This window comes from Streptomyces sp. NBC_00252 (genome assembly GCF_036187565.1).
In the GTDB taxonomy this organism is placed as follows: domain Bacteria; phylum Actinomycetota; class Actinomycetes; order Streptomycetales; family Streptomycetaceae; genus Streptomyces.
Genome location: NZ_CP108087.1, coordinates 5,836,486 through 5,951,072, shown reverse-complemented (window position 1 = coordinate 5,951,072; position 114,587 = coordinate 5,836,486). Strand labels below are relative to the sequence as shown.

General features: G+C 69.2%; 106 protein-coding genes and 1 pseudogene (1 of these 107 running past the window's edge). 43 read left to right on the top strand and 64 right to left on the bottom strand.

The genetic code is table 11. The annotated features are described in order from the left end of the window. Nucleotides 1–30 precede the first annotated feature (30 nt). Nucleotides 31–249: a hypothetical protein gene (locus tag OHT77_RS26250; protein ID WP_328830915.1), complete on the bottom strand. Its 219-nt coding sequence runs from the start codon at nt 247–249 to the stop codon at nt 31–33. On the opposite strand from OHT77_RS26250, the gene OHT77_RS26245 reads away from it, so the two are divergent. Together OHT77_RS26245 and OHT77_RS26240 are read left to right on the top strand one after the other, a co-directional pair. After that, nucleotides 242–1,273, top strand: coding sequence for a glycoside hydrolase family 53 protein (locus tag OHT77_RS26245; RefSeq protein ID WP_328830914.1), 1,032 nt, complete (start codon nt 242–244; stop codon nt 1,271–1,273). The genes OHT77_RS26250 and OHT77_RS26245 overlap by 8 nt on opposite strands. Before the next feature lie 130 nt (nt 1,274–1,403). After that, a pseudogene (locus OHT77_RS26240) lies at nt 1,404–2,083 on the top strand (formylglycine-generating enzyme family protein). A gap of 55 nt (nt 2,084–2,138) precedes the next feature. Here the strand turns inward: OHT77_RS26240 and OHT77_RS26235 are convergent. Continuing rightward, on the bottom strand, nt 2,139–3,347 hold the full coding sequence (locus OHT77_RS26235) for an FAD-dependent oxidoreductase (protein WP_328830913.1): 1,209 nt from the start codon (nt 3,345–3,347) through the stop codon (nt 2,139–2,141). Nucleotides 3,348–3,508: 161 nt separating this feature from the next. Next, complete coding sequence (locus OHT77_RS26230; protein WP_328830912.1) at nt 3,509–4,771, bottom strand: carboxylate--amine ligase; 1,263 nt, start codon at nt 4,769–4,771, stop codon at nt 3,509–3,511. A gap of 196 nt (nt 4,772–4,967) precedes the next feature. Between OHT77_RS26230 and fahA the strand changes: the two genes are divergently transcribed. Together fahA and OHT77_RS26220 are read left to right on the top strand one after the other, a co-directional pair. After that, a complete protein-coding gene (gene fahA, locus OHT77_RS26225) occupies nt 4,968–6,182 on the top strand; it encodes a fumarylacetoacetase (RefSeq protein WP_328830911.1) in 1,215 nt (404 codons plus the stop codon). Nucleotides 6,183–6,463: 281 nt separating this feature from the next. Beyond that, a complete protein-coding gene (locus OHT77_RS26220) occupies nt 6,464–7,402 on the top strand; it encodes a M56 family metallopeptidase (RefSeq protein ID WP_328830910.1) in 939 nt (312 codons plus the stop codon). A 201-nt stretch (nt 7,403–7,603) separates the two neighbouring features. Here OHT77_RS26220 and recQ read toward each other — a convergent pair whose 3' ends face one another. Next, complete coding sequence (gene recQ / locus OHT77_RS26215; RefSeq protein WP_328830909.1) at nt 7,604–9,655, bottom strand: DNA helicase RecQ; 2,052 nt, start codon at nt 9,653–9,655, stop codon at nt 7,604–7,606. A 300-nt stretch (nt 9,656–9,955) separates the two neighbouring features. On the opposite strand from recQ, the gene OHT77_RS26210 reads away from it, so the two are divergent. After that, nucleotides 9,956–10,495, top strand: a complete 540-nt coding sequence (locus tag OHT77_RS26210) for a hypothetical protein (RefSeq protein WP_328830908.1) — start codon at nt 9,956–9,958, stop codon at nt 10,493–10,495. A 56-nt stretch (nt 10,496–10,551) separates the two neighbouring features. On the opposite strand, the gene nuoN is transcribed toward OHT77_RS26210, so the two are convergent. From nuoN to OHT77_RS26140, 14 genes are read right to left on the bottom strand one after another with little or no spacing between them, the layout of a single operon-like run. Continuing rightward, nucleotides 10,552–12,210 (bottom strand): NADH-quinone oxidoreductase subunit NuoN, encoded by a 1,659-nt coding sequence (nuoN, locus tag OHT77_RS26205; protein WP_328830907.1) that lies wholly within the window; start codon nt 12,208–12,210, stop codon nt 10,552–10,554. Next, nucleotides 12,207–13,778 (bottom strand): NADH-quinone oxidoreductase subunit M, encoded by a 1,572-nt coding sequence (locus tag OHT77_RS26200; RefSeq protein ID WP_328830905.1) that lies wholly within the window; start codon nt 13,776–13,778, stop codon nt 12,207–12,209. Before OHT77_RS26200 ends, nuoN begins: the two co-directional genes overlap by 4 nt. Before the next feature lie 5 nt (nt 13,779–13,783). Continuing rightward, nucleotides 13,784–15,679, bottom strand: a complete 1,896-nt coding sequence (nuoL, locus tag OHT77_RS26195) for an NADH-quinone oxidoreductase subunit L (RefSeq protein WP_328830904.1) — start codon at nt 15,677–15,679, stop codon at nt 13,784–13,786. A 14-nt stretch (nt 15,680–15,693) separates the two neighbouring features. Then, nucleotides 15,694–15,993 (bottom strand): NADH-quinone oxidoreductase subunit NuoK, encoded by a 300-nt coding sequence (nuoK, locus tag OHT77_RS26190; protein ID WP_016437642.1) that lies wholly within the window; start codon nt 15,991–15,993, stop codon nt 15,694–15,696. Then, nucleotides 15,990–16,838, bottom strand: coding sequence for an NADH-quinone oxidoreductase subunit J (locus OHT77_RS26185; protein WP_328830903.1), 849 nt, complete (start codon nt 16,836–16,838; stop codon nt 15,990–15,992). The genes nuoK and OHT77_RS26185 overlap by 4 nt, the downstream gene beginning before the upstream one ends. Next, nucleotides 16,835–17,452: an NADH-quinone oxidoreductase subunit NuoI gene (gene nuoI / locus OHT77_RS26180; protein ID WP_328830902.1), complete on the bottom strand. Its 618-nt coding sequence runs from the start codon at nt 17,450–17,452 to the stop codon at nt 16,835–16,837. The genes OHT77_RS26185 and nuoI overlap by 4 nt, the downstream gene beginning before the upstream one ends. Continuing rightward, a complete protein-coding gene (gene nuoH / locus OHT77_RS26175; protein WP_328830901.1) occupies nt 17,445–18,815 on the bottom strand; it encodes an NADH-quinone oxidoreductase subunit NuoH in 1,371 nt (456 codons plus the stop codon). The genes nuoI and nuoH overlap by 8 nt, the downstream gene beginning before the upstream one ends. Next, nucleotides 18,812–21,316: an NADH-quinone oxidoreductase subunit G gene (locus tag OHT77_RS26170; RefSeq protein ID WP_328830900.1), complete on the bottom strand. Its 2,505-nt coding sequence runs from the start codon at nt 21,314–21,316 to the stop codon at nt 18,812–18,814. The genes nuoH and OHT77_RS26170 overlap by 4 nt, the downstream gene beginning before the upstream one ends. After that, nucleotides 21,313–22,659 (bottom strand): NADH-quinone oxidoreductase subunit NuoF, encoded by a 1,347-nt coding sequence (gene nuoF / locus OHT77_RS26165; RefSeq protein ID WP_384881347.1) that lies wholly within the window; start codon nt 22,657–22,659, stop codon nt 21,313–21,315. Before nuoF ends, OHT77_RS26170 begins: the two co-directional genes overlap by 4 nt. Next, entirely contained in the window at nt 22,659–23,510 is an 852-nt protein-coding gene (gene nuoE, locus OHT77_RS26160) for an NADH-quinone oxidoreductase subunit NuoE (protein ID WP_266769542.1), read from the bottom strand. Before nuoE ends, nuoF begins: the two co-directional genes overlap by 1 nt. Next, complete coding sequence (locus OHT77_RS26155; protein WP_328830898.1) at nt 23,507–24,844, bottom strand: NADH-quinone oxidoreductase subunit D; 1,338 nt, start codon at nt 24,842–24,844, stop codon at nt 23,507–23,509. The genes nuoE and OHT77_RS26155 overlap by 4 nt, the downstream gene beginning before the upstream one ends. Then, on the bottom strand, nt 24,841–25,584 hold the full coding sequence (locus OHT77_RS26150) for an NADH-quinone oxidoreductase subunit C (RefSeq protein WP_328830897.1): 744 nt from the start codon (nt 25,582–25,584) through the stop codon (nt 24,841–24,843). Before OHT77_RS26150 ends, OHT77_RS26155 begins: the two co-directional genes overlap by 4 nt. Next, the gene (locus tag OHT77_RS26145; RefSeq protein ID WP_007383964.1) at nt 25,581–26,135 is read right to left on the bottom strand and encodes a NuoB/complex I 20 kDa subunit family protein; all 555 of its coding nucleotides are present in this window, start codon (nt 26,133–26,135) and stop codon (nt 25,581–25,583) included. The genes OHT77_RS26150 and OHT77_RS26145 overlap by 4 nt, the downstream gene beginning before the upstream one ends. Before the next feature lie 13 nt (nt 26,136–26,148). After that, on the bottom strand, nt 26,149–26,508 hold the full coding sequence (locus tag OHT77_RS26140) for an NADH-quinone oxidoreductase subunit A (protein WP_007383963.1): 360 nt from the start codon (nt 26,506–26,508) through the stop codon (nt 26,149–26,151). A gap of 745 nt (nt 26,509–27,253) precedes the next feature. On the opposite strand from OHT77_RS26140, the gene OHT77_RS26135 reads away from it, so the two are divergent. After that, a complete protein-coding gene (locus OHT77_RS26135; RefSeq protein ID WP_266769545.1) occupies nt 27,254–28,066 on the top strand; it encodes a C40 family peptidase in 813 nt (270 codons plus the stop codon). 187 nt (nt 28,067–28,253) lie between these two features. Beyond that, nucleotides 28,254–28,880 (top strand): peptide deformylase, encoded by a 627-nt coding sequence (gene def / locus OHT77_RS26130; RefSeq protein WP_328830896.1) that lies wholly within the window; start codon nt 28,254–28,256, stop codon nt 28,878–28,880. Nucleotides 28,881–28,930: 50 nt separating this feature from the next. On the opposite strand, the gene OHT77_RS26125 is transcribed toward def, so the two are convergent. Next, nucleotides 28,931–30,214 (bottom strand): geranylgeranyl reductase family protein, encoded by a 1,284-nt coding sequence (locus OHT77_RS26125; RefSeq protein ID WP_266769549.1) that lies wholly within the window; start codon nt 30,212–30,214, stop codon nt 28,931–28,933. A 97-nt stretch (nt 30,215–30,311) separates the two neighbouring features. On the opposite strand from OHT77_RS26125, the gene OHT77_RS26120 reads away from it, so the two are divergent. Then, nucleotides 30,312–30,818 carry a GNAT family N-acetyltransferase gene (locus tag OHT77_RS26120; protein ID WP_328830895.1) on the top strand — a complete coding sequence of 169 codons (507 nt, stop codon included), beginning with the start codon at nt 30,312–30,314 and terminating at the stop codon, nt 30,816–30,818. A gap of 120 nt (nt 30,819–30,938) precedes the next feature. Continuing rightward, nucleotides 30,939–31,250, top strand: a complete 312-nt coding sequence (locus tag OHT77_RS26115) for a PASTA domain-containing protein (protein WP_328830894.1) — start codon at nt 30,939–30,941, stop codon at nt 31,248–31,250. 83 nt (nt 31,251–31,333) lie between these two features. On the opposite strand, the gene OHT77_RS26110 is transcribed toward OHT77_RS26115, so the two are convergent. The 4 genes from OHT77_RS26110 to OHT77_RS26095 all read right to left on the bottom strand — a co-directional run bounded on the left by OHT77_RS26110 (nt 31,334) and on the right by OHT77_RS26095 (nt 36,157). Next, complete coding sequence (locus OHT77_RS26110; RefSeq protein ID WP_328830893.1) at nt 31,334–32,029, bottom strand: demethylmenaquinone methyltransferase; 696 nt, start codon at nt 32,027–32,029, stop codon at nt 31,334–31,336. 72 nt (nt 32,030–32,101) lie between these two features. Beyond that, on the bottom strand, nt 32,102–33,442 hold the full coding sequence (locus OHT77_RS26105; RefSeq protein WP_328830892.1) for an acyltransferase family protein: 1,341 nt from the start codon (nt 33,440–33,442) through the stop codon (nt 32,102–32,104). Then, nucleotides 33,442–35,829: a bifunctional polysaccharide deacetylase/glycosyltransferase family 2 protein gene (locus OHT77_RS26100; protein ID WP_328830891.1), complete on the bottom strand. Its 2,388-nt coding sequence runs from the start codon at nt 35,827–35,829 to the stop codon at nt 33,442–33,444. Before OHT77_RS26100 ends, OHT77_RS26105 begins: the two co-directional genes overlap by 1 nt. 19 nt (nt 35,830–35,848) lie before the next feature. Then, nucleotides 35,849–36,157, bottom strand: coding sequence for a hypothetical protein (locus tag OHT77_RS26095; RefSeq protein WP_323185347.1), 309 nt, complete (start codon nt 36,155–36,157; stop codon nt 35,849–35,851). A 401-nt stretch (nt 36,158–36,558) separates the two neighbouring features. Between OHT77_RS26095 and OHT77_RS26090 the strand changes: the two genes are divergently transcribed. After that, a complete protein-coding gene (locus tag OHT77_RS26090; protein ID WP_328830889.1) occupies nt 36,559–37,605 on the top strand; it encodes a chitinase in 1,047 nt (348 codons plus the stop codon). A 234-nt stretch (nt 37,606–37,839) separates the two neighbouring features. Here OHT77_RS26090 and OHT77_RS26085 read toward each other — a convergent pair whose 3' ends face one another. The 5 genes from OHT77_RS26085 to OHT77_RS26065 form a co-directional block, all read right to left on the bottom strand. Continuing rightward, a complete protein-coding gene (locus OHT77_RS26085; protein WP_328830888.1) occupies nt 37,840–38,253 on the bottom strand; it encodes an imidazolonepropionase-like domain-containing protein in 414 nt (137 codons plus the stop codon). A 7-nt stretch (nt 38,254–38,260) separates the two neighbouring features. Further along, the gene (gene mqnC, locus OHT77_RS26080) at nt 38,261–39,460 is read right to left on the bottom strand and encodes a cyclic dehypoxanthinyl futalosine synthase (RefSeq protein ID WP_266769565.1); all 1,200 of its coding nucleotides are present in this window, start codon (nt 39,458–39,460) and stop codon (nt 38,261–38,263) included. Nucleotides 39,461–39,549: 89 nt separating this feature from the next. Continuing rightward, entirely contained in the window at nt 39,550–40,149 is a 600-nt protein-coding gene (locus OHT77_RS26075; RefSeq protein ID WP_328830887.1) for a hypothetical protein, read from the bottom strand. A 7-nt stretch (nt 40,150–40,156) separates the two neighbouring features. Beyond that, complete coding sequence (locus OHT77_RS26070; protein WP_328830886.1) at nt 40,157–41,821, bottom strand: serine/threonine-protein kinase; 1,665 nt, start codon at nt 41,819–41,821, stop codon at nt 40,157–40,159. A 59-nt stretch (nt 41,822–41,880) separates the two neighbouring features. After that, nucleotides 41,881–42,729, bottom strand: coding sequence for a menaquinone biosynthetic enzyme MqnA/MqnD family protein (locus OHT77_RS26065; protein WP_328830885.1), 849 nt, complete (start codon nt 42,727–42,729; stop codon nt 41,881–41,883). A 288-nt stretch (nt 42,730–43,017) separates the two neighbouring features. Here OHT77_RS26065 and OHT77_RS26060 point away from each other — a divergent pair, with 288 nt between their 5' ends. The 4 genes from OHT77_RS26060 (at nt 43,018) to OHT77_RS26045 (ending at nt 45,862) form a co-directional block, all read left to right on the top strand. Beyond that, nucleotides 43,018–43,221 carry a cold-shock protein gene (locus OHT77_RS26060; protein ID WP_003992177.1) on the top strand — a complete coding sequence of 68 codons (204 nt, stop codon included), beginning with the start codon at nt 43,018–43,020 and terminating at the stop codon, nt 43,219–43,221. Nucleotides 43,222–43,422: 201 nt separating this feature from the next. Then, the gene (locus OHT77_RS26055) at nt 43,423–44,256 is read left to right on the top strand and encodes a helix-turn-helix domain-containing protein (RefSeq protein ID WP_328830884.1); all 834 of its coding nucleotides are present in this window, start codon (nt 43,423–43,425) and stop codon (nt 44,254–44,256) included. Between the two features lie 152 nt (nt 44,257–44,408). Further along, nucleotides 44,409–45,101 carry an SDR family NAD(P)-dependent oxidoreductase gene (locus tag OHT77_RS26050; RefSeq protein WP_328830883.1) on the top strand — a complete coding sequence of 231 codons (693 nt, stop codon included), beginning with the start codon at nt 44,409–44,411 and terminating at the stop codon, nt 45,099–45,101. Nucleotides 45,102–45,172: 71 nt separating this feature from the next. Then, nucleotides 45,173–45,862, top strand: a complete 690-nt coding sequence (locus tag OHT77_RS26045; RefSeq protein WP_328830882.1) for a class I SAM-dependent methyltransferase — start codon at nt 45,173–45,175, stop codon at nt 45,860–45,862. A 16-nt stretch (nt 45,863–45,878) separates the two neighbouring features. Here the strand turns inward: OHT77_RS26045 and OHT77_RS26040 are convergent, their stop codons facing one another. The 5 genes from OHT77_RS26040 to OHT77_RS26020 all read right to left on the bottom strand — a co-directional run bounded on the left by OHT77_RS26040 (nt 45,879) and on the right by OHT77_RS26020 (nt 50,579). Next, entirely contained in the window at nt 45,879–46,415 is a 537-nt protein-coding gene (locus OHT77_RS26040) for a hypothetical protein (RefSeq protein WP_328830881.1), read from the bottom strand. Further along, nucleotides 46,393–47,667: a WXG100 family type VII secretion target gene (locus OHT77_RS26035; protein WP_328830880.1), complete on the bottom strand. Its 1,275-nt coding sequence runs from the start codon at nt 47,665–47,667 to the stop codon at nt 46,393–46,395. The genes OHT77_RS26040 and OHT77_RS26035 overlap by 23 nt, the downstream gene beginning before the upstream one ends. Beyond that, nucleotides 47,667–47,969, bottom strand: coding sequence for a DUF6317 family protein (locus OHT77_RS26030; protein ID WP_328830879.1), 303 nt, complete (start codon nt 47,967–47,969; stop codon nt 47,667–47,669). The genes OHT77_RS26035 and OHT77_RS26030 overlap by 1 nt, the downstream gene beginning before the upstream one ends. Continuing rightward, complete coding sequence (locus OHT77_RS26025; protein ID WP_328830878.1) at nt 47,969–48,460, bottom strand: SAV_915 family protein; 492 nt, start codon at nt 48,458–48,460, stop codon at nt 47,969–47,971. Before OHT77_RS26025 ends, OHT77_RS26030 begins: the two co-directional genes overlap by 1 nt. A gap of 205 nt (nt 48,461–48,665) precedes the next feature. Next, nucleotides 48,666–50,579: an AMP-dependent synthetase/ligase gene (locus tag OHT77_RS26020; RefSeq protein ID WP_328830877.1), complete on the bottom strand. Its 1,914-nt coding sequence runs from the start codon at nt 50,577–50,579 to the stop codon at nt 48,666–48,668. 353 nt (nt 50,580–50,932) lie between these two features. Between OHT77_RS26020 and OHT77_RS26015 the strand changes: the two genes are divergently transcribed. Beyond that, nucleotides 50,933–51,820, top strand: a complete 888-nt coding sequence (locus tag OHT77_RS26015) for a MaoC family dehydratase (RefSeq protein ID WP_328830876.1) — start codon at nt 50,933–50,935, stop codon at nt 51,818–51,820. An 83-nt stretch (nt 51,821–51,903) separates the two neighbouring features. Here OHT77_RS26015 and OHT77_RS26010 read toward each other — a convergent pair whose 3' ends face one another. The 6 genes from OHT77_RS26010 to OHT77_RS25985 form a co-directional block, all read right to left on the bottom strand. Then, complete coding sequence (locus tag OHT77_RS26010; RefSeq protein WP_328830875.1) at nt 51,904–52,539, bottom strand: TetR/AcrR family transcriptional regulator; 636 nt, start codon at nt 52,537–52,539, stop codon at nt 51,904–51,906. Nucleotides 52,540–52,585: 46 nt separating this feature from the next. Further along, on the bottom strand, nt 52,586–52,909 hold the full coding sequence (locus tag OHT77_RS26005; protein ID WP_328830874.1) for a DUF4229 domain-containing protein: 324 nt from the start codon (nt 52,907–52,909) through the stop codon (nt 52,586–52,588). A 107-nt stretch (nt 52,910–53,016) separates the two neighbouring features. After that, entirely contained in the window at nt 53,017–53,541 is a 525-nt protein-coding gene (locus OHT77_RS26000; protein WP_328830873.1) for a GNAT family N-acetyltransferase, read from the bottom strand. A gap of 29 nt (nt 53,542–53,570) precedes the next feature. Continuing rightward, nucleotides 53,571–54,734: an aminofutalosine synthase MqnE gene (gene mqnE / locus OHT77_RS25995; protein WP_019061244.1), complete on the bottom strand. Its 1,164-nt coding sequence runs from the start codon at nt 54,732–54,734 to the stop codon at nt 53,571–53,573. 49 nt (nt 54,735–54,783) lie between these two features. Next, on the bottom strand, nt 54,784–55,239 hold the full coding sequence (locus OHT77_RS25990) for an Lrp/AsnC family transcriptional regulator (RefSeq protein WP_328830872.1): 456 nt from the start codon (nt 55,237–55,239) through the stop codon (nt 54,784–54,786). 51 nt (nt 55,240–55,290) lie between these two features. After that, nucleotides 55,291–55,974 carry a UbiX family flavin prenyltransferase gene (locus OHT77_RS25985; protein ID WP_328830871.1) on the bottom strand — a complete coding sequence of 228 codons (684 nt, stop codon included), beginning with the start codon at nt 55,972–55,974 and terminating at the stop codon, nt 55,291–55,293. A gap of 90 nt (nt 55,975–56,064) precedes the next feature. Here OHT77_RS25985 and OHT77_RS25980 point away from each other — a divergent pair, with 90 nt between their 5' ends. Continuing rightward, a complete protein-coding gene (locus tag OHT77_RS25980; RefSeq protein ID WP_328830869.1) occupies nt 56,065–56,673 on the top strand; it encodes a rhomboid family intramembrane serine protease in 609 nt (202 codons plus the stop codon). Nucleotides 56,674–56,711: 38 nt separating this feature from the next. Here OHT77_RS25980 and mqnP read toward each other — a convergent pair whose 3' ends face one another. Together mqnP and OHT77_RS25970 are read right to left on the bottom strand one after the other, a co-directional pair. Then, complete coding sequence (mqnP, locus tag OHT77_RS25975; RefSeq protein ID WP_328830868.1) at nt 56,712–57,614, bottom strand: menaquinone biosynthesis prenyltransferase MqnP; 903 nt, start codon at nt 57,612–57,614, stop codon at nt 56,712–56,714. Then, nucleotides 57,611–59,065, bottom strand: coding sequence for a menaquinone biosynthesis decarboxylase (locus OHT77_RS25970; RefSeq protein ID WP_328830867.1), 1,455 nt, complete (start codon nt 59,063–59,065; stop codon nt 57,611–57,613). Before OHT77_RS25970 ends, mqnP begins: the two co-directional genes overlap by 4 nt. Nucleotides 59,066–59,141: 76 nt before the next feature. On the opposite strand from OHT77_RS25970, the gene OHT77_RS25965 reads away from it, so the two are divergent. Both OHT77_RS25965 and OHT77_RS25960 read left to right on the top strand, forming a co-directional pair. Beyond that, a complete protein-coding gene (locus OHT77_RS25965) occupies nt 59,142–59,441 on the top strand; it encodes a PLD nuclease N-terminal domain-containing protein (RefSeq protein WP_328830866.1) in 300 nt (99 codons plus the stop codon). 97 nt (nt 59,442–59,538) lie between these two features. Continuing rightward, on the top strand, nt 59,539–60,966 hold the full coding sequence (locus OHT77_RS25960; protein WP_328830865.1) for a purine-cytosine permease family protein: 1,428 nt from the start codon (nt 59,539–59,541) through the stop codon (nt 60,964–60,966). On the opposite strand, the gene OHT77_RS25955 is transcribed toward OHT77_RS25960, so the two are convergent. The 3 genes from OHT77_RS25955 to OHT77_RS25945 form a co-directional block, all read right to left on the bottom strand. Then, the gene (locus OHT77_RS25955) at nt 60,951–61,442 is read right to left on the bottom strand and encodes a DUF2505 family protein (protein WP_328830864.1); all 492 of its coding nucleotides are present in this window, start codon (nt 61,440–61,442) and stop codon (nt 60,951–60,953) included. The genes OHT77_RS25960 and OHT77_RS25955 overlap by 16 nt on opposite strands. Before the next feature lie 94 nt (nt 61,443–61,536). Further along, nucleotides 61,537–62,289, bottom strand: coding sequence for a VOC family protein (locus OHT77_RS25950; protein WP_328830863.1), 753 nt, complete (start codon nt 62,287–62,289; stop codon nt 61,537–61,539). A 180-nt stretch (nt 62,290–62,469) separates the two neighbouring features. Then, nucleotides 62,470–63,729 carry a PucR family transcriptional regulator gene (locus OHT77_RS25945; protein WP_328830862.1) on the bottom strand — a complete coding sequence of 420 codons (1,260 nt, stop codon included), beginning with the start codon at nt 63,727–63,729 and terminating at the stop codon, nt 62,470–62,472. A 101-nt stretch (nt 63,730–63,830) separates the two neighbouring features. On the opposite strand from OHT77_RS25945, the gene OHT77_RS25940 reads away from it, so the two are divergent. The 4 genes from OHT77_RS25940 to OHT77_RS25925 all read left to right on the top strand — a co-directional run bounded on the left by OHT77_RS25940 (nt 63,831) and on the right by OHT77_RS25925 (nt 69,085). After that, nucleotides 63,831–64,289, top strand: a complete 459-nt coding sequence (locus OHT77_RS25940) for a nucleoside deaminase (protein ID WP_328830861.1) — start codon at nt 63,831–63,833, stop codon at nt 64,287–64,289. Beyond that, the gene (locus tag OHT77_RS25935) at nt 64,282–65,265 is read left to right on the top strand and encodes an isopenicillin N synthase family dioxygenase (RefSeq protein ID WP_328830860.1); all 984 of its coding nucleotides are present in this window, start codon (nt 64,282–64,284) and stop codon (nt 65,263–65,265) included. The genes OHT77_RS25940 and OHT77_RS25935 overlap by 8 nt, the downstream gene beginning before the upstream one ends. Before the next feature lie 149 nt (nt 65,266–65,414). Continuing rightward, complete coding sequence (locus OHT77_RS25930; protein WP_328830859.1) at nt 65,415–67,547, top strand: hypothetical protein; 2,133 nt, start codon at nt 65,415–65,417, stop codon at nt 67,545–67,547. Then, nucleotides 67,544–69,085: a hypothetical protein gene (locus OHT77_RS25925; protein ID WP_328830858.1), complete on the top strand. Its 1,542-nt coding sequence runs from the start codon at nt 67,544–67,546 to the stop codon at nt 69,083–69,085. Before OHT77_RS25930 ends, OHT77_RS25925 begins: the two co-directional genes overlap by 4 nt. 13 nt (nt 69,086–69,098) lie before the next feature. Here the strand turns inward: OHT77_RS25925 and OHT77_RS25920 are convergent, their stop codons facing one another. From OHT77_RS25920 to hemL, 9 genes are all read right to left on the bottom strand, one after another. After that, on the bottom strand, nt 69,099–70,037 hold the full coding sequence (locus OHT77_RS25920) for a CU044_5270 family protein (protein WP_328830857.1): 939 nt from the start codon (nt 70,035–70,037) through the stop codon (nt 69,099–69,101). After that, complete coding sequence (locus OHT77_RS25915; protein ID WP_328830856.1) at nt 70,034–70,654, bottom strand: RNA polymerase sigma factor; 621 nt, start codon at nt 70,652–70,654, stop codon at nt 70,034–70,036. Before OHT77_RS25915 ends, OHT77_RS25920 begins: the two co-directional genes overlap by 4 nt. Before the next feature lie 85 nt (nt 70,655–70,739). Further along, entirely contained in the window at nt 70,740–71,858 is a 1,119-nt protein-coding gene (gene ccsB, locus OHT77_RS25910; protein ID WP_328830855.1) for a c-type cytochrome biogenesis protein CcsB, read from the bottom strand. Then, on the bottom strand, nt 71,855–73,684 hold the full coding sequence (gene resB / locus OHT77_RS25905; RefSeq protein WP_328830854.1) for a cytochrome c biogenesis protein ResB: 1,830 nt from the start codon (nt 73,682–73,684) through the stop codon (nt 71,855–71,857). Before resB ends, ccsB begins: the two co-directional genes overlap by 4 nt. A 3-nt stretch (nt 73,685–73,687) precedes the next feature. Next, the gene (locus OHT77_RS25900; RefSeq protein WP_328830853.1) at nt 73,688–74,449 is read right to left on the bottom strand and encodes a cytochrome c biogenesis CcdA family protein; all 762 of its coding nucleotides are present in this window, start codon (nt 74,447–74,449) and stop codon (nt 73,688–73,690) included. 6 nt (nt 74,450–74,455) lie between these two features. Next, nucleotides 74,456–75,058, bottom strand: a complete 603-nt coding sequence (locus OHT77_RS25895) for a TlpA family protein disulfide reductase (protein ID WP_266769620.1) — start codon at nt 75,056–75,058, stop codon at nt 74,456–74,458. 77 nt (nt 75,059–75,135) lie between these two features. After that, complete coding sequence (locus OHT77_RS25890) at nt 75,136–76,428, bottom strand: hypothetical protein (RefSeq protein WP_328830851.1); 1,293 nt, start codon at nt 76,426–76,428, stop codon at nt 75,136–75,138. Nucleotides 76,429–76,575: 147 nt separating this feature from the next. Further along, a complete protein-coding gene (locus OHT77_RS25885; RefSeq protein WP_328830850.1) occupies nt 76,576–77,256 on the bottom strand; it encodes a histidine phosphatase family protein in 681 nt (226 codons plus the stop codon). Then, nucleotides 77,253–78,560: a glutamate-1-semialdehyde 2,1-aminomutase gene (hemL, locus tag OHT77_RS25880; RefSeq protein ID WP_328834346.1), complete on the bottom strand. Its 1,308-nt coding sequence runs from the start codon at nt 78,558–78,560 to the stop codon at nt 77,253–77,255. Before hemL ends, OHT77_RS25885 begins: the two co-directional genes overlap by 4 nt. A gap of 370 nt (nt 78,561–78,930) precedes the next feature. On the opposite strand from hemL, the gene OHT77_RS25875 reads away from it, so the two are divergent. After that, nucleotides 78,931–79,602, top strand: coding sequence for a hypothetical protein (locus OHT77_RS25875; RefSeq protein ID WP_266769625.1), 672 nt, complete (start codon nt 78,931–78,933; stop codon nt 79,600–79,602). 232 nt (nt 79,603–79,834) lie between these two features. Here the strand turns inward: OHT77_RS25875 and OHT77_RS25870 are convergent, their stop codons facing one another. From OHT77_RS25870 to OHT77_RS25855, 4 genes are read right to left on the bottom strand one after another with little or no spacing between them, the layout of a single operon-like run. Continuing rightward, nucleotides 79,835–80,368, bottom strand: coding sequence for a flavoprotein (locus OHT77_RS25870; RefSeq protein WP_328830849.1), 534 nt, complete (start codon nt 80,366–80,368; stop codon nt 79,835–79,837). Then, nucleotides 80,365–81,090 carry a WbqC family protein gene (locus OHT77_RS25865; RefSeq protein ID WP_328830848.1) on the bottom strand — a complete coding sequence of 242 codons (726 nt, stop codon included), beginning with the start codon at nt 81,088–81,090 and terminating at the stop codon, nt 80,365–80,367. Before OHT77_RS25865 ends, OHT77_RS25870 begins: the two co-directional genes overlap by 4 nt. Before the next feature lie 28 nt (nt 81,091–81,118). Continuing rightward, complete coding sequence (locus OHT77_RS25860; RefSeq protein WP_328830846.1) at nt 81,119–81,808, bottom strand: YdcF family protein; 690 nt, start codon at nt 81,806–81,808, stop codon at nt 81,119–81,121. Then, nucleotides 81,805–82,848: a helix-turn-helix domain-containing protein gene (locus OHT77_RS25855; RefSeq protein WP_328830845.1), complete on the bottom strand. Its 1,044-nt coding sequence runs from the start codon at nt 82,846–82,848 to the stop codon at nt 81,805–81,807. The genes OHT77_RS25860 and OHT77_RS25855 overlap by 4 nt, the downstream gene beginning before the upstream one ends. Before the next feature lie 119 nt (nt 82,849–82,967). Between OHT77_RS25855 and OHT77_RS25850 the strand changes: the two genes are divergently transcribed. From OHT77_RS25850 to OHT77_RS25835, 4 genes are all read left to right on the top strand, one after another. Continuing rightward, nucleotides 82,968–83,384 (top strand): hypothetical protein, encoded by a 417-nt coding sequence (locus tag OHT77_RS25850; protein WP_328830844.1) that lies wholly within the window; start codon nt 82,968–82,970, stop codon nt 83,382–83,384. Beyond that, nucleotides 83,381–83,812: a hypothetical protein gene (locus OHT77_RS25845; protein WP_328830843.1), complete on the top strand. Its 432-nt coding sequence runs from the start codon at nt 83,381–83,383 to the stop codon at nt 83,810–83,812. The genes OHT77_RS25850 and OHT77_RS25845 overlap by 4 nt, the downstream gene beginning before the upstream one ends. Before the next feature lie 67 nt (nt 83,813–83,879). Next, on the top strand, nt 83,880–85,001 hold the full coding sequence (locus tag OHT77_RS25840; protein WP_328830842.1) for a hypothetical protein: 1,122 nt from the start codon (nt 83,880–83,882) through the stop codon (nt 84,999–85,001). After that, complete coding sequence (locus tag OHT77_RS25835; RefSeq protein ID WP_328830841.1) at nt 84,998–85,351, top strand: ASCH domain-containing protein; 354 nt, start codon at nt 84,998–85,000, stop codon at nt 85,349–85,351. Before OHT77_RS25840 ends, OHT77_RS25835 begins: the two co-directional genes overlap by 4 nt. Nucleotides 85,352–85,546: 195 nt before the next feature. On the opposite strand, the gene OHT77_RS25830 is transcribed toward OHT77_RS25835, so the two are convergent. The 4 genes from OHT77_RS25830 to OHT77_RS25820 form a co-directional block, all read right to left on the bottom strand. Then, nucleotides 85,547–85,681 carry a hypothetical protein gene (locus OHT77_RS25830; RefSeq protein WP_328830839.1) on the bottom strand — a complete coding sequence of 45 codons (135 nt, stop codon included), beginning with the start codon at nt 85,679–85,681 and terminating at the stop codon, nt 85,547–85,549. Nucleotides 85,682–85,749: 68 nt separating this feature from the next. Then, the gene (locus OHT77_RS45055) at nt 85,750–86,904 is read right to left on the bottom strand and encodes a caspase, EACC1-associated type (RefSeq protein WP_443048217.1); all 1,155 of its coding nucleotides are present in this window, start codon (nt 86,902–86,904) and stop codon (nt 85,750–85,752) included. Between the two features lie 2 nt (nt 86,905–86,906). Then, a complete protein-coding gene (locus OHT77_RS25825; protein WP_328834345.1) occupies nt 86,907–87,248 on the bottom strand; it encodes an effector-associated constant component EACC1 in 342 nt (113 codons plus the stop codon). Between the two features lie 172 nt (nt 87,249–87,420). Further along, nucleotides 87,421–87,741 (bottom strand): hypothetical protein, encoded by a 321-nt coding sequence (locus OHT77_RS25820; protein WP_328830838.1) that lies wholly within the window; start codon nt 87,739–87,741, stop codon nt 87,421–87,423. A gap of 387 nt (nt 87,742–88,128) precedes the next feature. Between OHT77_RS25820 and OHT77_RS25815 the strand changes: the two genes are divergently transcribed. From OHT77_RS25815 to OHT77_RS25805, 3 genes are all read left to right on the top strand, one after another. After that, entirely contained in the window at nt 88,129–89,043 is a 915-nt protein-coding gene (locus OHT77_RS25815; protein WP_328830837.1) for an RNA polymerase sigma factor, read from the top strand. A 201-nt stretch (nt 89,044–89,244) separates the two neighbouring features. Continuing rightward, complete coding sequence (locus OHT77_RS25810) at nt 89,245–89,808, top strand: effector-associated constant component EACC1 (RefSeq protein WP_328834344.1); 564 nt, start codon at nt 89,245–89,247, stop codon at nt 89,806–89,808. A gap of 49 nt (nt 89,809–89,857) precedes the next feature. Further along, on the top strand, nt 89,858–92,569 hold the full coding sequence (locus OHT77_RS25805) for a caspase, EACC1-associated type (RefSeq protein ID WP_328830836.1): 2,712 nt from the start codon (nt 89,858–89,860) through the stop codon (nt 92,567–92,569). 102 nt (nt 92,570–92,671) lie between these two features. Here the strand turns inward: OHT77_RS25805 and OHT77_RS25800 are convergent, their stop codons facing one another. After that, nucleotides 92,672–92,821, bottom strand: a complete 150-nt coding sequence (locus tag OHT77_RS25800; protein WP_328830835.1) for a hypothetical protein — start codon at nt 92,819–92,821, stop codon at nt 92,672–92,674. A gap of 212 nt (nt 92,822–93,033) precedes the next feature. Here OHT77_RS25800 and OHT77_RS25795 point away from each other — a divergent pair, with 212 nt between their 5' ends. From OHT77_RS25795 to OHT77_RS25770, 6 genes are all read left to right on the top strand, one after another. Then, on the top strand, nt 93,034–94,710 hold the full coding sequence (locus OHT77_RS25795) for a hypothetical protein (RefSeq protein ID WP_328830834.1): 1,677 nt from the start codon (nt 93,034–93,036) through the stop codon (nt 94,708–94,710). A gap of 648 nt (nt 94,711–95,358) precedes the next feature. Then, nucleotides 95,359–98,490, top strand: coding sequence for a tetratricopeptide repeat protein (locus OHT77_RS25790; RefSeq protein ID WP_328830833.1), 3,132 nt, complete (start codon nt 95,359–95,361; stop codon nt 98,488–98,490). A gap of 654 nt (nt 98,491–99,144) precedes the next feature. Continuing rightward, nucleotides 99,145–99,900 (top strand): DUF5131 family protein, encoded by a 756-nt coding sequence (locus tag OHT77_RS25785; protein ID WP_037746808.1) that lies wholly within the window; start codon nt 99,145–99,147, stop codon nt 99,898–99,900. A gap of 98 nt (nt 99,901–99,998) precedes the next feature. After that, nucleotides 99,999–100,769 carry a three-Cys-motif partner protein TcmP gene (locus tag OHT77_RS25780; RefSeq protein ID WP_328830832.1) on the top strand — a complete coding sequence of 257 codons (771 nt, stop codon included), beginning with the start codon at nt 99,999–100,001 and terminating at the stop codon, nt 100,767–100,769. A 12-nt stretch (nt 100,770–100,781) separates the two neighbouring features. Then, a protein-coding gene (locus OHT77_RS25775) for an IS3 family transposase (protein ID WP_328829066.1) occupies nt 100,782–102,034 on the top strand; the annotation gives its coding sequence in 2 pieces (ribosomal slippage) (nt 100,782–101,064 and nt 101,064–102,034; 1,254 coding nt in all). Nucleotides 102,035–102,102: 68 nt separating this feature from the next. After that, a complete protein-coding gene (locus tag OHT77_RS25770; RefSeq protein WP_328830830.1) occupies nt 102,103–102,459 on the top strand; it encodes a hypothetical protein in 357 nt (118 codons plus the stop codon). Between the two features lie 465 nt (nt 102,460–102,924). Here OHT77_RS25770 and OHT77_RS25765 read toward each other — a convergent pair whose 3' ends face one another. Continuing rightward, complete coding sequence (locus OHT77_RS25765; RefSeq protein ID WP_328830829.1) at nt 102,925–105,180, bottom strand: amylo-alpha-1,6-glucosidase; 2,256 nt, start codon at nt 105,178–105,180, stop codon at nt 102,925–102,927. 121 nt (nt 105,181–105,301) lie between these two features. Between OHT77_RS25765 and OHT77_RS25760 the strand changes: the two genes are divergently transcribed. The 7 genes from OHT77_RS25760 to OHT77_RS25730 all read left to right on the top strand — a co-directional run bounded on the left by OHT77_RS25760 (nt 105,302) and on the right by OHT77_RS25730 (nt 113,421). Further along, nucleotides 105,302–106,903, top strand: coding sequence for a LacI family DNA-binding transcriptional regulator (locus tag OHT77_RS25760; RefSeq protein ID WP_328830828.1), 1,602 nt, complete (start codon nt 105,302–105,304; stop codon nt 106,901–106,903). Nucleotides 106,904–107,267: 364 nt separating this feature from the next. Next, the gene (locus OHT77_RS25755) at nt 107,268–108,509 is read left to right on the top strand and encodes a sugar ABC transporter substrate-binding protein (protein WP_328830827.1); all 1,242 of its coding nucleotides are present in this window, start codon (nt 107,268–107,270) and stop codon (nt 108,507–108,509) included. A 6-nt stretch (nt 108,510–108,515) separates the two neighbouring features. Continuing rightward, nucleotides 108,516–109,682 carry a carbohydrate ABC transporter permease gene (locus tag OHT77_RS25750; RefSeq protein ID WP_328830826.1) on the top strand — a complete coding sequence of 389 codons (1,167 nt, stop codon included), beginning with the start codon at nt 108,516–108,518 and terminating at the stop codon, nt 109,680–109,682. Further along, a complete protein-coding gene (locus OHT77_RS25745) occupies nt 109,679–110,596 on the top strand; it encodes a carbohydrate ABC transporter permease (RefSeq protein ID WP_328830825.1) in 918 nt (305 codons plus the stop codon). The genes OHT77_RS25750 and OHT77_RS25745 overlap by 4 nt, the downstream gene beginning before the upstream one ends. Nucleotides 110,597–110,704: 108 nt before the next feature. After that, complete coding sequence (locus OHT77_RS25740; protein ID WP_328830824.1) at nt 110,705–111,523, top strand: SAM-dependent methyltransferase; 819 nt, start codon at nt 110,705–110,707, stop codon at nt 111,521–111,523. A 227-nt stretch (nt 111,524–111,750) separates the two neighbouring features. Next, nucleotides 111,751–111,903 carry a hypothetical protein gene (locus tag OHT77_RS25735; RefSeq protein ID WP_328830823.1) on the top strand — a complete coding sequence of 51 codons (153 nt, stop codon included), beginning with the start codon at nt 111,751–111,753 and terminating at the stop codon, nt 111,901–111,903. A 144-nt stretch (nt 111,904–112,047) separates the two neighbouring features. Then, a complete protein-coding gene (locus OHT77_RS25730) occupies nt 112,048–113,421 on the top strand; it encodes a histidine-type phosphatase (RefSeq protein ID WP_328830822.1) in 1,374 nt (457 codons plus the stop codon). A gap of 33 nt (nt 113,422–113,454) precedes the next feature. Here the strand turns inward: OHT77_RS25730 and OHT77_RS25725 are convergent, their stop codons facing one another. Then, nucleotides 113,455–114,587, bottom strand: the 3' portion of a protein-coding gene (locus tag OHT77_RS25725; protein ID WP_328830821.1) for a sensor histidine kinase. It continues 328 nt past the right edge of the window; 1,133 of the gene's 1,461 nt are visible here — the last part of the coding sequence; its start codon lies beyond the right edge, outside the window; it ends in the stop codon at nt 113,455–113,457.

The window sequence follows — 114,587 nt, the reverse complement described above, 5'->3', positions numbered from 1 at the left end:
CCGGACTCACCAACGCCCCCGTGGCGGGGCTCAGTTACTTCTATTGCTACTTCCAGTGAAGGGGAACTTCGTGATGCGCAGACGCAGTGTTCTTACGGCGGCGGGGGCGGCGGCACTCGCGGTGCCGGTGTTGGGCGCGACGCCGGCGGTGGCGAGCACCAGTACCGGTACGTCGACCGGGAGTTCGAGCGGGGGTTCGTCCGGTGGCGGGTCGGACCGGCGTCGGCTGGAGGTCCGGGGGATGGACATCTCGTCGCTCCCCAAGGACGAGGCGCGCGGGGCGGTCTACCGCCGGGCGGACGGCCGCCGGGACGACCCGATCCGCATCCTGGCCGACGCGGGCATCACGCACGCCCGCCTCAAGGTGTGGGTGAACCCGGCCGACGGCTACAACAACAAGAGGCACATCCTGCCGCTGGCCAAGCGGTTGCGCCGGGCGGGCATCGGGATCTGGGTCGACTTCCACTACTCCGACACCTGGGCCGACCCGTCCCACCAGACCAAGCCGGCGGCCTGGGCGGACCTCGACGTGGCGGGCCTGACGCGGGCGGTCTACGACCACACCGCCGACGTCCTGGGCGCGCTGCGCCGCCAGGGCACCCCGGCCGACCTGGTCCAGATCGGCAACGAGATCAACGGCGGCCTGCTCTGGCCCACCGGCAAGAACTGGGGTGACGACGCCGGGGGTTGGGGCAACCTGACGACCTTCCTCAAGGCGGGCCTGAACGCCGCCCACGACACCACTCCGCGCATCCGCACGCTGCTCCACATCGCCTCCGGCGGCGACAACGGCACGTCCCGCTGGTGGTACGACAACGTGGTCGCCGACGGCGTCGACTTCGACGTCATCGCCCAGTCCTACTACCCCTTCTGGCACGGCACCCCGGATGCCGCGGCCGCCAACCTGGCCGACCTGGTGACCCGTTACGACAAGCCGGTCCTGATCGCCGAGACGGCGTACCCGTTCACGCTGCAGAGCGAGGACGCCACGAACGACATCATGTACGACCCCTCCCAACTGACCCCGGGCTACCCGGCGACCCCGGCGGGCCAGGCGGCCTGGCTGCGCACGGTGGCGGACCTGATGGCGAACGTGCCTGGAGGCAAGGGCCTGGGCTACTGCTACTGGGAGGGCGTGTGGACGTACCGCCCGGGCGACGGCTGGGACCCGGCGGACCCGACGTCCGGCAACGCGTGGGAGAACCTGGCGCTGTTCGACTTCCGGGACCGGGCGCTGCCGGGGCTGAAGACGCTTGGGGGATACCGGGGTTGAGAGCGCTTGGGGGGTACCGGGGTTGAGGACGCCGGGGCCCCGCCGAAAGGTGTGACACTTCCCGCTGAGGTGTCACACTTTCCGCACGCCCCCGGGAGCGCCCCGCATGTCCACGGAGCTGATCTGACGCATGGGCACGACCACCCCGTACATCGGCCTCGTCGGCATCCCGTCCGGTCAGGTCACCCTCTCCGACCGTCGCACGGAACGCAGTTGGACCGTCGACCTCGCTCCCTTCCGGCTCGGTGCCCTCCCGTCACGCGGGAGCAGTACGCCCAGGTGACCGGGGAGCGGCCGAGCACCGCGCGGGGCAGTGAGCGGCTCCCGGTGGAGACCGTGTCGTGGCGGGATGCCGTGGTGTTCTGCAACTCCCTCTCTCGGCAGGAGGAGTTGACGCCCTTCTACGGCTTCGACGACCAGGGCGAGGTCGTCGTGTCGGAGCCGTCCGCCGACGGGTACCGGCTGCCCACCGAGGCCGAGTGGGAGTACGCGTGCCGGGCCGGGACCGGTGGGCCCCGGTACGGGCCGCTCGACGACATCGCCTGGTACCGCGGCAACTCCGGGGAACGGCCGCATGAACCGGGCGGCCTGCTGCCCAACCCGTGGGGGCTGCACGACATGCTGGGCAATGTGTGGGAGTGGTGCTGGGACCTCTACGACCCCGAGGTCTACGGCACCTATCGCGTGCTGCGGGGCGGCGGATGGTTCGACGAGCACTGGAGCTGCCGTGCCTCCGTGCGCCGCCGAAGCCATCCCACCTTCCGCGTGGACGACGTGGGGTTCCGTGTCGCCCGGTCCCTGACCGACTGAGCCGAGGTCTTCAACTGCGGCTGTTGCACAGCCAGTTGAGCACCGGGCCGGTCAGCTACCCGTGCGCCGCCGCCAGATGCTTCACCAGCCGCGGTGACGCGAACTCCGTGCCGCACACGAACCGCATCACCGGTCCGAACGACGACGCGGACGGGAGGCCGGTGAAGTAGACACCCGGGACGGACGAGACGTAGCCGGCGCCGAGTTTCGGGGTGCCGCGGCTCACCGCGAGCTGGGTGCGGAGTTCGTGGCCCAGGAAGTCCATCGCCGCGATGTCGACGCGGTAGCCCGTCGCGGCGATGACGTGGTCGGCGGTGAGTTGCTCGGTGCCGCCGCCCGGGGTCGCGACGGTGAGCGTCGGGCCGGAGTTCGCCGGGCCGGCCTCCGCCCGTACGATCCGATCGACCTCGCTGACCTGCACCTTCCCCTCGAACCGCTCGCGCAGCCACCACGCGCCGAGCGGGCCGAGCACCCGGCGGACCAGGTAGTGCCGGGTCTGCGTGGGGAGGTAGCGGTACGGGTGGGGGTAGTAGCTCAGGGCCCAGAGCGACCAGGCGCGGCCGAAGGGCGACTCGGGGCGCAGCCTGGGCTGGTCCCACGGCGGGGCGCCGAACGCCACCCGGCCGTGTCCGCGCGAGACGATCCGGACCTGCGCACCCGCCTCGGCCGCCAACACCGCTGTCTCCAGGGCGGATTGACCGGCGCCGACGACGATCAGCTCCTTGCCCTTGAAGCCGCTCAGGTCGTGGTGCTGGGAACTGTGCGAGACGGGGGCGGTGGGTGCGGGTCCGTCGATCGCGGCGGCCGCCAGCTCCGGCGGGAGGTGGGCGAGGCCGGAGAGGCCGGTCGCGACCACGACCGCCCGTGCCGTGAACAACTCCCCCGAGTCCAGCTTGAGTTCGAAGCCGCCGCCCTTCTTCCGGTCGACGGAGACGACCCGTACCCGCTCCAGCTCGGGCACCAGCTTCTGCTGGAACCACTCGCCGTAGCCGATGAAGGTCTCCACCGGGATGATGTCCTCGTCGGTGACCAGGCGCGGGATGCCGGCCGCGTCGCAGTAGTCGACGAGGTTGTGGCCGGGCTGCGGGGCGTCGAGGTTGGAGGCGACCGGGGTCGACTTCAGGAGCATGCCGGCGGGCATGTGGTCGCGCCAGCTGACCATGGGCTCGCCGAAGACACGGACCGGAATACCGCGCGCCCGCAGATGGGCGGCGGTGGACAGGCCGAACGGGCCGGCGCCGATGACTGCTACCGGTTGAATCACGAAGTCCCTCCCCAGGACGTCAATTCGTCACTTCGCGCTGGAGCCGCTCGCCTGAGCCGCACCCGCTGGAACCGCCGGTGCCGCTGGAGCCGGTGCCCGCAGCTGGAGTCACTGCTGCTGGAGTCACTGCCTGAACTGCCGCTGGAGTCCGACTGCCTGAACTACAGCTTGGTGCCGCTGCCGCGCCGGTTGGTGCGCCACAGCTGGTACAGATGCCGCGCGCCCGGCCGCACGAAGCGGGCCAGCATCGTGAAGAACGGCCGCAGGTCGTCACCCGCGAACCAGGCCAGCTCCGTCCCGCTCGCCCGCGCCGGCGCGTGCGGCGTCGTATAGCCGCTGCGGCGGTAGGCGAGGAGCGCGGGCAGGTCGATGTTCTCCACGATGTACCGGTGGCCGGCGCGCTGTTCGCCCTCGGGGACGGGGCGGCCGGTCAGGTCGAGGTGCATGGCGCGGACGACGTCCACCCCCGACTCGTTCTCGAAGAGCCGGAACTGGGCGCCCATGCGGGGGTTGAAGTCGAGCAGTTTGTACCGGCCGTCGCGCCGGTCGAAGCGCAGGTCGAGGTCGATGACGCCGGTGAAGCCGATCTGTTTGATGAAACGTGCGGCGATGTCCGCGAGTTCCGGATTGTCGACCACGTACGCGTTCGCCGTCATCCCCGCGTGCGGCGGCCAGGAGCGCACCTTGACGCCGGTGAACATCGCGAGCGGCGTGGAGTCCTGGTCGAAGTAGGCGTGCACGATCCAGTCCTCGGCCTCCTCTCTCGGCAGGTACTCCTGGAGGATCACCCCGGGCTGCTCGCCCCAGTCCCGGGCGAGCGTCAACAGCCCCTCGCGGGTGGCGATCCGCGTCGTCCCGTTCACGGCCGGCCGGGAGCGTCGTACGAACGCCTCCCTGTTCTTGGCCACGACCGGGAAGCGGGCCTTCTCCGCGAAGTCGACGATGTCGTCGTACGACTGCGGGAAGGCGGCCGTGGGACTCGGGATGCCGTGTTCGGCACAGAGTTCGTGCAGGCCCTGTTTGCTCGCGAGGTGTCGCGGCAACTTCGGTTCCACACGCGGGAAGAGGAAGCGGGAGCCGAGCACGTCCTGGTGCTCGGCGATCAGGACCGCGGCCTCCTCGTCCGTCGGGATGAGGACGGTGGGCCGGCCGATGCGGCGCCCGATGCGCAGCAGTCCCTCCACCAGTCGCGCGGGCTCCTCCGTGCCGGTCGTCGGCCAGACGAACGCGCGCTCCAGATAGCGGGACGCGGCCGCCGGTGTGTAACGGTCCTCCGTGATCGCATACATCGGCACGCCGAGCCGCCCCAGACTCCGGATCGCGCCCACCCCGCCGTGATGCAGCGGATAGTCGCCGAACTTGACGATGAGGCCCGGCACTTCGCGGTCCGCCTCGAAAGGCACGCCGCTGAAGCGCTTGGCCACGGGTCCCCCCACGTGTCCCCCCTACGGACCGGACCCACCCCGTCCGTGTCCCCCAAAGGACGCTAAGCCGGAATTGCCCCCTCCGACAAGACCTATCCGGACATTGCGAACTCTTTAGACACTGCCGGTGGGCGCAACTCACCCGTAACGTGTGGCGCGGCCACATGCGAGTACGTACGAGAGTGAGGCAGCACCCATGCCCCCCTTCGATCTTCCCGAGGGCGACCCCTTCGGCCCGCACAACCTTCCCTACGGCGTCTTCTCGCCCGTCGGTTCGGACGAGCGGACCGTCGGCGTCCGGCTCGGCGACCACGTCCTCGACGCGGGCGCGGCGGCGGAGGCCCTCGGCTCGCCGTACGTCTCCCTCCTCGCGCACCCGACCCTGGGTCCGCTGCTCGCCGCGGGCCACACGGCCTGGTCGGACGTGCGGCGCGCGCTGACGGCGTGGGTGACGGTCCCGTCCCACCAGGAGACGATCACCCCCTATCTCCACCCCCTCTCGTCGGTGACCCTGCACCTCCCCTTCGAGGTCGCGGACTACGTCGACTTCTACGCCTCCGAGAACCACGCCCGGAACGTCGGCCGCATCTTCCGCCCCGACGCCCCCGACACGCTGACCCCCAACTGGAAGCACCTGCCGATCGGTTACCACGGCCGTGCCGGCACGGTCGTCGTCTCGGGCACGGATGTCGTCCGTCCGTCCGGACAGCGCAAGTCCCCCGCCGACCCCGCGCCCGTCTTCGGCCCGTCCGTCCGCCTGGACATCGAGGCCGAGGTCGGCTTCGTGGTGGGCGCGCCGTCGACCATGGGCACACCGGTGCCGCTCGCCGACTTCCGCGAGCACGTGTTCGGCCTGTGCCTCCTCAACGACTGGTCGGCACGCGACATCCAGGCCTGGGAGTACGTCCCTCTCGGCCCGTTCCTCGGCAAGTCCTTCGCCACGTCGGTGTCGGCGTGGATCACCCCGCTGGACGCGCTGGAGGACTCCCGGGTCGCCCCGCCCGAGCGCACCCACGAACTCCTCCCCTACCTGGACGACTCGGCCGAGGAACCCGGCGGCTACGACCTCCGCATCACCGTCGCGATCAACGGCCACACGGTGTCCGAGCCGCCGTTCTCCACCATGTACTGGACGGCCGCCCAGCAGCTCGCCCAGATGACGGCCAACGGCGCGTCCCTCCGCACCGGCGACCTCTACGGCTCCGGCACGGTCAGCGGCCCGCTCGAACGCGAGCGCGGCTCCCTGCTGGAACTCACCTGGAACGGCAGCGACCCCCTCGAACTCCCGGACGGCAAGCGGACGTTCCTGGAAGACGGCGACGAGGTGACCCTGTCGGCCTGGGCCCCGGGCGCGGACGGAACACGGGTGGGGTTGGGCGAGGTCACCGGGCGGGTGGTGGGTCGGGGGTGAGGTGGCGGGGGTGGCGTTAGCGGGGGCTGGGTGCGGCCGGTGACCGCGGGCGAGGGCGTCCGGTGGTCGCACGGCCGGGCGCGGTCGGTGGTTGCTGTACACCTGACGCCGGTCGCCCGTGCAGTCATACTGACGGCGGGCGACGCAATTGCCGTGTGCCCGCCCCCGGGTACAGCCGCACCCGCGCCTTCCGTTCCATCCGCACCTCCCGTTCTTTCCGCGCATCCCGCGCACCCCGCACCTTCCGTTCCTTCCGCTGACCAGGATCCGGAGCCCGTGGCATGACTGTCTGCCTGCTCCTGCTGAGCGTCGTCGCCCTCTCGGCCGCCGTGCCGGCTCCGCGTGCGCTGACCCGGGCCGCGTGGCCCGAGCGGGAACCCGTGGTCGGCCTGTGGGTGTGGCAGTGCCTGGTCGCAACGGTCCTGCTGTGCTGTCTCGCCGCCCTGGTCCTGGGCGCGGCCGCCGTCTTCCACACGGTCCGCGACCATGTCTTCGCCCCGGCCCCGCCCGCCGTGACCGCGGCCTACGACCTCTCCGCCGCCCCGGCCTGGGCCGTCGCCCTCACGCTGTCACTGGCCTGCGGGGCCGCCTGGACGACGGCGATGCTGGCCCGCGAACTCGCCGAGGCGCGACGCCGGCGCGGCCAGGCCCGGGCGCATCTGCGGGAACGCGCCCCCGACCTCCCGGCCGGGCTGCCCGCGGCGCGCGGACCCCTGCTGGTGCTGGAGGACGAGTACCCAGACGCCTGGTGGATGCCCGGCCACCCGCCCCAACTGGTCGTCACCACAGGCGCGTTGCACCGCCTCACCGGCCACCAGCTGGACGCGGTCCTCACCCACGAGCGCGGTCACGCCCGGGCCCACCACGACTGGCTGCTCCACCTCTCGACCGCGCTGGCCTCCGGCTTTCCGCATGTCCCGCTGTTCGCCCACTTCTGCGACCAGACCCACCGGCTGGTCGAACTGGCCGCGGACGACACCGCCTCGCGCCGGTGCGGCCACCTGACGACGGCACTGGCCCTCATCGAACTGAACAACCACCGAGGCGTCCTCTCCTGCGCCTCCAGCCACCGCCTCCTCGGCGAACGCGTCGACCGCCTCCTGGACCCCCGCCCCCGCCTGGGCCGCCGCCACCGCGCCCTGACCACCACGGTCGCGACACTGGTCCCCTTGCTGCCCCTGCTGATCGTGTTCGCCCCTGGGCTTACGGCACTGGGGTGAGAGCGGGGGGTCTAGGGCGCCGGGTCCAGAGCGCCGGGTCGAGGGCGCCGGGTGAGGGCCCTGGGCCGGACACCCCGAACTCACACCCTGGGCCCACTGCCCCTGCACCGACGCCCAGCCCGGCCCCCGCACTCCAGTCCCGGCCCTTTCACCCCGTTGCCGGTCTCCGCACTCCAGCCCCGGCCCCTGCTCCCAGCCCCCCTACATCCAGTCCTCCGGCTCCGGCTCCGCATCCATCTCCGGCCAGTAGTCCGCCCCGGGGTCGACATCCCTCGCCGCGCGCCCAGTTGCGGACGCCGCCGCCTGCACCGGCACCGCGGCCCCGGCTCCAGCCCCAGTCGGTGTCGCCCCCTCCGGCGCCTCCCCCAGCGCCGCCAGCACCCCGATCACGCCCTCCCCGTACGTCGCCAGCTTCTTCTCGCCCACGCCGCTGATCTCGCCGAGCTGTCCCACCGAGGTCGGCCATACCGTCGTGATCTCCCGCAACGTCGCGTCGTGGAAGATGACGTACGCCGGAACTCCCTGTTCACGAGCCTGTTCCGCACGCCACGCACGCAGCGCCTCGAAGGCCGGCTGCAAGGACTCCGGCAACTCCACCGCCGCCGCCTTGGCCTTGCGCTCGCCGCGGCCCGAGGACGACCCCGAGCGCGAGGAACCCGCCGGCTTCTTCGGCTCCTTGCGTAGCGGCACTTCCCGCTCCCGCCGCAGCACTGTCCCGCTCGCCTCGGTGAGGACCAGCGTGCCGTACTCCCCCTCGACCGCGAGCAGCCCCTGCGCCAGCAACTGCCGCACGACACCCCGCCATTCACCCTCGGCGAGATCCTCGCCGATGCCGAACACGGACAGCTGGTCGTGGTCGAACTGGATCACCTTGGCCGTGCGGCGCCCCATGAGGATGTCGACGATCTGCACGGCGCCGAACTTCTGGCCCCGCTCCCGCTGGAGCCGCACCACCGTCGACAGCACCTTCTGCGCGGCGACCGTGCCGTCCCATGTCTCCGGCGGGATCAGGCAGGTGTCGCAGTTTCCGCAGCCCGCCGCGTCCGGGTCCTGCCCGAAGTAGGCAAGGAGTTGGCCACGCCGGCACTGCGCGGTCTCGCAGAGCGCGAGCATGGCCTCCAGGTGGGCGGCGGCCCGACGGCGGAACGCCTCGTCGCCCTCGCTGGACTGGATCATCTTGCGCTGCTGTATGACGTCGTTCAGGCCGTACGCCATCCACGCGGTGGAGGGCAGCCCGTCACGCCCGGCACGGCCCGTCTCCTGGTAGTAGCCCTCCACCGACTTGGGCAGGTCGAGGTGGGCGACGAACCGTACGTCCGGCTTGTCGATGCCCATGCCGAAAGCGATGGTCGCGACGACGACCAGGCCCTCCTCGCGCAGGAACCGCGACTGGTGCGCCGCGCGGGTGCCCGAGTCCAGGCCCGCGTGGTACGGCACCGCCTCGATGCCGTTGCGCGACAGGAACTCGGCGGTGGTGTCGACGGACTTGCGCGAGAGGCAGTACACGATGCCCGCGTCGCCCGCGTGCTCCTCGCGCAGGAAGCTCAGCAACTGCTTCTTGGGGTCGGCCTTCGGCACGATCCGGTACTGGATGTTGGGCCGGTCGAAGCTCGCCACGAAGTGCCGGGCGCTCGGCATGTTCAGCCGCTGGGTGATCTCCTTGTGCGTCGCGTCCGTGGCCGTCGCCGTGAGCGCGATCCGCGGGACGTCCGGCCACCGCTCGCCGAGTACCGAGAGGGAGAGGTAGTCCGGGCGGAAGTCGTGACCCCAGGACGACACACAGTGCGCCTCGTCGATCGCGAACACCGAGATCTTGCCGCGCGAGAGCAGGTCCAGCGTGTTGTCGAGCCGCAGCCGCTCCGGCGCGAGGTAGATCAGGTCCAGCTCGCCCGCGAGGAACTCCGCCTCGACCACACGCCGCTCGTCGAAGTCCTGCGTCGAGTTCATGAACCCGGCGCGCACGCCGAGCGCCCGCAGCGCGTCCACCTGGTCCTGCATCAGCGCGATCAGCGGGGAGACGACCACTCCCGTACCAGGTCTGACCAGGGACGGGATCTGGTAGCAGAGCGACTTGCCGCCGCCGGTCGGCATGAGGACGACGGCGTCACCGCCCGCCACCACATGCTCGATGACCGCTTCCTGCTCGCCCCGGAAGCTGTCGTAGCCGAAGACGCGGTGGAGTGTGGCCAGTGCCTCGCTCTCGCCGTGTGTCGCCGGCGTCCGTACTTCGGTCGTCACAACCGTCCCGCCCATCCCGTGCATCGCTCGTCCCCCGTACGTCGTCCCTCGACCACTGCGTCCACGATAGGGCTCCGCGCTGACACCGTCGGAGTTATCCACAGGCTGGTGACGGTGGCGCGGGCGACCCGGCGGCGGTGGTGGGTACGGTCCGGCGGCGGTGACCGGCTGTGGTCAGTCGAATGGCTCCCGTCACATGGCGCGACAGATCCGGCCGGAACAAGCTGCTGGGGCGGGACCGCGGAGGCCCGCCACGCCCAGAACGGACGGCGCGCCGTGCGTGCGGACGCCTCCCGAAGCCAAGGAGCCCCCACCATGTCCCCTCGGTCCCTGCAGGGTGCCGTCAAGGCCGCCGCCGCGATGGCGACCGCCGCGGCCTTCGCGCTGACCGCCGCCCCGGCCCACGCCGCGTCCTACCCCGACCCGTCGGTGTGGACCCAGCTGAGCAAGACGACCCAGGCCACCTCCAAGTACGGGTACGAGGGGTTCGCGGCGGCCGGCGGCTACGCGCGCACCGACACCTGCGTCGCCGACCCGACCTCGGGCGGCATGGGCTACCACTACGTCAACCCGGCGAACATCGGCTCGGTCGACCCGCAGAAGCCCGCGGCCCTCGTCTACGCGGACGGGTTCACCAACGAATACACGGGCACGTCCAGCGGCGGCGCGCGCAAGCTGGTCGCGGTGGAGTGGGTCGTGAAGGACTCGGGGCAGACCGCGCCGACGCTGTTCGGGCAGACCTTCCAGAAGGATCAGCTCCCCGGCTACTTCACCCTGCACGCCTGGCTCTACAAGCCCAACTCGGCGGGCCTGTTCGCCGCGTGGAACCCCGAGGTCGTCTGCCCGGCGGTCTGACCGCACACGCGAAGGCCCCGGCTCCCACGAAGGGAACCGGGGCCTTCGGTCTGTGCTCAGCGCACGAACACGCCGGCCTGGTTGGCCAGGTCCAGGAAGTACTGCGGGGCCACACCGAGGACGAGCGTGGCCGCCACGGCCACCCCGATCGTCGCCATGGTCAGCGGGGACGGGACCGCGACGGTGGGACCGTCCGGCCGCGGCTCGCTGAAGAACATGAGCACGATCACGCGGATGTAGAAGAACGCCGCGATGGCCGACGACAGCACACCGACCACGACCAGCGGGGCCGCGCCACCGGACGCCGCCGCCTTGAACACGGCGAACTTCCCGGCGAAGCCCGCCGTCAGCGGAATGCCCGCGAAGGACAGCAGGAACACCGCGAACACGGCCGCGACCAGCGGTGACCTGCGTCCGAGCCCCGCCCACTTCGACAGGTGCGTCGCCTCGCCGCCCGCGTCCCGGACGAGCGTGACGACCGCGAAGGCGCCGATCGTCACGAACGAGTAGGCACCCAGGTAGAACAGCACGGACGAGACGCCGTCCCGGGTGGTCGCGATGACACCCGCGAGGATGAAGCCCGCGTGGGCGATCGACGAGTACGCCAGGAGCCGCTTGATGTCGGTCTGGGTGATCGCGACGATCGCGCCGCCCAGCATCGTGATGATCGCCACGCCCCACATGACGGGCCGCCAGTCCCAGCGCAGGCCCGGCAGCACGACGTAGAGCAGCCGGAGCAGTGCTCCGAAGGCGGCCACCTTGGTGGCGGCGGCCATGAAGCCGGTGACCGGGGTGGGCGCGCCCTGGTAGACGTCGGGCGTCCACATGTGGAACGGCACCGCGCCGACCTTGAACAGCAGCCCCATGACGATCATCGCGCCGCCGATGAGCAGCAGCGCGTCGTTGCCCATGGTGTCCGCGAGGGCGGGGTTGATGTTGGTGATGGAGCCGTCGACGACCTGGGAGATCGTGGAGTACGACATCGAGCCCGCGTAGCCGTAGAGCAGCGCGATGCCGAACAGGGTGAACGCGGAGGCGAAGGCGCCCAGGAGGAAGTACTTGACCGCGGCCTCCTGCGACAGGAGCCGCTTGCGGCGGGCCAGGGCGCACAGGAGGTAGAGCGGGAGCGAGAACACTTCCAGGGCGACGAACAGGGTCAACAGGTCGTTGGCCGACGGGAAGACGAGCATTCCGGCGACCGCGAAGAGCAGGAGCGGGAACACCTCCGTGGTGGTGAACCCGGCCTTGACGGCGGCCTTCTCGCTGTCGCTGCCCGGTACGGACGCGGCCTGCGCGGCGAACGAGTCGACCCGGCTGCCGTGCGCCTCCGGGTCGAGCCTGCGCTCGGCGAAGGTGAACAGGCCGACCAGTCCGGAGAGCAGGATCACGCCCTGGAGGAACAGGGAGGGCCCGTCGACGGCGATCGCGCCCATGGCCGCGATGTGCGCCTTGGTGGTGCCGTACCCGTCCGCCGCGAGCGCCACGACCGCCGCGAAGGCGGCACACAGCGCTACGGCGGACACGAACACCTGGGTGTAGTAACGGGACTTGCGCGGGACGAACGCTTCGACCAGCACCCCGATGAGGGCCGCGCCGAGGATGATCAAGGTGGGCGACAATTGCCCGTACTCGATCTTCGGCGCGTCGATCTTCGAGATCGGGTCGGCCGCGGTTGCCGCCGTTGTCCACAGGCTGTGGACGGCTGTTGCGCTCACTTGGCCGCCTCCACCGAGGGCTTGGGATCCTTCTTGTGTACGTCGGACAGGGTCTGCTTGACCGACGGGTTCACGATGTCCGTGACGGGCTTCGGGTAGACGCCCAGGAAGATCAGCAGCACGATCAGCGGGGCGACCACCAGTAGTTCACGCGGGCGCAGGTCCGGCATCGAGGCGACCTCGGGCTTGACCGGGCCGGTCATCGTCCGCTGGTAGAGGACCAGGGTGTACAGCGCGGCGAGGACGATGCCGAGGGTGGCGATGATCCCGATCGCGGGGTAGCGCGAGAACGTGCCGACCAGGACCAGGAACTCGCTCACGAAGGGCGCGAGTCCGGGCAGCGACAGTGTGGCCAGACCACCGATCAGGAAGGTGCCGGCGAGCACCGGGGCGACTTTCTGCACCCCTCCGTAGTCGGCGATCAGACGCGAGCCGCGCCGCGAGATCAGGAAGCCGGCGACGAGCATCAACGCGGCCGTGGAGATGCCGTGGTTGACCATGTAGAGCGTCGCGCCGGACTGCCCCTGGCTGGTCATCGCGAAGATGCCCAGGATGATGAACCCGAAGTGCGAGATCGACGCGTACGCCACCAGCCGCTTGATGTCCCGCTGCCCGACCGCGAGCAGTGCGCCGTAGATGATGCTGATCACGGCGAGGACGAGGATCACGGGCGTGGCCCACTTGCTGGCCTCCGGGAACAGCTGGAGGCAGAAGCGGAGCATCGCGAAGGTGCCGACCTTGTCGACGACCGCCGTGATCAGTACGGCGACCGGGGCCGTGGCCTCGCCCATCGCGTTCGGCAGCCAGGTGTGCAGCGGCCACAGGGGCGCCTTCACCGCGAAGGCGAAGAAGAAGCCCAGGAACAGCCAGCGTTCGGTGTTGGTCGCCATGTGCAGCGAGCCGTTGGCCCGCGCCTGCGCGATCTCCGCGAGCGAGAAGTTTCCGGCCACCACGTAGAGACCGATCACCGCCGCCAGCATGATGAGGCCGCCGACCAGGTTGTAGAGCAGGAACTTGACGGCCGCGTACGACCGTTGGGTGGCCGCCGCCTCGTCGCCGTGCTCGTGGGCCCGGTCCCCGAAGCCGCCGATGAGGAAGTACATCGGGATCAGCATGGCTTCGAAGAAGATGTAGAAGAGGAAGACGTCGGTGGCCTCGAAGGAGATGATCACCATCGCCTCCACCGCAAGGATGAGGGCGAAGAAGCCCTGGGTGGGCCGCCAGCGCTTGTTGCCGGTCTCCAGGGGGTCGGCGTCGTGCCAGCCGGCCAGGATCACGAACGGGATCAGCAGGGCGGTGAGCGCGAGGAGCGCGACCGCGATGCCGTCCACACCCAGTTCGTAGCGGACCCCGAAGGCGGCGATCCAGGCGTGGGACTCGGTGAGTTGGTAGCGGGCGCCGCCCGGGTCGAAGCGCACCAGGACCGTGACGGCCAGCGCGAGCGTCGCCAGCGAGACCAGCAGCGCCAGCCATTTCGCGGCGGTGCGCCGGGCGGCCGGGACGGCGGCCGTGGCCACCGCCCCGAGGGCCGGAAGCGCCGCCGTCGCTGTCAGGAGGGGAAAGGACATCGGTATCAGACCGCCCTCATCAGCAGGGTCGCGGCGACGAGGATGGCCGCACCGCCGAACATCGAGACCGCGTACGACCGCGCATAGCCGTTCTGCAGCTTGCGCAGCCTTCCGGAGAGGCCGCCCATGGAGGCCGCCGTGCCGTTGACGACGCCGTCGACCAGGGTGTGGTCGACGTAGACCAGGGAGCGGGTGAGGTGCTCGCCGCCGCGCACCAGGACGACGTGGTTGAAGTCGTCCTGGAGGAGGTCGCGGCGGGCGGCCCGGGTGAGCAGCGAGCCGCGCGGGGCGACGGCAGGGACCGGCTTGCGGCCGTACTGCGCCCAGGCGATCGCGACGCCGACGATCAGGACCACCATGGTGGCCAGGGTGACCGTCAGGGCGCTGACCGGGGAGTTGCCCTCCTCGTGGCCGGTGATGGGCTCCAGCCAGTGCAGGAAGCGGTTCCCGATCCCGAAGAAGGCGCCCGCGCCGACCGAGCCGATCGCCAGGACCATCATGGGGATGGTCATGGTCTTCGGGGACTCGTGCGGGTGCGGCTCGTTGCCGTTCTCGTCGGGCTGCCAGCGCTTCTCCCCGAAGAAGGTCATCAGCATCACGCGCGTCATGTAGTACGCCGTGATGGCCGCGCCCAGCAGGGCCGCGCCGCCGAGGATCCAGCCCTCGGTGCCGCCCTTGGCGAAGGCCGCCTCGATGATCTTGTCCTTGGAGAAGAAGCCGGACAGGCCCGGGAAGCCGATGATGGCGAGGTAGCCGAGGCCGAAGGTGACGAACGTGATCGGCATGTACGAGCGGAGGCCGCCGTACTTGCGCATGTCGACCTCGTCGTTCATCCCGTGCATCACGGAACCGGCGCCGAGGAAGAGCCCGGCCTTGAAGAAGCCGTGCGTCACCAGGTGCATGATCGCGAAGACGTAGCCGATGGGGCCGAGTCCCGCGGCGAGCACCATGTAGCCGATCTGCGACATGGTCGAGCCGGCGAGGGCCTTCTTGATGTCGTCCTTCGCGCAACCGACGATCGCACCGAACAGGAGCGTGACGGCGCCTACGACGGTGACCACCAGCTGTGCGTCCGGCGCGCCGTTGAAGATCGCTCCGGAGCGGACGATCAGGTACACGCCGGCGGTCACCATGGTCGCCGCGTGGATGAGGGCCGAGACCGGGGTCGGGCCCTCCATCGCGTCGCCGAGCCAGGACTGCAGCGGGACCTGGGCGGACTTGCCGCAGGCCGCGAGGAGCAGCATCAGGGCGATGCCCGTGAGCTTGCCCTCGGAGGCGTCACCGACGTGGCTGAGGACCGGCCCGAAGGCGAACGTCCCGAACGTGGTGAACATCAGCATGATGGCGATCGACAGGCCCATGTCGCCGACCCGGTTGACCAGGAAGGCCTTCTTCGCGGCGGTGGCCGCGCTGGGCTTGTGCTGCCAGAAGCCGATCAGCAGGTAGGAGGCGAGACCGACGCCTTCCCAACCGACGTACAGCAGCAGGTAGTTGTCGGCGAGGACGAGGATCAGCATCGCCGCGAGGAACAGGTTCAGATAGCCGAAGAAGCGGCGCTTGCGCTCGTCGTGCTCCATGTACCCGATCGAGTACAGGTGGATCAGCGAGCCGACGCCGGTGATCAGCAGGACGAAGGTCATCGACAGCTGGTCGAGGCGGAAGGCGACGTCCGCCTGGAAGCCCTCGACGGGGACCCAGGTCCACAGGTGCTGCATGAGCGTCCGGTGCTCGGCGCTCTTCCCCAGCAGGTCGGTGAAGAGGACGACACCGATCACGAAGGAGGCGGCCGCGAGGATCGTGCCGATCCAGTGGCCGACGGCGTCGAGCCGTCGGCCGCCGCACAGCAGTACGGCCGCTCCGAGCAGAGGCGCCGCTACCAGCAGCGCAATCAGGTTCTCCACGATTCAGCGACCCCTCAGAGCTTCATCAGGCTGGCGTCGTCGACCGAGGCCGAGTGGCGGGAACGGAACAGCGACACGATGATCGCGAGCCCGACCACGACCTCCGCGGCGGCGACGACCATCGTGAAGAAGGCGATGACCTGACCGTCGAGATTGCCGTGCATCCGGGAGAAGGTGACGAACGCGAGGTTGCAGGCGTTGAGCATCAGCTCGATGCACATGAACACGACGATCGCGTTCCGCCTGATCAGCACTCCGGTGGCGCCGATCGTGAACAACAGGGCGGAGAGATAGAGGTAGTTGACGGGGTTCACTTCGACGCCTCCTCGGTCCGCTTGAGGTTCGCCGGCTCGATCTCGGTGCGCTCCAGGCGCTCCTCGGCGCGCTGCTCCAGGGCCCGCAGATCGTCGAGCGCCTCGCTGGACACGTCACGGATCTGGCCGCGGTCACGGAGCGTCTTGCTGACCGTGAGCTCGGACGGGGTGCCGTCGGGCAGCAGGCCCGCGATGTCCACCGCGTTGTGCCGGGCGTAGACGCCCGGGGCGGGGAGCGGCGGGACGTGCTTGCCCTCGCGGACGCGCTGCTCGGACAGCTCGCGCTGGGTCTTGGGCCGCTCGGTGCGCTCGCGGTGCGTGAGCACCATGGCGCCGACGGCGGCCGTGATCAGCAGGGCGCCGGTGATCTCGAAGGCGAACACGTACTTCGTGAAGATGAGGGCGGCCAGGCCCTCCACGTTGCCGTTGGCGTTGGCCGTGCTCAGGCCGCCGAACTGGGTGAGCGAGGCGTTGCCGATGCCCGCGAAGAGCAGGATGCCGAAGCCGAGCCCACAGAGAAGGGCCAGCCAGCGCTGGCCCTTGATGGTCTCCGTGAGGGAGTCGGCGGCCGTGACGCCGACCAGCATCACCACGAAGAGGAACAGCATCATGATCGCGCCGGTGTAGACGACGATCTGCACGATGCCCAGGAAGTAGGCGCCGTTGGCGAGGTAGAAGACCGCCAGGATGATCATGGTCCCGGCGAGGGAGAGCGCGCTGTGCACGGCCCTCCGCATGAGGACGGTGGACAGGGCGCCGATCACCGCGACCGTGCCGAGGACCCAGAACTGGAAGGCCTCTCCGGTGGAGGTGGAGTAGGCGGCGGCTGCGAGCTGCGTGCTCATGCCTCCACCTCCTCTTCCTTTTCCTTGGGCTTCTCGCCCTTGGAGACGGCGACCTGGGGCACCGTGCCGGGGGCGGCCTCCGTCACCAGGCCCCGGTAGTAGTCCTGTTCGTCCATCCCCGGGTAGATGGCGTGCGGGCTGTCGACCATGGTCTCTTCGAGGCCGGCCAGCAGCTGTTCCTTGGTGTAGATGAGGTTGGCGCGGCTGCTGTCCGCCAGCTCGAACTCGTTGGTCATCGTCAGCGCGCGCGTGGGGCACGCCTCGATGCACAGGCCACACAGGATGCAGCGGGCGTAGTTGATCTGGTAGACGCGGCCGTACCGCTCGCCCGGCGAGTAGCGCTCCTCGTCGGTGTTGTCGGCGCCCTCCACATAGATGGCGTCGGCGGGGCAGGCCCAGGCGCACAGCTCGCAGCCGACGCACTTCTCCAGGCCGTCCGGATGGCGGTTGAGCTGGTGCCGTCCGTGGAACCGGGGGGCGGTGGTCTTCTCCTGCTCCGGGTACTGCTCGGTCAGCCGCTTCTTGAACATGGCCTTGAAGGTCACGCCGAAGCCGGCCACGGGGTTCTGGAAGCCAGGCTTCGTCTGCCCGGTCTCCTTTGGCTCCTCAGCCATCGGACGCCTCCTTTCCATCCAGGGATCCGTCACTGCCAGTGTCCGGCCCACCACTGACAATCAACTCCCGCTCGCGGCGCGAGGGGCGCCGCGGCACCGGAGGCAACTCCTGTCCCGGCAGCGGCGGTACGGGGAATCCGCCCGCCATCGCGTCGAACCCGGCGGGTTCCTCGGCCAGTTGCGCGTCGTCCTTGGCCTTCTGGCGGAACATGTCCGCGATGAAGGACAGCAACAGCAGGACGAGCACACCGCCGCCGACGTAGAGGGCGATGTCGGCGAAGTCGTAGTTCTCGTTCTTCAGGGTCCGTACGGTCGCGACGAGCATCAGCCAGACCACGGAGACCGGGATGAGGACCTTCCAGCCGAGCTTCATCAACTGGTCGTAGCGCACGCGCGGGAGGGTGCCGCGGAGCCAGATGAAGAAGAACAGCAGCAGCTGGACCTTGATGACGAACCAGAGCATCGGCCACCAGCCGTGGTTCGCGCCCTCCCAGAAGGAGCTGATCGGCCACGGGGCCCGCCAGCCGCCCAGGAAGAGCGTGGTCGACACCGCGGAGACCGTCACCATGTTCACGTACTCGGCGAGCATGAAGAGCGCGAACTTGATGGACGAGTACTCGGTGTTGAAGCCGCCGACCAGGTCGCCCTCGGACTCCGGCATGTCGAAGGGGGCGCGGTTGGTCTCCCCGACCATCGTGATGATGTAGATGATGAAGGAGACCGGCAGCAGGATGATGTACCAGCGGTCGTGCTGTTGTTCAACGATCGTCGACGTCGACATCGACCCGGAGTAGAGGAACACCGAGGCGAACGCGGCGCCCATCGCGATCTCGTAGGAGATCATCTGCGCGCAGGACCGCAGCCCGCCGAGCAGCGGGTACGTGGAGCCGGAGCTCCAGCCGGCGAGGACGATGCCGTAGATGCCGACCGAGGCGACCGCGAGGATGTAGAGCATCGCGATCGGCAGGTCGGTGAGCTGCATCGTGGTGCGGTGGCCGAAGATCGACACCTCGTTGTCGGCGGGCCCGAAGGGGATCACCGCGATCGCCATGAAGGCCGGGATGGCCGCGATGACCGGCGCGATGATGTAGATCAGCTTGTCCGCGCGCTTGACGATCAGGTCTTCCTTGAGCATCAGCTTCACGCCGTCGGCGAGCGACTGGAGCATGCCCCAGGGGCCGTGGCGGTTGGGGCCGATGCGCAGCTGCATCCAGGCGACGACCTTGCGTTCCCAGACGATCGAGAACAGCACGGTGATCATCAGGAAGGCGAAGCAGAACACCGCCTTGACGACGACCAGCCACCAGGGGTCGCGGCCGAACATCGAGAGGTCTTCGGCAGCGAGGTACGGGTACGGGCTCATGCCTCCACCTCCTTGGGGGCTTCGGCGGCGGGCGTGGCCGGGCCGATGCGGACGAGTGCGCCGGGCAGCGCCCCGGTGTCGGAGGCGACGCCCCCGCCGACGGAGTTCAGCGGGAGCCAGACCACCCGGTCGGGCATCTCGGTGATCCGCAGCGGGAGTTCGACGGTTCCGGCGCCGCCGGTCACGGCCAGCGCGTCGCCGTCCTTGACGCCCGCCTCGGCGGCCGTGGCGGCCGACACGCGCGCGTGGGCGGCGTGCCGGGTGCCGGCGAGCGCGTCGTCGCCCTCCTGGAGCGCGCCCTGGTCGAGCAGCAGCCGGTGCCCGGCGAGCACGGCCTCCCCGGCGGCCGGCCGGGGCAGCACGCCCGCGGTCTCCAGCGGATCGCTGGCCCGCGGCCCGTCCCAGGCACCGAGCCGGTCCAACTCCGCGCGCGCGGTGCGCAGATCGGGCAGCCCCAGGTGTACGTCCATGGCGTCGGCCAGCATCTGCAGGACGCGGGCGTCGGTGGGGGCGAGGGTGCGGGTCATCTGGTCGGGCTTGAGCGCCGCGTCGAAGAAGCGGACCCGGCCCTCCCAGTTGAGGAAGGTGCCCGCCTTCTCGGCGACCGCCGCGACCGGGAACACCACGTCGGCGTGTTCGGTGACCTCACTGGGCCGCAGTTCGAGCGACACCAGGAAGCCCACTTCGTGCAGGGCCGCACGCGTGCGTGCCGGGTCGGGCAGATCGCCCGCCTCCACACCGGCGACGACCAGCGCCCGCAGTTCACCGCCGGCGGCGGCCTCGACGATCTGACCGGCATCGCGGCCGTAGCGGTGCGGGAGTTCGGCGACGCCCCAGGCGACGGCGACCTCCTCACGCGCGCGTGGGTCGGTGGCCGGACGGCCGCCCGGCAGCAGCGACGGCAGCGCACCCGCCTCGATCGCCCCGCGTTCCCCGGCCCGGCGCGGAATCCACACCAGCTGGGACCCGGTCGCGAACGCGGCCCGTACGGCGGCGGTCAGTCCCCCGGCGACGGCGGCAAGCCGCTCGCCGACGACGATCACCGCGCCCTCGGAGCGCAGCGCCTCCGAAGCACTCGCGCCGTCATTCTCAAGGCCGACGCCGCTCGCGAGCGCGTCCAGCCACTCGGTCTCGGTGCCCGGAGCGGCCGGCAGCAGCGTGCCGCCCGCCTTCTCCAGACCCCGCGTGGCGTGGGTCGCGAGCGAGAACACCCGCTGCCCGTGCTTCCGCGCGGCCTTGCGCAGCCGCAGGAAGACGCCGGGCGCCTCCTCCTCGGACTCGAACCCGACCAGCAGGACGGCGGGCGCCTTCTCCAGGGAGGTGTACGTGACGCCGTTGCCGTCGAGATCCCGGCCGCGGCCCGCGACCCGGGCGGCCAGGAAGTCGGCCTCCTCGCTGCTGTGCACACGCGCGCGGAAGTCGATGTCGTTGGTGTCGAGCGCCACGCGCGCGAACTTGCTGTACGCGTAGGCGTCCTCGATGGTGAGGCGCCCGCCGGTCAGCACACCGGTGCGGCCCCGCGCGGCCGACAGCCCCTGGGCGGCGGCCTCCAGGGCCTCCGGCCAGGACGCGGGCTCCAGGACCCCGTCCGCGTTCCGCACGAGGGGCGTCTGCAGCCGGTCGCGCTGCTGCGCGTACCGGAAGGCGAAACGCCCCTTGTCGCAGACCCACTCCTCGTTGACCTCGGGGTCCACGGCGGCCAGGCGCCGCATGACCTTGCCGCGCCGGTGGTCGGTGCGGGTCGCGCAGCCCCCGGCACAGTGCTCGCACACCGACGGCGTGGAGACCAGGTCGAAGGGACGCGAGCGGAATCGGTACGCCGCCGAGGTCAGCGCGCCCACCGGGCAGATCTGGATGGTGTTCCCGGAGAAGTACGACTCGAAGGGGTCGCCCTCACCGGTGCCGATCTGCTGGAGCGCGCCCCGCTCGACCATCTCGATCATCGGGTCGCCCGCGATCTGGCTCGAGAAGCGGGTGCAGCGCGCGCACAGCACGCACCGCTCGCGGTCCAGGAGTACCTGGGTGGAGATCGGGACCGGCTTCTCGTAGGTCCGCTTCCGGCCCTCGAAGCGGGACTCGGCGTTGCCGTGGGACATCGCCTGGTTCTGCAGGGGGCACTCGCCGCCCTTGTCGCAGACCGGGCAGTCCAGCGGGTGGTTGATGAGCAGCAGCTCCATCACACCGTGCTGCGACTTCTCCGCGACCGGCGAGGTGAGCTGGGTCTTGACGACCATGCCGTCCGTGCACGTGATCGTGCAGGACGCCATCGGCTTGCGCTGGCCCTCGACCTCGACGATGCACTGGCGGCAGGCGCCGACCGGGTCGAGGAGGGGATGGTCGCAGAACCGGGGGACCTCGATGCCGAGTTGCTCGGCGGCGCGGATGACCAGGGTGCCCTTGGGCACGCTGATCTCGGCGCCGTCGATCGTCAGCGAGACGAGATCCTCGGGCGGGACCGCCGCTTCGCCCCCTCCGGAGGGGGCGTTCGTGGTCACCGTCATGCGTTCACCTCCGTGCGGTCGGCCCAGGCCGTGGACTTGGCCGGGTCGAAGGGACAGCCCCGGCCCGTGATGTGCTGCTCGTACTCCTCGCGGAAGTACTTGAGCGAGGAGAAGATCGGCGAGGCGGCGCCGTCGCCGAGGGCGCAGAAGGACTTGCCGTTGATGTTGTCGGCGATGTCGTTCAGCTTGTCGAGGTCGGACATGACGCCCTTGCCGGCCTCGATGTCGCGCAGCAACTGCACGAGCCAGTACGTCCCTTCACGGCACGGTGTGCACTTGCCGCAGGACTCGTGGGCGTAGAACTCGGTCCAGCGGGTGACGGCACGCACCACGCAGGTCGTCTCGTCGAAACATTGCAGAGCCTTGGTGCCGAGCATGGAACCCGCGGCACCGACTCCTTCGTAGTCAAGAGGGACGTCGAGGTGCTCGTCGGTGAACATCGGCGTGGAAGACCCGCCCGGCGTCCAGAACTTGAGGCGGTGTCCGGCCCGCATCCCGCCGCTCATGTCGAGCAGCTGGCGGAGGGTGATGCCGAGCGGCGCCTCGTACTGACCGGGAGTGGTGACATGGCCGCTGAGCGAGTAGAGCGTGAAGCCCGGAGACTTCTCGCTGCCCATCGACCTGAACCATTCCTTGCCTTTTTGCAGAATGGCGGGAACTGACGCGATCGACTCGACGTTATTCACCACAGTCGGGCATGCATAGAGGCCCGCGACCGCAGGGAAAGGGGGACGGAGCCGCGGTTGACCACGGCGGCCTTCGAGCGAGTCGAGCAGCGCGGTCTCCTCGCCACAGATGTACGCGCCCGCACCCGCGTGCACGGTGAGCTGGAGATCGAGTCCGCTGCCCAGGATGTTCTCGCCGAGGAAGCCGGCCGCGTAGGCCTCGCGCACGGCCTCGTGCAACCGCCGCAATACGGGGACGACTTCACCACGCAGATAGATGAAGGCATGAGACGACCTGATGGCGTAACACGCGATGACAATGCCCTCGATGAGGCTATGCGGGTTGGCGAACAGGAGCGGGATGTCCTTGCACGTCCCGGGCTCCGACTCGTCGGCGTTGACAACTAGATAGTGCGGTTTTCCATCCCCTTGGGGAATGAATTGCCATTTCATTCCGGTGGGGAAGCCGGCGCCACCGCGACCGCGCAGACCGGAGTCCTTCACATACGCGATGAGGTCGTCCGGCGACATCGCGAGCGCCTTGCGGAGCCCCTCGTATCCCTCGTGCCTCCGGTACGTGTCCAGAGTCCAGGACTCGTCCTCGTCCCAGAAGGCCGACAGCACGGGTGCGAGCAGCTTCTCGGGGCTGTGGTCTTTCAGTTCGGGTGCCAAGGTCATCACTCCCCCTCCTCGGCGACAGGCCCCGCCGGGTGGGCGGGGTCGGAGGCCGACGTGTCCTGCGGCGCATCGTGCGAACTGAGGTGCTCGGTCGTCGGCGACTCGTCCTGCGGAGCACCCGAGCCCCGCGGATGGACCACGCGCGCGGGTGCGGTCTCTCCCCTGGCCAGGCGGAGGCCCACCAGTGACGCGGGTCCCGCACCGCCGCTCGCCTCGACGGCCCCTGGCCGCTCGTCGGGGAAGCCGGCGAGAATCCGCGCGGTCTCCTTGAAGGTGCACATCGGCGCCCCGCGCGTGGGCTCCACCGGAGCGCCCGCGCGCAGGTCGTCGACGAGACGCCGGGCGCTGGCGGGGGTCTGGTTGTCGAAGAACTCCCAGTTGACCATCACGACCGGCGCGAAGTCGCAGGCCGCGTTGCACTCGATGTGCTCCAGGGTGACCTTGCCGTCGTCGGTGGTCTCACCGTTGCCGACGCCCAGGTGCTCCTGGAGCGATTCGAAGATCGCGTCGCCGCCCATCACCGCGCACAGGGTGTTGGTGCAGACCCCGACCTGGTAGTCACCGCTCGGCCGGCGCCGGTACATGGAGTAGAAGGTCGCCACGGCGGCGACCTCGGCCGTCGTCAGCTGCAGCAGGTCCGCGCAGAACTGCTGTCCTGTGCGCGTGACATGACCCTCCTCCGCCTGCACGAGATGCAGCAACGGCAGGAGGGCCGAGCGGGAGTCCGGGTAGCGGGCGATGATCTCCCGCCCGTCGGCCTCCAGCCGGGCCCGGACGTCGTCCGGGTAGGCGGGCGCGGGCAGTTGGGGCATGCCCAGACTGACGCCCTGCTCCGAAGAACTGGTGGTCACCGGTCGACGCCTCCCATCACGGGGTCGATGGACGCGACGGCGACGATGACGTCGGCGACCTGGCCGCCCTCGCACATCGCCGCCATGGCCTGAAGGTTGGTGAAGGACGGGTCCCTGAAGTGGACCCGGTAGGGGCGGGTGCCTCCGTCGGACACGGCGTGCACCCCGAGTTCGCCCTTGGGCGACTCGACCGCCGCGTACGCCTGTCCCGGCGGCACGCGGAAGCCTTCGGTCACCAGCTTGAAGTGGTGGATCAGGGCCTCCATGGAGGTGCCCATGATCTGCTTGATGTGGTCGAGCGAGTTGCCCAACCCGTCCGGCCCGAGCGCGAGTTGGGCGGGCCAGGCGATCTTCTTGTCGGCGACCATGACCGGGCCGGGCTGCAGCCGGTCCAGGCACTGCTCGACGATCCGGAGCGACTGGCGCATCTCCTCGAGGCGGATGAGGAAGCGGCCGTAGGAGTCGCAGGTGTCGGCGGTCGGGATGTCGAAGTCGTACGTCTCGTAGTCGCAGTACGGCTGCGCCTTGCGCAGGTCGTGCGGCAGGCCGGTGGAGCGCAGGATCGGGCCGGTGGCGCCGAGGGCCATGCAGCCGGCCAGGTCGAGGTAACCGACGTCCTGCATACGGGCCTTGAAGATGGGGTTCCCGGTGGCGAGCTTGTCGTACTCGGGGAGGTTCTTCTTCATCTTCTTGACGAACTCGCGGACCTGGTCCACCGCGCCGGGCGGCAGGTCCTGGGCGAGTCCGCCGGGGCGGATGTACGCGTGGTTCATCCGCAGGCCCGTGATGAGCTCGTAGATGTCGAGAATCATTTCACGATCGCGGAATCCGTAGATCATGATCGTGGTGGCGCCGAGCTCCATGCCGCCGGTGGCGATGCACACCAGGTGGGAGGACATCCGGTTCAGCTCCATCAGGAGCACCCGGATGATCTTCGCCCGCTCGGTGATCTGCTCCTCGACGCCGAGGAGTTTCTCGACGGCGAGACAGTAGGCGGTCTCGTTGAAGAAGGACGTCAGGTAGTCCATGCGCGTCACGAACGTGGTGCCCTGCGTCCACGTGCGGTACTCGAGGTTCTTCTCGATCCCGGTGTGGAGGTAGCCGATGCCGCAGCGGGCCTCGGTGACCGTCTCGCCGTCGATCTCCAGGATGAGCCGGAGCACTCCGTGCGTGGAGGGGTGCTGGGGCCCCATGTTGACGACGATGCGCTCGTCGTCGGCCTTGGCCGCGGACTGGACGACCTCGTCCCAGTCGCCACCGGTGACCGTATATACGGTCCCCTCGGTGGTCTCGCGCGCCGAGGCGGCGGATGCGGATGCTGACTGCGTGCTCACGAGTACGACCTCCGCTGGTCCGGAGCCGGGATCTGGGCGCCCTTGTACTCGACGGCGATGCCGCCGAGGGGGTAGTCCTTGCGCTGCGGGTGGCCCTGCCAGTCGTCCGGCATCATGATCCGCGTCAGGGCCGGGTGACCGTCGAAGACGATCCCGAAGAAGTCGTACGTCTCGCGCTCGTGCCAGTCGTTGGTCGGATAGACCGTGACCAGGGACGGGATGTGCGGATCGCTGTCCGGGGCGCTGACTTCGAGGCGGATCAGCCGGTTGTGGGTGATCGAGCGCAGGTGGTAGACGGCGTGCAGCTCGCGGCCCTTGTCGTGCAGGTAGTGCACCGCGCTGACGCCGGTGCAGAGCTCGAAGCGCAGGGCCGGGTCGTCGCGCAGGGTCTGGGCGACGCGCACCAGGTGCTCGCGTTCGATGTGGAAGGTGACCTCGTCGCGGTCGACGACCGTCTTCTCGATCGCGTTGCCGGGCAGCAGGCCCTGTTCCTCCAGGGCGCCCTCCAGCTCGTCGGCGACCTCGTCGAACCAGCCGCCGTAGGGTCGGCTCGCGGCCCCCGGGAGGCGGACCGAGCGGACCAGGCCGCCGTAGCCGGAGGTGTCGCCGCCGTTGTTGGCGCCGAACATGCCGCGCTGGACGCGGATCTCCTCACCGCCGTCGCCGCGCTGGCCGGGGAGGTTGGAGGCACCCAGGTCCTTCTCCGGGTTGACTCCGTTGGTGCCGTTCGCGTCACTCACCGCAGCAGGCCCTTCATCTCGATGGTGGGCAGTGCCTTGAGCGCCGCCTCCTCCGCCTCACGGGCCGCCTCCTCGGCGTTCACGCCGAGCTTGGAGGACTGGATCTTCTGGTGGAGCTTGAGGATCGCGTCCATGAGCATCTCGGGCCGTGGCGGGCAGCCCGGGAGGTAGATGTCGACCGGGACGATGTGGTCGACGCCCTGCACGATCGCGTAGTTGTTGAACATGCCGCCCGACGAGGCGCACACGCCCATGGAGATGACCCACTTGGGGTTCGGCATCTGGTCGTAGACCTGCCGCAGCACCGGCGCCATCTTCTGGCTGACCCGGCCCGCGACGATCATCAGGTCCGCCTGGCGGGGAGATCCGCGGAAGACCTCCATGCCGAAGCGCGCCAGGTCGTAGCGTCCGGCGCCGGTCGTCATCATCTCGATGGCGCAGCAGGCGAGGCCGAACGTCGCCGGGAAGACGGATGCCTTGCGCACCCAGCCCGCGGCCTGCTCGACGGTCGTCAGCAGGAAACCGCTCGGCAGCTTTTCTTCGAGTCCCATGGTCTAAGGCCCCTCAGTCCCATTCCAGGCCGCCGCGCCGCCATACGTACGCGTACGCGACGAAGACGGTGAGCACGAAGAGCAGCATCTCCACGAGCCCGAAAACACCCAGGGCGTCGAAGGTGACGGCCCAGGGGTAGAGGAAGACGATCTCGATGTCGAAGACGATGAAGAGCATCGCCGTCAGGTAGTACTTGATGGGGAAGCGCCCGCCGCCGGCCGGCGTGGGGGTCGGCTCGATGCCGCACTCGTACGCTTCGAGCTTGGCCCGGTTGTACCGCTTCGGACCGATCAGCGTGGCCATGACCACGGAGAAGATCGCAAAGCCTGCCCCGAGGGCTCCCAGTACGAGGATGGGCGCATACGCGTTCACCGCTCCTCGCTCCTCTCAGTCGGCACTGACTGCTGGCGATGGCATCGGGTCCGCTTCCGGCTCACGTGTCCCTCAACCCCCGTTCGTCCCAACGAAGATCGCGAACATGTGAAGCAGGTCACAAGCCCAACTGCCTCGCATCTTATGCCCGGCGCTCTGTGATCTGCGACACGGGGTATTGCACAAGCTTTGTGATCTCCACCACCTGACGAACGATCATCAAGCCGGATGAGCGGTGATCTTCGCACGCGAAGCGTCCGAGTGATCACGAGAGGTGACATTCATGCTCGTCACCGCAGGCAGAGGGGGTCGTCTCCATATCAAGAGGGTTCTCTTGCATGCAAATTGGAGTTGGACGCGGCGGCTTGATAGTGGAAGCGCGTTCACACATCAGGGGGAGGTCCGCGGCACGGTGTGGACGCGTGCACGCGTTCACGAAGTCACCCGCCGGCGGTACCCACGCAGGACGCACGCATTCCGGTAACCGTTCCGTGACCTCCGCCACACTCATGAGAGGCCCATGAGAGCGGGGCTTGGCCACCTGTCCCAACAGGTGGTAAGCAGCGGGCAATTCGGGCGTACCGACGAAAGACCGTGATCACGGGCCTGATCGCCCAGGTCCGCAATGTCCGTTACGGCGTCAATAAGGAACGACACACCCGGGGTTGATGAGGCCCATTGAACAATTGTGGCGCAGCACACGTTTCTTGAAGGTATGGAGGAGCCCCTGATACCGGTTGGTCTCATGTCCCACACCGCTCACATACGCAGCCACCGGAAACCCCGCCGCAGCGCGACGACGAACATCGCCGTGCGGGCCGGAGTTGCCGGTGGCGTTCTCAGCATGGCGGCGGCGGGTGCAGCCTCGGCCAACGCTGCCGAGACGACACAGACCCTGCAACTGCCCACCCTGACCGCCGACCTGGCCACCCAGGTCGCCCAGTCCGCCGAGGCCACGCAGCAGGCCGCGGCGAACTACCAGCTGCAGGCGGAGCGCGACACGGCCGCCGCGAATGCCGCGAAGCAGGCGAAGGCGGACCTCGCCGACGCCAAGAAGAAGGCGGAGGCCAAGAAGAAGGCGGCCCAGGAGGCCGCTCGCAAGGCCGCTGCGGAGCGCGCGGCCTCGCGCAGCTCCGAGCGGACCACCCTGTCCGCGGCGACGACCACAAGCGCCTCCACGAGCACCAGCTCGTCGACGGCGACCGGTTCGGCCGCGGCCATCGTGTCCTTCGTGAAGGCGCAGATCGGCAAGTCGTACGTCCTGGGCGCCACCGGCCCCAGTGCCTACGACTGTTCGGGACTCGTCGGCGCCGCCTTCAAGCAGGTCGGCATCAGCCTGCCGCGTGTCTCCCAGGACCAGTCGACCGCCGGTACTCAGGTCTCCCTGAGCAACCTGCAGGCCGGCGACATCCTGTACTGGGGAAGCGCGGGCAGCGCGTACCACGTGGCGGTGTACGTGGGCGACGGCATGTTCGTCGGCGCGCAGAACCCCTCCACCGGCATCGTGGAGCGGCCGCTGTCCTACGACATGCCGACCGGTGCGGTGCGGGTGCTCTGAGCCCGCGCACGACGCCGTGAGCATGGGACCGCTGCCGCTCGGGGGCAGCGGTCCCCTCGGCGTTCCTTCCGGTCACCCCGGACCCACGGGGCGTTCCCACTACCGGAGTTCGCCGCTTCCCTGACAGGCTTTCTTCTCCTGTTCGGCTAACCAGTACGCCGGACGTCAAACCGGAGGAGAGCAATCCATGCCACGTGTCTTCGTCCAGGGCAGCCCCGTCGACTCCTATCCCCGGCCCGCGCCCGACGCCCGCCGCGGTTCCGTGCGACGCGTCACCGAGGTCGGCGAGGAGGTCCTGCACCGCCCGTCCCGGGACGTCACCGAGTTCGGGCCCGACCTCGCCGCGCTCATCGACGACATGTTCCTCACCATGTACGTCGCCGACGGAGCCGGCCTCGCGGCCAACCAAGTGGGCGTGGATCTGCGCCTGTTCGTGTACGACTGCCCCGATGACGATGGTGTCCGACATGTCGGGCACATCGTCAACCCGGTCCTCGACCCGCTCGACCCGGCCGGGCGCCGGCTGCTCGACGAGGGCGAGGGCTGCCTGTCGGTGCCGGGCGCCCTGATGGACGTACCGCGTCCGGACCGGGCCGTGGTGCGCGGGCTCGACAAGGACGGCGCCCCGCTCGTCATCGAGGGCACGGGGTACTTCGCGCGTTGCCTCGCCCATGAGACCGACCACGTCAACGGCCGGGTGTACCTGGACCGGCTCTCCAAGCGGGACCGCAAGGAGGCGCTGCGGCAGATGGCGGACCGGCGCGACGAGGTGTTCGCCCGCCGGGCCGCCAAGACAGCCGCACTCAGCGGCTGATCCCACCCGAGCCGTGGGGCCGGGCCCGAAGACCCGCCCCACGGCTGCCGCTACGCCTTGGGCGCCACCTTGCTCAGGCCGTTGATGATGCGGTCCATCGCGTCGCCGCCCGTCGGGTCGGTGAGGTTGGCCAGCATCTTCAGGGTGAACTTCATCAGCAGCGGGTGCGTCAGGCCGCGCTGGGCCGCGATCTTCATGACCTTCGGGTTGCCGATGAGCTTCACGAAGGCGCGGCCCAGCGTGTAGTAGCCGCCGTAGGTGTCCTTGAGGACCTGCGGGTAGCGCTGCAGGGCCAGTTCACGCTGGGACGGGGTGGCGCGGGCGTGGGCCTGGACGATGACGTCGGCGGCGATCTGGCCGGACTCCATGGCGTAGGCGATGCCCTCGCCGTTGAAGGGGTTCACCAGGCCGCCGGCGTCGCCGACCAGCAACAACCCCTTCGTGTAGTGGGGTTGACGGTTGAAGGCCATCGGGAGGGCGGCGCCGCGGATCGGGCCGGTCATGTTTTCGGGGGTGTACCCCCAGTCCTCGGGCATGGACGCGCACCACGCCTTCAGCACCTCGCGCCAGTCGAGCTCCTTGAAGGAGTCGGAGGTGTTGAGGACGCCGAGGCCGACGTTCGAGGTGCCGTCGCCCATGCCGAAGATCCAGCCGTAGCCGGGCAGCAGGCGGTCCTCGGCGCCGCGGCGGTCCCACAGCTCCAGCCAGGACTCCAGGTAGTCGTCCTCGTGGCGGGGCGAGGTGAAGTACGTCCGTACGGCCACGCCCATCGGGCGGTCCTCGCGGCGGTGCAGGCCCATCGCGAGGGAGAGGCGGGTGGAGTTGCCGTCGGCGGCGACCACCAGGGGCGCGTGGAAGGTGACTTCGCGTTTCTCCTCGCCGAGCTTGGCGTGGACGCCGGTGATCCGGCCGGTGCGCTCGTCGAGGATCGGGGCGCCGACGTTGCAGCGCTCGTAGAGGCGGGCGCCTGCCTTCTGGGCGTTGTGCGCGAGCTGCTCGTCGAAGTCGTCGCGCTTGCGGACGAGGCCGTAGTCGGGGAAGGAGGCGAGGTCGGGCCAGTCCAACTGGAGGCGTACACCGCCGCCGATGATCCGCAGGCCCTTGTTGCGCAGCCAGCCGGCCTCCTCGGAGATGTCGATGCCCATGCCCACGAGCTGCTTGGTGGCGCGCGGGGTGAGGCCGTCGCCGCAGACCTTCTCGCGCGGGAACTCGGTCTTCTCCAGCAGGAGGACGTCGAGTCCGGACTTGGCGAGGTGGTAGGCGGTGGCGGAGCCGGCTGGCCCCGCGCCGACGACGATCACATCGGCGGTGTTTTCGGAGAGGGGCTCGGTCACGGCGGGATCTCCCCAAGTTCGGAATCTGCGTGCCGACGGGCACTGGACATGGGCAGTCTATTCAGCGCCACTGATCACCAGGCTGAAGGGCTGCCCCGTGAACCGAGCTCTCCCCGCAGTACGGCTGCGTGTCCCCACCGACGAGGACGCCGTCGCCTGGCACCGGGCCTTCGACCACCCCGATGTCATGGAGTTCCACGGCGGCCGGACCGCGGAGCTGTCCGTCTACGAGGAGTTGACCGCCCGCCAGCGCCGGCACGACGCGGAACGCGGTTTCTGCCTGTGGACGATGCTCGACGACACGGACCGCGTCATCGGCTTCACCGGCGCGCAGCCGTGGCCGCACGAGTGGGGTCCGAAGGGCGAGATCGAGATCGGGTGGCGGCTGGGACGGGAGTTCTGGGGCCGGGGGTATGCCACGGCGGCCGCGGAGACGACCCTGGAGCGGGTGCGGGCGGCCGGGGTGCCGAGCGTGGTGGCGATGGTCCTGGCCCGCAACACGCGGTCGATCGCGGTGACCCGGCGGTTGGGCATGGAGCTCGTCGAGGTTTTCACCACGCCCACGCGCGAGGAGGAGGGCCACTGCTACCGGCTCGAACTGTGACTCTAGGTAACCGTCCGCTACAGAACGACACTTGACGCTTCCGGTCGGGACCGGACCGGGGTTACCCTTCCGGTACCGCTGGGGGTGACATCTGTGCGCATAACACTCAAAACACCCGAAGTGCGCGTGCCGCGGCTCGTCGGCCTGATGGCCGTGGACGCGCGCGAGACGGCCCGGTCGCGCGGGCTGCTCATCAACTCTCCGGACCGCCCCGACTTCCACCTCGTCGTCGTCGACTACGTCGTACGGCAGTACCCGCAGCCCGACGCCGAGGTGCCGCGGGACTCCGTGGTCTACGTCTGGTGCGACTTCGGCGAGGGCGACGGCGGGGGCGGCATACGCGAGCCGCGCATCCCCCGGCCGCCGGGCGGCGGAATGCAGCGCGAACTGGACGAACCGCCGGGCGACCCGTACTTCGAGGTGCTCAGGTAGCTGCTCAGGTAGCAGGGGATCAGCCGGCCGATCCCCCGCGCGGGCCCCGAGGCTGTGCTCAGGACCCGGACGAGAAGCCGCCCTCAGGCCTGCTTGAAACCGCGGTGCAGGGCCACGATCCCGCCGCTCAGGTTGCGGTACGCGACCTTCGACCAGCCGGCCTTGCGCAGCCGCTCGGCCAGTGCGGGCTGGTCGGGCCAGGCGCGGATGGACTCGGCGAGGTAGACGTACGCGTCGGGGTTCGAGGAGACCGCGCGGGCGACCGGCGGCAGCGCGCGCATCAGGTACTCGGTGTAGACCGTGCGGAACGGCGCCCAGGTCGGGTGCGAGAACTCGCAGATCACCACCCGGCCGCCGGGCTTGGTCACCCGGTACAGCTCACGCAGCGCGGTGTCGGTGTCCTGCACGTTGCGCAGTCCGAAGGAGATGGTCACGGCGTCGAACGTGTCGTCCTTGAACGGCAGCTTGGTCGCGTCGCCGGCCGTGAGCGGCAGCCAGGGGTGGCGCTTCTTGCCGACCTGGAGCATGCCGAGGGAGAAGTCGCAGGGCACGACGTAAGCGCCGCTGCGGGCGAAGGGGAGGGACGAGGTGGCCGTACCGGCCGCGAGGTCCAGGATCTTCTGCGCGGGGCGGGCGTCGACCGCCTTCGTGACCTCCTTGCGCCATCGGCGGTCCTGGCCGAGCGACAGCACGTCGTTGGTGAGGTCGTACCGTTCCGCCACGTCGTCGAACATCGAGGCGACTTCGTGCGGCTGCTTGTCCAGGGATGCGCGGGTCACCGGCCCATTGTGGCAGCACGGGCCGGGCATCCCGAAGGCGCCCGGCCCGTAGCCCACCGACTTCCGCACCGCCTATGACGGCAGGAGTCTCGGTTTCCTCTTCCCGGCCACGTCCTCCACCCAGCCGCACAGCAGGACGAACACGGCGATCAGAAGCCAGCCGATGCCGAACATGAACCACTGGCTGCCCAGCGGCAGCCACTTCTCGAAGGCGGGCACCTTCCAGAACTGGTCGGTCAGCGGCACCGCGAGCACCAGCGCGATCTCGTGCCAGAGGTAGATGGTCACGGCCCGCGCGTTGAAGATCGTGACGATCCGGTCGAGCCGCTTGAAGCGGGTCAGCCAGGCGAAGTCGATGGTGAAGTAGGCCTTGGCCCACATCAGCAGCATGACGTAACCGGCCGACCAGTAGGTCTGGGCGAGCGGGCTCTCGTCCAGGTCGTAGGTGCCCCCAGCCTCGGCCTGGTGCGTGAAGGCGTACCAGCCGCCGAAGACGATCGCGGCGACCGACAGCGTGACCACCAGGAAGGGCTTCAGCTTCCGGAGCACGCCGTCGCGGTGGGCGAAGCCGAGGATCCAGCAGAAGAGGTACGTCGACAGGTCCCAGAGCGCGTTGCCGAAGCGGTTGTCCGGGCCCGCCCACACGAACTTCAGGACGACGATCGGCACCAGGGTCAGCAGCAGGACCGGGATCGGCGCCTTGCGGAAGATCCACAGCAGCACCGGCGAGAGCATCACGAACCACAGATACGTCCGCAGGTACCAGAGGATCTCCCAGGCCTGCGTGCCCCAGGCGTTGCCCGGCGGATCGCCGACGGGCACGATCCAGAAGACGATCTGCCAGCCCGGCATCCAGTCGTGGATCATCATCGCGACGAGCACGAAGAAACCCCAGAACCAGAACGGCGGCAGCAGCCTCCGCATCCGGCTCCTGACCACCTTGAACGCGGGCCGCTCCAGCGACTTCGCCATCAGCGTCCCGGCCAGCCCGAACATGATCCCCATCGAGGGGAACACCATCCCGCACCAGGCCCACCCGAAGGTGTGGTAGGTCACGACCCGGATCAGCGCGACGGCCCGCAGCGTGTCGAAGTACCGGTCCCGGCCCGCCTTTTGGGGCGCGGGCGCGGGCGCGGACTCCTCCACGCCCTCTTCCACGGCCTCCTCGGCGACCGGCTCCGGCCCGGGCACCAGCTCCGGCTCCGGCTCCGGCTCTACGACCGGGAGGGGCGCCGTCGCGTACGGCGACTGCCCGTGATCGGCGTACTGCTGCTGCTCGTACGGCTGTTGGACGTACTGCTGGGGCTGGCCGTACTGCTGCGGATGACCGAACCCCTGGTAGCCGTACGGCTGTTGGGGCTGCTGGGGCTGGCCGTAGCCGCCGCCGTAGCCCTGCTGCTGTTCCCAGCTCATCAGCTCGCCCCCGCCGGGGTGCCGACCTCGCCGGTGCGCTTGAGTTTCTGCCAGCGCAGCCGGCCGCCGGTCAGGGCGGTGATGCTGGAGTGGATGAGGACGAGGTACATCATCTGGCGGTAGGCCAGTTGCTGGAGCGGCATCATCAGCAGATAGCGGTACTTCTCCCGGTCCAGCCTGAACGCGTAGGCCGCGCACAGGAGTTGGATGCCGAGCACCGCGAACCACATCGCGAGGGACGCCCAGAAGTCGACGAAGATCATCGAGTAGACGGTGAAGACGTCGATCAGCGGGGCGAAGACCGGCGTGATGATCTGGAAGATGACCACGAGAGGCATGCCGACCCGGCCGAAGCGGCCCGAAGGACCCTTGTCCGTAAGGGACTTGCGGTGCTTCCACAGTGCCTGCATGGTGCCGTAGGACCAGCGGTAGCGCTGCGACCAGAGCTGCTTGAGGGAGGCGGGGGCCTCGGTCCAGGCCTTGGCGTGCTCCTGGTAGACGACCCGCCAGCCCTCGCGGTGCATGGCGATGGTGATGTCGGTGTCCTCGGCGAGGGTGTCCTCGCTCATGCCGCCGACCTGGAGCACCGCCTCGCGGCGGAACGCGCCGATCGCGCCCGGGATGGTGGGCATGCAGCGCAGCAGGTCGTACATGCGGCGGTCGAGGTTGAAGCCCATCACGTACTCGATGTGCTGCCAGGCGCCGATGACGGTGTTGCGGTTGCCGACCTTGGCGTTGCCCGCGACCGCGCCGACCTCGGGGTCGGCGAAGGGCTGCACGAGGTGCCGTACGGTGTCGGGCTCGAAGACGGTGTCGCCGTCCATCATCACGACGATGTCGTAACTCGCGCTGCGCACACCGTTGTTGAGGGCGGCGGGCTTGCCCGCGTTCTCCTGGCGGATGACCCGGACGTTCGTCATGCCGAAGGAGCGGGCCGCCTCGCGGGCGATCTCGGAGGTGCCGTCCGAGGAGCCGTCGTCGACGACGATGACCTCGATCGGATGGGTGCTCTTCGCCAGCGACTCAAGGGTGTTGGCGATGCACTCCTTCTCGTTGTACGCCGGGACGATGACGGTCACCGGGCGGGTGACGGTCGGCCCCCAGCTGAACCTGCGTTTGTTGCGCTGTCTGTAATGGCGCCGGGCGAGGATCAGCATCATCCCGAAGCGGCTCATCACGGCGATGCCGACGACCGTGAGGCCGGCCGCGAGTCCCGGCACCACCCACTCCGCGACGGTGACGGCGTAGATGAGCGCCTTGCCCTCGTAGAGGGTCATGCCGGTGGCCTCGCGGTGGGCGCCCTGGAGGACCGAGATCCCGTTCCTGGAGCCGTTGCGGCCCGCTCCCCCGGTGCCGCCGCCCGCCGTGCCCGCGCCGCCGACGGCCGAGTCGACCGGGGCCGAGGACGGCTTGGCGCCGGCCTCGACCGTGCCGGTGCTCGTCCCCGCGGCCGTGCCCGCGCCCGCTCCCGCACCCGCGCCGGTCCCGCTCGCCCGCTGGGCGGCGGCGTTCTTGGCGATGGCGCCGCTCACGGTGGTGAAGGTGTAGCCCTTCGCCTTCATCTTCTCGATGTACTGGGGCAGCGCCTTCATGGTCTGCGAGCGCACACCACCGGCGTCGTGGAACAGCACCGAGGAACCCGAAGTCCCGGACGGCGTCGCCCACTTGATGATCTTCGCGACACCGGGCTGCTTCCAGTCGTCGCTGTCGGTGTCGACGAAGACGCTGGTGTAGCCGGACGCGCCGAGCTTCTTGTAGACGGGGTAGCTGTAGTTGTCGATCGCGTCCGTCTCCGAGGAGTACGGCGCGCGGAACAGCGTGGTGGTGATCCCGGCCGCGCCCGCGAGCGCGAGCTGCGTCTGCTCCATCTCCCGCTTGATGCGGGCGTCGCTCTGGTACGAGAGGTCGACGTGGGTGAAGGTGTGGATGCCGACCTCGTTGCCCTGCGCGACCATCTGCTTCACGATGCTCGGGTAGCGCGAGACCATCGAGCCCACCAGGAAGAACGTGCCCGGCACGTCGTACTTCTTGAGGATCTTCAGGACCGTCGGCGTGTACGTGGGGTTCGGGCCGTCGTCGAAGGTGAGGACGATGGTCTTCTTCGGGATGGTCTGGGTGACCGGCTTGCCGTCGCGGAAGGTCAGGATCGGGCCGCCGTTGAGGACCTTGTCCGGCACCTTGCCGGCGCTCGCGCCGTCCCGGACGCGTTCGTCGCCGCCGACTTCCGCGCGCAGGTAGCCGTCGAGCAGCATCACACAGGTGAGACCGAGCAGAAGCAGCAGGGCGAGGATCACTCGGGGTCGCTGGAGCGCGGCGGCCTTGCCGGCCGCGCGCTCCATCCGGGTGGGGGCGCGTCGGCGCCCGCGCGAAGGAGTCGTCGTAGTCATGGCTGCGGTGGTGCTCCGGTCAGTGTGCGGTGGCTGAGGAGGACGGGGCCGCACCCGTGGGGGTGCCCGAGGGGATGTCGGTCGGGGCGCCGGTCGGAGCACCGGAGGGCGCTACGCCGCCTCTGCCGCCGTCGGGGCCGTAGCCGCCGCCGGGAGCCGAACCGGCCTGGCCGCCGCCGAACGGCAGCAGCGAGGAGGGGTTGAGCGAGATGCCCCAGCCCATGAACGCCATGCCGAGTACGAACGCGTACCCGAGGCAGACGGCGCCCATGAGGAGGCCGATCCGGCGCAGCACCTTTGACCGGCGGCCGGAGTTGTCAACGAACACGGGCCCTTCTGCGGACCCGTTGCCGGCTTTGCGGCGGCGACCCCGCACAGGGGCGGGGTTTTCGATGGCGGACTCGGATTGCATTCCCCGGATATTAGGCGGGCTTTATGTGACCGAAACTCTGTTTCTCTTGTGAGCCTGCCCAGAGAAACGACGCAACCTGTGCCTTCTCTTAGAGAACCCAGGAAATGCCTTATGAACGGCCGGTGTCGGTAGTGTCCTCAATACTCCGCTTCGCCGCCCGACTTGACCGTTTCGTTCACCGATACCCGTGGGTTACCTATGGTTTTTCTGTCTTCGTAAGACACAGCCCCATGTGCTTCATTTAGGCTTCGGAAACCGACTCTGTTTCCATCCTGAGACAGAAATCACCGTCCCGAGACGGAAAGGGTGCATGCTCAATGAGGAGTTTCCTGAAACCGGCGGCCGGGCTCACCTGCTTGTTTGCCCTCGCGGTCACCGGATGCTCCTCGAGCTCCGACGACTCGTCGGGTTCGGCCCCCGAGGCCAGCGGCAGCGCCGCCTCGACACCGTCGGCGTCCGCCTCGTCGGGCTCTTCGGGCTCCTCGTCGGGCACGGCCTACGCGCCGTACGTCAGCGCCACGACCGCCTCCGGCATGGACGGGGCGGGGTCCGCGTCGACGTACAACCTGTCCTTCGCCATCGCCAAGGGGAGCACCTGTACGCCGGAGTGGAACGGTACGACCGCGATCGACGACTCGGCGGTGAAGTCCCGGATCTCGGCGCTGAAGACCTCCGGGGCGAGTGTCCGGGTCTCCTTCGGCGGGGCGTCCGGCAAGGAGTTGGCGCAGACGTGTACGAGTGCGTCGGCGCTCGCGAAGGCGTACGGGGAGGCGTTGGACGCGGCGGGTTCCACCCAGGCCGACTTCGACATCGAGGGTGACGCGCTCACCGACTCGACGTCGGTCGCCCTGCGCTCCAAGGCGATAGCCCTGCTCCAGAAGGAACGCAGCGGCCTGAAGGTCTCCTTCACGCTGCCCGTGATGCCGTCCGGGCTCGACTCCGACAGTCTCGCGCTGCTGGAGTCCGCCAACGACAACGCGGTCGCCGTCTCCACGGTCAACATCATGACGATGAACTACGGGGAGTCGTACACGGGGGACATGGGCGGCTACGCGATCACGTCGGCGACGGCCGCGCACACGCAGTTGAAGAAGGTGTTCGGGTTGTCGGACGCGGGGGCGTGGGAGGGGATGGCGCTCACGTCGATGCTCGGGGTGAACGACGTCTCCGGGGAGACGTTCTCCCTCTCGGACGCGGCTCAGGTGCGGGCGTTCGCCGAGGCGAAGGGGGTTGCGTGGGTGTCCATGTGGTCGACGTTCCGGGATCAGCAGTGTGAGAGCGGGTCGTCCGATGACGATGCGGCGACCGACTGCAGCGGGGTGACGCAGACGGCCGGCGCGTTCGGGGAGGCGTTTGCGGGGTGACCTGGTGCGGTGTCGGGTGCCGGTCCGTTGTGGCTGGTCGCGCAGTTCCTCGCGCCCCTGAAAAGAAGGGAGTTGCGCTGAGCGGTGCTGGTCGCGGCCACGCGGCGGAGCCGCACAATGACACAGCCCCGCGCCCCTGAAAAGAAGGGGGTTGCGCTGAGCGGTGCCGGTCGCGGCCACGCGGCGGAGCCGCACAATGGCACAGCCCCGCGCCCCTAAAGAAGGGCACTTCCCTTAGCGGCGTCTGTGGACCAGGCGTCCCGCGCACACCGTTGCGATGCACTCGCCGGTCTTGTCGAAGACGGCCAGGTCGGCGCGGGCCGTCTCCCGGAGTGTCGGCGTGTGAGCACTGGGCAGGACCGCCACGTCGTTCCGGGCGGCTGCCGCGCGGAGTTCCGGGGAGTCGGCGTACTGCTCCAGTACCGCCACCGCACCCAGTTTCAGTACCGCGTGGATGCGTTCGCGTGGGCTCGGGGCGTCCGGGAGGGGGCCCTCGTGGATGCGGGCCGGGACCAGGGTGCCCGGCCAACTCCGCAGCCGCGCACCCGGAAAGCGCCCCTGGACCTCCGCCAGCGTCCCCACGGCCACCACCCGCGCACCCTCGACAGCGACGGCACCGCCCTCGTCCGCCGTGTGAATCGTCAGCACAGCGGGCCTAGTTGGCCGACAGGAGCTTCAACTCGGGGTGGGCCGTGCCGCCTTCGATGGCCGTGGAGGAGATGTGGGACATCACGCGCTCGTCGACCGGGTCGTTGGCCGGGTCGTCGTGGACGACGATGTGCTCGTAGGTGGTGGTCCGCTGGGCGGGGACGCGGCCCGCCTTGCGGATGAGGTCGATGATCTCCATGCGGTTGGAGCGGTGCTTGGCACCGGCGGAGGAGACGACGTTCTCCTCCAGCATGATCGAACCGAGGTCGTCCGCGCCGTAGTGCAGGGAGAGTTGGCCGACCTCCTTGCCGGTGGTGAGCCAACTGCCCTGGATGTGGGCGACGTTGTCCATGAAGAGGCGCGCGATGGCGATCATCCGCAGGTACTCGAAGAGCGTGGCCTGCGTGCGGCCCTTCAGGTGGTTGTTCTCGGGCTGGTAGGTGTACGGGATGAACGCGCGGAAGCCGCCCGTGCGGTCCTGTACGTCGCGGATCATCCGCAGGTGCTCGATGCGCTCGGCGTTGGTCTCGCCGGTGCCCATGAGCATCGTCGACGTGGACTCGACGCCCAGGTTGTGCGCCGCCTCCATGATCTCCAGCCAGCGCTCGCCGGACTCCTTGAGCGGGGCGATCGCCTTGCGGGGGCGGGCGGGGAGCAGTTCGGCGCCGGCGCCGGCGAAGGAGTCGAGCCCGGCCGCGTGGATGCGGGTGATGGCCTCCTCGACCGACACCCCGCTGATCCGGGCCATGTGCTCGACCTCGGACGCGCCGAGGGAGTGGATGACCAGCTCGGGGTACGCGCCCTTGATCGCGGCGAAGTGCTGCTCGTAGTACTCGACGCCGAAGTCGGGGTGGTGGCCGCCCTGGAACATGATCTGCGTGCCGCCGAGTTCGACGGTCTCCGCGCACCGGCGCAGGATGTCGTCGAGGTCACGCGTCCAGCCCTTGGCGGTGTCCTTGGGCGCGGCGTAGAAGGCGCAGAACTTGCACGCGGTGACGCACACGTTCGTGTAGTTGATGTTCCGCTCGATGATGTACGTCGCGATGTGCTCCGTACCCGCGTACCGCCGCTTGCGTACGGCGTCGGCGGCGGCGCCGAGCGCGTGCAGCGGGGCGTCGCGGTAGAGGTCGAGCGCCTCTTCGGGGGTGATGCGCCCGCCCTCGGCGGCACGGTCGAGGACGGACTGAAGCTCGGCCTTCTCGGTCACCGGGAGGTCCCTTTCGTCAAGGGTTGCGGACGGACAGATGGTGCTGACGGACCTTGTCAGCCTACGCCAGCGGTTTTCCCGCCCGGACCTCAGGCCGTGTACGCGCCGACCAGCAGCCCGAGGAGAGCACCGGCCAGCAGAAACGGACCAAAGGGGACGATGGTGGGTCCTCGCCGGGCCAGGAAGCGCTCGTGGACCACCCGGACGACACCCTCGTAGACCGCCCTGATCAGGAACCCGGCGAAGGCCCCGAGCATCACCGTCGGCCACCCGTACCACCCGAGTACCACGCCCGCGCCGACCGCGAGCTTCACCTCGCCGAGCCCCAGTCCGCCGCCTCCGGGGTCTATTCGGGTCAACCCGTAGTACCCGGCGCCGAGCGCGAGGCCGCCCAGCAGCGCGGTCGTCCAGTGTCCGGTGTGCTCGGGCACGAGGGTGACGAGGCCGAGGAGGGCGAGGGCGGCGCCCGCGAGGGGAAGCCCGGCCGCGGGTGCCGCCACCACGGCGGGCGCGAGGAGCAGCCACACCGCCAGTTCGGGCCGGGTGCCGGTGGCGGCGGCGAGCGCGACGCACACCAGCACGACGAGGAGCGCGGTGCCGACTCCGCGCCGGCCGATCCGGGCCACGACCGCTCCGGCTCCCGCGCCCCACAACCCGGCGACGGCGATGAGGAGTTGGTCGTAGTCCACGCGGTCGCTACTTGACCTTGGACATCCGCGCGGTCGGCGAGCCCTCGGCCGAGCTGTCCGACACGTACTTCAGGTCGTCGCCCACGGGGGTGAGGGTGACGGTGTGGGCGGCCTGGTTGCACACGTCCCGGTTCGTCTTCGCCCCCGCGGCCGCCGCCACGAGCCGCGTCTTCGTCACCTGCTTCAGGGTCAGCACGTCGTCGCAGACCCCGCCGAGCTGGTCGGTCTGCCGCAGCACCCCCAACTGCTCCCCTACGGCCGCCTTGCGCACCGTCAGCCGGAAGGTCCCGTCCGGGAGGGTGCCGCCGAGGGCGGTGCCGTCGCCCTGCCAGGTGCCGAGGTAGGCGGCGGGCACGGAACCGAGCGGGGTGCCCGCGGCCGGGCTGGACGCGCTCGGGGTGGAGGCGCTCGGTGTGGAGGCGGCCGAGTTGTCGTGGCCCTTGTCGCCCGGCTGGATGACGTACAGGAGGACCGGCACCAGGGTCACCACGGCGAGCGCACCGGCGACGGCGAGCGCCACGGTGCAGCCGACCCGGCGCCCGCGCCCCTCGGGTCCCGGAGTGGCGGTGGCGGCGACGGAGAAGGAGACCTTCCCCGGGCGGTGACCTGACGCCGTGTCGTGCGGGACCGCGTCCCGCGGTTCGGGCACGAAACCGGCCGTTCCCGGAAGGGAGTTGGGCATCACCGGTGCGGGCCCGAACGCCCCGGCCCCCACTCCCCCGACCGAAGGACTGCTGAACCCGACCGGCCCCGAGTGCACCCCCTCGGCCACCCCGGCGGCCTCAAGATTCAGCAGCTGTACGGCACTTCGGCTGACCTGCTCGACCAGCGCCCCCGGCAGCCACCCGCCCGCGACCAGCCGAGCCGCCCCGTCCGGAGCGAGCCACCGGGACACCTCACCCGGAGTCGGCCGCCGGGAGGGGTCCTTGGCCAGGCAGGCGCTCGCCAGGTCCCGCAACTCCCCGTCCATCGCGCCCAGTTCGGGTTCCTCGTGGACGACCTTGTAGAGGAGGGCGGCGGAGGAGTCGCCGGGGAAGGGGGAGGTGCCGGTGGCCGCGTACGCCAGCACCGCGCCCAGCGAGAAGACGTCGGAGGCGCCCGTAGCGCCCTTGCCGAGGATCTGCTCGGGGGCCATGTAGCCGGGTGAGCCGACGGAGACGCCGGTGGAGGTGAGGGAGGCGGTGCCGTCCGTGGCGCGGGCGATGCCGAAGTCGATGAGGAGCGGTCCGTCGAGGGTGAGCAGCACGTTGGACGGCTTCACGTCCCGGTGCACGAGCCCCAACTCGTGGACGGCCGTGAGCGCTTCGGCCAGCCCCGCGCCCAGCGCCCGTACGGTCGCGGTGGGCAGCGGCCCGCCGTCGGCGACGGCGGCGGACAGGGAGGGCCCGGCGGCGTAGGCCGTGGCGACCCAGGGCACGGCGGCCTCCGGGTCGGCGTCCAGCACGGGGGCGGTCCAGGCGCCGCCCACCCGGCGGGCGGCGTCGACCTCGCGGCGGAAACGGGCGCGGAACTCCTCGTCGAGCGCGAAGTGCGGATGCACGATCTTCACCGCGACCGTGCGGCCGCCCGCGCTGCGCCCGAGGTAGACCCGGCCCATCCCGCCGGAGCCCAGCCGGCCGAGCAGCCGGTAGGGCCCCACCACCGTGGGTTCGTCGTCTCCGAGCGGCTGCATGCCGTCCACCCCTCCCCCGTACGACTTCCAGCAGGGTAGTGCGCACACCCCGCCGGTGATTACGGCTGGAGCAGATCCACGTTCACGTCCGCCGGGAAACCGGTCGTGGGACCGACCCGGCGGGCGAACTCGGCGACCGCGGCCAACTGGTGGGCGCCGAAGCGGAAGTCGAGAGTGGTGAAGTACCGCTCCAGGACCTCCTCGTCGAACTCCTCCCAGCGGGCGGCCTGTTCGGCGACCTTGCCGACCTCTTCGAGGGAGAGGTTGCGGGAGGCGAGGAAGGCCTCGTGGACCTTGCGGGTGATGACCGGCTCGCGCTCCAGGTAGTCGCGGCGGGCGGCCCACACGGCGAAGACGAACGGCAGCCCGGTCCACTCCTTCCAGAGCGTGCCGAGGTCGTGCACCTCCAGGCCGAAGCGGGGCCCGTCGAGCAGGTTGGCGCGCAGGGCCGCGTCACCGATGAGGACGGCGGCCTCGGCCTCCTGCATCATCAGGCTCAGGTCGGGCGGGCAGGTGTAGTAGTCGGGCTGGACGCCGTAGCGCTCGGCGAGCAGCAGCTGCGCGAGGCGTACGGAGGTCCGGGAGGTCGAGCCGAGGGCGACCCGGCGGCCGTCCAGCTGGTCCAGCGGAACCTGCGAGACGATCACGCAGGACATCACCGGGCCGTCGCAGCCGACGGCGATGTCGGGGAAGGCGACCAGGTCGTCCGCGTTGCGGAGGAACTCGACGAGCGTGATGGGCCCGATGTCGAGGTCGCCCTGCACCAGCTGCTCGCTGAGCTTCTCGGGGGTGTCCTTGGTCAGCTCGAAGTCGAGAAGCGTGCCTGTTCTCGCGAGCCCCCAGTACAGAGGCAGGCAGTTCAGGAACTGAATGTGGCCGACGCGCGGCCGGGTGCGAGAATTGTCCACAACGTGAGGCTAGACCTCATGCGGTACGCTCCATACTTCGGCCCCACAGTCAAGCCTTTGGCGATCTTCAAACGTCCGGGTGATGTGATCTTGGCCTCTATTGCTTTCGGCTGCCCGCGTGCTAGGCTCGCCGCAAGTTGCAGTTTGGTTTCCCTTGCAGTACAGAGCCTGCGGAGCATGTAACCGCGGGCTCTAGTCGTTTTCAGACGTATGCAGTAGTGCGGGACTTTGTTTTCACACTTAGCAGGGTTCTGGAGCAGGGCAACCCTTTGGGCCCAAGGAGGGCTTATGGCTACCGGAACCGTGAAGTGGTTCAACGCCGAAAAGGGCTTTGGCTTCATCGCCCAAGAAGGCGGAGGCCCCGACGTCTTCGTTCACTACTCCGCGATCAACGCGAGCGGCTTCCGCTCGCTGGAGGAGAACCAGCAGGTCTCCTTCGACGTGACCCAGGGTCCGAAGGGCCCGCAGGCGGAGAACGTCACCCCCGTCTGAGTCACCTGATCGCAGTCCTTCGGTCTCGGAGCCTGGTGCTTTGATCCGGAACAGATAAGCAAGACCCAAGGAGCCCCGTGCCGCAAGGCGACGGGGCTCCTGCCTTTGCCCCCGGCGGTCGGGCGGGGGTGTCGACGCCGGGGGCCCGGGTGGTACAGGGCGTACCACCCGGTGGGGGCCGGGGTGCGGGACCATGGGGGCATGGAGCAACTCGGTGCCGCGCTGCGGGCGTGGCGGGACCGGCTGGATCCCGCGACGGTGGGTTTCGCGCACGGCTCACCCCGGCGGGTGCCCGGTCTGCGGCGGGCCGAGCTGGCGACGCTGGCCGGGATCTCCGTCGAGTACGTGGTCCGGCTGGAGCAGGGGCGGGTGGCGACACCCTCGGCACAGGTCTGCTCGGCCCTGGCCCGCGCCCTGCACCTGTCCGACGACGAGCACGCCCACCTGCTGCGCATGGCAGGGCACGCGGCGGACCCCACCCGGGTGCCGCGCCTGATCCCGGGAAGCCTGTACCGCATCACGGACCAGCTCTCCGCCAACCCACTGGCGATCTACGACGCCACCTGGCAGCTGCTGCACTGGAACCCGCTGTTCGCGGCGACCTTCGGCGACCCCACGGTCGACGGCGCGGGCGAACGCAACGTCCTGGTCCGGCAGTTCCTGGCCGAGCTGCCCCGGGTCCGGCAGACGGCGGCCGAGCGGGCGGAGTTCGAGGAGTCCCTCGTCGCCGACCTGCGCGGCACGACGAGCCGCTACCCCGACGATCCGGACCTCCCGGCACTCGTGGCGAGGCTGAACCTCAGCCCGCGGTTCCGCGAGCTGTGGAACCGCCGGGCGGTGGGCGGTCACCAGAGCGCGTACAAACTCGTCGAGCACCCGGACGTCGGGGAGATCGCCCTGACCTCCGACATCCTCACCACCCAGGACACGAACCTCCGCCTCGTGGTGAACACCCCGCAGCCGGGCACCGACGCCCGCGGCAAGCTCGAACTCCTCGCGGCCATAGGGGTCCAGAGGATGTCCCCGCAGAAATGAAGTCCCCCCTTCCGCCCCGCCAGGTCGACCGGCCCGCCGGGTGGTACGCGCCGTACCAGGAAGACCCGTAGCTCCCGCGAACGCTCCCCCGCGCTCACTCTCGAGTGGTGAACGGCGCACGACGGCGCTGTTCGGAACCATCAGGAGCCGGCATGACCACCACCTTCATCACCGGGGCCAACAAGTCCCTCGGATTCGAGACCGCCCGCCGCCTCGTCGACGCGGGCCACACCGTCCTCCTCGGCGCCCGCGACCCCGAGCGCGGGCGGGCCGCGGCCGCGTCGATCGGCGCCCGGTTCGTGCGGATCGACGTCACCGACGACGCCTGGGTACGGGCCGCCGCCGCGGACGTCGCCGCGCACGAGGGGACCGTCGACGTCCTGGTCAACAACGCCGGCGTCCTCGGCAGGATCGGCCCCGTCGACGAGTACACCGCCGCCGACGTCAGCGCCGTGCTCGACGTGAACGTCGTCGGGATCGTGCGGGTCACCCACGCCTTCCTCCCGCTGCTGCGCAGGTCGTCGAACCCCGTCATCGTCAACGTCTCCAGCGGGATGGGCTCCTTCGGCATGACCCAGGACCCGGCGCGCATCGAGTCGCAGTACGCCCTGCCCCTCTACAGCGCCTCGAAGGCCGCGGTCACCATGCTCACCACCCAGTACGCCAGGGAACTCAAGGGCGTGAAGGTCAACGCCGCCGACCCCGGCCAGACCGCGACCGACTTCACCGGCGGCCTCGGCCACACCGTCGCCGAGGGCGCGGACTCCATCGTGACCCTCGCGACGATCGGCCCGGGCGGCCCGACGGGCCGGTTCATCGACCGCACGGGGAACCTGCCGTGGTGAACCTGCCCTGAACCGGGGGCGGGTGTCAGTGGCAGGGCGGGTGTCAGTGCCCGTCGATAAGGTCCCCGGTCATGACGTCGACGCCCTCCCCCTCCCCCCGGACCGACTTCGTGTCGAACACCCGGATCTTCTACGACGCGATCGCCGAGGACTACGCCGAGATGTTCGCCGGGAAGCACACGGCGAACCCGTTGGACCGTGCGCTGCTGGCCGGCTTCGCCGAGTTGGTGACCCGGGGCGGCGGCGGGGAGGTGGCGGATCTCGGGTGCGGGCCGGGGCGGGTGACGGCCCACCTCGCGTCCCTCGGGCTGTCGGTCTTCGGCCTCGACCTGTCCGAGCCGATGCTCACGATCGCGCGGCGCGAGAACCCCGGGCTGCGGTTCCGGCAGGGCTCGATGCTGGAACTGGACGTCCCGGACGGGGAGTTGGCGGCGGCGGTCTCCTGGTACTCGTCCATCCACACGCCTGTGGACCAACTCCCGTCCTTGTTCAGGGAGTTCCACCGCGTCCTGACACCCGGCGCCCACCTCCTCCTCGCCTTCCAGGCCGGCGACCAGCCCCTCACCCTGAACCAGCCCTTCGGCCACCCGGTGACCCTGGACTTCGAACGCCGCGACCCGGACCGGATGGCCGAACTGCTGGAGTCGGCGGGATTCACCCTCCGGCTGCGGACACTCCGCGCCCCGGACGAGGAGATCGGGGACACGGCACCGCAGGCGTTTCTGATCGGGCGTAAGGGGGTGGGGGTGGCTGGGGGCTAGGGGTGGGCGGGCGGGGTCATGTTCCGGTCGGGTGCTCCTGCATCCAGCGGCGGGCGCCGACCTCGCTCGGGTATTCGCGGACGGTGGTCCAGGAGGCGAGCCAGCCGACCAGGTACGCGGCGAGGGCCGGCAGGACGGGAACCAGGAGCAGGATCATCCAGCGGCCGGCGAAGGCACGGCCGGGAGCCTGCCGGTTGTGGTCGCGCTTCGACTGGACGGCCTGCGCGGGAGTGGGCGGGTCCAGCAGGGCCTTGCGGTGCTCCCCGCGCTGCGTCCACCATCCCCAGACCAGGGCCCCGCAGGACGCGACCACGGTCGCCCAGTTCCACACGGTACGAACGGTCGGCGACCACTCGCTGGTGAAGCCCCGGTAGAGGCCGATCGCGAACACGCTGACCACGCCCATCAGGACGATCAGGAAAACGGTGGTGCGGACCCGGCACAGCCAGTAGAGCGCGCCGCGCTCGTACCAGGTTCTGCCGAGCTTCGGCAGCGCCGGGATCTGGGCGGGCGTACCGGGAGCCGAGGCCTCAGAAGATGCTCGTGACGCCATGCCAGATGTCCTTCCCCAGTCGCTTGACGTCGTCACCGGTCTCCGTGGCCACATGGCCCGCACCGGTCAGCACGCCGCCGACCACACCGTGGTCGTGAATGTCCTCGCGCCAGTGCTCGTGGAACGTGTGGTCGAGGACGTCCGTGGCGACGATCGTCGCACCGACTCCCACCAACGCCACGCCCACCGCCCCCTCGACCGGCGCGGCCGCCACCGCCAGCGCGCCCACGGCCACGCCCCCGACCGCCACTCCGACGTCCACCGTCACCGAGTGCTGCCACGACCACCCCTTGTCGTGGTCGTCCTTCGCCTCCACCAGCCCGCACGCGGCGGCCGCGGCGACATCGATGACGGGAACCTCCTTGAGGAACTCCGGGAGCGCCTCAAGACCCTTGCCCAGCCGCAACGCGTCTGCCGCGTCGGCGAGTTTGACGTTCAGGAGGCGGTCGTAGGGGAGCTTGCTGCTGCCGACGTCGGCGCGGGCGATGGCCTCCTCCAGGGAGTCGACCTTCATGACCGCGTCACGGTAGGCGCCCTTGGCGGGGAGGTCCTTGGGGAGTGAACGGCCCGCCTTCTGGTACGCCTTGCGTTCCGCGCGGAGTTCCTTCTTCGCCGTCTGCTCCGCCGACTTGGCGTCGTCCAGCTCGGCGCGCGCCTTCTTGCCGCCGGCCCGCGCGTCCTCCGCGTCGTAGGCGTACAGACCGCGCAGCGCGTCCGCGATGGTGATCTTGTCGCCGGTCGACACCGGCGCGGTGACCTGGGCGTACAGTCCGCGCAGCTTGTCCGCGGCGACCAGGCGGGCGTGCTGGGCGGTGTGCATGACCTGCCGGCGGACCGTGTCGTACTCGGTCATCGCGGAGATCGTCTTCTGGTCCGCCGCGCTGGGCGGGTTCGCCGTGACCATGGGCACGGGCACGCCCTTGGCGCCCATGGGCACGCCTTTGCCGGTGGCGACGTGCTCCGCGTTCTGCAGTGCCGTCTCGCAGGTGGACAGCGCGTCGGCGAGGGTGCCGAGGATGTCCCCGGCCTCGAAGACCAGGCTGGCGAAGGCGCCCGCCGTCAGCGCGTCCTCGCTCCACTTCGCGCGGAACTCCTCCGCCGCGTCGCCCTTCCAGCCCGCGTCGTCGACGAGCGACTCGACGGCGGTGGTGACCGGGCGGACGACGTCGTCGAGCTGGTCCTTGGCGTTCTTGTACGTGGTGGCCATCGTGTGCAGTCCGCCGATGTCGCCGCCGACCCAGCTGTCGCCCATCAGTCCTCTCCCACCATCAGGTCCTCGAACACACCGTGGACGTCGACGTCGTGCCGGTGGAACGAGTCGCGCGCGTACGCGACCTTGTCGCCGTGGTCGTCCAGCCGGTCCGCGAAGCCGGTGTGCAGGCCGAGGATGAGATGGGCGACCTCCTTGATGGCGTCGTCGAGGCCGGCGTCGCCGCCGCTCACGAGGGGCGGGGAGACCTGGGGTTCGAGCTTGCGGTAGTCGGTGGCCTGGTCGTGGAAGGTCGTGGCCATCGACGTCAGGTCGCTCAGTACCGCCTTGAAGTCGGCCGACATCAGCGCACCTCCCGCGTGTAGGCGGCCAGGTCGGCGGGCCGCCAGTTGGGCCGCCCCCGGGCGACCTTCGGATCGAGGACGACGGTGCCTCCGCGCTCGCTCAACGCCTCGGCGAGCGGCCCGATCGAGGTGCCGACCCAGGGCTGGGCCTCGCCGAACGCGGCGACGAGCTTCTCCAGGGTGCTGAAGGCGTAGACCGCGGTGTGATGCGCCGGATGGTCGAACAGCTCGTAGACGACGAACGGCACCCGGACCGGCCGCCCGCCCTCGTCCACGGCGTCGACGTACCGCGGATGCGCCGGCACGAACACCGCCGTCTCGTACGCCGGCACCCCCGGCCTCGGCCCCGGCCTCCCCGTCGCCCCCGCCCGCGCCACCGGCGTGGCCTCCGCGAGGTCGAGCAGGCTGGAGCGGCGCGGTGCCGGCGGAGCGGGTGTCGCCGGTGCCCCCTGTGTGTAGTCAAGAAGGCGTGACCGGTTCGGCTCCCCCACCGCCGTCTCCTCTTTCCCGCGAGTCGTCGTCGTCACCGTGGACGTTTACGCGCCATCACAGTAGCGACGCGACCCGCGCCCAAATCCGGCTATGTCCCGCCTACGAACCCGTTGCATGCGCAATGCATACGGCCGCTTGGGTCCGGCCTGGGCATCCCTTGACCGGGGGATGACCAGGTCCGCGCCGAGCCCACCCCGAACAGGCCTAGTTCGCGTACAGCTTCTCGATGTCCTGTGCGAAGTCCCGCATGATGACCTCCCGCCGCAGCTTCATCGACGGGGTCAGCTGTTCCGCCGCCTCCGTGAAGGCGACCGGCAGGACGCTGAAGCGGCGGATGGACTCGGGCCGGGAGACCAGTTTGTTGGCCTCGTCGACGGCCCGTTGCAGGACGGCGAGCAACTCCTCGTCGTCGACCAGGAGTTCGGCCGGTACCGGATGCTTGCCGTTCATCTGGCGCCAGTGGGTGATCCCGTCGGGGTCGAGGGTGATGAGGGCGGCGACGTAGGGGCGGCGGTCGCCGACGACCATGCACTGGGCGATCAGCGGGTGGGAGCGGAGCCAGTTCTCCAGCGGGGCCGGGGCCACGTTCTTGCCGCCCGCGGTGATCAGGATCTCCTTCTTGCGCCCGGTGATGGTGAGGTAGCCCTCGTCGTCGAGGCGGCCGATGTCGCCGGTCGCGAACCAGCCGTCCTGGGACGCGGGGATCACCCCGTCGCCGTGTGGGTCCCAGTAGCCGCGGAAGACCTGACCGCCGGAGAGCAGGATCTCGCCGTCCGACGCGATCCGCACCCGCGTGCCGGGCATCGGCCAGCCCACCGTCCCCAGCCGGGGTTTGAGCGGTGGGGTGCAGGTCGCCGCCGCCGTGGTCTCGGTGAGGCCGTAGCCCTCGAAGATCTCGATGCCCGCGCCGGCGTAGAACGCGGCGAGGCGCCGGCCGAGCGGGGAGCCGCCGCAGATGACGTAACGGAGCTTGCCGCCGAGGGCGTTGCGGATCTTGCGGTAGACCAGCGGGTCGTAGAAGGCGCGGGCCGTCCTCAACGGGCGGGTCGGGCCCGGCCCCTTGCCGGACTGGCGGGCCTCCAGGGCCTCGCCGTAGCGGCGGGCGACGCTCGTCGCGCGGTCGAAGACCTTGCCGCGGCCGCCCTTCTCCGCCTTCGCCCGGGCGTTGTTGAAGACCTTCTCCAGCATGTACGGGATGGCCAGCAGGAAGGTCGGCTGGAAACTCGCCAGGTCGGCGAGCAGGTCCTCGGACTTGAGGCTCGCCGCGTGGCCGAGGCGGACCCGGGCGCGGATGCAGGCGACGGCGACCATGCGGCCGAAGACATGGGAGTAGGGGAGGAAGAGGAGCGTGGAGGGCTCTTCGTCCCCCTTGCCCTTGAAGACGCCGTAGAGGAGTTCGATCGCGTTGTCGATCTCCGCGAGGAAGTTGCCGTGGGTGATCGCGCAGCCCTTGGGGCGGCCCGTGGTGCCCGAGGTGTAGATGACGGTGGCGAGCGTGTCGGGCAGCAACACCCCACGCCGTACGGCGACTTCCTGGTCCGGGACGGTCCGGCCCAGCTCGGCCAGCCGGTCCAGGTGGCCCTTCTCGAAGACCCACATGTGCCGCAGGTCGGGCAGCCGGGGCGTCTCCGGTCCCAGCGCGGCGGCCTGCGCGACCGTCTCGGCGGCCATCGCCACCGCGCCCGAGTCCTGGAGGATCCACCGGATCTGGAAGAGCGAGGAGGTCGGGTACACCGGCACGGTCACCAGTCCGGCCGCCCACGCGGCGAAGTCGAGGAGCGTCCACTCGTACGACGTCCGCGCCATGACCGCGATCCGGTCGCCGGGTGAAAGTCCCTCCGCGATCAGCCCCTTGGCGACGGCCTGCACCTGTTCGGCGAACTCCGTCGCCGTCACGTCACGCCAGTTCCCGTCCTCGTCCTGCCTGCTGAGGACCAGATGCTCGGGCGCGGCCGCCGCGTTCTCGAACGGCAGGTCCGCGAGCGACCCGTGGGTCGGCGGCGGCACCATCGGCGGTACGGCGACCTCCCGCACCACGCCGTCCAGCCGCCGGATCTCGGGCTCGACGAGCACGGGCGCGCCGTCGTAGTCGTAGCCGGACGGATAGACGAGGGACATGGCAGCTCCTGTGGCGTGCAGCTTGTACCGCTCTGCTGCATTAGGTACGCATGGTGCGTACCGAGGTGTTCATCCCGGCCAGCGGCCGGGGGTGTTACCCCGGGTTAGGTCGAAGATCGTACGGCCCCCTCGTGGGGAGTTCGTGCGGTTTCGGGGGTGGTACGGAGCCGGGCCTGTGCAACCTCGGCGGGTCCGCGAGGCTTTGTCTGCCGTACGCCGACCCTGCGTCACCTCTGCGTCCGCCCCGCGTCCGCCATGGGCCGCCGGGCTCGCCCCACTTGGACTTACCTGCGGTAACCTTACTGCGAAGTAAGCCGAAAAGAGCCGCCCAGGACGCCACCCGGGAGTGGGACATGGCCGACCTCCACCCGACCCTCACCGACACCCCCGCGCTCACCCCGCTCCTCCTCCGCGGCGCCCTCCTCTCCCCCTTCAAGAGGCCCCGCCCAAACGCCGCGTTCCCCCGCACCCGCCTGGTCCTGCCCGGCGTCCGCGTGAACCTTGCCAAGCTCGCCGCCTACGAACGCGTCTGCGGCTTCGCCACCGGCGACGACGCCCTCCCCCTCACCTACCCGCACGTCCTCGGCTTCCCGCTGGCCATGCGCCTGATGAGCTGCCGCGCCTTCCCGCTCCCCCTGCTCGGCCTGGTCCACACATCGGTGGAGATCACCCGGCACCGAGCGGTACCGGCCACCGGCGACCACGAACTCACGGTCTACGTGGACGAGTTGGCCCCGCACCGACGCGGCACGGAGGCGACGGTCACCACGGAGATGCGGGCGGGCGGCACGGGCGACGGCGCGGGCACGGTCGTATGGGAGTCGCGGAGCACGTACCTCGCCCGGCACCACCGCGCCGGCACACGGGAGACGGGAGAGACGGGGAAGGCGGGCGACGTACGGGAAGCGCGGAAGCCCCTGCCCACCCTCGCCGAGTGGCGCCTCGCCGAGGACGTCGGCCGGCGCTACGGCGCCGCCTCCGGGGACCGCAACCCCATCCACCTCTCCCCCCTCACCGCCCGCCTCTTCGGCTTCCCCCGCGCCATCGCCCACGGCATGTGGACGGCCGCCCGGTGCCTCGCGGCGCACGGCACGCCCGAAGCGGCGTACGTACGGGCCGAGTTCAGGGCGCCGGTGCTGTTGCCGGGAGTGGTGGAGTACGCGGCGGAAAGCGGCCGTTTCCAGCTGCGGAGCGGCGAGCGCACGCACGTGGACGGGGTCGTCCGACCGCTGCCTTTATGAGCCGTGCGAGATGTGTGAGCCGTACGAAGTGCGTGAGTCGTGCGAAGTGCGTGAGCCCTACGAAGTACGGGCGCCGGTGAACGCTACGGCGTCCACGACCGCCCCTCCATCAGCTGTCCGAGGCCCGCCCACGCGAAGTTCATCAGGGTCGCCGCCGCCTGCTTGGCGGTGACGCCCGGGGTCGCGTTCGACCAGGCCGCGAGGGACTCGGCGGCGCCGACCAGGGCCTCGGCGAGACCGGCGACCTCGCGGTCGGCGAGGTCGGGGTCGCGGTGCGCCTCGCGGGCGGCGACCGCTATCAACTGGGTGACGAACACGACGAGTTCGGCACGCATCGCGGCCACCTCGGCGGCGAAGGGCTCACCGTGGGTGCGGGCCTGGAGGTGCAACACGGCCCAGCCGTCCGGGTGGTGCGCGGTGTGGGTGAAGAACGCCCGCAGCCCGTCCCAGAGTTGACGGTCGGCGGGTGCCCCGGTGTCCACCCCGGCCCGCACCGCCTCGGTGAGCGCCTCGCCCTCGCGCCGGATGCACGCGGTGAACAGGTCTTCCTTCGAGTTCAGGTAGAGATACACCAACGGCTTGGAGACACCGGCGAGTTCGGCGATCTCGTCCATCGACGCGGCCATGTACCCGCGCTGCCCGAAGGTCCGCACGGCGGCGTCGAGCATCTGCTGCTCCCGGACCGCCCGCGGCATCCGTTTGGTCTTCACGGCACCCATGGGGCAAGGGTAGTTGGACCAGACCGCACGGCTGCCGACAGAACTTCTAGGAAGCCTGGCCCTGCGGGTGCGACGCCGGCTGGGCCGCAGGCTGGGCCGCGTCCGCCGTCTCGTCCTCCTGGCTGCGGTTCGCGTCCAGGTTGGCCTTCATCCGGTCGACCCGCTCGACGATCTGCACCGAGGCCCGGTCCCGCACCCCGCGCAGCACCACGAAGCTGATCGGCGCCGAGATCACCAGGGCCAGCAGCACGATCCACATGCCGTTGGACTCGCCGAAACCGCGCGGGAAGACGCCGAGATAGACGAGGCCCCAGACGACGCCGAGGCAGCCCGCGAAGACCCCGAGGCGCCACAGTGTGTAGCGGAACATCTCAATCCACTCTTCCGTAACGAACAGACTCAACCGAACAGACGTGACCGAACGGTCCTACTCAGTGAAGCACGCGCCCCCGCTGATCTTCGGGCGGGGTCGGCGGCTCACAGCAGGGGCAGCAGCATGAAGATGTCGTCCCGGTCGTCCCCGGGGGCCACGCGGATCGCGGCGGGCACCCGGCCGACCTCCTTGTAGCCGCAGGAGCCGTAGAACCGCTCCAGGCCGTGGCCGCCCCGGCAGGTGAGGCGGATCGCCTCGATGCCGTCGAGGCCGCGGGCCGCTTCCTCGGCGGCGGCGAGGAGGTCGCGGCCGTAGCCCTTGCCCTGGTGGCGGGGGTGGACCATCACCGTGTAGAGCCACAGCCAGTGCAGCATCAGGCGGTGCGTGTTGAAGGAGAGGAACACGGTCGCGGCGACCGTGCCCGTCTCGTCCCGGCCCACCAGCAGCCTGGTGCGGCCCTCCGCCATGGCGACGAAGTGCCGGACCAGTTCGGGCCGTATCTCGTCCGCCGTCACCGGTGGGACGAAGCCCACCGAGCCCCCCGCGTTGGAGACGTCCGCCCAGAGGGTGAGGATCTCCTCGCGGAGAGCAGGGGTTATCGCGGGGTCCAGCTCGAAGGTCAGTGACATGGTGCCGTGTTCGTCTCAGAAGGGGGTCGTCACACCCGCATCGGCTGCGGGGACTCGCGCCGCGCCGGGTCCGGGCCGTCGTACTCGCGGATGATCTCGTAGCGCGTGTTCCGCTCGACCGGCTGGAAACCGGCGTCGCGGATCAGGTCGAGGAGGTCGTCGCGGGTGAGCTTGTTCGGGGTGCCGTAGTTGTCGGCGTCGTGCGTGATCTTGTACTCGACGACCGAGCCGTCCATGTCGTCCGCGCCGTGCTGGAGGGCGAGTTGGGCCGTCTGCACACCGTGCATGACCCAGAAGACCTTGACGTGCGGAACGTTGTCGAAGAGCAGCCGCGAGACCGCGAAGGTCTTCAACGCCTCTGCGCCGGTGGCCATCTGGGTCCGCGCCTGGAGGCGGTTGCGGACCTTGCCGTCCTTCATGTCGACGAAGTCGTGCTGGTAGCGCAGCGGGATGAAGACCTGGAACCCGCCGGTCTCGTCCTGGAGTTCACGCAGCCGCAGCACGTGGTCCACGCGGTGGCGCGGCTCCTCGATGTGGCCGTAGAGCATGGTGCACGGGGTCTTGAGGCCCTTCTCGTGCGCCAGGCGGTGGATGCGCGACCAGTCCTCCCAGTGCGTGCGGTGGTCCACGATGTGCTGGCGGACCTCCCAGTCGAAGATCTCCGCGCCGCCGCCGGTGAGGGACTCCAGCCCGGCCTCGATCAGCTCGTCGAGGATCTCGCTCGCACTCAGCCCGGAGATGGTCTCGAAGTGGTGGATCTCCGTGGCCGTGAAGGCCTTCAGGGAGACCTCCGGGAGGGCCTTCTTCAGCTCGCTCAGCGAGCGGGGGTAGTAGCGCCAGGGGAGGTTCGGGTGCAGGCCGTTGACGATGTGCAGCTCGGTGAGGTTCTCGCCCTGCATCGCCTTCGCGAGCCGGACGGCCTCCTCGATGCGCATCGTGTACGCGTCCTTCTCGCCCGGCTTGCGCTGGAACGAGCAGTAGGCGCAGGACGCGGTGCACACGTTGGTCATGTTCAGGTGGCGGTTGACGTTGAAGTGGACGACATCGCCGTTCTTCCGCGTCCGCACCTCGTGCGCGAGTCCGCCCAGCCAGGCCAGGTCGTCCGACTCGTACAGCGCGATGCCGTCCTCACGGGACAGCCGCTCACCGGAGCGGACCTTCTGCTCCAGCTCGCGCTTGAGCCCGACATCCATGCCCATACCTCTTCCTACGACAGTCTCGATAAACCGTACGCCTATACCGTCAGACCTCTTCGGGCAGCTCTCCGACCCGGTTCTCCCACTTCGTGGAGAGCACGATCGTGGTGCGGGTCCTGGAGACCCCCTTCGTCCCGCTGAGCCGCCGGATGGTCTTCTCCAGGCCGTCCACGTCGGGTGCCCGCACCTTGAGCATGAACGAGTCCTCGCCCGCGATGAACCAGCAGTCCTCGATCTCGCTGAGGTCCTTCAGCCGGCGCGCCACGTCCTCGTGGTCTGCGGCGTCGGAGAGCGAGATGCCGATCAGGGCGATCACGCCGAGACCGAGGGAGGCCGAGTCGACGGTCGCGCGGTAACCGGTGATGACCCCGGCCGCCTCCAGCCGGTTGATGCGGTCGGTGACACTGGGTCCCGACAGGCCGACGAGGCGCCCCAGCTCCGCGTAGGAGGCCCGGCCGTTCTCTCTCAGGGCCTGGATGAGCTGCCTGTCCACCGCGTCCATGCGATCGATTGCCTTCCGATTCGTACCAGTGAATAGATGAGGTGCCGTACGTCAGGTGGCGGTGCGGGAACCCCCGAGGTCGCCCTTCCACCGCCGGTACAGCCCGTGCGGGACGCCCGCCGAGTCCAGCACCCGACCGGCGACGAAGTCCACCAGGTCCTGGATGTGGGTGGCCCCGGCGTAGAACCCGGGCGAGGCGGGCACCACGGCCGCGCCCAGGTCGTCCAGGGTCACGAGGTGCCGCAGCGTCTGCCCGTTCAACGGCGTCTCGCGTACGGCGACCACCAGCTTGCGCCCCTCTTTCAGGGTCACGCTGGCCGCCCGCTGCAACAGGTCCTTGCTCAGCCCGAGGGCGATCCCGGCGACACACGCGGTGGACGCGGGCACGACGATCATCCCCTTCGCGGGGTACGACCCCGAGGACGGCCCCGCCGCGAGGTCGCCCGCGCTCCAGTGCCGTACCGCGTCGATGGCGGGCTGGAAGGTGCCGGGCTTGCCGTCGGCGCCGCGGGCCAGCCATTCCCGCAGGTCGTCCTGCCAGTGCGCGTCCCGGTAGGAGATCCCCGTCTCGTCCAGGAGCGTCAGCCGGGACGCGCGGGACACCACGAGGTCGACGCTCTCGCCGGCGTCGAGGAGCGCACGCAGGACGGCGGCCGCGTATGGGGTGCCGGAAGCGCCGGACACCCCTACGATCCAAGGCGTACGCGGCGTCTCTCCTGGCTTGACTGGGTTCACGACACCGAGCCTAGCTGGCGTCGCGGGGCGGGAACCGGCCAAGGGTGCCGGTGCGTTCTTCGGTGGGGACGAGTCAGTCGTGGGGGTGCCATGTCCGGTGCGGAGTTGGAGTGGTCGCAGGGCGACCGCGCGAAGGCCGCGGCCAAGCTGATGGTGGGCTGGGTCGCGCTGTTGTGGCTGCTCGAAGTGGTGGACGTGATCAGCGGCCACGCCCTCGACAGCCTGGGGATCGTCCCGCGTGAGCCGTCCGAGCTGATCGACGTCGTCCCGGCCGCGTTCATCCACTTCGGCTTCGCGCATGTCGCCGCGAACAGCGTGCCGTTGCTGGTGTTCGGCTTTCTCGCCGCGCTGGGCGGCATCCGGCGGTTCGCCGCGATCAGCGCGCTGATCATCGTCGCGGACGGCCTCGGGGTGTGGCTCATGTCCCCGGCCCACACGAACACGGCGGGCGCGTCGGGCCTGATCTTCGGCCTCTTCGGCTTCCTGCTGGTGAGCGGTTTCGCGGAGCGCCGGCCGCTGGGCATCGTCGTAGGCCTGCTGATCGGCGCGGTGTGGGGTGGCTCGATCCTCTTCGGGCTCGCACCGACCCAGTCCGGCGTGAGCTGGCAGGCCCACCTGATCGGGCTGATGGCGGGGGTGGGCGCGGCGTTCGCGTTCCGCCGCGCGCCCACTCCGCGGACTTCGCTCACCGCCGCCTAGACGGTGAGCCGGGTCCCTCGGACGGCGAGCCGGGACTCTCAGACGGTCAGCCCGCGTACCAGCAGGTCCAGCAGCGCGCACACGAACAGTGCGATGCCGATGAACCCGTTGACGCTGAAGAACGCCCGGTTGAGGCGGGACAGGTCGTGGGGCCGGACGATCGAGTGCTCGTACACGAACGCGCCCGCGACGATGAGCAGGCCGAACCAGAAGAAGGCACCGGCGCCGGTCGCCGCGCCGTACCAGGCGAGCAGCGCGGTCGTGATCGTGTGGCAGACGCGGGCGCCCCAGATGGACGCCGGGATGCCGAAGCGGGCCGGCACCGACATGACGCCGATCTCGCGGTCGGTCTCGATGTCCTGGCAGGCGTAGATCAGATCGAAGCCGCCGATCCAGATGCCGACGGCGAGACCGAGGATCACCGCGTCCCAGGACCACTCGCCGGAGATCGCCAGCCAGCCGCCGACCGGGCCCATGGCCTGGGCGAGACCGAGGATGGCCTGCGGGAAGTTCGTGAACCGCTTGCCGTAGGGATAGACCACCATCGGGATCACCGCGATGGGCGCCAGCGCCAGGCAGAGCGGGTTGAGGAGCGCCGCCGAGCCCAGGAAGACGACGAGGGCGACGAGCGCGCCCGTCCACGCGTGCTTCACCGACATCGCGCCGGTGACCAGTTCGCGGTGCGCGGTGCGCGGGTTACGGGCGTCGATCTCGCGGTCGATGATCCGGTTGACCGCCATCGCGAAGGTCCGCAGGCCCACCATGCAGATGGTGACCAGCAGCAGCCGTCCCCAGTGGATGTTCTTGTCCCACTGGAACATCGCGGTCAGCGCCGCGATGTAGGCGAAGGGCAGGGCGAAGACGGAGTGCTCGATCATGACGAGACGTAGGAACGCCTTGGTGCGCCCCGGCTGCGGGATCGCGGCTGATGCGCTGCTCACGAAAGTCCGTACTCCTTCCACCGGCGGTCGACCTTCGCCGCCGTCTCCGGGTCGGACAGCACCATCTCGGGCCAGCCGCCGTCCCGCGTGTAGCCCTCCTCGGGCCACTTCCTCGTCGCGTCGATCCCCGCCTTGCCGCCCCAGAACTGCTGGTAGGAGGCGTGGTCGAGATGATCGACGGGTCCTTCCACGACCGAGAGGTCGCGGGCGTAGTCCGTGTTGCCGAGGGCCCGCCACGCGACCTCGTGCAGATCGTGGACGTCGCAGTCGGAGTCGACGACCACGATCAGCTTGGTCAGGGACATCATGTGCGCACCCCAGACCGCGTGCATCACCTTCTGGGCGTGCTTCGGGTACTTCTTGTCGATGGAGACGATCGCGCAGTTGTGGAAGCCGCCCGCTTCGGGCAGGTGGTAGTCCACGATGTCCGGCACGATGATCTTGAGCAGCGGCAGGAAGAACCGCTCCGTCGCCCGTCCCAGGGGTCCGTCCTCCGTCGGAGGCCGGCCTACGACGATCGACTGGAGCAACGGCCGCTTCCGCATCGTCACGCAGTCGATGGTCAGCGCGGGGAAGGGTTCCTGCGGGGTGTAGAACCCGGTGTGGTCGCCGAACGGCCCCTCCGGCAGCATCTCGCCGGGCTCCAGCCACCCCTCGATGACGACCTCGGCCTGCGCCGGCACCTGCAGCGGCACGGTCTTGCAGTCGACCATCTCGATCCGCCTGCCCGCGATGAACCCGGCGAAGAGGTACTCGTCGATGTCACCGGGCAGGGGCGCGGTGGAGGCGTAGGTCACGGCGGGCGGACATCCGAAGGCGATGGCGACCGGCAGCCGCTCCCCGCGCCTCGCGGCGACCTGGTAGTGGTTCCGGCTGTCCTTGTGGATCTGCCAGTGCATGCCGATGGTGCGCTTGTCGTGGCGCTGGAGGCGGTAGAGCCCGAGATTGCGGATCCCGCTCTCCGGGTCCTTGGTGTGCGTGAGCCCGAGGTTGAAGAAGGACCCGCCGTCCTGCGGCCAGGTGAAGAGCGCGGGCAGCATGTCGAGGTCGACGTCGTCGCCCGTGAGCACCACCTCCTGCACCGGTGCTTCCTTGACCTTCTTCGGCGGTACGTGGGTCATCGAGCCGAGCTTCCCGAAGGCGTCCCGGACGCCCACGAAGCCCTGCGGCAGCTCGGGCCGCAGCAGCCCGCCGATCTTGTCGGAGATGTCGCCGTACGACTTCAGCCCCAGCGCCTTCAGCAGCCGCCGGTCGGTCCCGAAGACGTTCATGGCGAGGGGCATCGAGGACCCCTTCACCTTCTCGAAGAGGAGCGCGGGTCCACCGGTCTTCTGGACCCGGTCGACGATCTCCCCGACCTCCAGATAGGGGTCCACCTCGGCCTTGATGCGCTTGAGGTCTCCCTCGCGCTCCAGTGCCCTGAGCAGGGAGCGAAGATCGTCGTAAGCCATGTGTCCAAGTATCGGTCACCCGCTAACCTGGCCCCGTCACCGGGGCCGTCCCAGCACTCAGGAGAATCTCGCCGCCATGCTCAGGTATCTGCCGTTCCTGCTGGTCCTGGCTCTGTGGATCTACGCCTTCGTGGACTGCCTGAACACGCCCGAGGAGGATGTGCGGGGCATGCCGAAGCTGGCGTGGGTGTTCGTGATCCTGCTCTTCGGCGAGGTGCTCGTCGGCCCGGTCGCGTGGCTGATCGCGGGCCGGGCGCGCCGCACCGGCGCCGAGGCGGCGGCCGCGCCGGGTCAGTGGATCGCGCCGGACGACAACCCCGAGTTCCTGAAGTCCCTGAACAAGGACGACCTCAAGGACGACCCCAAGGCGGAGTGACGCGGGGCGACACGTGCAGGTTGTACGCCGGTGAGCGCCCCGAAGCGGACAATGCGCCTCTGGGCCCGGACCGGCAGGAACCGGACACTTACCTCGCATGACGACTGCTCCCGCCGACTCCGCCGGCACCCTCGCCCCCGCATACGGTGACAAGGTCATCGCCGTCGAGACGGCCGGCGCCGAGCCCATCCCCGACGCCGAACGCCACGGCAGCCCGCTCCAGTTGCTCTGGACCTGGGCCTCCCCGAACATCGAGTTCGCGACCGTCTACATCGGCGTGATCTCGGTCCTCTTCTTCGGCCTGTCGTTCTGGCAGGCGACCGCGGCGATCGTCCTGGGCACGGCCCTCGGCGCGATCACGCAGGGCTTCCTCTCCCTGGACGGCCCGCGCTTCGGCGTCCCGCAGATGGTCATCGGCCGCTTCTCCTTCGGCTTCCGCGGCAACATCGTCCCCTCGGCGGCCAACGGCCTGGTGGCGGGCGTCGGTTGGTTCGCGGTGAACAGCGTGAGCGCGGCCTTCGCACTCAACACCCTGACGGGCCTACGCCCTCTCCCGTCCCTGCTGCTGGTCGTGGTCGCCGAGATCCTGATCGGCTTCATAGGCCACAACTTCGTGCACACCTTCGAGAAGTACGCGTTCCCGGCGCTGGCCCTGATCTTCCTGCTGGCCGGGGTGTGGACGTTCAAGGACGCGCACCTCGGCGGGGGCGGCACGGGCGGCGGAGTGGGCGGCTTCCTGCTGGCGTTCAGCGCGGCGTGGGGTTACGCGGCGGGCTGGAACCCGTACGCCACGGACTACGCGCGCTATCTCCCCCGTACGGCGAACAAGGTCAGGACGGTGCTGTACCCGGCGCTTGGCCTGTTCGTGTCGGTGACGTTCGTGGCGGTGATGGGAGCGGCCTCGGCAACGCTGATCGCCCCCAAGGACGCGACCCCCACGGCGGCCTTCACCGGCCATCTCCCGTCCTGGCTCGGCAACTTGGTCCTGATCGCGATCATCCTGGGCGCCGTCTCCGCCAACGCCCTGAACGTCTACTCCGGCGCGATCTCCCTCACCGCGCTCGGCCTGAAACTCCCCGCGTGGCTCAACCGCGGCGTCCTGGTGGTGGTCTCGGGCGTGGCCGGTACGGCGGCGGCCTGGGCGTCCCTGTCCGACGCGGGTTCGGCGTACGAGGCGTTCCTGCTGGTGATCGCGTACTGGGTGGCGCCGTGGCTGGGCGTGGTGCTGGTGGAGCGCTGGTTCCAGTCGAGGTCCACGACCACAACAGCGGACCTGGCCCCCCGCCTGACCGACCCCGTCTTCACCAACTGGCCGGGCCTGGCAGCCCTGTTGATCGGCATCGCGATCTCGGTCCCCCTCTTCTCCAACCAGGAGGACTACGTCGGCTACGTCCCGGAACACTGGCCGTCCTTCGGCGACAGCACGCCGATCGTGGGCTTCGTACTGAGCGCGGTGCTGTACGTGACGTTCACCCGCATCGCGGGCCGGACCTCGACGCCGGCGTCGGCTCAGGCCGGGGCCTGACGACCGTAGAACCCGACGGTCCGGTCCCACTCCTCCCGCAGCCGCTTCTCCATGAAGCCCTCCAGCAGGCCGCCGACGCCGAAGACCTTCGCCTCGTAGGTGAGTTCAAGGCCGAGGCGGCTTCGGGTGCCGCCGGCGTCCTCGGCCCGCAGGCTCCCCTCGTGACGGATCTTGTCGGCGAGGCTGCTCGGCGTGACCCGCCAGGTCCACAACCGGTCGGCCTTCTCGAAGGTGCCGTCCTCGATCTCGCCGAAGGTCCCGCCGAACAACTTGGCCACCGGCTCGGGCAGTTGGACCCCCCGCTGGAACCGGGTGCGCCGCACGACCCGCTCCTCGCTCTCCCGCTGCGCCACCATGTCGTAGCTCCTGTACGTCAACTCGCCCTTGTACAGGTCGTCTTCACGCACCGGGGCGAAGAACCACCCGAAGAACTCCTCGGGAGCCCCGGCCACCTCACAACTCAGCGAGAACTTCATATACGCAAAGTATCAGTACGACCACTCGCTGTAATCACTCTTCAACGTACGCCGGACCACCCGAAGTTGACGCCCGGAGCAGCGGGCGCCCGGGTCAGGAGGGCGGCGGGGGTGCGGCGAGGACGCAGAACTCGTGGCCCTCCGGGTCGGACAGGCACGTCCACGGGGCGTCGCCCTGGCCGAGGTCGAGGTCGGTCGCGCCGAGCGCGCGCAGCCTCTCCGCCTCGGCCGCCTTGTCGTCGGCCGGGTAGGGCAACAGGTCCAGGTGGACGCGGTCCGGGGCGGTCTTCGGGGTCGGTACGCGGAGGAACTCCAGGTACGGGCCGACACCCTGGGCGGAGCGCAACGACGCCTGGTCCGGGGTCAGTTCGAGCAGGGTCCAGTGCGTCGCCCCGGTCCAGAAGCGTGCCATCGCCCCCGGGTCCACGCAGTCGACGACCACCGCGGCGATCGGACCGGTGTCGCGGTAGATCTCCCGGGGTTCCAGGACGCAGAACTCGTTGCCCTCCGGGTCGGCGAGGACGGTCCACGGGACGTCGCCCTGGCCCACGTCGGCCGGCGTCGCGCCGAGGGAGCGCAGGCGGGCGACCAGCTCCGCCTGATGAGCCGCGGAGGTGGTGGCGAGGTCGAGGTGGAGGCGGTTCTTGGCCGGTGTCTTGGGGTGCGGGACGGGGACGACGTCGATGCCCAGGCCGACCGGCTCCGGCCAGACGCGGCCGCCCGCGGGGCCCGCGTATGTCGTCACGCCCGGGCTGAAGGCGGTCCAGCCGAGGGCCTCCGCCCAGAACCGGCCCACCGCCGGGGCGTCGACGGCCTTGATGTTCACCTGGACGGGACGCAGTGCCATGCCGGCGATCCTATGCGCGGCCCGCGCGGGCCGCCGGGCCCGGCCGGCGTCAAGTCCGGACCGCCGGACACGGACACATCCGACCTTCGTCCGTGAACACCGGGACGCCGCGCCGCTGTTGCACTCCGCCAGGACCGACCAGCGGAACATGAGACCCGACGTGACGGCGAGCGAAGGGGCCTACGCCACCGTCCTCAGACCCCGCACCTGCGCCGCTCCCGTCCCCCGCACCACCCGGTGCGCGCACGCCGCCGCCAGCAGCTCGCCCAGCAGGTCCGGGTCGTCTATCTCCAGGCCGAGGAGGGACTCGATGCGTTCCAGGCGCTGGTAGAGGGACTGGCGGCCGATGTGCAGCAGGGCCGCCGTCCGCGTCGGCGAGCAGCCGTGCCGTAGATGGACTTCGAGGGTGCGGACGAGGTCGCTGGGGTGGGCCGCCTCCCAGGACAGGAGGGGGCCCAGGGCGTGCTGGACCAGGCGGGCGAGGCGGTCGCGGTTGGTGTCGATGCCGCCGCGCGTCAGCTCGCGTTCCAGGGCCAGGGAGCGCGCCGAGGTCACCAACGGGCCCTCGGGGGCGGCCGGTTCGGCCGCCGGGACGGTCAGCGCCAGCTCCAGTGTCGTACGGGCCGCCCGCAAGGTGTCGCTCCAGCGCAGCCACCCGCTGCCCGCCTCGACCGCGTGCCCCACCGCGACCGTCAGGCCGGGGTCGGCGGCCGTACGGAAGGCCTCCTGGACGGTGCGGACGGGGTCGCCGGAGACGGATGCCGGGAGCGCGAGCAGGGCCAGGACGTCGGCCGGGAACGCCGCCCGCAGGACGCTCGCGCCGCCGAGCAGTCGTACCGCCCGGTCCACGGCCGTCAGTTCCCGCGCGCCGTGGACGGAGACGCCGATCAGACGGGCGCCGGGGCCGGGGTGGAAGCCGGCCAGGGCGGACCTCGCCTCGACCTCCGGCTGGTTCAGTGCGGCGCGGTCCGCGAGGTCGGCCAGGAGGGCGGCCGTGTGGTCGTCGCCCCACGGGCGGACCACCGAACGGCCGGACAGGCCGCGGGCCACGATCGCCCGGTTGGCCGCCTCGGTGATGCGTACGAAGGGGACGACCCGGTGCAGGGCCAGCAGGGGCAGGTTCAGGCGGCGGGCCTCGTCCGTGACCTCGGGCGGCATGGTCGGCAGGGAGCGGCCGATCTCCACCGCCAGGCCGGACGCGCCCCGGGCCGCCAGCTCGCGGACGTAGCGGCGGCGGATCTCGGCGTCGGTGTCGGTGAGGCCGAAGCCGTTGGTGAGGAGGAGTTCGCCGCCGTCGAGGAAGTTCGCGCCCTCGTAGACCTCGCTGGAGTGGACCCAGCGCACGGGGCGGTCGAGGGCGCTCTCCCCGGCGAGGAGTTCGGGCTCGGTGGCGCGGACCGGGTCGAGGGCCAGGACCTCACGGAGGGTGAGTGCGGGCACGGGAACCTCCAGGGGCGCTGACAGTTCGTCCGGCTAAGGGTTGCGGGGAGAGTACTTTCCGCACGTTGCCCTGGTGTTTCGGCCACTGGAGAGTGGGAGCCATGAACCGCATCGATCAGGCACAGGCACGGACCTGGCTCGCCACCGCCGTCGCGGAGGCCCGCGCCGGGCTCGCCGAGGGCGGCATCCCGATCGGCGCCGCGCTCTACGGCGCCGACGGCACCCTGCTGGGGCGCGGCCACAACCGGCGCGTCCAGGACGACGACCCCTCGATGCACGCGGAGACGGCCGCGTTCCGGTCGGCGGGGCGGCAGCGGTCGTACCGGGGCACGACGATGGTGACGACCCTCTCCCCCTGCTGGTACTGCTCCGGGCTGGTGCGGCAGTTCGGCATCTCGCGGGTCGTCGTCGGCGAGGCCGCCACCTTCCACGGCGGCCACGACTGGCTCGCCGGGCACGGCGTGGAGATCGTCCTCCTCGACGACCCCGAATGCACCTCTCTGATGCGCGACTTCATCAAGAACAACCCGGAACTGTGGAACGAGGACATCGGTGACTGAGCCCCAGACCCAGAGCGAGCCCCGCATCCCGACCATCGATCTCGGGCCCTGGATCTCCGGTGACGAGCGGACGCGGCAGGACATCGCCCGTACCGTCGACGACGCCCTGCAGACCGCCGGGTTCCTGCTCGTCACCGGGCACGGGGTCGCCCCGGGTCTGCGGTCCCGGATCCGGGAGGCCTCCCGCGCTTTCTTCCGGCTTCCCGCCGAGGTGAAGGCGGCCTACTCCGCCAAGGTCGGTGGGCGGGGGTGGCTCGGGCCCGGGGCCGAGGCCAACGGGTATGCGGAGGGGACCGAGACGCCGCCCGATCTGAAGGAGTCGCTGACCTTCGCCACGCACCGGCCCTTCGAGGACCCGGTGGTCAACGCGGAGTGGTACGCGCCCAACGTGTGGCCGGCGGAGATCCCCGGGCTCCGGGCGCTCTGCGAGGAGTACCTCGACCGGATGGGCGAGCTGGAGAAGCAGCTGCTGGCGCTGCTCGGGGTCGCGCTCGGGGTCGAACCCGACTTCTTCTCACGGCACATGGACCATCCGACCTACGGCTTCAACATCAACTGGTACCCGGGCGTCGAGGTCGTCGGGGAGCCGGAGCCGGGGCAGTTCCGGATCGGGCCGCACACCGACTTCGGGACGGTGACGATCCTCGACCGGCAGGCCGGGAAGGGCGGACTGCAGGTCTTCACCGATGAGGGCGGCTGGGAGGACGCGCCGTTCGATCCCGCGGCGTTCACCATCAACATCGGCGATCTGATGGCCCGTTGGACCGGCGACCGGTGGCGGTCCGGACGGCACCGGGTGCTGCCGCCGCCCGCCGACTCGCCCGCCGAGGAGCTGATGTCGCTCGTGTACTTCGGCGAGTGTACCCCGGGCACGCTCGTCGAGTCGGTGCCCGCGCCCGTCGGACGCGTGGCCTACGACGCCGTCGACTCGCATGTCTACCTGCGGGAGAAGCTGGACTCGATCACCGTCGACTGACGGCCGGCGCCTTCACCTGTCACCTATGTCCACTGTTCCGATATTTTCGTAACCCAACGGACACCACGCGATCTAGTACGAAACAACTCCCCCTATTTACCCTGGTGTTGATAGACAGGGTGCCGGACGACCGCTCAGGGGGAGATGCGGTGGGAAGAGGGCTGCATGGACGCGCGGCGCTGTTCGAGGCACAGCCGCCCGGTCTCGCCTCGCGCCTGACCGGCCTGCGCCCGTACGAGCTGCTCACCTCGCCGTACGAACACCCGGAACCGCCCTTCGTGGTGCTCGCGGGCGCGCGCGGACTCGGCAAGAGCATGGCGCTGGCCGAGCTGCGGACCGCGTACCGCGGGCACACACCGGTCGCGCTGATCGACTGCGAGGCCGACCGGCTGGCCCGGCTGCCGGACGGGCGGCCCGCCGCGACCTGGTCGCCGGTGTGGCAGGCGCTGGAGACCGTCGCGGAGCAGTTGCGGGAGCCGGTGGTGCGGGGCGCGGGGAACATCGACTTCCCGCGGCTGGAAGCCGGACTCCTCGCCGTGTGCGCGACCGGCTGGGGCTCGCGGGACGAGGACAGCGCCCGCGAGGAGGCCCGCCGCATCCTGCTGCTGAGCGACCCGGCGCGACGCTGGGCGACGATCGCGCAGGGCTGGGCCGGCAAGGTCGCGTCCCGGCTGATCGCCAATCTGTCGGGTACGGGGCCGGTGGGCCAGGCCGTCATCGAGGCGACCCTGGACACCCTCTTCGACCTGGTGTGGACGCCGAACGGGCTGCTGAAGGCGGGCGCCGACTGGTACAGCGCCTATCCGGGTGCGAGCGGTGACGCCAAGCGCGGGCTGATCGAGATCGCCCGGGACTTCCGCGCCGACGGCACCTCCCGCGCGGACGCCGAACGCTGGCTGCTGCGCGCCCTGCTGGCCGATCTGACGGACACCTACCGGCGCCGGTGGGAGCGGATGCGCCGGGTCGGACGGCCGCTCGTGCTGGTCGACAACGTGCAGTCGGGTCCCGGTCCCGGGCTGATGAAGGCCGTACTGAAGGAGCGTGCCGACGGCACCGGGGACCAGGTGGTGTTCATCGCCGGGCTGCGCGGTCACCGCCATCCCGATCTGCCGGACGCCGTACGGCATCCGCTGCCGGAGGTGGCGCGGGCGAGCGGGTGGGTGCCGGGGGCCTCGCCGTCGTCGCGGGCGCTGGTGGTGACCTTGCCGCCGCTGACGCCGGAGGAGGCGCGGCGCGTCATCGCCGACGTGTGCGTCACGGACGACGCCGCGCGGGTCGAGGTGCCGCCCCAACTGCCGTACGCCATCCACCGATTGACGGCCGGCAGCCCGCTGGGGGCGGCGGTGCTGGGACAGGCCGTACGGCAGAACCGGCCCGTGGGCGCGGTCAGTCCGGGCGAGCTGCTGACCGCCGGGCTGAAGCCTGACGGGGACGCGGAGCACGAACAGCGGCCCGTGTACCGGGAGTTGCTCGACCGGTTGGTGCCGCCCGGGCTCGCGGAGGAGCTGGCCGTCCTCGCCACCGCGCACGACGGCGACTCGGCACGGGCACTGGCCGAGGCCCGGCTCGGGGACAGTTTCGGGGCGGCCGGGGTGAACCGGCTGCGCACCCAGCTCACCGCGGAGGGATTGCCCCCGGCCGAGGGCTACTTCGTCGGCGACCCCTTCCTGCGCACCCTGCTCCTGCTCCGCCTGCACCTCGACGACGCCGACCACGGCCGCTGGCGTGCCGTGCACCGCTCCCTGCTCACGCACTACGAGGGCCTGCCCGGCAACCCCGACACCCCGGCCCGCGCCCGCTACCGGCTGCACCACGAACTCGCCCTGGGCGACACGGCGGACGCGGTCGCGTACCTGCGGAACACCTTCCGCGCCATCACGCCGTACGCGTGGCTGGAGACGCTGCTGTTCGTCACCGCCGCGCCCTACTACCACGCGCACGATCCGCACGGCCGGGACATCGGCGCGCCCGGCGACCACCGCAAGGCGGTCGCGCTGGCCCGCACGGACGCCGCCGAGGAGCCCCCGGAGGGCGTGGACGCGGCGCTTCATCTGACGGTACGGCGGCTGCTGCACGCGGTGTGGCAGGTGACGGATCCGCTGGTGCTGCCGGACGCGGAGGTCGCGGGCCGGATGCACTTCGATCTGGAGCAGCTGTCGAACATCTGGCCCGCGGGCAGCGAACCGCTGTGGCGGGCCGCCCAGCAGTGGCCCGAACAGGCCCTGGCCGGGCGCCCGTTGGGGGTGCCGGGCGGCGACGACCGGGACGGGGGTCCGCGATGAGGCCATGGCTGCGTGAAGTGGTCCAGCGGATCAGGACCATCCCGATCTACCGCTACACGGCCCTCGTGGTCGCCGCCGCGCTGGTCTTCGGGCTCGTCGTGCTGACCCGTGCGCTGCTGCACGACGACCGCTCGTGCGCGGCCGGGGTGGCGCGGCCCGAGGACAGCGGTGAGTGCGTGGGGGTGTCGACCTCCGCGTTCGACTTCGGGCAGCGGCAGTTCGCCGACACCATCAGCGCGGTGGCCCGCGAGAACAGCAAGCTGAAGCCGGGCACGTATGTCACCGTCGCGCTCTTCGAGCCGTTCACCGCGACCGACGCCGACACCATGAACGACGTACGGCACGAGCTGCAGGGCGCCTATCTCGCGCAGTACCACTCCAACCACGACGACAACGGCGAGACCCCGCGCATCCGGCTCGTCCTCGCCAACCCCGGCGCCTCGGGCGCCTATTGGGAGCGGACGGTCGACCGGATAGTGAGGATGACGACGACGTCCGACCGGCTGCGCGCGGTCACCGGCATAGGGACCAGCACCGACAACAACAAGAAGGCCGTGGCGAAGCTGACCCGGCTCGGCGTCCCCGTGATCGGCACCTCCATCACCGCCGACGACCTCGCCAACGGGCAGCGGGGCAAGGACCCTTACCCCGGCCTGGCCCGCGTCGCCCCCACCAACACGGACGAGGCGCGCGCCCTCGCGTCCTTCGCCAAGGTGACGGCGGACCGGGCGCTGCTGGTCTACGACAAGCCCGGCGACCCGTACACGAAGACGCTCCAACAGGCCTTCTCCACGCTGCTGAAGGGCTCGCCGTACGGCTCGTGGCCGTTCACCCCGCCCGCCGACCGCAGCCAGGAGGGCAGCACGCCCAACACCTTCCGGCAGATCACCGACCTGATCTGCGACACGGACACCAGGCTGGACACCGTGTTCTTCGCCGGACGGCACACCCAACTCCGGCAGTTCATCAACGCGTTGGGCCGGCGCGGCTGCCAGTCCCGTTCGTTCACGGTGCTCACCGGCGACGAGGGCTCGTACCTCACCGGCGACAGGAAGCTCGACCGCAGCGCCCTCCAGCACGGCGTCGCCGTCCGCTACACCTCTCTCGCCCACCCGGACGCGTGGGTCGAAAAGCCTCCGGCCACAGGTGGTTCGGCACAGGGCACCAAGGAGCTCGACCAGCTGCTGACCGCCGCGAAGACCCGCAAGGTCGGCCCGATCGGCGCGGTCTCCCTCGACGACGGCCAGGCGATCATCGCCTACGACGCGATGCGCCTCGCCGTCCACGGCGTCCGCGAGGCCACCCCCGACCAGCAGAAGATCCCGCCGCTGGCCGACGTCGGCCTCCAATGGCCGCAGGTGAAGGGCTCGTTGCGGGTGAACGGCGTGAGCGGCTGGATCTGCCTGGACGTCCACGGCAACCCGTACGACAAGGCCGTACCGATCGTGGAACTCACCCCGCAGGGCGGCTCCCGCTTCGTGAAGATCGCCTGGCCGGAGGACAGGCCGCCCTCGAAGAAATGCCTGCCTCCGGCCTGAACACCCTTGTCCGCTACGGCCGTTCGCCCGCCTTGTCGACGACGGCCCGGCGCAGGACGGCCGTGTTCGCCGTGACCGTGCCCTTCTTCACCCCGGCGTTGTCCTTGGTGGCCACCTCGCGTTCGCCCAGGAACTCGTGGGTCTTCGCGTCGAAGATCCACTCGTCCCGGAGGGGGTTGTCGGGGTCGGTGCGGGCGATGGCGACACCCGGGCGCCCGGCGGCGTCCCGCACGCCCTCGACCGTCGTCACCCCGGGGATCCGGGCCACCGCACGGAACAGCGCCGCGCTCTGCTTCGGCGGCACGATCGCGTCGCGGAGGAGATCGCCGACCAGCACGAACATCGCCTGGTTCTTCTCCTGGCCGCTGTACTTCGGGGCGGTCCCGGCGAGGTACGCGTACATCGCGTCGGCGTCGGTGGGCAGCGTCTTCACGTGGTTGTAGAAGGACGAGACCTCCCAGCCGACCTTGCCCGGCTTCACGTCCGGCGGGACGGAGTGCGCCCCGAGGCCCGCCTCCCGCACCATGCCGGTGTGCAGACCGTCCACCGACATCCACACCTCCTGCCGGTGCGGCGGATCGACCTGTGTCCTCATCCCCTCCCCTGAGTGCGTGTACGACACCCGGCTCTCCACGTACACGAACTGGTCGTCGCGGACGGTGCCGTAGGACTTCTCGTGCTCGGCCGCCAGCGCGATGTCCTCCAGGAGCGCGACGGTCGACCTGCTCGGCGGGCGCGTGGGCGTACCCGGGTCGGAGGACGGCAGGACCACGAAGGTGACGGCGGCGGCGGTGGCGACGGCCGCGGCGGCGAGCGCGGGGCGCAGCCACTTCCTCGGCCGGTCAGCCGGCGCGGCGTCTTCGTGCCGGATCTCGGTCATCAGATGCTCCTTGAGGAGTCGGTGACGGCCCGGCGGAAGGTCTCTCTCGGGGAGTTCCGGGAGCTGGTTCATCGCTTGTCCTCCCTCAGGGGCCCGACCGCACTGCCGCGGTCACCTTTCATCTGTCCGTCCCCCAGGGGGAGTTCCCTACTTTTGACATGTTTCGCGAGCTTTGCGCGCGCCCGCGAGAGGCGTGACCGTACGGTGCCCACGGGCACCCCGAGCGCCTCTGCGGCGGCCCGGTAGTCGAGGCCGGACCACACGCACAGGGCGAGGACCTCGCGCTCGGCGCGGCGCAGGGTGGTCAACGCGGTGCGGACGAGGGCGAGTTCGGCGGTGTCGTCGAGGCGGGCGGCGACCTCGTCGGCGAAATCCCGCTCGGCCTCGTCCCGGGGCAGCCGGGACACGGCCGCCGCGTGCCTTCGGGCGGCGCGGCGGGTGTTGCGCGTGACGTTGGTGGCGATGCCCAGCAGCCAGGGCCGCGGCGAGCCGCCCTCCTCGTCGAGTCTGCCGCGCAGCCGCCAGGCGTCCAGGAAGGTCAGCGACACGATGTCCTCGGCCTGCGCCCAGTCCCCCGTGAGCCGGAAGGCGTGGTTGTAGACGGAGCGTGCATACGCGTCGAAGAGCTCACCGAAGGCGTCGTGGTCCCCCGCGCGGATCCGTCTCCTCAGTTGCAGATTCGTCTCCACACCCCTCTACCTGTCCGTACGGCGAAGGCCGGTTCCGGTGACCCACGTCACACGGAACCGGCCTTGGCCGTACGGGAGTTGCGGCTTACACGCCGGCGTAGGAGTGCTTGCCGCCGACGAAGATGTTGACGCCGTAGTAGTTGAACAGCCAGCAGCCGAAGGCGATCAGGGCCAGGTAGGCGGCCTTGCGGCCCTTCCAGCCTGCGGTGGCGCGGGCGTGCAGGTAGCAGGCGTAGGCGACCCAGGTGATGAACGCCCAGGTCTCCTTCGGGTCCCAGCCCCAGTAGCGGCCCCACGCGGACTCGGCCCAGATCGCGCCCGCGATGATCGTGAACGTCCACAGCGGGAAGACGGCCGCGTTGACGCGGTAGGAGAACTTGTCGAGGCTCGCCGAGGCGGGCAGCCGCTCCATCACGGAGGTGGCGAAGGCGCCGGGCCGGCCGCCGTTGGCCAGCTTGTTCTCGTAGCTGTCCTTGAAGAGGTAGAGCAGCGTGCCGACGGCGCCGACGTAGAAGACCGCGCCGCAGATGATCGCCGTCGAGACGTGGATGTACAGCCAGTACGAGTGGAGCGCGGGAACCAATTGATCGCTGGCGGTGTACAAGACAGTGACGGCGATGCCGAGATCGAGGAGGACCGTCGTGACCAGGAACAGGCCGAGCCAGCGCACGTTCTTCTTGAGCAGCAGCAGCGTGAGGTACACACCGACGGCGACCGTGGAGAAGGTGATGTTGAACTCGTACATGTTGCCCCAGGGCGCCCGCTCCACCGAGGCCGCGCGGGCGATGACGCCGCTCAGCTCCACGAGGAACGCGAGCACCGTCAGGGACACGGCGATACGGCCGTAGAGGTCGCCCTGCTCGTCGCCGCCGTGCGCGCCGGGACCGTCCGGGACGTCGCGCGAGCCGGACGCGGCGCGGACGACGACCTTCGGCCGCTCCAGGACGGCGGTGCCGCCGGCGTTCTGCACGGTGACGGCGGGCGCGGCCGCCTTCTTCGCGGCGGTGCCGGTCAGCGCGGCGGCCGTGCGGCCGATCTTGCTGCGGCTGCCGAAGGTCCATTCGGCGATGTACGCCAAGAAGGCCAGGGTGTAGACGGCCATCGCGGAGTAGATCAGCGTGTTGCTGAGGTTGGCCAGGTGCTCGTTGGTGGCAGCGGCCAGATTGGTCACGGAGGCGAATTCGGTTGCGGCGGCGAGAGTCACTTCTCAGCCCCTTCGGCGGGTACGGGCGGTTCGACGCCGGAGTCGGAGTCGTGGGTGTCGGCGTCGGAGGCGGGGGTCTTCGGGTCGTCGTCGGACGTCGGGTCGTCGTCGGTCTTCGTGGGGGCCCGGTCGTGCACGAGCGCGGCCAGGTCGCCGAGTTCCTCGGGGAGTTTCGCGGACTCGCTGCGGCCGAGCCCGGCCATCTCGACGACGGTGACACCGTCGTCGCCGGTCCTCGCCCGCACCCAGACGCGGCGGCGCTGGATGAACAGGGAGCCGGCCAGACCGACGATCGCGGTGAGCGCGCCGGCCAGGGCCCAGGTGGTGCCGGGCTGCTGGACGACCTGGAAGCCCGCCCACTCCTTGACCTGCTTGTCGAAGGTGATCGACCCGGCGCCGTTCGGCAGCTTCATCGTCTCGCCGGGCAGCAGCTGGGACTTGAGGATGGCGCCCTTGGCGGTCTTGAACTGCTTCAGGTTCTTGGTGTCCAGCTGGTACACGTTCTGCGGGATGCCCGAGTTGACGCCCAGGTCACCGTGGTAGCCGGTCACGTTGAGCACCGGGTAGTCGAGCCCGGGGTACTGGGAGAACATCGTGCCGCTGCCCTTGGCGTAGGTCGGCACGAACAGGGCCGCGAAGCCGAGCTGTTCGGCGACGCCCTGGGCGTTCTTGTAGCCGTCGAGGACCTTGATCGCGCCCTGCGAGGTGACGTTGGAGTCGATCGGCAGCATCGGCACGGCCTGGTGGAAGACCACGTTGCCCTTGCCGTCCCGGACCGTGACGACCGGGGCGTAGCCGTGACTGACGAGGTAGACCTTCGAGTCGCCGATCTCCAGCGGCTCGTTGACCTTGATGGTGTGCTTCTCCGCCTTGCCGTAGGCGCCGAGGCTGTAGGTGATGTCGGCCTGGTAGGTGCGCGGGGTGCCGCGGTTGGGGCCGGTGCGCTCGTAGGTGCCGACGAAGTTCTTCAGATTGAAGCTGAAGGGCACGAGGTCGTCGTCGCTGAAGAGGTTCCCGGACTTGAAGTCGTCGTACTGGGTGAGGGTGTTGGAGAAGCCGTCGCCCTCGACGACCAGCTTGTCGCCCTCGGACTTGAAGAGCTGGCCCCAGGCGAAGGCGATCAGCATCACGATCAGCGCGAGGTGGAAGAGCAGGTTGCCGGTCTCGCGGAGGTAGCCCTTCTCGGCGGCGACGGCGTCCCCGGCGATGTGGGCGCGGAAGCGGCGCTTCTTCAGGGTGGCGAGGGCGACCTCGCGGACCTGCTCGGGCTCGGCGACGGTGCGCCACGTGGCGTACGCGGGAAGCCTGTTGAGGCGCTTGGGGGCGCCCGGCGGGCGGCCGCGGAGCTGGCCGACGAACTGCCAGGTGCGCGGGATGATGCAGCCGATGAGGGAGACGAACAGCAGGACGTAGATCGCGCCGAACCAGGCGGAGCCGTAGACGTGGAAGAGGCCGAGCTTCTGGTAGATCGGGCCGAGCGTCTTGTGCGCGTCCTGGAACTCGGAGACCTTCAGCGCGTCGGTGCCGGACTGCGGGATCAGCGAGCCGGGGACCGCGCCGAGCGACAGCAGGAACAGCAGCATCAGCGCGACGCGCATCGAGGTCAGCTGGCGCCAGAACCAGCGCGCCCAGCCGAGCACCTCACGACCGGTCCAGACGAGCCAGCCGGTCGGGCCGGGGGCGCGGTTGCCGCCGAAGGAGCCCGGCATGGCCCTCTCGACGGGTGCCGTGGAGAGCTGGGAGCCGGCGGCGCCGAGGTCCTGGTCGTCGGCGGAGGAGTCGGCCCGGGGCGTCTCGGCCGGCGAGTCGGCGGTCGTCTTGCTCATCGATCAGATCCCTACAGTGAAGCCGTCGGACCAGCCCTGCATGTCCTGCACCAGCGCGTCCCAGGCACCGGTGAGCAGCAGCACGCCGGTCACGATCATCATGGTGCCGCCCACGCGCATCACCCAGACGTAGTGGCGCTTGACCCAGCCGAAGGCTCCGAGGGCCTTGCGGAACGCGACCGCGGTGAGGACGAAGGGGACACCCAGGCCGAGACAGTACGCGACGGTCAGTATGGCGCCTCGACCGGCACTCGACTGGTCCATCGAGAGAGCCTGCACGGACGCGAGGGTCGGACCGATGCACGGGGTCCAGCCGATCCCGAAGAGCGCGCCGAGCAGCGGTGCCCCTATGAGCCCGGTCGTCGGCCGCCTGTGGAAGCGGAACTCACGCTGGGTCAGCCAGGGCATCATCCCCATGAAGAACACGCCCATGAGGATCATGAGCACGCCCAGCACCTTGGTCAGGACGCCCTTGTTCTCCTGGAGCGTCTGCCCGAAGAAGCCGAACAGGGCCCCGCCGGAGACGAACACGACGGTGAAGCCCAGGACGAAGAGGGAAGCGCCCGCGACCATCCGGCCGCGCCGGGCGTCGCCGAGGTCGGTGCCGGTGACTCCCGTGACGTAGGAGAGGTAGCCGGGGACGAGCGGCAGGACGCACGGGGAGAAGAAGGAGACGAGTCCGCCGAGGACCGCGATCGGCAGCGCGAGCAGCAAAGCTCCGCTGCGGACGGTGGTGTTGGGGTCGGTGACCGCCGCAAGCAGCACGTCAGCTCACTTCTCCGCGATGACCGGGTCGAGCATCTCGCGGAGCTTGTCCTCGCTGAGTGCCTGGAGTGCGCGGGCCGCGATCCTGCCGTCCCGGTCGATGACGATCGTGGAGGGGATGGCCTGCGGGTTGAGGGTGCCCTTCTTGAAGCGGAGCATCAGCCGGCCCGTCGGGTCGTAGAGACTCGGGTACGGGACGGCGTACTTCTTCTCGAAGGCGACGGCCGGTCCGGTGCTGGTGTCGCGGGTGTTGAGGCCGACGAACTGGACGTCCTTGCCCGAGGTGGCCTTGGCGACCTGGACGAGGTTGTCCGCCTCGGCGCGGCACGGGGAGCACCAGGAGCCCCACACGTTGACGACGAGGACCTTGCCCTTGTAGTCGGCGGTGTCGAGCGTCTTGCCGTCGATGGTCTTGCCGGACAGGTCGGGGGCGGCCTGGCGGTCGCCCTTCTTGACGGTCGCGATGCCGTCGGAGCCGGTGATGAAGTTGGTGTTGCCCGAGCCTCCGGAGGTGCCTCCGGAGCTGCACGCGGACAGCACCAACGCGGCGACGGCGACACCGGCGGTCGACAGGACGGCGCGGCTACGGGCGCGACTGGCGGCACTCATGTGAAAAGTTTCGCATGCCCGTTCTGAGGATCTTGCGCGCCCCCCTCAACGGCGTACGGCGGGCGGAAACCCGCATTTCAGGCGGCGTTCCCGGTGGCGCTGGAAGAGCTGCTGGGGCTCGCGGCCAGGAAGGACTTCCAGCCGCCGGCCGGGGCCTGGCCGACGTCGAGGCCGCGCAGCTTGGCGAGCACCTCGGGCTTCTGGACGTCGATCCAGTCGGTGAACTGCCTGAAGGAGACGAGGCGCACGTCCTCACCCTTCTCCTTCAACTGGGCGATGTGCTTGAAGGCCTGCTCGACGGCGTCCATGTAGATGCCGCCGTTCCAGTGCTCGAAGTGGTTGCCGATGAAGAAGGGGGCGCGGTTCGTCTCGTACGCCCGCTGGAAGCCGGAGATGTAGGCCTGCGCGGCCTGGGTACGCCAGCCCGGGTAGTTGTAGGCGGGCGCGTTGGTGGAGTTGACCGACTGGTTGGCCAGCATGTTGTAGTCCATCGAGAGGACCTCGAAGCTGTGCCCGGGGAAGGGGACGGCCTGCAGGGGGTAGTCCCAGACGCCGTTGCGCTTCACGGGCCAGACCTGACGGCCGCCGGGCGAGGAGGCGTCGTAGCGCCAGCCCAGCGAGCGGGCGGTGGGGAGCAGGTTGTCCTGGCCCAGCAGGCAGGGGGTGCGGCCGCCGACGAGCTCCTTCTCGTAGTCGAAGGGCAGGGACGGCAGGTCGTGCCAGCCGGTGTTGGTGCGCCAGTCCTTGACGAAGGACTTGGCCTGGTCGATCTCGCTGCGCCACTGCTGGGGCGTCCAGTTGGCGACCGTGCCGTGGCCGGAGCAGAAGTGGCCGTTGAAGTGGGTGCCTATCTCGTGGCCCTCGAGCCAGGCGCGGCGCACGTTGGTGAGCGTTGCTTTGACGTGCTCGTCGGTGAGGTAGCCGATGTCGGAGGCGCCGCGCGCGTTGTTCGGCGGGTTGTACAGGCGCTTCTTCGACTCGGGCAGCAGATAGAGGCCGGAGAGGAAGAAGGTCATGCTCGCGCCGTGCTGCTTGGCGAGGTCGAGGAAGCGGGGGAACAGGCCGTTGCCCACCTCGCCCGCGCCGTCCCAGGAGAAGATCACGAACTGCGGCGGGGTCTGGCCCGGCTCCAGCGGCACCGGCTTGGCGGGCTGCTTGGGCTGCGCGCCGGTGAAGGACGTGGAGCCGTCACCGATGGGCTTGGCGCGCGGCTCCATGGACTTGGTGGGGCTGCCGCCGGAGTGTCCCTTGCCCGAACCGCCGGAGGGGCTCGGCTTGTCCGAGCCGAGCGTCCCGCACCCCGCGAGTCCTACGGCCGCCGCGGCGCCCGCACCGACTCCGAGCGCGCCCCGTCGAGTGAGACTCCGCATTGCTTCCCCATCCGTCGCGTCCTCTGTGGTCTACCTGTGAGAGGACGCGACGGACAAGAAAGTTCGCCAAGAACGATGTGGGTTGCGAAACAAATGTCACAGAGCTGTCACCAGACCTGCCCCTGACGAGTGATCAACCGGTCCTTTTCAGGCGCCGAACGCCTTGTCCTTCCCCTTGACCGGCTTGGCGCCGGCGAGGAGATGGGCCGGGACGAGATCGCGGGCCGGCTCGGTGTAGCCGACGGACACGATCTTGTCGCCGCGGTAGGTGAACGTCGTCAGGGAGGCGAGGGTGCACTGCCGCTTGCGCGGGTCGTGCCACAGCCGCCGCCGCTCGACGTACGACCGCACGATCCAGATCGGCAGCTGATGGCTGACCAGCACCGCCTCGTGGCCGCGCGCGGCGTCCTTGGCGGCGTCCAGCGCGCCCATCATGCGGACGACCTGGTCGACGTAGGGCTCACCCCACGACGGCTTGAACGGGTTGACCAGGTACTTCCAGTTGTCCGGCTTCTTCAGCGCGCCGTCGCCGACGCCGAAGGTCTTGCCCTGGAAGACGTTCTCGGCCTCGATGAGCCGCCCGTCGGTCCCGAGGTCGAGGCCGTGCGCCTTGGCGATCGGGGTGGCGGTCTCCTGCGCGCGCTCCAGCGGGGAGGCCACGACGTGGGTGACATCGCGGGAGGAGAGGTGCTCGGCGACCCGGTCGGCCATCTGCCGCCCCAGCTCGGAGAGGTGGTAGCCGGGAAGACGGCCGTAGAGGACGCCGTCGGGGTTGGCGACCTCCCCGTGCCGCATCACGTGGACGACGGTGATGTCACTGCTGCTCATTCGGTGGCCTCCGCCGCCGCTCGGGCCGCCGCCGGGAGGGCGTCGGCGATCCGCTGGATGGCCCGTTCGTCGTGGGCCGTGGACACGAACCAGGACTCGAAGGACGAGGGCGGCAGATAGACGCCGTTCGCCAGCATCGAGTGGAAGAACGCGGTGAAGCGGTACGACTCCTGCGCCTTGGCGTCCTCGTAGTTGCGCACGCTCCGGTCGGTGAAGAACACGGAGAACATGTTGGAGGCCTGCTGGATCCGGTGCGCGACACCTTCCTTGGTGAGCGCCTCGGTGACCAGGGCCTGGATCTGCGCGGACACGGCGTCGATCGTGTCGTAGGCCGCGTCGTCGAGGAGGCGCAGCTGGGCGAGGCCCGCGGCGGTGGCGACGGGGTTCCCGGAGAGGGTGCCGGCCTGGTAGACGGGCCCGGCGGGGGCGAGGTGCGCCATGATGTCGGCGCGCCCGCCGAACGCGGCGGCGGGGAAGCCGCCGCCCATGACCTTCCCAAAGGTCATGAGGTCCGGTACGACCCCGTCGATCCCGAACCAACCGGCCCTGCTGGTGCGGAACCCGGTCATGACCTCGTCGGAGATGAAGAGGGCACCGTTCTTCCGGCAGGCGTCCTTGAGGCCCTGGTTGAACCCGGCGACGGGCGGCACGACACCCATGTTCCCGGGCGAGGCCTCGGTGATGACGCAGGCGATCTCACCGGGGTGCCGGTGGAAGGCCTCGTTGACCGCTTCGAGGTCGTTGTACGGCAGCACGATCGTGTCGCCGGCCTGGGCGCCGGTGACGCCGGGGGTGTCGGGCAGCGCGAAGGTGGCGACACCGGAACCGGCGGCGGCGAGCAGCGCGTCGACGTGACCGTGGTAACACCCGGCGAACTTGATGACCTTGGGCCGGCCCGTGAACCCGCGGGCCAGCCGGATGGCGGACATCGTGGCCTCGGTCCCGCTGCTCACGAGCCGCACCTGCTGCACGGGCTCGACGCGGGCGACGATCTCCTCGGCGAGCGCGACCTCGCCCTCACCGGGGGTGCCGAAGGAGGTGCCGCGCGAGACGGCGTCGTGGACGGCGGCGATCACGTCGGGCTGCGAGTGCCCGAGGATCATCGGGCCCCAGGAGCAGACGAGGTCGACGTACTCGCGCCCGTCCGCGTCCGTCAGATAGGGGCCGGTGCCGGACACCATGAAGCGGGGCGTGCCGCCGACGGCGCGGAAGGCGCGCACCGGGGAGTTCACGCCGCCCGGGGTGACGACCGCCGCGCGGTCGAAGAGACCCTGCGAGACGGGTGCGTCGTAGGGATACGGCAGGGCGTGCGGCGCCCCGCCCGCCCCTCCGCTGGGCGTTTCGCTGGGCGTTCCGCTGGACGTTTCGGTCATGACCTGCGACTTCTCCGGCTTCTCGGACTTCTCGGATGACTGGGGGTCCGGTGACTCAGTGACCTCCTCAGGGTAGGCGGCGGGAGAGCGGGCAGGGGCCCCCACCCGTCTGCGAGACTGGCACCTGATACACACAAGGACACACAGCTCATGCGGGCGCCGGTGTTCAGGGCTTGCGCAGATCCTGCGGACAGGTGTTTCAGCGCACGTTTCGGCGGGCGGCCGTGGGGGAGGTCACTGACACGATGATCGGGTTGCGCGGCGAGGGCCACGCGTCCTGGAAAAGCAGTCGGGTGGAGATATGCATCGCGGTGGCGGACTGGGCGAGGGGACTGACGACCTGGGTCCTCGGCGTGCCCGGCGGGGGAAGCACCGGCGCGACGCGGAGGAGGCCGCCGAGGCGGCACGGCAGAGTGGTCCCGGATCCGGTGGGTCCGGTGGATCCCATGTGGGTTCGGATGAGTCGGATCGCGACGAGCGCCGTATCGAACGTCGGATCGATCAGTTGCGGGCGGGGAGCAGGAATGGTGGTCGGGTGGGGGTGACCTACAAATACTTCGGCGCGCCCGACGGCGCGACCGCGGCCCGCGTCCCGATCTCGATGCGCCCCGAGGAACTCGGCGGCGACGAGCTCGGGATGAACGGCATGTTCACCAAGATCAAGCCGGAGACGATGGCCGCGATGGTCCTCACCGGCATCGAGGGCGTCCCGCTCAACAAGGTGCCCCCGCTGGAACTGGTGGTCCTCCACCCCGACTACGCCGTCGTCAAACTCCCGATGACGGTCGTCGACCCCCTGCGCGGAATCGGCGAGGAGGCGGTGGGCGCGGCGGCGTTCATCTGGTCGACGGTGCCGGACCGGGGTGGGCCTCGGGATGCGTTCAACGTGTACCAACTGCTGCATGAGTGGCAGGACTTCAGCCACCGGCTGCATGAGGCGGGGCATCAGCCCTATTGCCTTGTTTGGCCTTGAGGCGGGGGTCCGGCCTTGAGCTGCAGGTTCGGCCTTGAGGTGCGGGTTCGGCGTTGATGTGAGGTCACGTGAGGTGACGTGACGTCGGGTTAGGGGCGGGGTCTTCGGGCCTCGCCTTTTTCGTGTTCGGGGGGGGTGGGCGTCGGGCCTCGCTTTTCCGCGCCGAGGGGTCTTCGGGCGGCCAGGGTGCGTGGGGTTCGGTGGGGGCGCTGATGTGCCTGGGCCCTCCGGCCTACAACCGGGTGGTGAGGAGTTCCAGCGCCTCCTCCCAGCGGTAACGGTCGGCTCCGCCGCCGGCTTTCGGCCGGTGTGGCTCGTACGTGCCGATCAGGATGTCCATCTCGCGTAGCCGCTCCAGACTTTGGCGGTACGCGGGGTGGGCGGCCTGGGCGGAGTTGAGGTACGGCATAACCGCTGTGGGGATTCCCATGCCGTACGCGTCGCAGAGGATGCCCAGGGCAAGGTTGTCGGAGAGTCCGGCGGCCCATTTGTTGATGGTGTTGAAGGTGGCGGGGGCTACGGCGATGGCGTCTGCGGGGCGGGTCGGGCGAGGTTGGTCCGGGGTTCGCCAGGCCGAGCGGAGGGGGTGGCCGGTCTGGGCCTCGATCGCCTCCGGGTCGAGGAAGCCGAGTGCTTGTGGGGTGGTGACGACGCCTACGTCCCAGCGCCGTTGCTGTGCCGCGGTGATCAACTTGCCTACGTCGGGGGCGACTCCGGCGGCACAGACGACGATCTGGAGGAACGGCTGGTCGGACTGACTACTCACGCGTGGTCTCCAAGGAGGTGTGCTTCTCGTCCCGCAGTCAGTCTGGTCTCCAGTTCACTCGGGCCGGATTCGCCCAACGCCCAGAGACTGCTGATCCGTTGGGCCCACGACCAGAGCCAGTCGCCTGCATCCACAGGGGTGTGGACGGGCACAACGTGGATGCCATGGGCGGCGAACGGCTGGTGGTCGAGGTAGCGCAGGCCGCCGGTGCCACACAGATAATGGGTGCTGCCGGTGGCTACGGCGAGGTCGGCCAATCGCTCGGACCGGCCCTGACGGGTCGGGATGGCGCTGCTTTCCCACACTTCGCCATTCCAGCCGAGAGCGGTGAGCAGGGCGAGGGTCGATGTCCTCGCAAGGTCCGCCACACGGTCCGTGTTCTCGAACCGATCGAGAACCGCGTCCAGGACCTCACTCACCGCAGGCCAGTAGCGACCACGACCGTAGTACTGGCGAATCAGCAGGCTGACCGTTCGGCGAGACCGGCGTGGCTCGACAAGCAACGCCTGGTTGATGAGCGTCGGGCGTCCGTTGGGCAGGTGTGTGGGAAGCGTGAGCCACTGTTGCCTGCTCGGGTCGTCGAGGGCCGCGAGCCGGCTGCGGTGCTGGTAGTCCCGGCGCGCGAACTGAACATCGTCAAGGACGATCCACCGGTCGGCGGCGAACAGCTTGGCCAGTGTGGACAGTCGAGGAAGAAAGTTCGGCTGGTGAATCGCGCACACCCCGCCGCTCGCCCCGAGTCGACGTGCGTCAGCTGTTGATGAGTCGGCTGTCGAAGCCGACGCCCAGGAGGCGCTCGTAAGCATCATGCACATCCCCCGGTACGTTCTGCTCGACGGCGAAGCCGAGCTTCGGGTACTCGATCACCCGTTGCAGGTCCCCGACGAGCATGTCGACGACGAGCTTTTCGTCGCCGATGGACTTGATGTAGTCGTCCAACTCCAGAGGCTCGGAGGCGCAGACCACCTCGGCCTCGGGCCACAGCTTGCGGCAGGTCGCGTACGAGCGGCGTTCCATGTACGGCTTGGAGATCAGCAGCAACGACTCCACCTCCACGCCCGCCTCGGCCAGCAACTCCCGGGAGAAAGTGATGTTCTGGCCGGTGTTCGCCGCCTTCGACTCGACCATGATCGCCTCGTCCGGCACGCCCAGGCTCAGCGCGTGCTCGCGGTAGTGGACGGCCTCGCCGCGCGGGAAGCGGGCGCGGGTGGTGGGGCTGTTTCCGCCGCTGAACACGACGACGGGGAAGAGGCCGGCGCGGTAGAGGTCGGCGGCTGTGGTGGCGACGCCGAGGTCGTGGCTGCCCAGGCCGATCGCCGCCGAGCAGGGCCGCAGCTCGTGTCCCATCTGGTGGTAGTTCCAGATCAACGTCGCGTCGTGGAACTGCTCGTCGGTGATCTGGCGCTGATGGTGCTGCGGCACTGGCACTCCCTGGCTCATCCCTGCTGGCCCTTTCGGATGCCCTCGATGCTGCGCAACTGGTGGCTCAGCCCAAACTGCTGGGCCACCTGTGCCGCCTGGTCGAGGACGGACAGCCCATCATTCCGGGTCGCCGCATCTGACAGAAGGATGTGCCCGTACGCGGTGTCCAACCGCACTCGCTGCATCGGGGAGTCGACCGTGCCGGTGGTGCGCGCGATGTCGATGTAGTGCAGGGCTTGCTTCAGGTCGCCGGCGCCGCGCTGGGCCAGGGCGAGTTTCTGGTGTGCCACGGACCAGTCCTCCGGCTCGCCGAGTTCCTCGAACTCGCGAGTGGCAGCAGCCATGACGTTGGTGGCGTACTCGTTGTTGCCCTCCTTGCTCAGAGCCGTGCCGATCCACAACCGGGCTCGGGCTCGGTCCCGTCGGCTGAGCCGCTGGTCGGCGGCGAGTTGCTCGTACCATCGAGCGGAGACATCAAGCTGACCTGACATCTCCTGCACGACGGCGAGGGACAGCTCGATCTGGGCGACCCGGCGCGGGATGGCGAGCTCGGAGAACATGTCACGCGCGGTCAGGTAGGACTGTCGAGCGGACAACGGGCCGAGGATCGCGCCCTGGTCTCGTTGCACATCACCGAGCAGGACAAGCGAACGCCCGTACAGATAAAGGCCCTTGTCATCCAGGCCGTGCGCGTCACGGCTCGCCAGCCAGCGGTTCAACAAGGTGGCGGCAAAGGGGAAGTCCTGGCGGCTGACGCAGACCACGGCGCGCTCGATGTCCTCGGTCCAGGTCTCGTAGTCCGCCGGCCGCACGCTCTTCCGCTCCGGGAACAGCACCGCCTCGAACCGGGCATGGGCAGCAGCGTCGGCACGAGCGAGCGCGGTGTCGAGGATCGCCTGGGTATCAGGCCGGGGCTGGGTTTCGGCTCCCAGGCTCTCCCACTTGGCCACCGTACGCAGCGCGACACCCAGGTGCTCGGCGAAAGCCCGCATGCTCATTCGCAGAGCAGCGCGCAGAACGCTCGCTTCCCGGCCCGTCCACTGCCGCACGCCGACCACGGATTACCTCCCTCCGTCACGTATGGAAGCACTCTCGGTGACGACGTGGGGCGGGAAGTGCAACGGAAGTACAACAGCAGGTCATTTCAAGGCCGTTCACGCCGACCGACGCTGTGGACATGGACGACGAACTCATCACGGAACGCCGACGCGTCGCCTTTCCGCAGGTCTTCGGCTACCTACGACACGTCACCGGCGGCCTGGTCCGCCATGCGGCGCTCGTCGACTGCCTCACCGACTACTGCCGCCGACACGAACTGGCCCTCTGCGGCGTCTTCACCGACCGCGACGCCACGGTGGCCATCCACTCCCCCGCCTTCATCGGGCTGGTCGACACCCTCGAACTACCCGACACCTACGGCGCCGTGGTCCCCGCCCTCAGCCACCTCGGCCCCAGGGGCATCGGCACCGAACGCAAGCGGCAGATAGGGCGAACGGGCGGCCGTCTGATCGTGGTCCGCTCCTTCAAGCCGACCACGGAGTCCGCGCTTTCCGTCGGCACGAGCCCCAACCTCCGGCCGCAGGGGGACACATGATCTCCGTACGCGACGCGCTGCGCAGCGCACCCATGGTCAGCGACGTGCCCGGACTGCGTCTGCTGAAGGTCGGCGACGGCTGGGACCTCGTGCGCACCTCTGCCGAGACCGGTCTCCTGGCCCTAGCCCGCCTTCGCGGCACCGGTGCGCCGATCGGCCCGGTGCTCCACGACGGCCCCAACCAGCGCCTCTACTACGCCATCGCAAACGGCACCGCCGCCACCTGGGGCGACCTCCCGGTTCGGCACCTCTCCACCAACTCCTGGCTCGTGGCACCCGGCGCGGAGCGGCTCGACGACTGGTTCGGCGGCTGGTGCGAGCTACCGGACGACGACACCCTCACCGACGCGGACGCCCTCCGCACCGCGCTCCAACACCCGTACGTCGCCGGTGCCCAGAAAGAAGCACGCTCTGACGCCGGTATCTAGGGCCGGGCGCCTCCCACCAGACCCGGCAATACGTACTTCCGTCCGACCTGACCGCAAGGGGACATCCGTGACGCCCCACCTCGTTTCACCTAACACCGTCCTCGCCAACGCCCTTCTCCAACCCGAGGACGTCCTGACCCCACGCATCCTGGCCACGCCACCCGAGCAGATCGTGCTCGTCGTCGGCACGCAGATCAACGGCGCCCCGCATATCGGCACCTCGCTCGTCCAGGCGCTCTCCTTCGCCATGGCGGCCCGCCTGCGAGACCGCTTCGGCATCCCTACCGAGGTCCTCTTCAGCGCCCTCGACAACGCCCCGTACGAACTGGTCACGGACCCGGCCAGCGGCCACCGCTACCAACGCGCCTATGCCCAGGCCCTCGGCAACCAGGCCCTGACCGACCTAGTCGCCGCCCTGTACCAACCCCTGTTCACGGCTCTCTCCCGACGGCTGGGCATCCCCCACCGCATCGAGACCTACACCCAGCAACAGGCCGACGAACACTTCCGCCGCACCTGGCTGCGACTACTGCCCCGACTCGACGCCGCCCGCTGGTGGCTCGCCCCCTCCACCGGCACCCCACACCTTCGAGTCCCCTGCCCGCACCCCGGCTGCGGCTGGTCCGAGAAGCACACCGAACGCACGCGCGTGCACCTCACCGACCGAGAAGGTGCCGACGTCGATGCCGTCTGCCTCCACCACGGCCCCTACCAGGTCACCATCACGCCTACCGCCGGCGCCTACCTCGACTTGGCCACCCTGTACCGCAACCTCGTCAAGGAACTCGCCCTCACCAGCACGGGGGTAGGTGGAACTCTGCACGTCATGGTCAAGGGCGGCGACTGGGTCTTCGGCTCCCTCCTCGTCGACGAAGCCCTCCAAGCCGTCGGTCTGACCCGCGCCCAACTCCCCGCCCGCCTGTTCTGCCCGCAGATCGTCACCGACACCGGCGCGAAACTCTCCAAGTCCCTCATCCGCGAGGGCCACGTCCCCTTGCCCGGGGGCGCCGACGACTGGATGCTCGACACCCGACGATGGCCTGGCACCGGCTCCGAATATGCCGATCAACTGCTGGCTACCGCCGAAACGCTGCTGTCCGACCCCCGGCACTTCTTCCGCTCGTACTCCGCAGCCGAGATCGGCCGCCTGATCACCGCACCAGCCCCCAGGAGCCTTCCCTCCCCATGAGCAACACCACCCCGCACGTCCGCGAACTCAACCTCTACCGCCAGTACTTCGACCTCGTCGCCGCCGGCACCAAGACCATCGAGGTACGGGTCAAATACCCACACCTCGCCGGCCTGGCGGCCGGTGACGTCATCCGGTTCCGCATCAAGGGCACGGACGAGACCTGCGAGGTCGAGGTCAGGCGCGTGACTGAGTACCCCGACTTCGGCACCCTGCTCGACGGCGAAGGCCCCTCGAACGTCAACCCCACGGCCACCCGCGACGAGCAGCTCGCCAGCATCCGGGCCATCTACCCACCGGATAAGGAAGCCCTCGGCACTCTGGCCATCGAAATCCGGCTTCTCGACTGACCCGTCGACCGCCGCAGGCGTTTTATGCGCGGCCCAACCACGATGGAGACCGCCTCCAGCGGATGGAATCCAGCCGAAAGGTCCCAAGTCGCCTTCAGCCGGCCCGACGCGCTGTCACACTGCTCCGCAGGACGAGCAGCTCGTCCATGTTGACCTTGGGGGAGGGTTAGCGGTGGCGCAGATCCGTAAGGGGCATTACCGGGCAGCCACGTACGTCAGGCCGACAGTGGTCTCGGGGCGGGCGAAGAAGCCGTCGACTTGGGTCATCGTGACTCTGGCGATCGTGGCCATCGCCCTCTGGAACACGGTCTTCGGAAGCGACTCGGACAAGCCCAGTACAACACCCCAGCAGACAAGCCAAACTGCCCAGGTATCGCAGGCCCCATAGGCGCCCGAGGCTAACGCGGCTTTGAGCGCCCGATGCGGCCGGTCAGCCTCCGCCAGGCGGCTCCTCTCGTTGTAGCAGGCTCCGTAATCTGGCCATCTGACGGTTGCACAGCGCCCATGGCACTTGGCTGCTCTGCCCGAAGTCTCGTCCAGGCCACATGCCATTGCTTCACCTGTTCGTCCGGCACACCACAAGCGGACAAGAAGGCCGGTACAGCCGTCCATGTCCTGGGCAGGGTCTCGCGATTGAGCAGTGTCCTGACGCTGCCCTCCGAGATCCGCCCACCCGACCGTTGGCTGACCGCCTTCTGAGTCAAGCCAGAGGTTTCGCGAACCTCCCGGAGCCTGGCAATGAACCCTTCGGCAGTACGGACACCGTCTGGCGCAGGCCAAGCTCGACGGACCGAGTCAGAGCCAACCGAGGCGCCGATAGGGAGTCCCGGCAGGAAGGCTCGGTTCCGTCCAAGTGCTAGGCGGGCACTGGTATTCCTGTTGCGAGCTTGTGGCATGGGACGCGCCTTCGCGCCGAGCGAGAGTCGCAGATGCCGGTAGACGGCATCGAGCTCCAGCAACTCCGGCCCACCAGGTATGCCTAGGCGAAGAACTTCCAGAAGCTCTCCGGTGAAGGCCGTATACGTCTCACCGGGCGGAGCAAGGGCGTAGCTCGTCTCCGACGCTGCCGCCAAGAGGTAGCTTCCTTCGACGGATGCTTGATCCGCCAGTCCCGGTGTGCCAGCCATCGTCCCCAAGGCCAGGCCGCCAAAGCAGCAGTCCAACACGAGCACATGTCGGTCTGCGGGACCTGCCAGAACGGCCTGGCGCAACCAGTCGTAGGGTAGCGCCGAACCCACCCACCCCTGACGGGACTTGGGCAACGCGAGTTGCAAGGCGTTCTGCAGGTCGATCAACCCGTGTCCGGCGTAGTACACGAGCAGCGTGTCGTGGGCCTGCTCTACAGCGGATCGGAGCTCCGCCATCACTTCATCGTTGGATGCCGGGTTCGACACAACCACACAGTTCTGCGGTGCCAGCCCCCAAGAGCTAGGAAGAGAAAGGGCTTCTGCAAGTGCTGTGAGGTTGTTGGCGACAGCCGGAAGCTGTTCCAGGTGATCGAATTGGCTGGAGCCGATCAGGACGGCTCGTGATGCTCCTGGGTCAGGCAGCACGCTCACTCGCCCTGTCCCTCCCCGCTCTGCCCCTCGCTGAGGATCCGGATCACGCGCTCCACTTCCTCGTCGCTGCAGTTCGTGAGCGAGACCGTGGTGTCGTCACGGCTGATCGTGATCTGTGGGGTCTGCGGTCGCGTCCGTTTCCATGCCACGACGGCCATCACGAATGAGGCCGCGCTCCACCCGTTCTCGGTCACCAGCTGGATCACTTCGGCAGCAGAGCCCATGTGCCCTGGCTGGAGTGATCCTTCCTGCAGTTCCAGAGTGGCCGATCGGCGCGTAACGGCGTCACTCCGTAGCCATGCGTGGAGGGAGCGCAACTCACCCGCACCGTGTTCCATACGCAGATCAACGCGCACAAGGTCCCCCTGTCCCCGTTCCAACTGTCCTGCTTGGCGCCTGCGATCCCATCGTCGACCAAAGTCACAGTCCACGAGAGACATTCGCACGAACGGTGCGCGATTCCATCCCGATCACCGGTGGCTCTGCTGTGCAGACGCCCCGTGAACGGGTTCAACACACAGGGGGGTGAGAAACGCCGGTAACACACGAGAACTCCGGAGAGGCGTCTTCCCGGACCAGGCACGCTGTGGCCGACGTATCCGCAGGTCCCAGTTCCACCGAGGGATAATTCCTCAACAGTGGAATCCCGGCGGCCTCCAGATCCGCCGCCGCATCCCGCTCCCGGACCTCCAGCTCCTCCTCCGACAGCAGTCGGCGCTCTGCGGCGATCACCTGTCCGCCAGCATCGAAGGCAATGCCGACCTCCCACACCTCCGGCAACCGGTCCGGTTCCAGCTCGCTGCACCCCAACTTGCGCGCCGTAGTGCGCATCCAACCGACCTCATAACATGACATATCAGGCCACACTGCCGCAACGGATCTCACTCCGCCTCGTGAGAATGCGCCCTCCCAGAATGCAACGCAGAAAAAATCTCCGGTCGTGTCATGAGAATGGGCCTGCCACGCCTCTTCAGACATATACGGCCTCGGCCCTGGACCGCAGGGTGGGATGGCCACTGACTTTGAGGAGGAGCTCCGTGGAGATCGCGGGTGCGTTGCTGTCCATCGTCGTCGTCCTGGCTCCGAGCCTGAAGGGGTGGGTGGACAGCGTGTCCTACCGCAATCGGACGCAGGCCCGAGCGGCTCTGCTTCAGGCCCGGCGCGGGCGAGGGGATGATGGCAACAGCGGAGAGCAGGTCCGGAAGCGGGGGAAGAGCCGTGGCTGAGCAACCCGACGACGTATCGGAGGGAACCCTGGGAGCTCTGTACCGGGATCACCGTGGGAAAATGGAAGGGTTTGCTCGCCGCCTGCTGGCCGAGGAGCGGCTTCCGGAGTCCGTGCTGTCCGCCGAGGATGTGGTGCAGACCGCATTCGCCAAGGCTCTGCGCACCCCTGAACAGATCCGTGAGCCCCGTGCCTACCTCTACACCGTAATCCGCAGCGATGTACGGGCCTCAAGCCGGCAGAACCGACGGCGAGCGGCCCTGACCGCCATACCCGTCGGGCAGGCGCGATCGGCGGACATGCACGTCGCGGATTTCAGTGACCTGGTCGCGAATCGTGTGGCCGTGTACAAAGCCTTGTACGACCTGCCTCGTCAACAGCGGACTGCCGTGTGGGCGACCAAGGCGTTGGAGTACACGCACGCCGAGACGGCCGAGGCCATGAAGAAGAAGCCGGGGACGGTCGCCACCCATGTCGTTCGCGCGGTGGCAGCGCTCCGGGTCCACCTGACCGCTCTGCTCGTGGCGGGCATCATGGTGTTCTCTCTCGCAGGCAGCCGCTTCCTCAGGACGATGCAGCCTCCAGGGGGCAGCCCACACGCCCGACTTCCTCAGGTCCCGTCAGCCTCGACGTGGATCTACCTGGCCGGAGCCTGCCTGCTCGTACTCGGCCTAGCCAGCTGGGCGTTGAGGCTGTGGACGCGGCGCCGACGAGCCATCGAGGAGGGAGGAACGTTCGCACCGCGCCCCATCATGGACCGGATCCGAGATTCATTCTCGGGTAGTCAGTACAGCCGACCGGTACGGCGAAATCCGCGGCGCCAGACGTCGGTGTCCGAGGGCGATCTTCCCGAGGAGGAACTCCCGTACGGTGTCGTGCGCACACGGACACGCCTACCGGACTGGTAGTCACGAGTAACGCACTTGCCCCGAGGGCACATGAGCCTGGGAAACGGCGTCGACCAGTGAGAACAGTCGAGAGTCGTTTCCGCAGTTCAACCCTGTGCATTTTAGAATCCCCAGGTCACCACCTCGCCCCTCCCATTCGCTGCGCGAGTCACAGGGGCCTTGCACCTGCCGTGGAGGACACGGGGCGTGACTGTTTCTCCGATGCCCCCCACCCCGAGCAGGTCTAACGCGTCTGCATGGGACAAGGTGCAAGGCCACTGCTGGCTCCGAGCTATGCAAGGTCCGACGACCGCTGCTGTAGCTCGCTCTAGGGACCACCGCGAATACGCCGAAGCCCAGCCTGCGGGAACCGTGGAGTCGGCTTGGACGTCTGTGGAGCGTGAGCACCCGGGCATAAGGGGAGGCATCGTGCGGGTCCAGGTCAGTGTTGAAGGCGCGGATGAACGTGCGAAGGAAGCCGAGTTGAGGTCGCTGCACGGTTGGCTCCAATCGGACCGGCAGACGAGGAGTCTGACGGTCCCGAAGTTAGAGGCATTGGACTCGCTGGTACCGGGAGCGCAAGGGCCGGTGATCGACGTCCTGTCGCTTGTGCTCGGTTCGACCTTCAACGCTGCTTCCTTGGCAATGAGCCTCATCAGCTGGCGCGCCACGCGACCGCGTCAGCCCATCCTGACGGTTCGCCGACCTGACGGAACAACCGTCGAGATCAATACCGGCTCGTTGGCGGAGGCACGCGTCCTTCTCGAACAGCTCGGGCTCGAGTAGACGCGGCCGAGCTGTGGACCGCCTTCCCTGCCCTGAACGTTCACGGGCCGTGCTCATCGGTGCCAGCAGCTACTCCCATCTGGATGATCTGCCCGCCGTGCAGGCCAATGTACCCGCGCTAAGGGCGCTGCTATGTGGGCCCAACGCGCCGTTCCAAACAGAGAATTGTGCCGCCTTGGTCGACCCGGCCACCACCGTCGAGGTCTCGCAGGCCGTGCAGAAGGCGGCACGCGAGGCGACCGACACCCTGCTGGTCTACTACGCGGGGCACGGGCTCCTCGACGACAGGGGGGATCTACACCTGGCCCTCCCACAGAGCGACAACGCCTCCGTCTACGACACGGCTGTCCCCTACGACTGGATCAGGCGCCCCATCGAGTCCACCGGGGCAGCCCGCCGTGTCGTAATCCTTGACTGTTGCTACGGTGCGCGGGCGTTCGGTGTGCAGTCCGAGTCCGTCATCGACCTTGCAGAGGTGGACGGCACCTATGTGATGGCAGCCGCGAGAGAAACCGCCGTAGCGCTCTCTCCGCCCGGGGAGACCTTCACGGCCTTCACCGCGGAACTCATCGAGACCTTGAGCGGGGGCGTTCCGGGCGCGGGTGAGCTACTCGACCTCAATGTCATCTTCCGCCATGTACGGGGACGATTGAAGGCCCGGAGTCGGCCCACGCCTCTGGACCTGGACCGCAACGGCCTGGGCGCCACCCCTTTCATCCGCAACCGCGCCTATGTGCCAGCCGCGCCCTCGGCGGACGCCCAGCACGACATGCTGCACGTCCTGGAGTCAACGCCGCGTACCGCGACGGTCTCCCAGTTGGTGACGTGGGTGGGTCTGCTGAGCCATCAACGCTCGGCCACCGCGGGCGATCTCGTCCGTACGGCTCTGCAGGTACGAGCGGTCGCCGAAGTCGCCACATTCTTGGCCGCCCTCTTCGACGCCGGCCATCGCGCCCCAGCCGAGGCAGCACTGCCGACTCTGCTGCTGACCCGACCCGTGGAGGAGACGGCGCATCTGTTGGACCTGCTCCAAGCGATGAAAGCGGACGAGTGCCTTGTCAGTGTGTTGCAGCTCTCAGTTCGATTGCAGCCGACACAGCAAGCCGTTCAGCTGGCTGCGGCTCTGCGCCAGATGGGCCTCGCCGAACACGCACTCGCGCTACTCACAGGATTCGCACTGACCAGGGATGCGACAGAGGCAGTCGAGTTGATGCAGCAGCTGGCTCACGGCGAGCTGGCCTGTTCATTCTCCGAGGTGGCTCGGGCCGTCGCTGAGCGCCGTACGGCCTCCGACGTCACGGCCTTGTTCCTGCCTCTACTCACGGACGCCATACCGGATACCTCGAACCTCCTCTCCCAGGTCGTCGCAGAGAGACGTACTGCGATCGACGCTGCCGAGATGATCTCCGATCTGGTGCGAGAAGGGTACGAACACGAAGCACGGCAGATCTTCGCAGTCTGCATGAGCCAACGCGGACCTCAGTACCTGGCCGAGCTAGTCGCAGCCTTGCAAGCGAACCAACTGGCTGACGCCGCCGCCACGGCCCGACTCCTGGCGGTGCGGCAATGGCCTGCAGAGGACATCTCCCAGTTCGTCGCGCATCTTCTGGCGGTCGGCCAGCATCAACACGCCCTAGAGGCTGCCGTGGACACCGCGCGGGAGCGGACGGTCGAGGAGTTCGCCTCGATCACCTCGCACCTCACCGAACTGATCGCCGATCAGGCCATGGAAGCGCTTCTGGACGATGCGGCCCGAGCGTGTTCGCCCAGTCAGGCGGCCTACCTGGTAACTAAGCTGGACGCCGCTGGCCAGGACGGACCGGCAGACCGGATCTTCCGGCTCAGCCTTCACCGGCCCATAGGTCACGCAGCCGAGATGCTCCGGCACTTGGACCAGGCAGGATCACAATTTCTCAGCGACGCCGAGCTGTCCGGACTGTGGCAGACGCGCCCACCCAGCGACCTCGCCCGGCTCGCTGTGGCGCTTGAGCGATTGCTTCCACACAAGTCACAACTATTGCTCAGCATCGCCGAGCGCCCTGTCCACCAGGTGGCCACGATGGTCGACAGTCTGGAGAAAGCAGAGGGCAACTCACTGTCCAACAAGGTACTAAGGGCGGTTGCCGCCGACTGGGGTATGGCTGCGCAGGCGCAGCTCGTCATCGCGCTGGAGGAACGTTCACAGACCGGTTGCGCCCGGTACCTGGAGGAACGTGCCTCCAGCGCGAGGGGCTTCACCGAAGCCCTGCGCACTGCGCGCGACCAGGCCAAGCCTGCGGAACCCTGGTGGCCGTGGTGGCCACGACAACGGTTCGCATACCAACCATCACAGCACACGCATGTGATGTATCGGGTCAAACCTGAGGAAACCGTCAATGACATTGCAAGACGCTACGGCGTACGCCAAGCAGGCATCCTCGAAGAGAATGACCTCCGGGCCCCGTACACGATCTACGCTGGACAGGAGCTGAGTATTCCCCTGCTGTCCGATCGCAGGCGCTTCATGGTTCCGCCTTTCCCTCGGCGCCTTGCACCAGGCCGCGTCCATGCTGACGTCGAGCAACTGCAGAAGCTACTGAAGCGGGCCGGATATCTCGACCAACTCGTAGCCGAGAGCGATCATTACGGCCCCAAGACCTCCCAGGCGGTAGCCAGGCTCAACCGGGAGCATTTACTGGGCCGACCTCCATCCCTAGACAACGACCCCCGAATCACACGCAAGGGCTGGGACATCCTGCACCGCCTCGCAAAAGGGCGGTGATGCAAAGGGTTGCCTGCTCCCACACTCTCCCTCCTGGCTGTAGACACAGACACTTGGGAGATCTGGTGACACATGCCTCCAAGAATCTCCATTCACCCATAGTCATTCAGAGTCCGTGAGTTGGGCGAGCAACGCCACCATCGCAGTGGCGGCCACCAAGGCCGCCCCGACTTCCGGCGCATGCAAGGTCAGGACGGTGACGAGAACTCCGACCAGCAGGAGGACTACGAGGCGCACGCTGATCTGTTCCATGAGGATCTGCCTTCCGTGTGGCACCGACTGGGTTATGCATCCAGCGTGAGCGCTTCCCGGACGGCTCTGACGGCTCAAGACGATCGCTGACAGCATCGGCCAAGAACAGCCGCCGAATGACAGGCGTGACAGATCCTGACGGCCGTGGGTGCAGGCATCAACACGCCTGATTTACAGGGTCTGACTCAGAAGCACCAGGAGGGGGAGAGCTAATGGCCGCTCAGCCGTGGAAAAGACCCGATCTGGCTGACCAGCCTGATCTGAAGAAGCTGAACGACGAGCTCCACGACCTGAGGCTGGACGCGGGACTCCCATCAGCACGGACTATTCGCGAGAGGGTCGGGAAGGACGCTCAGGACTACTGGATCGTGAATCACCAGGCAGCGTTAGACACGTTCCAGAAGCCAGACCTGCCGCCGTGGGGCCGCCTTGAGGTAATCGTCCGTGTCCTGGCAGAAGCCGCTCGACACGGCGACGTAGACGGCGAAGTTGATCGTTTCAAGGGCCTGTGGAAGCAGGTCGTCAGGGAAACCGTCGCCCAAGCTTCAGTACACCCTCCGGCAGATACCACAGCGTCTGCCGGAGATGATGACGTGAATGACGCGACTGTTCCCTCCAAGGACTTGCCGAAGCAGGGCGCCGAGGGGGCCGAGGGCGCAAGCAGGCGGGCAGCAGCAGAGCCACCAGCCAGCACGGAGACGCCGACCAGCGCCGGCCAAGACTCTCCGCAGTTCAACTACGCGCATGAGTCCTTAAAGGGACTGGTCCTCAACGCGGCGCAGGCCCTGTGGTACGACAAGGAGGCATTGCGGGTGTTCCTAGGCGTAGTGCGCCGTAGTGAAGGCTTCGTCAGGATGGCTGATGCTGCGGAGGAGCAACGGCCAGCAAACGCGACGTTCTACGGAGTGAAGAGCAGAGAGTTCGAGGTGGGCCACTCACCTGCGCGGCTGGAGTTGGTCACGCTGCATCGCCGCCTCGACGAACAAAGACGGAAGCGCAAGTGGTCCTTCACTGCCATGGAGGAGCAGACGGGGATCTCATCGGATGCGTGGATCCGCTGGTACACCCACGGTGAGCTGCCCGAGCGAGAGGCACTTGTCGCCTTCTCCCACGTGGCGAGCCTGACGCAAGAAGATCACGTCCTGTTGCTCGGCCTGTGGGACGCGGCCCATGACGCGTTGGAGGTACAGAAACGCTCTGCCTCTTTGCCGTCCAGCATCAGCTTCGATGAAGCGTGGACCATGCGCGACCCTGCAGCACCGAGGTTGTGGGCACTTGCTGGTGTCGGGGGTGATGACCTGGCTGCATACGGCCCTGATCTGACCTCCGGTACGGCTCCCGCGTTCGTTGTGGCCGGGCCGGCAAAGTCAGGCCGCTCCACGGCACTGGTGAACATCGCACGCTCTTTGCTCGCATCTGGCACCCGGCTCGCCTTAGCCACGCCCAAGCCGTCGCCTCTCCGGGAGTTGGCTGATCAGGATGGCGTAGTGGCTTGCTTCGATCAAGACAACATCGGGCACGACGAACTCGCGGAGGCTCTTTCAGTGGCGTCCGCTGAAGAGCCGGTCGTTGTCGTGATGGACGACGCAGAGGTCTTGGGCAAGTGCCAGGCCCAGCGTGTGCTGCGGAACCTGTTAGAACACGGCTTCGATGAGGGTACGGCGCTGGTCCTGGCCGGCGATGAAGACAAGCTCGAGCCGAGCTATCCCTGGCTGGGCAAAGTGAAGAGAGCCCACCGCGGTCTCCTGCTGTCTCCTCAGGTGCGGCACGCCGGCGATTGGATCGGCATCAGGACCGGAGACTCCGTTATCGGCAGCCCCGTCACTCCTGGCCGAGGCTGGCTCCACCTTGGGGACGGCAAACTTATGACAGTGACCGTGCCGCAGTGAGGCTGCTATCTGATTGGGTGGCGCCCTCTCCTCGTGGCCCACGTCGGCTGGGCCTTCGGTGTCGTAGGCAGTGCGGGTGCGGTGGACGACGAGGACGCGGGGCGAGGTAGAGAATCCCGACCTCAATGGGTGTAAGCATCCAGTACGGATCCTTCGTCCCCAAGGTGGTGTCGCTTCTTCGTGGCTGGCGTAGACGGCGCCGAAACCAAGGCTGAGTTCGGCGCTGTCAGCGACTTTCATCGCAGCGATTCGGCGGACATCGGGGCTGCGGCTGGATCAGACCCCATCTGCACCGTCTCTGGTGGCAACGACCAACCCAGCCCCGAGCTCTGTCACTGGCTGGTCCACCACCCCCACAAAAGGCCCGCCACTGTCCTTAGCGCGACACCGGCCATCCACCGCACAACGAGCGCGGCCATCCGCCGCCGCAGCCTGGGCGTGTGCCACACGTACCGCGCCTTACGCCAGAGAATGCGCATTGCCTGTCCCATCCATGGACTCGACCAACCAAGCGACCGGTCACACGTCACCTGACCTGTTCGGATCGGGGTTCGGCGAGAAGCAACTTCCGCCGAACTGCAGGTATGTGGTGGTCAGACAGGTACGGAATAGGGTTCATAGAAGGTTCGGAACGAACGGGGAATTGGCATGGTGGACATTCCGGCGGCAGCATCGCGCCTGGCCGATGAACTGAGGGCAAGCCGGCGAGCATCCGGGCTCTCGTTCGGTCAGATCATCCAGCAGGGCATGCGGCAGTCTCCGCCCGTCGCCCTAACCAAGAGCACTCTCAGCGCGTGGTTCAGCGCCCAAAGTGTTCCGCGGGCCGGACGCCCTTTCGTATTCCTGACCGAACTTCTCGAAAGCCGCGCCGGTTCGAAGCCCGGGCCACAGTCTCGCGCTCGGTGGGAAAACCTACGCCGAGCGGCCGAGCAAAGCAGGACCCCAGCTCGCCTCAACGGTGCAGCGCCCGCGACCCGCGCTCAGAAGGAGTATCGCGATAAACCCCGCAACGCAGGGCTCCTGCGCGTAGGTCTGGTCCCGGACACAGCCGATGTACTCGTCGAGCGGGAACATCGTGATGCCCTGGCACACGCTCTGGACAGCCCTGAGGACAGCGACGGCGAGGACGCAGCTGACACAGCCGTTAGAGGGCGCGTCATCACAGGAACCGGAGGGGTCGGCAAATCCTGCCTGGCCGCCGACTACTGCCGTCGTGTCACCGAGGGGGCAGACGGTGGAGTGGACGTGCTGATGTGGGTGACGGCGAACACTACGCCTGCCGTAACCGGTGCCTATGCCCAGGCAGCCCGCGATCTCGAGCTGGTGGACAGCGGCGAGAACACCACTTATGCCGCTGAGCAATTCCTCAACTGGCTCCGTGTAACCGATCGCAGTTGGCTCATCGTTCTCGACGACGTGCACTCCCCCGGCGCGCTGGAGGGACTGTGGGCGCCTCGGCGCACCGCCGGTCGCGGCAGCGTCATCATCACCACGCGCAGCCGCGAGAGAGATCTCGTCATAGCAAGTGGTCATCCGTTCCTGTCTGTTGGCGTCTTCACTCCCAAGGAGTCCTTCACTCATCTGCGCAACACACTGCAACGGGCCGAACCCGCCGACCCCAGTACGGACGCGGAGCTGGCGGGACTCGCCAATGATCTCGGCCATCTCCCACTGGCGCTGTCGCGGGCAGCCGCATACCTCGACTACAACACCTCGTGCAGCATCACCCGTTACCGACATCTGCTCGCGGACCGTCGACTCACCCTCGAACGACTGATCCCTGCCGTGCGCGGCAGTGTTGCGACAAGCTCACTGGCAGCGCTGTGGGACATCTCCGTCGACCAGGCCGACCAGCACACCGGCATGCTGGCCCGGCCCATGCTCGAACTGGCCGCCGTCCTCGACGGGACTACCGGCATTCCCTCCCCTCTGTTCACCAGCGACGCCGCCCTCGATTGGCTGACCGAGCGCAGCAGAACAGACCTACCCGTCGACGAGTTCGAGGCCGAGCACACCCTGGCGACGCTGGACCGACTTCACCTCATCGATCACACCCCGGGCGAGGGCTGTGATGACACATGGCTGGTCCGCGTGCACCAACTCATCCAGCGTGCCGTGCGCGAGCAGCGACCTCCTGGTTCATCACCAGACATCCGGGCACAGCGCAGGAACACTGTCCTGCCGGCGGCTGCCCGCGCCCTACTTGAAATCTGGCCCGACACCGCCCACGACCAGGACTACGCACAGCGGCTGCGGGCCAGCGCCCGCTCGCTGGCCACCCATGATGAGGACGGTGAGAGCCACCCCCTGTGGCAGGACGACACCGCATACACCCTCCTGTTCCGGCTGGGCACGAGTGCAGGTGAATCCGGCGACATCTCCTGGGCACGCGCCCATTTCGACGCGCTCTGCTCCCTCGCTCACCGGCACCTTGGAGCCGACCACCCGCGCACGCTTGTCGCCCGCGGCGAGCTGTCCAGCTGGCAAAGCCGAGCCGGGGATCATGCCGGAGCAGTCGAGACCCTGGAGAGTCTTGAGGCGGACCACGTCCGGTTGTTCGGCGACGAGGCCCCCGAGACACTCGTGACTCGTCACAACCTTGCAGTCGTGCGGGGTGAGACGGGCGACACACATGGCACCGTAGCCGCCCTCACAACGATTCTCGCTGTCCGGCGGCGCAACGAAGCCGACCGTGGCGCGATACTCGCCACTCTCCACAACCTTGCTTACTGGAAGGGCGTCGCGGGTGACGCAGCAGGGGCTGTTGCCGCCTACCGCGAGCTGATTCCAGTCATGGAAGAGGAGTTCGGTACCGACGCCGACGGCACCCTGACCGCACGCCACAACTTGGCCCGGTGGCAGGGTGAGGCAGGCAACCCCGCCGAGGCCGTGAGCTTGCTAGAAGCGCTGCTACCCGACCAGACACGAGCGCTCGGGCCTCGGCATCTGCGCACCTTGACCACCCGGCAGAGCCTTGCCCGCTGGCGGGGAGAAGCGGGCGAGACAGACAAAGCCACCGACGGATATCAGGGGCTGATCTCCGACATGGGTGAAGTCCTGGGCACAGACCATCCTGAGCTGCTCGCATCCCGCCACAACCTCGCCCATTTGCAGGCAAGAATCGATCCGACCGCCGCGGCAGAAGACCTCGCCGCCGTCATCGCCGACAGAACCCGAGTACTTGGCCCTCACCACCCAGACACACTCACCTCCCGACATAGCCACGCCCTGTTCCTGGGCTGGGCGGGAAAGCCCCATAAGGCTGTACAAGCGCTGGAGCGAGTCCTCCGCGATCAGCGACTCCATCTCGTGCCTGAAGACTCAGGCATTCTCAGCACCCGTCATAGCCTCGCCGTCATGCGTGGCTTTGCAGGAGCACCCCAGGCAGCCATCTCCGCACTGCAAGAGCTCCTCCCCGATCAGGAACGCGTCCTGGGCCCCGGACACCTCCGAACCCTGGCGACCTTCGACGGCCTTGGCCACTGGCAGGCCGCAACGGGCGACGCACAGACGGCAAGCGACACCTACCAGGCCCTGCTGACCCACATCGAACGCCACCTCGGCCCTGATCACGTAGCCACATTGTCGGTACTAGACAAGCTCGCCATGTGGCGCGGACGCGCTGGCCACCCCAGGGAAGCCGTCCGTGTCCTCACCCGGATGCTCACCGACACACGACGCCTCGTAGACCCTGCTCATCCCATCGTCCCCACCATCAGGAACAACATCGCCTATTGGCTGAATGAGGCCGACATTGCGGAACAGCGCCACCGACGCTGAGACACAACCACAGGATCCGGAAGCCAAGGGGATTTCCTGGTTGGTATGGCTGTCGCCGTTCAGGGTTGGCAACGCTTTCGTGTGGTCGAGCATCCCTCAGCAGTTGATGTATCGCACGTTCCTGGGGTCGGCCTAAGCGAACAAGGAGAGCGCCGACGGCAGCATCCGCTCCATCAAGCTGGACTGAACCACGGTCCCCCGATCAGGCTGACCGACGGCCCGGCCAAGCGTACGTACCGCGCGGGCGACCGGCTATCGAAGGGGAACGCGACGATCATACGAAGGCGCTCCTCCGCAAGCAGGGAGTGTTCACGCGCAACTCGACGACGCGAAGACCCTTTGCTAAGCCCCTCATCGACGCACTGCGCTAGACGAACGGTTCGTCGGACTCCCGCGTCGACCTCCACCGCGCACCTGCAGATCTGCTTTCGGAGCCGACGGCATGCGCTGTCGGCCTGCTCACTCGGAGGAGCAGGGGATGCCGGGTGGCACCGCCACCTCGACCCCAACACCCCCTTCCCAGAACACGCGTTCGAAGTGAAGGATGGGGGCGATCGCGTGTCAGTTCGGCACGTCGCTCGTTAGGCAGCGCAGTCGGAGCGCCGAGTGAGCAAGCGCTGATGGCCCTTGTCCGCTCGCTACGGGAGGGGACTCATGGGCGATCGCAGCTCGATCGAGTGGACTGAGGCGACGTGGAATCCCACCACAGGATGCGACCGAATCTCCCCCGGGTGTGACAACTGCTACGCCCTGGCGTTATCCAGGCGCCTAAAAGCGATGGGGGCTGCCAAGTACCAGGCTGATGGGGACCCCAGGACATCCGGACCGGGCTTCGGCCTCACCGTCCACTCGGATGCGCTGTCCATCCCGCGCCACTGGAAGGCCCCACGCATGGTCTTCGTCAATTCCATGAGCGACCTCTTCCACGCCAAGGTTCCCCTGGACTTCGTTCGCCAGGTCTTCCAGGTGATCGCCGAGACGCCACAGCACACCTACCAGCTACTGACGAAGAGAGCGCGCAGGCTCCGACGAGTGGCAAACGAGCTCGACTGGCCGCCCAACCTGTGGATGGGAGTCTCCGTCGAAAACGCAGATCATCTGGATCGCGTCGACGACCTGCGACAAGTTCCCGCCGCAGTGCGCTTCTTGTCCTGCGAGCCATTGCTCGGCCCACTGCCCGGTTTGCGCCTGGACGGCATCGGCTGGATCATCGCCGGCGGGGAATCCGGACCCCACCATCGTCCAGTGCAAGAAGAGTGGCTGGTGCAGATCCGCGACGCTTGCAGCAACGCCGATGTGCCGTTCTTCTTCAAACAATGGGGCGGCCGTACCCCCAAGTCCGGGGGCCGCGAGCTGGACGGGGCGACCTGGAGCGAGATGCCTCCCCGACTGCCTGTGGCAGCACAGTAACGGCCAAAGTCCAGCAGGCGCCGTACGCACTCTGGTGACATGAGGCGACCGTGTGTGACCCTCTCCCCAGCAAGGCCGACAGAAGTGGGGGAGCGGTCATGGCCGTGCCGAAGGCTGCCGTGTGGGAACGCGATCCGCACACAGCCGCAAAACATGACTTACTCAGGAAGTACTTGGAAGCGTGGGCACCGATTCTGCTGTCGCGGAACGACTTGATCAGCTACGCAGAAGGTTTCGCCGGGGCGGGGATCTACAAGCACGGTGAGCCCGGTTCTCCGGTCATCGCCTACGACGTCTTCACCGGCGCTCTGCACAGGTACCCGAAGCGCATGCGCATGATCCTCATGGAAGAGGACCCACGGCGGGTTGAGGAATTGGAGCGCCAGATGGCGCTCGTCCGATCCAGGCACACGGACGACGTCACCGAACGAGTAGCCGTCGACATACGGCACGGGGACTATCACCCGTCACTCCTACAGAAGCTGCGCAGCATCGGCTCGTTAGGAAAACCACTCTTCGTCCTTCTGGACAGCTTCGGTGGACCCGATATCCCGTACTCGCTGCTACACGAGCTGGGTCGCTACCGCAGCACCGAAGTGATGGTGACCTTCGAGCCCAGCTTCCTTACCCGGTTCGCACAGAACCACGACGGCCACCGCCAACGTGGCGACGAAGCTTTCGGCAGCCAGGACTGGCAGGCCGTCTTCCAGCAGCCTTCCCCACTCAAGTTCGCGTTCTTGCGGGAGCAGTACCGGGACACTCTTCGCCGGGCCGGCTTCTCGCACACGCTGTACTTCGAGATGGTCGACGAGGGCAGCAGGAAGCTCTATCTGAACCGCCCCGGTTCGAATGGAGACTCGATTTCATGAAAGGATCGGGTCATGGCACGACCTTCCCGTTACCCGCTTGAGCTCCGCCGTCGCGCGGTGCGCATGGTCGCCGAGGTAGGCGACGACTACCCGAACGAGACGGCCGCCCTGCAGGCGGTGGCCGAGAAGCTCGGCATCGGCTCCCGCGAGACGCTGCGGAACTGGGTGAAGCAGCACGAGATCGACGGGGGCCAGCGTCCGGGAACGACGACGGAGGAGTCCGCCCAGCTCAAGGCGTTGAAGAAGGAGAACGCCGAACTGAAGCGGGCCAACGAGATCCTGAAGGCCGCGGCGAGTTTCTTCGCGGCCGAGCTCGACCGGCCACACACACGCTCGTAGCGTTCATCGACGAGCACCGGGACCGCTTCGGCGGCGTCGAGCCCATCTGCAGGACGCTCACCGAGCACGACTGCAAGATCGCCCCTTCCACCTACTACGCCCACAAGAAACGCCTCGAAGCCCCCTCCGCCCGTTCCGTGCGCGACGAGGAACTCAAAGAGCGCATCCAAGAGGTCCACACGTCCAACTACCGCGTCTACGGGGCCCGCAAGATCTGGCGCGAACTGAACCGGCAGGGACATGCCGTGGCCCGCTGCACCGTCGAGCGCCTCATGCGCGAACTCGGCATCACCGGCGCCGTCCGCGGCAGGAAGGTGATCACCACGCTGCCCGGCGGCCAGGCCGAACGGGCGCCGGACCTGCTGGACCGAGACTTCGTCGCCGACGCCCCCAACCGCTGCTGGGTCGCGGACTTCACCCACGTGAAGACCTGGGCCGGAGTCGTCTACGTCGCCTTCGTCGTGGACACGTTCTCCCGCCGGATCGTCGGCTGGTCCGCGGCCACCGTGAAGGAAACGGTCTTCGTCCTGGACGCCCTGCAGATGGCCGTGTGGCAACGCGACCGCGACCAACACCCAGTTCAGCCAGGCGAGTTGATCCACCACTCGGATGCCGGGTCGCAATATACGAGTTTCCGGCTCGCCGAGCATCTGGACGCCGCCGGCATCGCCGCCTCGATCGGATCGGTCGGCGACGCCTACGACAATGCCCTGATGGAGAGCACGATCGGCCTGTTCAAGACCGAGCTGATCAAGCCCAGACGGCCCTGGAAGTCTCTCTCCCAGGTCGAGTTGGCCACTGCGGAATGGGTCGACTGGTACAACCACCGCCGACTCCACGGTGAGATAGGGCACGTTCCGCCCGTCGAGTACGAAGCCAACCACTACATGGAACCCACGAAACCCCAGGTCACAACCATAATCTGAGATCTCTACCGAACCCGGGGCGGTTCAACCTAATCTTCGGCACCCAGCACGAAAGGGGGCTGGAGAAGATGAAGGACGCCATGTGGACGGTCGATCCTTCATACGGCGTCCGCTACCGCGACCCCAAAGACACGCAACAACAGATGCTGGAGCTCGAACTCGAACCGGATACGGCCCCACTACGGCGGATCTTGCATGACTTCATAGCGGCGTCTCCCGAGGGACGCGTTGTGTCCGAGCTCCAGCGATACACCCTCCTGGAAACCGTCTACAGGCCCTCCCAAGTGATCAAGCTCGTGCGGCAGATGCGCGACGCTGGTGGCGTGGCAACGGAACCTCGTGCCATCAACGCCAGGACACGGGTGACCCTGGCGACGACCCCACCCAACACCAGCTCGGCGGCGGAGCAAGGCGCACTCTGGTGAGGGGGCAGTCCCGAGGGCACATCCAGGGCACATGAGCCTGGGAAACGGCGTGGATCGGTGAGAACTACGGAGAGGTGTTCTCCCTGGTCAGCACACATTACGCCGAGAAACCCCAGGTCATCCCCCCGCCGCTCCCATTCGCTGCACGAGTGGCAGGACTTCAGCCACCGGCTGCACGAGGCGGGGCATCAGCCTTATTGCCTTGTTTGGCCTTGAGGCGGGGGTCCGGCCTTGAGCTGCGGGTTCGGCCTTGAGGTGCGGGTTCGGCGTTGACGTGAGGTGACGTGACGTCGGGTTAGGGGCGGGGTCTTCGGGCCTCGCCTTTTTCGTGCGGGGCCGTGAGCGGTGGACGGCTGTACTCCGCGGCGGAACCGGGCACCAAGACCACCGAGGTGCGGGTGAAGTTCCCGCACCTCTCCGGCATCCGGGGGCGTTCCGGTGCTGACTCCCCTCCCTGAACCCCCGTCACCCCACAGCCACCACAACCCCCTCCGGCGCCGAAACCTCCACCGCCCCCTCCCCCGTCACCGTCACATCCAGCCGCCCCCCACCAACCCGAAGCCCCTTCACGCTCAGCGGCCCGTAGTCGCGAGCAAACGCAGGAGCCACAGTCACCGTCCCTCCCGGCACATCCGCGGTGAGCCCCAGGCCGGCCTGCAGCACGAGCACCGAAGCCGCCGCCGCCCAGGCCTGCGGGCGGCAGGACGCGGGGTAGGGGGCGGGCGCGGGTCCCGCCTCCGTGCCGTGCCCCGCGAAGAGTTCCGGCAGGCGGGATGCGAAGGCCGTCGAGGCCGTCAGCAGACCGGCGGCCAGGGACGCGGCCTCCGCCGGGAAACCGGCCCGCGCCAGGCCGTGTATCGCGATCGCGGTGTCGTGCGGCCAGATCGAACCGACGTGGTAGCCGTAGGGGTTGTAGCCCACCCCGGCGCTGCTGTACGTGCGCAGTCCGTGGCCGGAGTCGAGGTCGGGGGCGGCGAGGCGGGCGGCCAGGAGGGCGCTCTCCTCCGCGTTGAGCAGGCCCGTGCCGAGGAGGTGGCCGAAGCCGGAGGTGACCGAGTCGACCGGCCTGCCGTCGCCGTCCAGGGCGACCGCCGGGAACGGGCCCTTCTCGTCCCGTACCCAGAACCGTTCGCGGAAGCGGGTGGCGAGCCGGTCCGCCCACTCCTCCCACGCGTCCGCGCCCGGGCGGCCGAACGCCCGGAGCAGGGCCGCCCCGGCGCGGGCCGCCTCGTAGGCGTACGCCTGGACCTCGCACAGCGCGATCGGCGGATGGGCGCGGCGGCCGTCGCGGTAGCGGATGGAGTCGTCGGAGTCCTTCCAGCCCTGGTTGGACAGGCCGTGCCCGTCGGTCTGGTCCACGTACTTGAGGAAACCGTCGGCACCCGCCGCGTCCCCCATCCACGCGAGGGCCGCCTCGGCGTGCGGCAGCAGTTCCGCCACCTCGGCCGGTGCCATCCCCCAGCGCCAGGCATCGTGCAGCAGGGTGATCCACAACGGAGTCGCGTCGACCGTGCCGTAGTACACCGGCGGGAGGGACCGGCCGCCCCCCAACTGCAGTGTGGCGCGGCGTACTTCGTGCAGGATCTTGCCGGGCTGCTCCTCCGTCGCCGGGTCGGTGACGGTGCCCTGGCGGCGGGCGAGCGTGCGCAGGGTGCCGGCGGCGAGATCGGTGCCGAGCGGGAGGAGCATGCGGGCGGCCCAGAGCGCGTCGCGGCCGAACAGGGTCAGGAACCAAGGGGCGCCCGCCGCCAGGAACTGGTCCGGGCGAGCCGGGTCCGGCGACTGCGGGTCCGTCAGGCGGAGGCGGTCCAGGTCGGCCAGGGACTGGGCCAGCCACTGGTCGAGGTGACGGTCCGCACTCTTCAACACCGCTGCACCCCAACGGAGTTGACCCGCCGGCGGAGCCGGGAACTGGTCCCCGTCCGCGTACGACGCCGTACAGGTCAGCGTCACGCTCCACGACGCCCCGGGCTCCAACTCCACGTCGTAGGAGTAGGAGAGGTCTTGGGATGCGTCGCGGGGAGCGTTGGGTGATGCGTCGCGGGACGCGGTATGGGCTGCGTTGGGGGACGCGGTGTCGGCTGCCGTGCGAGATGCGTCGCGGGATGCCTCGTAGTGCCGCCGGTCGTCCATCCACGTCCGGACCGTGTTCGGTGCCGGTACCGCCGTCAGTCGTACGGTGAAGTCGTCCGCGGTCCAGGTCACCGTGCCGGTTTCCGCGTCCGCCGTCCTCGGCCGGGTCTCCTCGACGGGGCGTCCCGACTTGACCTGTTCCATGGTCGCGAGGTCGGTTCCGGCGGTCAGGGTGAAGCGGAAGCGGACGTGTTCGCCGCCCGCGTTCGTGATCTCGAAGGTCTCCTCGAAGCGGCCGTCGGCCGTGGTCCTGCGGCGGTGCAGGGCGACCGCCGGGTCCGGGGTGACCTCGCCGAGGCCGCGCAGGATCGACCGGAAGTCCGCGTGGTCCGCGCCGCGCGGGCCGCCCTGGACCGGGGCCAGGGCGATGCCCTCGGCCGTCGCGGTGAGCCGGGACAGGGCCCTGCGGTCACCGTGGTAGAAGCCGTCCGCACCCCCGCTGAGCTGCCCGTCCGTGCGTGAGATGGCGAGGCTCGGCGCGTGCAGGGTGACGACCGCGTCGTGCAGGAACGGCTGCAGGCCCTCGGCGGCGGACGGGGGCGGAGCGACCGAGCCGTCGGTGTCCTGGGTCTTGACAGTGGTGTCCAAGGAAGTAGAACCTCTCAGCGTTGGATCGTTCAAAAGACACTAAGTCAGACGTCAGAGCGATGACAACGGCTTTGGAACGCTAAAACCGAGACAACATCTCCTCAGCAAGTCGGAGAGCCGCATGCCCCGCTCCAGCAGAAGCACCTCGGCCAAGGGTGGTCAGGTGACCCTCACGATGGTCGCCGCCCGCGCCGGGGTCTCCCCGCAGACCGTGTCGAACGCGATCAACTCGCCGGCCATGCTGCGGCCCGAGACCCTGGAGCGGGTGAGCCGCGTCATCGAGGAGATGGGGTACCGCCCCAGCCGCGCCGCGCAGACGCTCCGCACCCGCTCCAGCAGACTCATCGGCTACGGCGTCCAGCCCGGGCCGGCCAGTTCCCCGGTCCTGGACCGCTTCCTGCACGCGCTGTCGCAGGCCGCCGACGAGGCGGGGTACCGGATCCTGCTGTTCGCGGCGCCGCCCGGACTGCCGTCCCTGGACGGCTACGAGGAACTCCTCGACCAGCACGAGGTCGACGGCTTCGTGCTCAGCGGCACCGAGCACGGCGACCCGCGTCAGGCGTGGCTTGCCAAGCGGGACGTGCCGTTCGTCGGCTTCGGGCGGATGTGGTCGGGGCGGCAGATCGGTGACTGGGTCGACGTCGACGGCGCCTCGGGCACGGACGCCGCGGTCGAGCATCTGGTCTCCCTCGGGCATCGCCGGATCGCGTTCCTGGGCTGGGAGCGCGGTTCCTCCGCCGCCGGTGACGACCGTGCCGAGGGCTGGCTGCGGGCGATGCGGCGGCACGGTCTGCCGACCCGGGGGCGGCGTGCGCAGTCCGTGAACGAGATCGACGCGGCCCGCACCGCCGTACGGCCGCTCCTGGACGGGGGCGCGACCGCGGTGATCGCGGCGAGCGACATGCTCGCGCTCGGCTGCTACCAGACCCTGCGCGAACGCGGCGCGGCCCCCGGCCGTGACGTGGCCGTCGTCGGCTTCGACGACTCCCCCACCGCCGGACTGCTCTTCCCCGCCCTGACCTCCGTGGCCCAGCCTCTGGAGGAGGTCGGCCGAGAGTGCGTACGCCTGCTCCTCGCCAGGATCGGGGCGCCGGACGCGGCACCTGAACGGCTGCTGCTGGAGCCGTCGTTGGTGGTGCGGGACAGCGCGCAGGCGGTGCGGGGCGGGGCGGCCGGCGGTAGACCGACGGGCACCGGTCCGGTCAACGGCGGCTCGGGGGAAGGCAGTTCAGGCAGCGGCGGGGCAGGCAGCGGGTCGGCGCAGAGCAGCGCCCCAGGCAGCGACTCGGCAGTCGGCGACGCCCCGAGCGACAGCGCGCCGGGCAGCGGATCGGCGTCGAGCGGATCGGCGAGCGGCAGCGTGCCCGGCAGCAGCTCAGCGGACAACAACAGTCCGGCGCACGGCAGTTCAGCAAGCAGCAGCCCTGCGGGCAGCAGCGCAGCCGGCAGCGGATCGGCGCAGAGCAGCGCCCCAGCCAGCGGCGGGGCAGGCAGCAACGCCCCCAGCGACAGCGCGTCGGGCAGCGGATCGGCGTCGAGCGGATCGGCGAGCAGCAGCACGCCCGGCAGCAGTTCAGCGCACGGCAGTTCAGCGAGCGGCAGCTCTAACGGAAGCAGCGCAACAAGGGGCGGATCGGCGCACACCAGCGCCCCAGGCAGCGACTCGGCAGTCGGCGACGCCCCGAGCGGCAGCGCGTCCGCGGAATCCGCCTTAGCCGAATAGCAACTCCCAAGCCGAGCAGCGAACCGCCACCACCGCGGCCTTCGCGCGCACCTCAGCCGGATACCGGGCAGCGCCCCACACCCACTCGCCACCAGCGCGCCCCCTCAACTCGCCTCACCCCAGACCCACTTCACCCCGCTTCTCCTCAACTCGCCCCACCTCCTCGACTCGCCTCACCCCAGACCCACTTCACCCCATCCCCCTAACCCGCCTCACCCCAGCCCCACTTCACCCCACACCCCCCTCAACTCCCGCCACCCCAGCCCCACTTCACCCCACCCCCTCCTCCCCCACCCCCGGACCCGCGCCCCCAAGCCGTCCGGGTGGAGCCGCCCGCATCATCCGTAACCCTCGGAGGAATTTCATGGTCAACCGTCCGGCCGTCACGGCCCTCGTGTCCTGTGTGGTGCTGCTGGCCGGCACCGGCTGTTCGTCGGATTTCGGCGGTGGCAAGACCGCGCAGGACAGCAGCTCGAAGCAGCATCTGACCGTGCTGATCGCCAGTTCCGGTGACGCGGAGACGAAGGCCGTCAAGGACGCGGCGGCCGCGTACGCGAAGGAGTCCGGCAACACGGTGACCGTGGATGTCGCCAAGGACATCAACCAGCAGCTGGCGCAGTCCTTCGCGGGGCACAAGCCGCCGGACGCGTTCTACGTCAACTCCGACCAGTTCGCCAACTACGCGAAGGCCGGCTCCCTTTACCCGTACGGCGACAAGGTCGAGGACGTGGGCGACTTCTCCGCGCAGCTGCGGACCTCGTTCACGTACGACGGGAAGCTGGTGTGTCTGCCGAAGGACAACTCCACGCTCGGGCTCGCCATCAACACCGATCTGTGGAAGAAGGCCGGGCTGACCGACAAGGACTACCCGACCACCTGGGCCCAGTTGAAGACGGTCGCCGCGAAGCTGACCAAGGGCAAGGTCACCGGCCTGGTCGTCAACGGGGAGTGGGCGCGGCTGGGCGTGTTCATGAGGGAGGCGGGTGGGTGGATCACCGACGCCGGTCAGACGAAGATGACCGCCGACAGCGCCCAGAACGTCGAGGCGCTCACCTACGTACGGTCCCTGCTCGCGTCCGGTGCGCTGAAGTTCGCCAAGCAGGTCGACACCAACTGGGGCGGTGAGGCCCTCGGCACCGGCAAGGCCGCGATGACCGTCGAGGGCAACTGGCTCAGCGGCGGCATGCAGGCCGACTACCCGAACGTGAAGTACGCGGTGGTGCCGCTGCCCGCGGGCCCGTCCGGCAAGGGCACGCTCGCCTTCAGCCAGTGCTGGGGCGTGGCCAAGGACAGCGCGCACCGGGCGGCGGCCGTGGATCTGGTGAAGTACCTGACGACCAGCGCACAGCAGGTGAAGAACGCCGCCGCGTTCGGTGTGATGCCCTCCCGCACCAGCGCCCAGGCCGAGTACGTGAAGCAGAATCCTTCCGCCAAGGCATGGGTGGACGGCAGCGCCTACGCGCAGGGCCCGGTGACCATCGCCGGTTTCGACAAGGTCCTCACGCAGTTCAACACCGAGCTCGCGGCGCTGGCCACCACCGACCCGAAGAAGATCCTCGCCGACCTGCAGAGCAACGGCGAACAGGCCCTCACGAAGGGCGACTGACCCGCCATGTCTCCCCGTGACACCGCCGCCGCGGTGACAGGCGGCACCCCCCTGACGGCCGACTCGCCGGGCGCACCTGACACGCCCGGCGGGTCCGGCCCGGCCGCGGCGCCCCGCGCCAGGAACACCCCGCGTGCGGGGCGCCGCGCCGAACGGACCTGGGGCTGGCTGTTTGTCAGCCCGATGGTGATCGTGCTGGGCCTCTTCCTGGTGCTGCCGATCCTGATGGCCCTGTGGGTCAGCATGCTGCACTGGGACGGGCAGTCCAACCCGTTCAGCGGGCAGGCCAAGTTCGTCGGCCTCGACAACTACCGTTCCCTGCTCACCGAGAACGGCCTCGACCGCACCCTGTTCGCGACCGCGCTGCGCAACAACTTCTACTACGTCGTGCTGACCGTGCCGCTGCAGACGGTCCTGGCGCTGAGCCTGGCGCTGATCGTCAACCAGCGGATGCTGCGCGGCCGTAGCGCGCTGCGGACCGTCTTCTTCTTTCCGTCGGTGACCAGTTCCATCGCGGTCTCCACGGTCTTCCTCTTCCTGTTCCAGGGCAGTGGAGCGGTCAACACCCTGTTGTCCTGGCTGGGGTTGAAGGGGCCGAACTGGTTCAACGACCCGCGCGGGGTCCTCTCGCTGCTGCTGGGCGGGCTCGGTCTCGTCGACCCCGAGCATCCCTCGGGGGCGCTGGCCCACCACGCGTTCATGGGGCTGTCCTGGTTCGACTGGCTGTCCGGGCCGTCCGTCGCGATGTGCACGATCATCCTGCTCGCCGTGTGGACGACCTCCGGCACCTTCATGCTGATCTTCCTCGCGGCCCTGCAGAACATCCCCCGGGAACTGGAGGAGTCGGCCGCCATCGAGGGCGTCAACCGCTTCCAGATGCTGCGCCATGTGACGCTGCCCGCGCTGCGGCCGGTCCTGTTCCTCGTCCTCACCCTCGGCATGATCAGCACCTGGCAGGTCTTCGACCAGGTGTACGTCATGGGTCAGGGCGCCCCCGGCAACACCACCCTCACCCCGGCCTATCTGTCGTACTCGACGGCCTTCGACGACGCCAACTACGGGCAGGGCGCGGCCATCGCGTTCCTGCTGCTCGCCCTGATCCTGACCATGACCGCCCTGCAACGTCTCGCGCTGCGCGAGCGCGGCGGGCGCCGCCTCCGGAGGAAGCGATGACCGCCAAGTCCACGCCGGTGCGGACCGAGGCCCGGGGGCGGGGGCAGGGGCTGCCCGTGCTCGGCCGTTTCCCGCTCGCCCTGCGGATCCTCGGGTACACGCTGGTCACGGCCGTGGGGCTGCTGTATCTGATGCCGTTCGTGATCCAGCTCGTGACCGGGTTCAAGACGGACCCGGACGCGGCGGCGCATCCGCTCGGGCTGATCCCCACCACGCCGACGACCGCCGCCTACCAGCGGCTGTTCGGGCTCGGCCAGGCCGGTGAGGGGGTGCCGTTCCTGCGCTGGCTGGGCAACTCGACGTTCATCGCGGTGGTGGTCACCGCCGGGCGGGTGCTGTTCGACTCGATGGCCGGCTACGCGCTCGCCCGGCTCCGCTTCCCCGGCCGCACCCTGCTGTTCGGCTTCGTCCTCGCCGTGATGGCGGTGCCCGGGGTGGCCCTGCTGATCCCGCGGTTCCTGGTCCTCAACACGCTCGGGCTGTTCGACACCTACACCGGCATGATCCTGCCGATCATGGTGGACGCGGCCGGGATCTTCATCATGAAGCAGTTCTTCGAGGCGATCCCCCGCGAGGTGGAGGAGGCGGCGCGGGTCGACGGCGCCGGTGTCTTCCGTATCTTCTGGTCGATCGTGCTGCCCATGGCCCGGCCGGCCCTGCTCACCCTGACGATCCTGTCCTTCCAGGGCTCGTGGAACGAGTTCACGCACTTCCTGGTCGCGACCCAGTCGAGCCAGTACGAGACCCTCACCACCGGTCTCGCCCGGCTGGTCTCCGGCGGCCTCGGCGGCGGCACCCAGTACCCGCTGAAGCTGGCGGCGGCGCTGCTGTCGACCCTTCCGGTCGCCGCCCTGTTCTTCTGCTTCCAGCGCTACTTCGTGCAGGACGCGAACGCCGGGGCGGTCAAGGAGTAGCGGGTGGCGGGACGGGCGGCACCGTTTGTACAGTGCGGCCCTGAGCCCGACAGCCGGCATGCCAGGATGATGATCTGACAGCCACTCACCAAGACGGAGCCTGGCCCCATGACCTCTCCCAGCGGAGACGGCAGTGGCGCGCAGCCACTGATCATCGACACCAGCAAGCCCCACCCGGCCCGGATGTACGACTACTTCCTCGGCGGCAAGGACCACTACGAGGTCGACCGGGAGGCCGCCGAGCAGTTCATCAAGGCGGCACCGGAGGTGCGGGAAGGGGTCCGGGCGAACCGGCGCTTCATGCACCGGGCCGTCCAGCACGTCGTCGCCGAGGGCGGGGTGCGCCAGATCCTCGACATCGGCACCGGCCTGCCCACCGAGCCGAACGTGCACCAGATCGCGCACGCCATCGCCCCGGACACCCGGATCGTCTACGTCGACAACGACCCGATCGTCAGCACCCACTCGATGGCCCTCATGGAGGACACCGACACCTCCGTCATCCTGGCCGACCTGCGCGACCCCCGCTCGATCCTCGACCACCCCGAGGTCCGCAAGGCCATCGACTTCGACCAGCCGATCGCGGTGCTCCTGGTCGCCGTCGTGCACTTCCTGTCCGACGAGGGCGATCCCTACGGCATCGTCGCCACCCTGCGCGACGCCCTGCCGACCGGTTCCTACCTCGTCCTCTCGCACGCCACCGGCGACGTCCACGAGGACGGCCGGCACGACGCGGCCTCCGTCTACAACCGGGCCACCGCCACCCTCAACCTCCGCAGCCACGCCCAAGTCCTGGACTTCTTCGGCGACTTCACCCTCGTCGACCCGGGCCTGGTCCGCGTCACGCACTGGCGCCCGGAGGAGACCCCGGCACCGGGCGCCGCACCGATCGGGATCTACGGCGGAGTGGCCCGCAAGGACAACTAGCCCCCGGCGTACGGCAGTTGGCCACCCAGCCCGCCCGGACCGCGCAACCTGCCGTGGTCCGGGCGGAGTCGGACACCCCGCCGCGCACCAGGCCGTCCCCCGGGTGAGGGTGGTGCCAGCTGCACCCCGGACCGGGCAGCCCACCCCCTCGTGGCGGAAGCCCGCCGACGGCATCGTTGATCCCGCAAGGCCAAGGTCGACGACTCCGCCGGAAGGACCCCCCTGCCATGTCCCACACCGCCGTCTCCCTCACGAAGAACGCCCGCACCACCCGGCCGTCCGCCACCCGGCGAACCCCGAGCGCCACGCCCCGCGTCATGCCCCTCTGGCAGGCGATGGCCCAGCTGTTCACCCCGGCCGACGGCACCACAAGCCCGTGAAATCCCCAGCCGTCGGCCTCTGTTGAGCGGTGCCGCGCCGGACCCCCTGTCCGGCACAGCGTCGGGAAAGCGCCTCGAAAGCCGGGCCCCGGGAGTCACCCCGCGTGCACCTCGCGTTCACGCCCCCCGCGAAGCATGCGGCTCATGAGACGTGTCACCCCCGCCCTGGTCCTGGGCATCACCGCGCTGCTGGCCACCCCCTTCGCCGCCCAGGCCGCCCCCGGCGGCGGCGACGCCCACACCGACAGCTTCGGCACGAAGGCCGTGTACCAGCCGGAGCAGAACTCCCGCTCGTACCAGAAGGTCCCGGCCGGCTTCACCCCCGTCTTCACCGAGAACGTGTCCCGGCACGGTTCCCGTTCCGCGACCGACAGCTCGGACGGCGACCTGATCCTCGCGCTCCTCGACAAGGCCCAGGCCGAGGGCCAACTCACCGTGAAGGGACGGGAGTTCGGGCCGAAGGCCAAGGCCCTCGAAGCCGCCATGAGCACCATCGGGTACGGGAACCTCAGCGCGCGCGGCAAGGAGGAGATCCACGACACCGCCGTACGCATGGCGAAGCGGCTGCCGACCCTCTTCGCGTCGATCGCGAAGAAGAAGGAGCCCATCGACGTCGTCAGCTCGGGTCAGGGCCGCGCGGTCGACAGCGCCAACCTCTACGGCGCCGCCCTCGCCCAGACCGACCCCGACCTGACCTCCCTGATCGGCACCACCCGTACCGACAAGGACCTCCTGTACTTCCACAAGGCCGACGGGGGTGCCGCGTACCGCGACTACATCGCCAACGACCAGCGGCTCGCCACCACCCTGAAGACCCTCACCGACCAGCCGAAGACGCACCGCGCCGCCCGTGACGTACTGAGGAAGCTGTTCAAGCCGGCGTTCGTGGACCGGATCACGGCGGGCGAGTTCGCGTCGATCGGCACCGACGTCGAGGCCGCCACCGCCGTCTACAACCTGTACGCCATCGCCCCCGCGATGAGCGAGGAGAGCCCGGGCGGCAAGGGCTGGGGCATGGACCGGTACATCTCGGCGGCCGACGCCGACTGGTTCGGGTACGTCTCCGACACCGAGGACTTCTACGAGAAGGGGCCGGGCTTCGCGGACAGCGACATCACGTACAAGATGGCCGGCGTCCTGCTCGACGACTTCTTCAAGAAGGCCGAGGCCGAGCGCGACGGCACCAGCGACCTGGGCGCCGAACTCCGCTTCACGCACGCCGAGGAGATCATCCCGCTGGCCGCGCTGATGGGCCTCCCGGGCAGCACCCGGGGCGTCACCGCCAAGCACCCGTACACCTACGCCACCAACTCCTGGCGCGGCGCGGACGTCGCCCCCCTCGGCTCCAACATCCAGTGGGACGTCTTCCGCAAGGGCAGCACCTACCTCGTCCGCATGCTCTACAACGAGAAGGAGACCGCGTTCAAGGCGGGCTGCCGTCCCGTCTCCAAGGGCAGCAAGTTCTACGACCTGAACGAACTGGAGCGCTGCTTCGGCCGGACGTCCTCCAACGGCTGACCGGGCGACCGGCCGACTCCCGCCCCGGGCACGTCAGTTCCGCAGGCCCGGCCGCGTGCCCCGGGGCCCGGGCCGCGGTTCCGCCACGCCGCCGACCGTGAAGCCGATCACCGAGCCGCCGCCGTCCCGCCGTAGCGCGAAGGGCGCTCCGCCGTGGGCGAGGGCGACCTCGCGGACGATGGAGAGGCCGAGGCCGGAGCCGGGGAGGGAGCGGGCGTCGGCGGCGCGGTAGAAGCGGTCGAAGATGCGGAAGAGGTCGGTCTCGGAGACGCCGGGGCCCCGGTCGAGGACTTCGACGCGGACCGTGCCGGGGCGGGCCGGGCCGGAGACCGCGATCTCGATCGGGGTCTGGCCCGCGCGGTCGAACTTGGCCGCGTTCTCCACGAGGTTGGAGATCGCGCGCTGGAGCATGCCGGGTCGGCCGTCGGTCGTCGTGTCGCCGCTCGCGCGGACGGTGATGTCCCGGCCGGTGCGACGGCGGGCTAGGCCCGCGACGTCCTCCGCGATGTCGGCGAGGTCGACCTGCTGCGGCGGCTCGGTGTCGGACTGCCCGGCCGCCAGATCCACCAACTCGTTGACCAGATCGGTGAGTTCGCGGGCCTCCTGGGAGAGGTCGGCGACCAGTTCCTCGCGCGTGGCGGGCGGCAGCTCGTCGATCCGCCGCAGCAGCGAGATGTTCGTACGCAGCGAGGTCAGCGGGGTGCGGAGCTCGTGGCCCGCGTCCTGGATCAGCCGGCGCTGGTCCTCCTCCGACTGCGCGAGCCGGCCCAGCATCCGGTCGAAGGCGCGGCCCAGGCGGCCCACCTCGTCGTAGCCCGTGACGGGGACCTGCACGCCGAGGCGGCGGGTGCGGGCCACGTCCTCGGCGGCGGCGGTCAGCACGATCAGCCGGCGCGTGATGCGCCGCGCCAGCCACCAGCCGCACAGCCCGGCCAGCACCACCACGGCCGCCATCAGCACGAACGTCCGCTGCTGCAGGGCCCGCAGCAGATCCTCCGTGTCGCTGAACTCCTGCGCGACCTGCACCGCGCCCCGCCCGGCACCGAGCGAGACGGTCGCGATGCGGTACACGTCCTCGCCGACGGCGACGTCCTTGTGCTCCGCCGTCTTCCCGGCGATCCGATCGCCCGCGATCGCCCGGTCGTCGCCGGTGACGGGCAGCGCGG

Bases quoted from the DNA above. Each gene is read 5' to 3' on its own strand.
- OHT77_RS26245 (WP_328830914.1), top strand. From the start codon at position 242: ATGGACATCTCGTCGCTCCCCAAGGACGAGGCGCGCGGGGCGGTCTAC.
- OHT77_RS26250 (WP_328830915.1), bottom strand. From the start codon at position 249: ATGTCCATCCCCCGGACCTCCAGCCGACGCCGGTCCGACCCGCCACCG.
- fahA (WP_328830911.1), top strand. From the start codon at position 4,968: ATGCCCCCCTTCGATCTTCCCGAGGGCGACCCCTTCGGCCCGCACAAC.
- OHT77_RS26220 (WP_328830910.1), top strand. From the start codon at position 6,464: ATGACTGTCTGCCTGCTCCTGCTGAGCGTCGTCGCCCTCTCGGCCGCC.
- recQ (WP_328830909.1), bottom strand. From the start codon at position 9,655: ATGGGCGGGACGGTTGTGACGACCGAAGTACGGACGCCGGCGACACAC.
- OHT77_RS26210 (WP_328830908.1), top strand. From the start codon at position 9,956: ATGTCCCCTCGGTCCCTGCAGGGTGCCGTCAAGGCCGCCGCCGCGATG.
- OHT77_RS26200 (WP_328830905.1), bottom strand. From the start codon at position 13,778: ATGTCCTTTCCCCTCCTGACAGCGACGGCGGCGCTTCCGGCCCTCGGG.
- OHT77_RS26185 (WP_328830903.1), bottom strand. From the start codon at position 16,838: ATGAGCACGCAGCTCGCAGCCGCCGCCTACTCCACCTCCACCGGAGAG.
- nuoI (WP_328830902.1), bottom strand. From the start codon at position 17,452: ATGGCTGAGGAGCCAAAGGAGACCGGGCAGACGAAGCCTGGCTTCCAG.
- nuoH (WP_328830901.1), bottom strand. From the start codon at position 18,815: ATGAGCCCGTACCCGTACCTCGCTGCCGAAGACCTCTCGATGTTCGGC.
- OHT77_RS26170 (WP_328830900.1), bottom strand. From the start codon at position 21,316: ATGACGGTGACCACGAACGCCCCCTCCGGAGGGGGCGAAGCGGCGGTC.
- nuoF (WP_384881347.1), bottom strand. From the start codon at position 22,659: ATGACCTTGGCACCCGAACTGAAAGACCACAGCCCCGAGAAGCTGCTC.
- OHT77_RS26145 (WP_007383964.1), bottom strand. From the start codon at position 26,135: ATGGGACTCGAAGAAAAGCTGCCGAGCGGTTTCCTGCTGACGACCGTC.
- OHT77_RS26135 (WP_266769545.1), top strand. From the start codon at position 27,254: ATGTCCCACACCGCTCACATACGCAGCCACCGGAAACCCCGCCGCAGC.
- def (WP_328830896.1), top strand. From the start codon at position 28,254: ATGCCACGTGTCTTCGTCCAGGGCAGCCCCGTCGACTCCTATCCCCGG.
- OHT77_RS26105 (WP_328830892.1), bottom strand. From the start codon at position 33,442: ATGAGCTGGGAACAGCAGCAGGGCTACGGCGGCGGCTACGGCCAGCCC.
- OHT77_RS26100 (WP_328830891.1), bottom strand. From the start codon at position 35,829: ATGACTACGACGACTCCTTCGCGCGGGCGCCGACGCGCCCCCACCCGG.
- OHT77_RS26090 (WP_328830889.1), top strand. From the start codon at position 36,559: ATGAGGAGTTTCCTGAAACCGGCGGCCGGGCTCACCTGCTTGTTTGCC.
- OHT77_RS26070 (WP_328830886.1), bottom strand. From the start codon at position 41,821: ATGCAGCCGCTCGGAGACGACGAACCCACGGTGGTGGGGCCCTACCGG.
- OHT77_RS26060 (WP_003992177.1), top strand. From the start codon at position 43,018: ATGGCTACCGGAACCGTGAAGTGGTTCAACGCCGAAAAGGGCTTTGGC.
- OHT77_RS26055 (WP_328830884.1), top strand. From the start codon at position 43,423: ATGGAGCAACTCGGTGCCGCGCTGCGGGCGTGGCGGGACCGGCTGGAT.
- OHT77_RS26050 (WP_328830883.1), top strand. From the start codon at position 44,409: ATGACCACCACCTTCATCACCGGGGCCAACAAGTCCCTCGGATTCGAG.
- OHT77_RS26045 (WP_328830882.1), top strand. From the start codon at position 45,173: ATGACGTCGACGCCCTCCCCCTCCCCCCGGACCGACTTCGTGTCGAAC.
- OHT77_RS26040 (WP_328830881.1), bottom strand. From the start codon at position 46,415: ATGGCGTCACGAGCATCTTCTGAGGCCTCGGCTCCCGGTACGCCCGCC.
- OHT77_RS26035 (WP_328830880.1), bottom strand. From the start codon at position 47,667: ATGGGCGACAGCTGGGTCGGCGGCGACATCGGCGGACTGCACACGATG.
- OHT77_RS26030 (WP_328830879.1), bottom strand. From the start codon at position 47,969: ATGTCGGCCGACTTCAAGGCGGTACTGAGCGACCTGACGTCGATGGCC.
- OHT77_RS26020 (WP_328830877.1), bottom strand. From the start codon at position 50,579: ATGTCCCTCGTCTATCCGTCCGGCTACGACTACGACGGCGCGCCCGTG.
- OHT77_RS26015 (WP_328830876.1), top strand. From the start codon at position 50,933: ATGGCCGACCTCCACCCGACCCTCACCGACACCCCCGCGCTCACCCCG.
- OHT77_RS26010 (WP_328830875.1), bottom strand. From the start codon at position 52,539: ATGGGTGCCGTGAAGACCAAACGGATGCCGCGGGCGGTCCGGGAGCAG.
- OHT77_RS26005 (WP_328830874.1), bottom strand. From the start codon at position 52,909: ATGTTCCGCTACACACTGTGGCGCCTCGGGGTCTTCGCGGGCTGCCTC.
- OHT77_RS26000 (WP_328830873.1), bottom strand. From the start codon at position 53,541: ATGTCACTGACCTTCGAGCTGGACCCCGCGATAACCCCTGCTCTCCGC.
- mqnE (WP_019061244.1), bottom strand. From the start codon at position 54,734: ATGGATGTCGGGCTCAAGCGCGAGCTGGAGCAGAAGGTCCGCTCCGGT.
- OHT77_RS25990 (WP_328830872.1), bottom strand. From the start codon at position 55,239: ATGGACGCGGTGGACAGGCAGCTCATCCAGGCCCTGAGAGAGAACGGC.
- OHT77_RS25980 (WP_328830869.1), top strand. From the start codon at position 56,065: ATGTCCGGTGCGGAGTTGGAGTGGTCGCAGGGCGACCGCGCGAAGGCC.
- OHT77_RS25970 (WP_328830867.1), bottom strand. From the start codon at position 59,065: ATGGCTTACGACGATCTTCGCTCCCTGCTCAGGGCACTGGAGCGCGAG.
- OHT77_RS25965 (WP_328830866.1), top strand. From the start codon at position 59,142: ATGCTCAGGTATCTGCCGTTCCTGCTGGTCCTGGCTCTGTGGATCTAC.
- OHT77_RS25960 (WP_328830865.1), top strand. From the start codon at position 59,539: ATGACGACTGCTCCCGCCGACTCCGCCGGCACCCTCGCCCCCGCATAC.
- OHT77_RS25955 (WP_328830864.1), bottom strand. From the start codon at position 61,442: ATGAAGTTCTCGCTGAGTTGTGAGGTGGCCGGGGCTCCCGAGGAGTTC.
- OHT77_RS25950 (WP_328830863.1), bottom strand. From the start codon at position 62,289: ATGGCACTGCGTCCCGTCCAGGTGAACATCAAGGCCGTCGACGCCCCG.
- OHT77_RS25940 (WP_328830861.1), top strand. From the start codon at position 63,831: ATGAACCGCATCGATCAGGCACAGGCACGGACCTGGCTCGCCACCGCC.
- OHT77_RS25925 (WP_328830858.1), top strand. From the start codon at position 67,544: ATGAGGCCATGGCTGCGTGAAGTGGTCCAGCGGATCAGGACCATCCCG.
- OHT77_RS25920 (WP_328830857.1), bottom strand. From the start codon at position 70,037: ATGAACCAGCTCCCGGAACTCCCCGAGAGAGACCTTCCGCCGGGCCGT.
- resB (WP_328830854.1), bottom strand. From the start codon at position 73,684: ATGAGCAAGACGACCGCCGACTCGCCGGCCGAGACGCCCCGGGCCGAC.
- OHT77_RS25895 (WP_266769620.1), bottom strand. From the start codon at position 75,058: ATGAGTGCCGCCAGTCGCGCCCGTAGCCGCGCCGTCCTGTCGACCGCC.
- OHT77_RS25890 (WP_328830851.1), bottom strand. From the start codon at position 76,428: ATGCGGAGTCTCACTCGACGGGGCGCGCTCGGAGTCGGTGCGGGCGCC.
- OHT77_RS25885 (WP_328830850.1), bottom strand. From the start codon at position 77,256: ATGAGCAGCAGTGACATCACCGTCGTCCACGTGATGCGGCACGGGGAG.
- OHT77_RS25875 (WP_266769625.1), top strand. From the start codon at position 78,931: ATGCATCGCGGTGGCGGACTGGGCGAGGGGACTGACGACCTGGGTCCT.
- OHT77_RS25860 (WP_328830846.1), bottom strand. From the start codon at position 81,808: ATGAGCCAGGGAGTGCCAGTGCCGCAGCACCATCAGCGCCAGATCACC.
- OHT77_RS25850 (WP_328830844.1), top strand. From the start codon at position 82,968: ATGGACGACGAACTCATCACGGAACGCCGACGCGTCGCCTTTCCGCAG.
- OHT77_RS25845 (WP_328830843.1), top strand. From the start codon at position 83,381: ATGATCTCCGTACGCGACGCGCTGCGCAGCGCACCCATGGTCAGCGAC.
- OHT77_RS25835 (WP_328830841.1), top strand. From the start codon at position 84,998: ATGAGCAACACCACCCCGCACGTCCGCGAACTCAACCTCTACCGCCAG.
- OHT77_RS25825 (WP_328834345.1), bottom strand. From the start codon at position 87,248: ATGGAACACGGTGCGGGTGAGTTGCGCTCCCTCCACGCATGGCTACGG.
- OHT77_RS25820 (WP_328830838.1), bottom strand. From the start codon at position 87,741: ATGCGCACTACGGCGCGCAAGTTGGGGTGCAGCGAGCTGGAACCGGAC.
- OHT77_RS25810 (WP_328834344.1), top strand. From the start codon at position 89,245: ATGCCCCCCACCCCGAGCAGGTCTAACGCGTCTGCATGGGACAAGGTG.
- OHT77_RS25800 (WP_328830835.1), bottom strand. From the start codon at position 92,821: ATGGAACAGATCAGCGTGCGCCTCGTAGTCCTCCTGCTGGTCGGAGTT.
- OHT77_RS25795 (WP_328830834.1), top strand. From the start codon at position 93,034: ATGGCCGCTCAGCCGTGGAAAAGACCCGATCTGGCTGACCAGCCTGAT.
- OHT77_RS25790 (WP_328830833.1), top strand. From the start codon at position 95,359: ATGGTGGACATTCCGGCGGCAGCATCGCGCCTGGCCGATGAACTGAGG.
- OHT77_RS25785 (WP_037746808.1), top strand. From the start codon at position 99,145: ATGGGCGATCGCAGCTCGATCGAGTGGACTGAGGCGACGTGGAATCCC.
- OHT77_RS25780 (WP_328830832.1), top strand. From the start codon at position 99,999: ATGGCCGTGCCGAAGGCTGCCGTGTGGGAACGCGATCCGCACACAGCC.
- OHT77_RS25770 (WP_328830830.1), top strand. From the start codon at position 102,103: ATGAAGGACGCCATGTGGACGGTCGATCCTTCATACGGCGTCCGCTAC.
- OHT77_RS25760 (WP_328830828.1), top strand. From the start codon at position 105,302: ATGCCCCGCTCCAGCAGAAGCACCTCGGCCAAGGGTGGTCAGGTGACC.
- OHT77_RS25755 (WP_328830827.1), top strand. From the start codon at position 107,268: ATGGTCAACCGTCCGGCCGTCACGGCCCTCGTGTCCTGTGTGGTGCTG.
- OHT77_RS25750 (WP_328830826.1), top strand. From the start codon at position 108,516: ATGTCTCCCCGTGACACCGCCGCCGCGGTGACAGGCGGCACCCCCCTG.
- OHT77_RS25745 (WP_328830825.1), top strand. From the start codon at position 109,679: ATGACCGCCAAGTCCACGCCGGTGCGGACCGAGGCCCGGGGGCGGGGG.
- OHT77_RS25740 (WP_328830824.1), top strand. From the start codon at position 110,705: ATGACCTCTCCCAGCGGAGACGGCAGTGGCGCGCAGCCACTGATCATC.
- OHT77_RS25735 (WP_328830823.1), top strand. From the start codon at position 111,751: ATGTCCCACACCGCCGTCTCCCTCACGAAGAACGCCCGCACCACCCGG.
- OHT77_RS25730 (WP_328830822.1), top strand. From the start codon at position 112,048: ATGAGACGTGTCACCCCCGCCCTGGTCCTGGGCATCACCGCGCTGCTG.